Below are 113,477 nucleotides of genomic sequence, written 5' to 3'. Positions count from 1 at the left end.
TCACCGCTGCGTCGGACCAGCTCGGTCGCGATGAACAGACGCTCACTCTGGTCGTCGCTTCCCGCGAGGTCGTCCAGAAGGTCGGTGATCGCGTAGCGGCGATCATCGATCTCTTCCGCCGACACCGGGGGCGGTCCTGCGGCGGTCAGCTTCCGGGACTGTGCGGCGAGCCGGGCTCCGAGTCCATCGGTGTCGAAGAGCAGCAGCCCGTCGGCACACATCCACAGCAGCGGTGACCGGCGCTTGCGCAACTCCCGTTCGACGTAGGCGTGCCACGTCGCCTCGGTGTGCACGAACATCTCCACCGGCCAGCCGGCGTACCGGAGGCTCGCCCGGTAGGGGGCTGGGGCTCCGTGGAGCAGGACCACGATGTCGAGGTCCGACATGGCCGTGCGGCGGCCTGTCACGACGCTGCCGCCCAGGAACGCGGCGCGCGCTTCGGGGTGCTGTTCATCTACGACGGCGCGTGCGGCCTCTATCGCATCCATGCGGCAACTATCCGCACTGCCCCCACCGGGCGCACGCCGTTTTCCGTGGCTGGACAGCGAGGTCTCGCGCTCTGCGTCTCAGTTCGCCGGGGGCAGACAGCAAAGATCCACGAATGACTGGTCAGCGCCGCAAGGGCATGTGAATCTGGACGACCTTCTCGCAAAAACACCAGGTCAAAGAGGTGATTGCTCGTGACTGCGGCACCCCAGGGCCCCGGATTCTCCACCAGCGTCGAGGCCCTGCGGCTGCGTGAGTGGCTGCTCGGACCGGGCCAGGCCACGCTCGTGATGGATCAGTTCTCCGCCGACGACTTCCACCTGGTCGTCGACGACCGCGCGGACGTACACGTCAACTCGAAGGATGGATCCTTCTATCTCGGATGGTTTCCGTCCGGCCGCCCTGGTACCGACGGCGAGGGGTGGAAGATCGCCGTCACCGGTACGGCCAAGGTGCGCGGCTACCAGATGTCCTTCGACACCGAGACGCCAGCGGACGTCGTCGCTGCGGCAGTCGCTTGCGTGCTGGAGACCTCCCGGCGGGTGTGACAGCCAGAGGCTCGAGTCGGCGCCCTGGGGGAACCTGTCGTCTGCCTGGTGAGGGCGAGACGGGGTAGCCCGGCATCTGCCACCCGAGGTCGCCGGAAGGCCAGTCCGGCTCGTCCATCCAGTTGCACGCACCGCTGGCGGCATCAAGCCCCAGCCCCCAGCCCCTTGGAGGCGCTCCTGCATCCCGATTTCCCGATCGATCCACCCGCTCCGGCCTGCGCCCCGTCCGCGTACTGGGTCGGTCCCCGGCACTTGGCCGGTGACGACGGACGCCTCTACGACGCCGTCGCCGACACGCTCGCCAACCTGGGTTGGACTAGCTTGACGCTCGTCCGCGGGCGCCAGGAGCCTGACGAGGCGCCGGAGGACCGTCAGGTCCTGCGCAGCACTGTCCTGCACATCGGCCCCGACTCCCTGCGGTGGGCGCAGTGGGTCCTGCCGGACGAGCCGTTCCACCTGGGGAACCTGCCGATCGCCTGGCAAGTGTCCGCTCGTACGGACCCGAGCAGTCCGCTCGCCCACTGGTCGGCCTACTTCACCCCCGATGTCCCGGGGGAGATCCTCGCCGGCTTCCTTGCCGCGCTCGACGCCCGCGATCAGCCCGCCGTGCCGTGCGGTGGCCCCGAGCTGGTCCTCGACGCGGTAACGGCGCACGGTTGGCTGCGTGACGTCGACCAGCCCGGGTTGGGCGCGGTGGATCCGATGTTCGCCTCCCACATCCGCCTTGGTGAGGTGCCGCCCCTCATCCAGGATGGCGACCCGCTCGCGCTGGTGGCTGAGGCGGATGAGGCGGCTCTGGCCGGGTGGCAGGCGTGGGCCGAGCCGGTGCTCGGCGGCGGCTACCTGTGGGCCGCGTCGTTCAGCAGCAGCGTGCCGCACGACCTCGTCGCCGCCTTCGCTGACTCCCTCAGCTCCAGCGCACCGGTCCTGCGCCGGGTGCTGCCGGAGAGCACACGCGACCGGCTCCTGCGCGCTCCAGCCAGCTGAGGGCCATCCAGCGCAGGGAAGCCGGGCCTCCCCTCGGGGAGGCCCGGCTTCGTGCCGCTTGCCTTGGCCGGCGGCTGCGTGACATCACGGTCCGCGGTTACAGGGAGCGGTCCGGCCCCCACGCCCGGTGTTTCGCTCAACGTGACGACGTTTTACCGGTTATCGCCTGGAACGCACACGCCTCTGTGTCAGATGCCGGCTCGGACGCGGGAGCCACTCACCAGCGCGTTGGGTAAGCGCCGGCGCGGGGGCCAGGCTCAGAAGGCGTACGGGGCGAAGGGACGGACTGGTTCGACGATGAGCCCGAGGAGGTGATCGAGTTCGGCTCGCTCCTCCTCGTTCATGAGCTCGACGGCGTTGCCAAGCTTCTTCTCGGCGAGCCGCTCCATGAACGGGGCCAGGAAGCGCTCCAGAGCATCAGGAGCTTCGTCCATCGTGCGCCGGTACTCCCGGTATCGCTTGAACTGCTCCTGTATCTCTTCGAACTCGACGCGGGTGGCACTGAGGACGAGGGCCCGTTCCTCCTTGCTGAACGGGCGCCCGTCGAGGTGGTTCCACGTGTTGGTTTCACGCTTGCGCTTGATGTCCGCGTCGCAGAGCAGGACGACGATCTCGGGTCGGGCTTGGCTTGTGGGCATACGGGTGCTCCTCACAGGAGTGGGGTGGGTGGGGGCATCAATGATCCGGAGAATCGGCGGTTTGCCCAACCGCCGATCGTCGGCTATGTTCCGCCCGTTTTCCGCTGGTCAGCGCCGACGGCTGGGGTCGGTTACGGCGCTGTTGGCCGGTCGCGTGACGCGCGCCGGGGGTGCGGTGCGCCGAGTGCCTGGGGCGGCCGTTCCGTCGGGCCTTGCGGGTAGGGCCAGCAGGTGGGCGCTGCGGCGTAGGCGCCATACGAGGACCTCGCTGATGGAGTCGGCGGTATCGAGTTCGCGTCGTCGGGCGGCGTCGCTCAGCAGAACCGCCGGGTCATGGCCGGCCTTCCGGACGTCGTCGAGGGTGGCGGCCAAGGCGGCCCAGCCAGCCTCGGCACGGATGCGTTCGGCCAGATCCGGCAGGACTTGCTGGAGAAGCTCGGCTTGCCGCTGCCGAACACGGGGAGTCAGACGCTGACCTCGCTGTCGGAGGGTGGCCATGGGCTGGGCTGCGGCGGTTTCGTAGGCTGCGCGAAGGTATTCGGCTGCCTGCTGGGCTGCGGCGGCCTGCTGCGCGTGCTCCCTCTTCGCGTGCCAGTTCGCCGCGGCGATGGCGAGGAAGAACGCCATGTCGATGAGCATCGCGGTGGTGGCGCCGTCTTCCCCTCGGCCCAGGGCGGGCCCGCTGCGGACGAGGTCGCGAGCGGCCTGGCGCAGGACGCGGTCGTGTCCACGTACAGCCTTCACGTGGGAGCGGCTCGCCCGCTCGAACACGAACGCCGCCTCGCGCAGCTCAGCGCGGGTTTGGGCGGCGGATGTCTTGGCGAGTGCGTCGAGGATTTCCCCCGCTGCGACGATCTGGGCCGCTGCCATGCCGTCGTCGCCGTGGTCGATGATCAGCAGGGCCTGCCAGGTAGCTGAGGTGGCCCGGCGCCGCGCGAACGCGGGGCCGGTCACGTCCGGCAGAGCGGGCTGCTCCGGCTCGGAGCCGTCTGCCGAAGCGGGCTCTGCGGGAAGCGTCCAGCGTTCGCGGATGCGGGGCAGGGACAGGTCGGGCGCGAGTTTCGAGCCGGAGTAGAAGACCGGCTCCCCGTCCTTGTTGCGGTCGTCGGGCAGCGCGACCTTGTAGCCGAGCAGATCACCGGAGGGCGCGACGCGTTTGCGGATGAGCAGGCCGGCGGCGGCCAGGCGGTCGAAGAACTCATCCGTGGAGGCCGTGCCAGCAACGGCATGGCGCACGGTTTCCCGCAGCTCCTCCCGCGCGGTACGCTCCCGGCCTTCCCGCTCTGCCTTGTGGCGTTCGGCGCTGGTAGGCCGCTGAGCGGCAGTGCCGTCGCCGGTGCTTAGGCGGCGCAGCCCGTAGTCGATCTCGATCTTGCGGGCTTCGGCCTGGGAGCGTTTGCCGTCCTGGCGGAGGCGGGCTTGGCGGCCGTCCTCGCGGACGATGGTGGCGATGATGTGGATGTGGTCGTCGGCGTGCCGGACGGCCGCCCAGCGGCAGGCGGCGTCGTCGCCGTCGGGGGCGATACCGGTGGCGGCGACCATCCTGCGGGCTATCTCGCCCCACTGCTCGTCCGACAGGATCGGGTCTTCGGGGGCGGCGCGTACCGACAGGTGCCACACGTGCTCGGCGGGCCGCTGGCTCTCGGGCAGGGCCATAACCGGCTGGTCGAGCAGCCGCTGGAGATCGCCGTACGTGGCGCCGGGGTCTCGGCCGGGATCGGGGGCAAGACCGTCCCAGGCGGCCACCAGGTGCGGGTCGACGTGCTCCTCATGCGTGCCGGGCCCGTACAGGTAGTGGAGCAGGCCGATGGTGCGCGTGCCCCTGGCGTGGACGCGTGGGATCACGCAGCCGTCCTGTTGCCCAGGTGCTGCTGGGTGAAGGCGTCGACACGCTTGGCGGCGCGCTGGACGGCGGCGAGGACCGCCTGGGCCTGCGGGGCGTTACCTCCGGAGTTCAGCGCTTTGGCCACCTGGTTGAGGTTGTTGCCGATCTGCCCGAGGTGCCGCCGCAGCGCGAACAGCTCTTGCAGCATCTCTTTCTCGCCCGCGATGTCTGCGGCGGTGCGGTTGAGGTCGCGGGCAGCGTTGAGAGCCGAGCGGGCAAGGAACCCGGCCACGCTCATGTGGCACACGGCGGCTGCCCGGAGGAGGAGTTGGTACTCGTCGTCGTTCATGCGGCAGCTGGGCTGGTGCACACGCTTCTTCTCATCACGCAGACGTTCACGTTGCTGCACACGGGGCTTCGACGGGGCAGTGTGAGCGCAGTCGGTGCTGTGGCAGGGACGCGGTTCTTCCCTCTCAGGATGCGATCCGCCCTCGGTCGCATCCTGAGGAATCGGCGCCTCCCGGTGCCGATCCCCTCCCGCCGCTGCCGACGCGGGAGAGGCAGGAGCATTGCTCCCGACGGGAGCAATGCTCCTGCACCAACTTGCTCCGCCTGGGGCAGGGTTGGACGGCAGGGATTCCTCGGGGGCCATGGGGTCTTCGTGGTGCGGGGTCTGCATGGGGCCTTTCGGGTCGGGGTGTGTCGGGAGTGCTGGTGCTGCGGGGATCAGCGGAGTGGATCGCCGGCCGTGGCCTTGAGCTGCGCCTTGAACTCGCGGACGACTCGTCCGACGCCGTCGCTGGAGACGGTGTAGCCGACCGCGCGCAGGGCGTCCTCGACCCGGTCGCGTCCGACGCTGCCGGTCTCCTCGTAGATGCGGCGAGCGTGCTTGAGGATGACCTCGTCGGAGGCACGGGCTTTGCCGTCATCGCGCTTCTTCCGGGCAGCCGGTTTCCGCTTGTGCCTGTCCGAAGGGCTGCCCGAGTTGTTGCCCGTGAGCGCCCGGCTGTCTTCAGTTTCTGCCCGTGCGGGCAGCCCGGGCTCCGGGCGGGCAGGCTGCGGGCGGGCAGCCGGAGGGACCTCGTCGTCGCCCGGATCTGACGGGTGTGGGCGGGCAGTTTCCTCTGCCCGCGGCAGTTGTGCCGTGCGGCCGGAGCGCGGGCTGCAGTGCCCGGATTCCCGGGCGGGGTTGGAGGCCGGGACCTCCCAGCGCGGCGGCAGTGAGATGGAGGCGAGGTCGAGGGCCTGCTTGCGGGTGGCGAGCTTGTGCAGCAGCAGCTTGTCCTGGAGCGGGTCGCTGTCGACGCCCGCCCGCTCCAGGGCCTCGTGCAGGCGTCCTGCCAGGCGTCGTTGCCGCCGCTTGCCGCGCTGGCGGTCGGTCATCGACTCGGCGCGCAGGATGAGGGCGACGGCTTCGCTCAGCGCGCGGTCGCGGATGAGGCGGGCGGCATCGGCGTCCTGGTCGGCGATGCCGAGCCGGGCGAGGAGGCGTTCGCGTGCCTGGCGGACGAGGACGGCGGCCAGGCCGCGTGAGGCGGCGTCGGGGGCGCGGTGGCGCAGCTCGATGCCCATGGCCAGGTGCCACAGCATCGCGGCCATGACGGGGCCGACGAAGGCTCGCACGGTCCCACCGACCGGCCCGGACTCGGCGTAGGCGGGCAGAACCTGGACGGCGGTGATGACCCAGGTGAGGGTGCCGGGCAGGCCGGGTGCCCGCTTCGGGCCGTTGAGGTTCTGTCGGGCCATCAGGGCGGTGGCGAACAGGGCCAGCTCGGCGGCGGCGAACATCGCGACGCGCTCGGCGGTGCCGCTCATGTCGAGGTAGTCGGCGGCGAACCGCCAGCTGGTGTCCGCGCTGTATGCGGTGCAGCCGAGCGCGGCCACGGCCGCGACCGGCACCGCGACAGTCCCGCGCCAGCGGTTGGTGTGATGCCGCCGGCGGATCAGCCACCCGGCGAGCAGGCCGAGCAGCACGGGCGGGATGAGGAGCGCCACGGTCATCACCGGGGACGTGGCCCAGTCAGGGAGGAGCGGCGTGCCGCTGATCCGTATGGCGAGGGGGACGGGGCTGAGAGGAGGCAGGAGCGGGCTCCAAGGCGTCGAGGATTGAGGGCGAAGGGCGAATCGACGGAGCGCTGAGCGACCGCCTACGCGAGTGGCTGGCGCGGGCAGGGCTGGTGTGAGCGCGGGTGATGCGGCGGGGCCGGCCAGGAGGGCGGGCGCTGGGGCGGCCAGTCAGGCGGCGGGCGCTGTGCGGCGTCGTCGGTCGGGGCCGTCGAGGATGACGCGCTCCGTCATCTCGGCGAGGCGGGAGGCGACGCGGTCACCGAGGGTGACGCGCAGCTGCTCCATCGGAAGGTTGGTGGTGATGAGGGTGGGGAGCATGTGCTCGTACCGGTGGTTGATGAGCCGGTAGGTCAGCTCCTCGGTCCATTCGCTGGTCTTGGCCGCGCCGAGGTCGTCCAGGAACAGCAGCGGGCAGCGCGCCAGGGTCTGCAGGTCACGTTCGGCGTCGTGGCCGGCGCGGGGGCGCAGGCGCGCGTGGAAGTCGGCGGTGGTGGTCGCTTCCCAGCGCAGACGGACCCCTCGGGCGAGCAGGGTGCGGATGGCGCCGTACGCCTGGTACGTCTTGCCCGTGCCCGTGGGGCCGGCGATCAGCAGCGACGGGCCCTCAGCGATGCCCGGCCCGCCGGGGCCGGGGCGTCCGGCGCGGGCGATCTCGTCGGCCCAGGCGGTGACCTTCGGGTGGTCCGCCAGGGCTCGGCGGTAGCGGGCGGGGATCCTGGCGTCGGCGAGTTCCAGCGCGGTGACTGGCTCGGGTTGCCCTTCCTCGACGGCGGCGGTGGCGAGGTCGATGCCTCGACTGGCAAGGATGCCGTTGAGCCGGTCGGCGAGCGGGCCGACCCGGTGGGGCTCGCGGGTGAGGGTGGCGGTCAGAGGTCACCTCCGTAGGCGGCTTCGACGTCGGCGGGGTTTGTCCACGCCTTGTGGACAACCGGCGCGGTGGGGGCCGCGTTCATGGCCTCGTGCACGAGGCTCGGCAGAGTGCTGGGGTGCAGGCCCTTGGCGCGGTGCCGTTCCAGACCGGCCCGGATGTGGGCGGGGGCGATGCCCTCGCCGAGCAGCTTGCGTACCTCGCGAGCGAGATGGCCCAGGACGTCCTTGGGCGGACGGTGTGTGCAAGCGGCGGCGTACTCGGCGATGAGCTCGTTGGCCGAGACGGCGTGGGGTGCGGGGGCGCTCGCGCCCCCCGAAGGGGTATTTCCTAGATCCATGATCCTAGGTCCTAGATCCGGACGCTGAGGCGTCACCGCTCCCTCACTGAGCTCTCCCCGCTGTCTCACGGAGGGCTCACTGAAATCGCCCTGACCTGCTATTTCGTCATCGGTGACCGGATTCACCGCAGGCTCGCGTATGCGCCCGGAGCCCTCCCGGACGGCTCCGTGAGGCTGCGGTGCGGGCTCCGTGATGCTGGCTCCCGCAGTCGGCGCATCGACGCCGGGCGCGGTGCGAGCCTGCGTGTCGTGGTGCGGGCAGGCAGGAAGGCGGCTCGCGCTGGGACGATTGATCTTCTGATGCTGCCGCCAGGTGACGATGTGCAGGTAGCGCTTGTCGCCCGGGCCCTTGTAGCGGCATATCAGACCGGCGTCGGCGAGCTGGGCGAGGTCCTGCTCGACAGCGCCAGGCGTGTGTTCCGGGCGCAGTACCCACAGCTGCCCGGCGATGATCGCGGCGTGGTCGCGGTGCCGGCCCTGGTCGTCAGCCTGGGTGAGCAGGCCGAAGAAGGTGCGCTCGGCGGTCAGGGAGACGGCGGCCAGGGACTCGGAGACGAAGGCTTCCGGCTTGATGGTGCGGATTCGTGCCAAGAGGGGCGGTCCTCACTCGGTGGCCGGTGGGCTGGGTGCCCACGGTTCACCGTCGGTCGGGGGCGGGTCGGGCGTGAAGGGGCGTGGAATGTCTGGCCGTTGACGCGGGAGCGTTGATGGCCGCTCGCGCTTTCCGGGGTGTCGTCAACATAGCCACACCCAGGTCGCGCAAGTCCAGCCCTATCCGGCGCAATCTCTCACGGCAGAAATGTCGCTGGAAATCGAGTCGGCGAGGGCGGTGCGAAAACGGTAGGGCACGATCGGCGGTTGACCAAATAGTTGCCCCGCATCCCGAGCCAGAAGGATCACATCGGGAAGCCGTTGACGTCCTGCGAGTGACGAAGCTACAACACAACACCCCACGTCAGAGGGGCTCTCTAGGTGTCGGGTCCCGTTCGGGGAGCCGGCCTCGCGCAGCACCCCGACCGCCTCGCTCACCGATTGAGCGCGGCGCAACATAGCCGACGATCGGCGGTTATCCAAACCGCCGAATGCACGCTACAAATGGAGCTATGACAGCACGATCTCTGGAAATAGGACCCGCAGGATTGACGGTGGCCCGCACCATCGAAAAGCTCCGCATCGAACACGGCCTTGGGCAGCGTCAACTCGCCGCGCGCTGTAGCGCTTTGGGCCGCCCTATGTCCAACACGATGCTGTCCCGCATCGAACTCGCCAAGCGGCGATGCGATATCGACGACCTCGTCGCCATCGCCGCAGCCCTGCAGGTGTCACCCGCCGCCCTCCTCCAGGGGCCGGGCGCCGCCTGAGCCGCCCACGCAGCCCTCCCCGACTTCCCGACCAGGAGCCGCCCCCCTTGCACCGATCCACGCCCGCGCTCGTCCCCCACGGGCCGTCCGACGCCCCTCCGCCCCGCCTCTACCGCCCCGAGGAGATCGCCGACACCCTCGGATGCTCGGCCTGGTGGGTCAAGGACCGAGCGCGACGGCGCCTGATACCGCACACCCGGGTCGGCCGTGCCTACCGCTTCACCGCCGAGCATCTCGCCGAGATCATCCGCCTCTACGAGCAGCGGCCGGCCCAGCCCGCGCCGGCAGCCGCACGGGCGACCGAGCCGCTCTCAGAGCCCGGTACGCAGACCGTCGCCGCGCAACCTCGCCGCCCTGTCGTTGCGCCGGTGACCCGCCTGCGGGCCCGCCCGCCGCGTCGACAGCAGCAGTACGGCACTGTGGCGTGACCCGATCGAATCTGCCGTAGCCGAGGACAAGGAAGAGGGGGACAGCGGAACTTGGGTTTCGCGGAGAAGCGCGGAAACTACTGGCGCGGCCGGTACAAGGTCGCGCCCGGCAAGCACAACACGGTCGTCGACGAGAACGGCAAGGCGATCAGGTTCGCCACCAAGGGCGAAGCCCAACGGGCAGCGGCCGAGGCCGAGAACAAGTACCGGCGCGGCGACTGGCGCGACCCGGCCCTCGGCCAGGAGACCTTCGGCGAGTACGCGAACCGCTGGTACGAGGCCCAGGACCTGGCCGCCTCGACCATGCAGAACTACAAGCGCCACATCGAGGAGCACCTCCTCCCCGAGTTCGAGGACAAGGCGCTCGCCGGCATCCTGCGCACGGACGTCGACCTGTGGGAGAAGAAGGAGAAGGCCCTCTATGCCGCCTCCAGCGTCAAGACCTGGCGCTCGACGCTCCACCTGATCTTCGAGGACGCGATCGACGAGGGCCTCATCACGTCCAACCCAGCCGCCCGGCGGCGCGGTCGGGGCAAACGCGCCGGCCGCTCCCGAGACCGTGGCCCGGAGAAGGTGGTCACCGACGCGCTCGGCATCCTGCTGACCGCCGAGCGCGCCGCCCTGCTCTCCGGCCGCGACGACGAGTTCGTCGCCGTGGTCCTCAAGGGGTACACCGGCATGCGCTGGGGCGAGATCGTCGGCCTGGAAACCGCGTTCGTCCGACCTGAAGCCGTCCGCGTCGAGTGGCAGCTGTACGAGCTCGACACGGGAGAGCTGGTGCGCTGCCCGCCGAAGGACGACAGCTACCGCACCATCGACTCGATGGACTGGCTGTCCGCACTGGTCGCCAACCACATCGCCCGCACGAAGCCCAAACCGTGCCCCTGCCACGGCAAGACCTACGTCTTCCGAGGACAGGGCGCGGCCCGTACCGGCGGCCACCAAGGCGCGAAGCTCGTCGACGTCGCCCGTCGTGCCGACGTCTCGACCGGCACGGTGTCCAACGTCCTCAACCACCCCGAACGCGTCACCGAGGCCACGCGAGAGAAGGTCGAGCAGGCCATCGCGGACCTCCGATTCGTGCGGGGCGGCGTCGTGCCGGAGCATGCCGCCCACTGGCGCAGGAACGGTTTCGCTACCTGGCTGTTCACGCCGGCGGTCTCCGGCTGGTACCCGAAGAAGGCACCGCAGGAGCCACGGCCGGTGCCCTTGCTCGGCGAGCCGTGGCCCGGTGTCCCAGCACGGGGGCGGGGTGCCAGCGATCGGGCCGACGCCTGCTGGCTCCCGATAGCCAAGGGGCTCACGCCCCACGGCCTTCGCCACACCCACCGGACGATGATGGAGGACCTGGGAACCGAGAAGGTGCTCATGGACGAACGCATGGGCCACATCGACGGCTCGGTCTCAGCGCGCTATGCCCACGTCACCCCAGGCATGCGCAAGCGTCTCATGCTGGGGCTGACCGAGCAGTGGGAGGCAGCACTCGACGCACGTTTGGCGATGAGCCTTCGCTCGCCGGTGAGTGTCCTCGATGTGCTTTTGCGAGCGCGCCGTGAAGCGGTGAAATAGCCGGTGACGGGGGTGCATGCGATGCGGTGAGAGGTCCTCGACCGGAAAACAGTCCAGGACCTGTCCATACGTGCGTTGCCTCCTGCACTCGACGGGGCGGGAGGTAGAGCGTTGCCTGAGGCGACGGACCCGATCACCCGCGCGCGTTCAAAGCGACATGAGGCGCGATCAGGGCTGCTCGGTGCACCCCGCCCCTTGATATCCCGCGCTGAACACCGGGTCAGGCGGCCGTCGGGCGGGGGCTGCCGTGGAAGACCTGGCTGGTGTGCCAGGAGCGGTGGGCTGCCGCTATGGGTGGGATGCCGGGTTGAGGGCCTATGAGCGGACGGCCCGCGAGTGCTGTCACATGCTCGCGGGCAGTCCGGCTGCGACCGATGAATTGCTGTGAGACCAGGATGCGGTGGCCGTCACCTATGCCGAGGACGCCCTTGTCGAAGAGTTTGTGGTGCAGCGAGCACAGGCACAGTCCGTTGTCGACGTCGTCCGGGCCGTCGAACGCCCACCAGCGCACGTGCGCGGCCTCCAACCCGACGGGCGCCGTGCCGATCATGCCGTCGTAGCCGCAGAAGGCGCACTGGTACTCGTACGCGGTCAGCACCATCTCCCGCATCCGGCGGTCTCGCTGCCGCTTCCCCGGGGCTGCCAGAGCGTCGGTCTCCGCCAGTTCCAGTTCCAGGCCCACCGCGTCGCACAGGTCCTGGTGCAGCGACGCCGGGAAGTGCAGATCCAGCAGCACCCTCGCCATGCGGCCCAGCAGCGACGGCTCCCGCCGGAGCGCCGCCTGAAGGCCCGGCGCCAACCGTCCCGTGGCCCGGCTGGCCCGTAGTTCCCGCACCCCGGTTCCGGGACTGCCGACACCGTGCTCGGTCCGCACCTCCCACACCCCGTCGCTGACCAGATGATGGAAGGGATAGGCCGGCGTGGTTGCGCGCGGTGGACCGTACTCCACCAGCAGGCGCTTCAGATCCGACTCCACCGCGCTGTACGGCAACTCGTCCACGGCATCCGCCTGAAAACGGCCCAGCGCGTACAGCAGCAGCAACGGCTTGTGCGGCGCCCGTACACCGTCCCGACTCCACTGCCTCAGTTTCGCGGCGCGCTCCAGCCAATCCATGACCGTGATCGTAGTGATGCCTGCCTGCACGTCATGCTGTCCGGGCTGGAACTCCTCCCGCGCCCGCGGCAGGCGCACCGTCTTCGCCCATGTGCCTGCCGGCCCGCCATTCCAGTGCCTGGGGTTCCTCGGTGAACTCGATCAGATGCTGTCCGGCGAACCGCTGCAGCGCATCGCGCACCTCTGCCGGGGTGGCGTAGAAGAACTCCTTCCGGTTGTTGACCTGGTTGACCCGCTGCGAGGCGAACTGCCGGTGAAGTTCCGTTTCCAGGCCGACCGCGTCCTTGCTGAAGATCAGCGCGTGCACGTCGAAGCGGAAGGGCACAGCCGCGCCACTCAACTCGTAGATCCGCTCCAAGGGTTCGAGCCGTCTCGTCATGCCGATCTTCACCATACGATCGCCGAAGGCGCCGATGTTCGAGATGACATACACGTAGCCGGCGCGGACGTTGGCTTTGCGGGACTCGACGTCTTGGAGGGCGTTCTCGATCTCGGCCAGTTTGGCTTGCAGCTCCGCGACACCCGCTTCGTCACCACGATCGCGCAGGCGCTCAAGTGCTGCCTGATAGTGGTTAAGTTCCTTGTCCAGCTTCTCGCGCTGCCGGTCGAGTTCCCGCTGGACCGCTGCCTCCTCGCGCTGCCGGGCACGCGCCTCTCGCTGGGCTTCCTTCTCCTCTTCCTTCTTCTGCAGGAAGTCGGCGGTGAGTTCCAACTCCCGCACTCGCGCGTTGTGATACTCGTCGGTGATCCGAATGTGCATCGTCGCGCCAAGCTTGGCGATCGTCTCACGGCTCTTGTAGAGCCGGTCCACGAGGGAGCTCAGCCGGTGAGGCCGCATGGACCGCACGGCGTAGTCGGCTTCGGCGTTGTAAGCGCGCAGCATGAGCTTGGAGAAGTCGCGGACCATCTTCTGGCCCTCGCGTTTGGAGCCGTTGACCGTCCAGTCCGTGGCCGCCTGGACGGCGCGGCCCGCACGGACGAGCGCCTTGATCTCGTTCTGCAGCGTGTCGAGCCGGCTGCGGTAGGCGATCGCGTCGTGCAGCGCATGCCGGTAGGCGTAGATCCCGGCCTCCTGCAGCATGGCGGTCTCGTCGGCGTTGACGATCCGGCCCTGCAGGTCGGCAAGCCGGCGCTCGGCGTCGAAGACGTCCTTGCGGTGCCGGTCGGCCTCCTTGCGGACCCGTTCGGTCTCCTTCGCCGTCCGGCGCGCGTCGCTGAGAATCTCCTTCGCCGTCTCCCGCGCGTCCTTGAGGATCCCCTCGGCCTCCTCGGCGGCTTCGGTGGACGCCTTCTCACGCAGGGCGGCAGCTTCCACCTCGACCTGCCGCACAAGGCTGGCGACCCGCGCGGCGTCCAGCCCCTGCGTCCTTGCAATCCACGCGCGCAGTTCTTCGGCCTCGGACCCGGCATCCGAACGCCGACGCCCGAACAGCCCTCCCCTTCGAGGCGGCGGCACCTCGGTCGTGCTCCCGGCAGCGGCCGTGGCTGGCCTGGCGAAGACACCCGTGGCGGAGCCGACAGCGGGGGCGTCGGTGGTGGAGTCGGCCGCAGGTACCCACAACTGCCATCCAGCTGGCATCGGGGGCCACGAAGGGTCGGGCCGCCAGTCCGGCGGTGGCATCCATCCCGCGGGCGGCACAGGCCACCCCGGCGGCGGATTGAAACGGTAAGTAGTCATACCCCACCCCCTCGTCCCTGAGGCTCCCCAGCACACAGGGCGCCGGATAATCCCGGCAGACGTAGAGTGACATTTTCTTAGCGATCAGCGACCTGATCACCCGCATATGCCTGCTTGTGACCATCCTGTAACTAGGCGTGAGGCTTGCTCTGTGCAGATGGCCGGTCGGGCCGCTGCGCGTCCTTGCGGTCGCTGTCGGGGCGAAGCTATCGCGCGCGATAGCTTCGTAGCGCGGCGTCAACCTGGTGATTGGGAGCTCGTGCCGGTAGTTGTGTCAAACGTCCAGTGATGGGTCCAACAGACCTGGCTCAATAGGGACATGGAGATTGGCGAGCACTGGGCATACCGAGCGAGGCCGAAGGAGCTGGGCAGCCCTGTCAGGCAGGTGGAGATCGTCCGGGTGGGCGGCCGTGGCAGATCTGACTGGGTCCATGTCCGGTTCTTGGAAGGCGATGACGCCGGCCTGCAGGAATGGGTCAGTCCCGGCTGCCTGGTAGCACCGTGGCCAGACGTCGACGCGTTCCGCGCGGATGACGAGGCAGAGCTCAGACTGACCGAGGCGTCACGCCACGTACGGGGCAGCACGGATTTCGAAGCCGCGCGCCTGATCCTCGGGTTCGTCCGGCCGAAGAACAGGCTGCGCCTCCGCCGAGGGGTGGCGGACGCGGGAGTTCTGGAACTGAGCCGACTCGACGAGACAGCGCCGCTCATCGGAATGGACGCCACCGCGCTCCGCAATGACCCGATGGTGCACGAGGACCGCGCCGGCATGTGCCTGGCCGGCTGGCCGGTCACCGAACGCGTCGCCCGTCAGGTAGCGGGCCGCCTCGCCGATGAGATCCTCCCAGAGGTGGACCGCAAGCAGCAGGACATCGAGCAGGAGCGCGCACAGCCCTCCTGGTACTCGTACCGTCGTCGGGACGACCGCAAGTTGGATGCGGAGGCGGCCGTTCTGCGGACCGTCCGGGTGTGGTGCGGCGACGACAAGGCTGAGCGCTACGACGAGCTGGTCGCACTGCGCGAAGAGGTCATCCGGCTCGGCCAGCTGGTGGAGAAGGCGGTCAAGGCCCTACGCGACCGTGGGCACGGCGTCATCGCCTCCACCATTGAGCGCGACCTTGGCGTCCATATCGCCAGCCTTGATCCTGACGTGCGTCGATAGAGCCGCGCCACGGCTCCGGGGTCGGCTTCTGCGGCTCAGGCCGTGCCGCAGGCTGCTCCCTCTCCGGCCGGTGCGGGTTCCAGCCACCGAGAAAGGGCCGTAGCTGATCTCCCGTCGGCTCCGAGTGGAAGTCGAGAACGGCCAGACCCCTGCCGTTCATGGTGGGGTCCAGCTGGTCGGCCTCCGCCTTTCCCCAAGCCGACCACTCTCGCAGCCGCTCGGCTTCGACGGCGTCGTCCGATGTGGCGGCGGCTTCGTCCAGAGCGCCGCAGAACACCCGGATCTCCCCAGCCACCTTCCACTGCTCCAGGGCTGTGCCGAAGTGCTCCGCCCGTAGGGCGTGAACCGCCTTGATCGAGGCGGCACTGACGGCGGACTCCCACTCCCGCCTCTCGCGCTCTTCCCGCTCCGCCTCCAGACGCCGACGCTCCGCCTCCTGCCGCTCCCGCTCCTCTCGCAGGCGCCGCTGCTCCGCCTCCCGTTCCAGCCGAGCCCGCTCCTGCTCCTCCGCGCGCGCCTTCAGCGCCCGCAACACCGAACCGACCTGCTCCTCCAACGGCTTCTTGGCGGTGTCGGCCCATTCCTTCTTCCAACCGTAGCTGTGGCCGTAGCCGTAGCCCGAGTGCTGGCTGATCAGCAGTTCCAGCTCGCCGGATGGCTCGAACCTGTGCGCCGGCGTCACCCGCTGCCAGTCGTACGTACGTCGGCCCGGCTGCTTGGGCACGTACCGGACCTGCTTCTGCCGTTCACGGAAGCTGACCTCGTACGTCCTGCCGTGGACGGTGAGCAGGGGCCTGGGCTGCTTGCGCTTCTTGGACACAGTGATCTCGCCGTGGCGGGCGAGTGCCTGCTCGGCGAGGAGCCGGAGCAGCGAGAGGACTCGCGGCAGGACCTCCTCCGAGATCTCGAAGGCGCTGTGGTCCGCCGTGACAGCGGCGATCACGTCCTCGACATCGCTGATCACCCGGCTGCGCGCCAGCCGGATCCGGTTCCACTCGGTGTCGTCCTCTCCCGACACCCTGAGTAGACCGAGGAAGAAGTCCCCCTTCGCCCGTCCGCTGTACTTCAGGTGGTACCCCTCGGGCGCACACTGCCGGGCTGCGTCGAAGGCCCTGCGATAGCGGGCTCGCTCCTGGTCGCTGGGGCTCGGGATCCGGAGGAACCGCCCAGCCTGCTGTACTTCCGCGATCAAGGCGGCTCCGATTTCCGCCGACGACACCTGCGGGGGCTTGGCGGCGCGTTGCACCGCCGGCTTCGTCGTGGACGGAGCCGTGTCTTGCTTCTGCGGAGGAGGGGCAGGCCGTGTCCGTTGCTCGGAACCCGCCGAACGCTGCTTGCGTGGCGCCGGTTCCGGCCGGTCTGGGTGATGGCCGTGTTCCAGGTAGAAGCGCCCCGCGTCAGTGATCTCCGCCTGCCACTTCCCATCCTGCTTGGGCATGGTGATCAGGCGCCGCTCCTTGAGCGCGCGGGCGGTGAGAGCGAACTCGGGGCTGTCCGACGTGACGGGGTCGGTTCCGTCCTCGATGCGGGTGAGGAGCGCGAGCTGCCGGTCATTTAATGGAGACCATCGGTGCATGGCGATCGTCGTACCGCCTGTGATCGGCCTCGCACAACCGTAGGGATGACCCTTTCCCAGCGTGAGCGGCAAAGAGCGGGCTGGACGGCGGACGGCCGCTCGCTGGGAGCCGCCGGGAGCCGGTTTCTGGAAGTTGGCTCCCAAACGGCTCCCAAAACGGGGTCACAGAGCAAATCAGGCCCGATGCTGATCCCTCAGCACCGGGCCTGACCTGCTGTTATGGCTGTCGGGGTGGCGGGATTTGAACCCACGACCTCTTCGTCCCGAACGAAGCGCGCTGCCAAGCTGCGCTACACCCCGATGTCGCTGCTCTCGCGGCGACGACGTTTACTTTAGCCCACTGGTGGCTGTAGACGAAATCCGGTTTAGACCCGGCGGCGGACGGGGGTCGGGCGGGTGTGGTCCAGGGCCACGAGGAGGGCGGCGAGGGCGTGGATCCCGAGGCCCAGGAGGAGCGCATTGGCCAGGGTGCTGCGGTAGCCGTGGGCGGCCGCGTCCAGGAAGGGATACAGGTAGCGGGAGGGGGTCGACGGGGCGAGGAAAGCCGCCCGGGTCAGGGAGAAGGCCAGGTAGGCCAGGGGGTAGAGGAGCCAGGCGGCAGTCTGGCGTAGGTGCAGCCGGGTCGCGGGTGTGAGCAGCAGCCAGTCCAGCAGGGCCGCCGTCGGCGTCACCATGTGCAGGATCTGGAGGGTGGCCCACTGGGCGTGCCAGCGCTCCGGGGCCGTCGTCGCGCCGGTCATGGAGAACGGGGGCGTCGTGTGGGCCAGGAGCAGGTGGTAGACCAGCGCCGCGACCAGGGCGTAGAGGAGTGTGGCGCCTGTCACGGCGGAGGGGAGCGGCCGTCGGGCCCGGCCGGCCCTGGACGCCGACAGGAGCATGACGACGGCCAGCAGGATGTTGGCCTGGACGCTGAAGTAGCTGAGGGTGCGGGCCGGGGTGCCCAGCAGGAGCTCCAGGGCCACGCCGGCTGCCGCCGTCAGACCCGTCAGCAGGCGGAGGAGCGCGACCATCGGGCGGCGCACCGGCGCCACCACCGCCGTGGCCGGGACGGATGTGGGCGGTGGCAGGGGCGGGCGCGGGACCGCGGGCAGGTCCGGGAGGTCCCTGGGTATCGGGGCGGTCATGCACCTGACGCTAGGTGCGGGGAAGGGGCGGGGCTATTCGGCGTAGTCCGGATGGGTGCAGTCCCGGGTGGGTCCACTCCGGTCGGCTGTGATCCGGATGCGTTACCTCGTCCCAGCCCGTACTTCCGCGCTTCGGACGCCCCTCACCGCACGTCCCCGCACCTCACGTCCCCGCACCTCACGTCCCCACACCCCCGTCCCCGCCCCTCACATGCCCGTACTACCGCCCCACCAACGTCAGCAATGTCGCCTCCGGCGGGCAGGCGAAGCGGACCGGGGTGTAGCGGTTGGTGCCGCAGCCTGCTGAGACGTGGAGGTAGGAGGTGTGGCCGTCCGCCGTGTGGGTGGAGAGGCCCTTCACCCGGTCCGTGTCCAGGTCGCAGTTGGTGACCAGAGCGCCGTAGAAGGGGATGCACAGCTGGCCGCCATGGGTGTGGCCGGCCAGGATCAGGGGGTAGCCGTCCGCCGTGAACGCGTCCAATGTGCGCAGGTAAGGGGCGTGGACCACACCGAGCGAGAAGTCGTACGTCCCCGACGGGCCGCCCGCCACCCGGGCGTAGCGGTCGCGCTTGATGTGCGGGTCGTCGAGGCCCGTCAGCTCGATCGAGATGCCCTCGACCTTCAGGACACCCCGCGTGTTCGTCAGGTTCAGCCAGCCCGCCTCGTCGAAGCCGTCGCGCAGGTCCTCCCACGGGTTGTGGACCGCGCCGACCGCCGGCGGGTTGCCGTTCAGGCCGTGGCGGCCGCTCGTCTTCTCCAGCAAGTAGCGGGCCGGGTTGCGGAGTTTGGGGCCGTAGTAGTCGTTGGAGCCGAAGACGTAGGCGCCCGGGAACTCCATCAGGGGGCCGAGCGCGTCCAGGACCTCCGGGACGCCCTCGGGGTCCGAGAGGTTGTCGCCGGTGTTGATCACGAAGTCCGGACGCAGGCCCGCCAGCGACTGCAGCCACCGCTGCTTCTTGCGCTGGCCGCTCACCATGTGGATGTCGGAGACCTGCAGCACGCGCAGCGGACGTATGCCCGGCGGCAGTACCGGGACCGTCACTCGTCGCAGGCGGAAGGAGCGGGCCTCGAAGCCCGCCGCGTACGCCAGCCCGGCGGCGCCTGCCGCCATGATTCCCAGGGGTACTCCGTATCGCGCGCGCATACGCCCATCGTGTCAGACCCCGGCGGCACGGTGAGACCGGCCGACCCTCTATCGCCCGACCGGCGTCCCCCGGGTCACCGGGCGTCGGCACCCCTTAAATCAGCGGGCGTTCGGGCCGGCACACCTGCGACAATCGATCGCATGACCACCACGCTCAAGTCGAAGCTGCAGGACGACCTCAACGCCGCGATCAAGGAGCGCGACGAGCTCCGCTCCTCGACGCTCCGGCTGACGCTCGCCGCGATCACCAAGGAGGAGGTCGCGGGCAAGGAGAAGCGGGAGCTGTCCGACGACGAGGTCCTCAAGGTGATCACCCGCGAGGCGAAGAAGCGCCGCGAGGCGGCCGACGCCTTCGCGCAGGGCGGTCGCCCGGAGCAGGCCGAGCGGGAGAAGGCGGAGGGCGAGGTGCTCGCCGACTACTTGCCCAAGCAGCTGTCCGACGAGGAGCTGAACGCGATCGTCGCGCAGGCCGTGGAAGAGGCGAAGGCGGCCGGTGCCGAGGGGCCGCGGGCCATGGGCGCCGTCATGAAGATCGTGAACCCGAAGGTGGCCGGTCAGGCCGAGGGCGGCCGCGTCGCCGCCGCGGTGAAGAAGCTGCTTCAGGGCTGAGTTGCACCAGACAGCTGCACACAGACAGCTGCACACAGACAGCTACAGCCACACAGTCAGCGACGGGGCCGCGCTCTTCGCGAGAAGGGCGTGGCCCCGCTGCCGTATCTCGGTAACTGAGCCCGGCCTCGCCTGCCTAGCCCCGCCTGCCCGGCCTAGCCCCGCCGGCCGCCGTTCCCATTGCCGCCGCCACCGCCGTTGCCCTGGCCCTGGATGAAGTTGCCCGGGAGGGAGAAGGTCGGCGTCGGGACGGGGCCGCCGATGGTGCCGCCGATCGTGTCACCCGTGCCGCCGTCCGTCGTTCCCCCGTCCGTCAGACCGCCGATCAGGCCGCCGATCCCGCCCGTGCTGTCCCCCTTCTTGCCGCCGTGCTTCTTCCCGTGCCCTTTTCCCTGGTCGTCCCCGGTGTTGTCGTCGGGGATGTCGATCAGGTGGAAGTCCTCGGCCGGCTTGCCCTCCAGCGCGCCGGTCATCATGTCGCGCCAGATCGGGCCGGGCACCTCACCACCGAACACCTTGTCGTGCGGTACGCCGCCGATGCTGATGTTGATCATCTTGCGCTTGTGCTGCGGGTCGCCGACCCAGACCGCGCCGGCCATGTTCGGGGTGTAGCCGACGAACCAGGCCGCGAAGCGCTCGTCCGTCGTACCGGTCTTGCCCGCGCTCGGGCGGTCGCCGAGGCCGGCCTCCTGACCCGTACCGTCCTCGACCACGCCCTTGAGGATGGTGCTGACGGTGTCCGCGGTCTTCTGCGACATCGCGCGCGAGCAGTTCGACTTCGGCACCGGAAGGGACTTCACCTGGCTGCCGATCTTCTGGGTGACCGACTCGATGGCGACCGGGGTGCAGTACATACCGCGCGAGGCGAAGGTGGCGTACGCGCCCGCCATCGTCAGCGGTGACATCTCCTGCGTGCCGAGCGCGATGGACGGGGCCTGGTCGATCTTGCGGCCGTCCGCGCGCGCCACACCCATCTTCTTGGCCATGTCGATGACCGGGCAGATGCCGATGTCGCCGATCAGCTGCACGTAGTAGGTGTTGACCGACTTGGCGGTCGCTTCCTTCATGCCGTACGGGCCGTGCTCCGACTCGTTCTCGTTCGCCAGCTTGGCCGGCTTGCGCGGGTCGTTGCGCCAGATCCTGCCGTTGCACGCCTGCACGGTGCTCGGGTACGGCATCTCGTACGGCGACGAGTACTCCTGCGTCGGGGGCTTGCCGCCCTCGATCGCGGCCGCCGCGACGATCGGCTTGAACGTCGAACCGGGCTGGTAGCCGGCGCCGCCGCCCATGTCCGAGTTGACGGAGAGGTTGATCTGCGTCTCGTTCTTGCCGAAGCCGTACGGGCGGGACTGGCCCATGGCGAGGATCTTGCCGGTGCCCGGTTCGACGATGGCCGCGGCCGTCGCCACCTCGTCGGACTTGTAGACATGGTCCTTGATGGACGTCTGCGCGGAGTCCTGCGCCTGCGGGTCGAGCGTCGTACGGATCGTCAGGCCGCCCTGGTTCCAGAGCTTCGCCCGGGCCTGCTTGGTGGTGCCGAAGACCGGGTCGTTCAGGACGACGTCGCGTACGTAGTCACAGAAGAAGCCGGCGCCGCGGACCGCGGTGATGCAGCCGTTCTTGGGGTGGCTGGGGTGCAGCGCGAGCGGCTTCTCCTTGGCCTGGTCGGCCTCCTTCTGGGAGATGTCGCCGAGCTCCGCCATCCGCTGGAGCACGACATTGCGCCGCTTGGTGGCCTCGGCGTCGTCGTTGACCGGGTCGTAGCGGCTCGGGGACTGCACGATGCCGGCCAGCAGCGCCGATTCCTGGAGGTTCAGGTCCTTGGCGTGCTTGGAGAAGTAGCGCTGGGCGGCGGCCTCGACACCGTAGGCCTGCTCGCCGAAGAAGGTGATGTTCAGGTAGTTCTCGAGGATCTTCTTCTTGCCGAGCTTCTCCTCGGTCTGGATCGCGTACTTCAGCTCGCGGATCTTGCGGCCGAGGGTCTGCTGGGTGGCCTCGGCGACCTTCGTCGGGTCGTCGCCGGCCTCCTCGATGAAGTAGTTCTTCACCAGCTGCTGGGTGAGCGTGGAGGCGCCCTGCGCGACACCGCCGCTCTGCGCGTTCTTGTTCAGGGCGCGCAGCACGCCCTTCAGGTCGATCGCGCCGTGCTTGTAGAAGCGCGAGTCCTCGATCGCGACGATCGCCTTCTGCATGTACGGCGAGATGTCCTTGAGTTCCACCACCGTGCGGTCACGGGAGTAGACGCTCGCGATCGGTTTGCCCCGGTTGTCCAGGATGGTCGTGCGCTGACTGAGCTGGGGGCTCTTCAGATTGGCCGGGATCTCGTCGAAGCTCTTGACCGAGCCCTTGGCCGCGAGGCCCAGCGCGCCGGCCGCGGGCAGTGCGATGCCCGCCATCACGGCTCCGGCGAGCACACTGACACCGAGGAACTTGGCGGCCTGCTGCGTTGGCGACAGACCACCGCCCGAGCGCTTCTTTGGCATGGGGGCAGCCTAATCCGTACTCATGAGCGTTCCGAGGGAGCGGCTCTCCCTCGGGATGTTCGGGTGCCGGATCGTGACGGCAGCGCAACCTGACCTGCCTACGTTTCCATTTCCCGGACATGTGCGCAGGCCTTGGCCTAAGCTGCTCTCAACTGTCACAGCAGTGCGGCCATGTATCAATACGTCCGGCGACCCCGAATCGTTCCGGAGGAACCCCGACTTTTTGATGGGGGCGTGCCCGAATCCGCCTCGTGTGTCACCTGGCGCCCGATGTGACGTACCGCAGAAGTCCCGCTTTGCCGGGATGATCACGCATGTCACCAGCTCACTCCCCCGGGTGATCTGCCGCTTACCCATAGTCCGTTCGGGCCATTCAAGATTGGGCCCGAAGGGGGTGTTGCGCTGTGCCCACCTTCCGTAACGTCCTCAACTGGCGGCGGTGAATATGCCGCTGCCGCCGTGGGGGAGCCTCGATTCGGGAGAGGACGGCGCCGGTATGGGCTGGGTAACCGACTGGAGTGCGCAGGCTGCCTGCCGCACTACCGATCCGGATGAACTGTTCGTTCAGGGAGCAGCGCAGAACAGGGCCAAGGCGGTGTGCACCGGATGCCCGGTACGCACCGAATGCCTGGCCGACGCGCTGGACAACCGCGTCGAGTTCGGCGTGTGGGGAGGTATGACGGAGCGGGAGCGCCGCGCACTGCTGCGCCGCCGGCCCACCGTGACCTCCTGGCGCAGGCTGCTGGAGACCGCCCGCTCGGAGTACGAGCGCGGCGCGGGCATCGTGCCCCTCGACAGCGACGAGGTGTACGAGCACTACGCGGCGGTGAGCTGAGGGCATTCCCTCCGGCACACCCCCGGGGCACAGGTCCAGGGGGTGCCGAGTGGGTGCATGCCCGGGACCCGGGAAGCGACGGGGTCCGGGAAACGCCGATCCGGCCTGCGCCCGGGGAAGCCGCGATCTGCCGTGCGGCCTCTCCCGCGGAGGCGGCCCGGGTGGGCCGAGGCGCTCTGCGCGGAAGGCTTGTGGCCTTGCATCCGCGCATGTGCCGGCCATGCCGAGCGCGCGTGTGCCACCCACGCGCGCAGGACGGCCACTGGTGCACGTACGACCGCTTGTCTGCACGCACAAGACGGTCACCCGTGCACATGCGACCACTCGCGTGCGCGCGTGCAACCGCTCGCCCGCGCGCAGACGACGGTCACCTGCGCGCCTGCGGCCGCTCGCCGCACGAGGTGCCGCGCGGCCTGCCGGGCGTCCGTGTGGCCGCGCTACGGCAGTTCCGTGCGCTCTGCCGTGCCCGCTGCCAGTCGGGCGCCGATGTCGCGCAGGCCCGCGAGGTCGTGGACGTCGCCGGGCAGCGCGGCTACTTCGACCACCGCCACCTCGGGGTGACGGGCGGTGAAACGGTCACGCGTGCGCTGCTCGCGCGAGAGCAGCTGCATGCGATCGGCGTGCAGTCGCAGCAGCCCCGCGGTGAGCCGGTCGACGGAGTGCTCCGCGTCGGCGGGGGAGCCTTCTTCGGAAGGGGCGTCGATTGCGGTCTCGGATGCGGGAAGGCGCGAACTGCCGTATGCATCGGGAGAGTTACGAAGTCCAGCTTTCCCGCCCCCCTGATCCACAATGCGGGGGTCCTCAAGATTTTCGGCGGCGGCGAGCGCCCGCTCGGCCGACAGCCGGCCGGCGCCGCTGCCATGGACCCGGTTCAGCACCAGGCCCACCAGCGGCATCCTCTCCTCGGCCAGCCGCTCCACGAAGTACGCCGCCTCCCGCAGCGCGTCCCGCTCCGGGGCCGCGACCACCAGAAACGCCGTGCCGGGCGCCTGGAGCAGCTTGTACGTGGCGTCCGCGCGCGTACGGAACCCGCCGAAGGTGGTGTCCATCGCCGCCACGAACGTCTGGACGTCCTTCAGCAGCTGGCCGCCCAGCAGTTTGCCGAGGGTGCCGGTCATCATCGACATGCCGACGTTGAGGAAGGCCATCCCCGCGCGTCCGCCGAGCTTGGCGGGGGCGGTCAGCAGCCGGATCAGCCGGCCGTCGAGGAAGGAGCCGAGCCGCTTGGGCGCGTCCAGGAAGTCCAGCGCGGAGCGGGACGGCGGGGTGTCGACCACGATCAGGTCCCACTCGTCCTTCGCGCGCAGCTGGCCCAGCTTCTCCATCGCCATGTACTCCTGCGTGCCCGCGAAACCCGCCGAGAGCGACTGGTAGAAGGGGTTCGCCAGGATCGCGGCCGCCCGCTCGGGGTCCGCGTGCGCCTCCACGACCTCGTCGAAGGTGCGCTTCATGTCGAGCATCATGGCGTGCAGTTCGCCGCCCGCCCGTCGCTCGCCACCGTCCTCGGCCGAAGCTCCGCGCGACACGTTTCCTTGATCCTCGATGCCCTTCACCCGGCGCGGGACGTTGTCGAGCGAGTCGATGCCCATCGACTGGGCCAGCCGCCGGGCCGGGTCGATGGTCAGCACGACCACCTTGCGGCCCCGCTCGGCCGCCCTCAGGCCGAGGGCTGCCGCGGTCGTCGTCTTGCCGACCCCGCCCGAGCCGCAGCACACCACGATCCGGGTCTTCGGGTCGTCCAGCAGCAAGTCGATGTCGAGGGAGCGCGCGGGGGAGAGACCGTGGGTCTTCTCCCGCCCCTCGGCCGTCACTGCCGCGTCGGGCGCCTCGGCCGGGTCCGGACTCATGACAACCCCTGCTTCCGCAGCTCGGTGGCGAGTTCGTACAGGCCCGCCAGGTCCATGCCCTCGGCGAGCAGCGGCAGTTCACCCAGGGGCAGGCCCAGCTCGCCGAGTACCGCGCGCTGCTCCTGCTCCAGCGCGTACCGCTCGGCGTACTCCGCTGCCTGCTCCAGCAGCGGGTCCACCAGCTTCTCCGCGTTGCCGCCACGCCGGGCCCCGCCCAGCCCGGCCGCCGACAACGCCTGTGCGACAGAGGAACGCTCCACGGTCCGTACGAGTTCCAGGTCGGCGGCGTCCAACACCTCCGGCCGGACCATGTTCACGATGACCCGGCCCACCGGCAGCCGCGCGGCACGGAGTTCGGCGATGCCGTCGGCGGTCTCCTGGACCGGCATCTCCTCCAGCAGCGTCACCAGGTGCACCGCCGTCTCCGGCGACTTCAGCACCCGCATCACCGCCTGTGCCTGATTGTGTATGGGGCCGATCTTCGCCAGGCCCGCCACCTCGTCGTTGACGTTCAGGAAGCGGGTGATGCGGCCGGTCGGCGGGGCGTCCATGACGACGTAGTCGTACGCGAACCGGCCGCTCCTGTCCTTGCGGCGCACCGCCTCGCACGCCTTGCCGGTCAGCAGGACGTCCCTGATGCCCGGGGCGATGGTGGTGGCGAAGTCGATCGCGCCGAGCTTCTTCAGGGCCCGGCCCGCGCCACCGAGCTTGTAGAACATCTGGAGGTAGTCCAGAAGGGCCAGTTCGGGGTCTATGGCCAGGGCGTACACCTCGCCGCCCCCCGGAGCGACCGCGATCTTCCGCTCCTCATACGGCAACGCCTCCGTTTCGAAGAGCTGGGCGATGCCCTGCCGGCCCTCGACCTCGACGAGAAGCGTCCGCTTCCCCTCGGTCGCGAGGGCCAGCGCCAGTGCGGCGGCGACCGTCGTCTTTCCGGTCCCGCCCTTGCCGCTGACGACCTGGAGCCTGCTCACGTATTCGAGACTAACCAGTCCGGCCGGGACTCACGCGGGAGGCTGTGGATAACGCTGGTCACAGCCCGCTGCCCGGCCTGTGGACGACGCCGGACACAGCCGGCCGTGGCCGGCCGCCGTCCCCGCCGGTCGCAGCGGCTACAGTCGGCCCCATGACCAAGTGGGAATACGCAACCGTGCCGCTGCTCGTCCATGCCACGAAGCAGATTCTGGACACCTGGGGCGAGGACGGCTGGGAGCTCGTCCAGGTCGTGCCCGGGCCCAACAACCCGGAGCAGCTCGTGGCCTACCTGAAGCGGGAGAAGCAGGCATGAGCGCGGTCGAGGCCAAGCTGGCCGAACTGGGGCTGACCCTGCCGGAGGTCGTACCGCCGCTGGCCGCGTACCAGCCGGCCGTGCAGTCCGGCGCGTACGTGTACACCGCCGGCCAGCTGCCGATGGTCGAGGGCAAGCTGCCGGTCACCGGCAAGGTGGGCGCCGAGGTCACGCCGGAGGAGGCCAAGGACCTGGCCCGCACGTGCGCGTTGAACGCGCTGGCCGCGGTGAAGTCCGTCACCGGCGACCTCGACCGCATCGCGCGCGTGGTGAAGGTCGTCGGCTTCGTCGCCTCCGCCGCCGACTTCACCGGGCAGCCCGGTGTCGTCAACGGTGCCAGCGAACTGCTCGGCGAGGTCCTCGGCGACAAGGGCGTGCACGCCCGCAGCGCGGTCGGCGTCGCGGTGCTGCCGCTGGACGCGCCGGTCGAGGTCGAGATCCAGGTGGAACTCGCCCAGTAACCCCACGCACCGCACCGGAGCACCGCCGGCCTCGGGCACCTCTCGAACATTCGCCCTACACGGGATAGCCTCCGGCCATGGCGAACGGTCAGTGGTACCCCCCGGAGTGGCCGGACCGCATCCGCGCGCTCGCGGACGGCACGCTCACCCCGGTGTCCCCCAGACGCGCGGCCACGGTGCTGCTCCTGAAGGACACCGAGTCCGGTCCGGTCGTCCACATGCTGCGCAGACGCGCCTCCATGGCCTTCGCCGGAGGCGCGTACGCGTATCCCGGAGGCGGGGTCGACCCGCGCGACGACGACCGTCTGGTGGGCTGGGCGGGCCCCACGCGCGCGTGGTGGGCGGACCGTCTGGGCGTGGACGAGCCGGGCGCCCAGGCGATCGTCTGCGCGGCCGTACGGGAGACGTACGAGGAGACGGGCGTCCTGCTCGCCGGGCCCGACGCGGAGTCGGTCGTCGGCGACACCACCGGGGACGACTGGGAGGCGGACCGGGCCGCGCTGGTCGCGCGTGAGCTGTCCTTCGCCGAGTTCCTGGACCGGCGCGGCCTGGTGCTGCGCTCGGACCTGCTGGGCGCCTGGACCCGCTGGATCACCCCGGAGTTCGAGGCCCGCCGCTACGACACCTGGTTCTTCGTGGCCGCCCTGCCCGAGGGCCAGCGCACCCGGAACGCCTCCACGGAGGCCGACCGCACGGTGTGGATCCGCCCCGCTCAGGCCGCCGCCGGCTACGACAGGGGCGAGCTGCTGATGATGCCGCCCACCATCGCCACGCTGCGCCAGCTGCTGCCGTACGCCACCGCCGCCGAGGCGCTGGCGGCGGCCCCCGCGCGTGACCTGACGCCGGTGATGGCGGGCGCCCGTCTCCAGGACTGCGAGATCGTCCTGTCCTGGCCCGGGCACGAGGAGTTCACCAAGCACATCCCGACGGATCCGACGACCGCCGGCACGAGCGCTGCGACGAACACCGGGACGCCCACCGGGACCAGCGTTGCGACGACCGCCGAGACGACGGGTGGAGGCCCCGTATGACCGACGCAAGCGCCCTGCCGGGCCAGCCCCGCGGCCAGGTGCTCTCCGGCCCCGCCACCGAACGGGCCGTCAACGTCCTCGCGCCCAACGCCTCCGCGATGACCCTGGACGGCACCAACACCTGGATCGTCGCCGAGCCGGACTCCGATCTCGCCGTGGTGATCGACCCGGGCCCACTGGAGGACGGCCATCTGCGCACCGTCGTGGACACCGCAGAGAAGGCCGGCAAGCGCATAGCCCTGACCCTGCTCACCCACGGCCACCCCGACCACGCCGAGGGCGCCGCCCGCTTCGCGGAACTGACCGGCACGCGCGTGCGTGCCCTCGATCCGGCGCTGCGCCTGGGCGACGAGGGCCTGGCCGCCGGCGACGTGATCACCGTCGGCGGCCTGGAGCTGAGGGTCGTACCGACCCCCGGGCACACCGCGGACTCGCTGTGCTTCCATCTCCCGGCCGACCGGGCCGTGCTGACCGGCGACACCATCCTCGGGCGCGGTACGACGGTCGTGGCGCACCCGGACGGCCGTCTCGGCGACTATCTGGACTCCCTGCGCCGCCTGCGGTCCCTGACGGTGGACGACGGCGTGCACACCGTCCTGCCGGGCCACGGGCCGGTCCTGGAGGACGCCCAGGGCGCCGTGGAGTTCTACCTCGCGCACCGCGCGCACCGGCTCGCCCAGGTGGAGACGGCGGTCGAGGACGGCTACCGCACCCCGGCCCAGGTCGTCGCCCACGTCTACGCCGACGTGGACCGCTCGCTGTGGCCGGCGGCGGAACTGTCGGTACGGGCCCAGCTGGACTACCTGAGCGAGCACGGACTGATCTAGGGGGCGAGCGCCTTCTCGGCGGCGTCGAGGATGTTGCCGAAGGTGCGCGTGATCACCGGGCGGGCCAGGAACCGGGTGAGCGGGGCGCCGAGCAGCGGCAGGGGATCTCCGCCCGGGTGGTCCCCCGGACCAGGGTGCCGCCGGCCGTCTCGGTGAACGTCATGCGGCCGAGCTCGTGCCGGGCCAGCCGGCTCAGCCGAGTGATCCTCTGTCGAGCGCGCCTCCGTCGAGTGGCCGGACCACGTGCTCCACCGTGTCCGCATCGACCTGCCGCCGGCGCAGACAGCTCTCCTGGAGCACGTCCTCGGCGGTGACGCGCGTCACGGGCATGCCCCTGGGGGTCCCCCCGGTCGGTCAGCTCTGCGGCGCGGGTCCTTCAGGCGGGCACGTGCGCGAGGGAGCGTTCGTGCGGCGGGGGCGCTGGGAGCGGCGGCAACGACAGCGGGGCCCGGCTCACGAGAGCGGACCCCGGGGTCGTACGGCCGAGACCAGCGTCAGCGGGAGCGCTTGGCCAGCCTCTCCACGTCCAGGAGGATCACCGCCCGCGCCTCCAGGCGGAGCCACCCGCGCTGGGCGAAGTCCGCCAGCGCCTTGTTCACGGTCTCGCGCGAGGCGCCGACCAGCTGGGCCAGCTCCTCCTGCGTGAGGTCGTGGACGACGTGGATGCCCTCCTCGGACTGCACGCCGAAGCGGCGCGAGAGGTCCAGCAGGGCGCGCGCCACGCGGCCGGGGACGTCGGAGAAGACCAGGTCGGACATGGCGTCGTTGGTCTTGCGCAGACGGCGGGCGACGGCGCGCAGCAGGGCGCCGGCCACCTCGGGGCGGGCGTTCAGCCAGGGCTGGAGGTCGCCGTGGCCGAGTCCGAGCAGCTTGACCTCGGTCAGCGCGGTCGCGGTCGCCGTACGCGGGCCGGGGTCGAAGAGCGACAGCTCGCCGATCAGCTCGCCGGGGCCGACGACGGCGAGCATGTTCTCGCGGCCGTCGGGGGAGGTGCGGTGCAGCTTGACCTTGCCCTCGGTGACGACGTACAGCCGGTCGCCCGGGTCGCCCTCGTGGAACAGGGAGTCGCCGCGTGCGAGGGTCACCTCACTCATGGAGGCGCGAAGCTCCGCGGCCTGCTCGTCGTCGAGAGCCGCGAAGAGCGGGTTGCGCCGCAGAACGTCGTCCACTGAGTTCTCTCCTTGTCGACCTGCTCAGGGGATCTTGCTCCCCCGAGTGCCAGGGGACCGTGTTCCCCATTTTGCCGGACGGTCCAAACAGTGTGATCTGTCACAAGGATGCCGCACAGGTGTCCCGAGGTAAGCGTCAGGGGTCCAATCGGAGTCCGATCAACGGGGTCCGGGGCGGATGTCGGTGCCGGGCTCTAGGCTGGCCGGGTGTCCAATTCGCCGGTGAGAGCACAGGCCAAGGGGGTTGAGCGAGTGGTTGAACGTCGCAATTCCGCTGTGGGCGAACAAGGCTCGGGCGGTGATAAGAAAACCGGAAAAACGGCTAAAAAGGCTGCTTCGGTCAAGAAGGTCACCTCAGCCAAGAAGGTCACGTCAGCCAAGAAGGTCACCGCCAAGAAGGTCACCGCTGCGAAGAAGGCCGTCGCCACCGGCAAGACCGTGCCGGTGAAGAAGGCGGCGCCCGCCAAGAAGGTCGCCGTCAGGCCGCCGAGGGACGAGTCCCGCACCGCGCTGGTCCGCCGCGCCCGCCGCATCAACCGCGAGCTGGCCGAGGTGTACCCGTACGCCCATCCCGAGCTGGACTTCGAGAACCCGTTCCAGCTGCTGGTCGCCACCGTGCTGTCGGCTCAGACCACCGACCTGCGTGTCAACCAGACGACCCCGGCGCTCTTCGCGAAATACCCGGCCCCCGAGGACCTGGCCGCCGCCAACCCGGAGGAGGTCGAGGAGATCCTGCGCCCTTGCGGGTTCTTCCGGGCCAAGACCAAGTCGGTGATGGGGCTGTCCAAGGCCCTCGCCGAGGACTTCGGCGGTGAGGTCCCGGGCAGGCTGGAGGACCTGGTCAAGCTGCCCGGCGTCGGCCGCAAGACCGCTTTCGTCGTGCTCGGCAACGCCTTCGGACGGCCCGGGATCACCGTGGACACCCACTTCCAGAGGCTGGTGCAGCGCTGGCAGTGGACCGAGGAGACCGACCCGGACAAGATCGAGGCCGCCGTCGGCGCGCTGTTCCCGAAGAGCGACTGGACCGACCTCTCCCACCACGTGATCTGGCACGGCCGCCGGATCTGCCACGCCCGCAAACCCGCCTGCGGCGCCTGCCCGATCGCCCCGCTCTGCCCGGCCTACGGCGAGGGCGAGACCGACCCGGAGAAGGCGAAGAAGCTCCTGAAGTACGAGAAGGGCGGCCTCCCCGGCCAGCGGCTCAAGCCCCCGCAGGCCTACCTCGACGCGGGCGGCAGGCCGGCCCCGCCACTGGGGGCCGCGTGACGGAACGATCTCGGGGCCCTCGGGCGTTGGACAGGCAGAGCGAGGGGGGCGGCGATGGCGAGGGCCAGTGAGGCGCGGAGCGGCCAGGTGACACGCGGCGCGGCGGCGCGCGGCCCGGTGACGCTGAGCAGGGAAGGGCTGCCGGAGTGGCTGGCGCCGGTGGTGCGGGCGGCCGAGACGGTCGAGCCGCTCCAGCTGAGCCGCTTCCTGCCGCCGGAGAACGGCTCGGGGCGCAAGTCGGCCGTGCTGATCCTGTTCGGCGAGGGTGAGCGCGGCCCGGAGCTGCTGCTGATGGAGCGCGCCGGCTCGCTGCGCTCGCACGCCGGGCAGCCGTCCTTCCCGGGCGGCGCGCTCGACCCGGAGGACGGCGACCCGCACACCGACGGCCCGCTCCGGGCCGCGCTGCGCGAGGCCGAGGAGGAGACCGGCCTGGATCCGTCCGGCGTCCAGCTCTTCGGGGTGCTGCCCGCGCTGTACATTCCGGTCAGCGGCTTCGTCGTCACGCCCGTGCTCGGCTGGTGGCGCGAACCCAGCCCGGTCGGCGTCGTGGATCCGAACGAGACCGCGCGGGTCTTCACGGTCCCCGTGGCGGATCTCACGGACCCCGCCAACCGCGCCACCACCGTCCACCCCAGCGGCCACCGAGGCCCGGCATTCCTGGTCGAATCGGCCCTGGTGTGGGGCTTCACGGCGGGAGTGATCGACCGCCTGCTCCACTTCGCGGGCTGGGAGCGTCCCTGGCCCCGGGAGAGACACGTCCCGCTCGACTGGCACTCATGACAGGGTGTCGTCCGTGCTGTGTCTTTCCGGGGGCCGACCCCGGACCCCCGGCCGGGCCGCGGGGAGCGGAGTGGAGTAGGCGAGGCCTGAAGCAGTGAACGTGCTGGACATCCTGTTGCTGGTCGCGGCCGTGTGGTTCGCGGTCGTCGGCTACCGCCAGGGCTTCGTCGTCGGCATCCTGTCGGTGATCGGGTTCCTGGGCGGCGGCCTCGTCGCCGTCTACGCCCTGCCCGTGCTCTGGGACGCCGTGACCGACAACGCGGAGGTCGGCACCACCGCCGCCGTGGTCGCCGTGGTCGTCGTCATCGTCTGCGCCTCCGTCGGACAGGCCCTGACCACCCACCTCGGCAACAAGCTGCGCCGGTACATCACCTGGTCCCCGGCCCGCGCCCTGGACGCCACCGGCGGCGCGCTGGTCAACGTCATCGCCATGCTGCTGGTGGCCTGGCTGATCGGGTCCGCCCTGGCCGGCACCACCCTGCCCACGCTCGGCAAGGAGGTCCGTGGCTCCAAGGTGCTCCTCGGCGTCTCCCGGGCGCTGCCCGCCCAGGCCGACACCTGGTTCGCGGACTTCTCCTCGGTCCTGGCGCAGAACGGCTTCCCGCAGGTCTTCAGCCCCTTCGCCAACGAGCCGATCAAGGACGTGGAGCCGCCCGACCCGGCCCTCGCGAACAGCCCGGTGACCCTGCGCGCCCAGCGCTCCATCGTGAAGGTGACCGGCACCGCCCAGAGCTGCGGCAAGGTGCTGGAGGGCACCGGTTTCGTCTTCGCCGACCGCCGGGTCATGACCAACGCGCATGTCGTCGGCGGCGTCGACGAGCCCACCGTGCAGATAGGCGGCGAGGGCCGCAAGTACGACGCCAAGGTCGTCCTGTACGACTGGAAGCGCGACATCGCCGTGCTCGACGTACCCGACCTGAGGGCGCACGTCCTGCGGTTCTCCCCGCAGGACGCGGCCGGGGGCGACGGCGCGATCGTCGCGGGCTTCCCGGAGAACGGCTCCTACGACGTGCGCGCCGCGCGCGTGCGCGGGCGCATCACGGCCAACGGCCCGGACATCTACCACCGCGGCACCGTCCGCCGGGACGTCTACTCGCTGTACACGACCGTCCGTCAGGGCAACTCGGGCGGCCCGCTGCTCACCCCCGACGGCCGGGTGTACGGCGTGGTGTTCGCCAAGTCCCTCGACGACGCCGACACCGGCTACGCCCTCACGGCGGACGAGATCCGGCCCGACATCGCGCGGGGACGTACGGCGAACGAGCAGGTGGGCACGGACAGCTGCGCCCTGTGACGCTGCGGAGGAAGAGTCAGCCGCGCGGTGTCAGCCGCGCGGGTGACGCAGACGCACGGACACCCAACGGGCGCGGCGGCGCAGGATGTGTGGAATCCCCACGCGGAGGTCTCCTTCGGCGAGTTGCGGATTGCCTCGCTGAGGCGTGCTCAGACCGGCGGCCGAGCGGCGGTTGCGGGGTGCGTCACTGTAGTCGTGCGTCCAGCCCATACCCCGACGTGTGCCCCTGCCCGAAGGTCGATAACCGCCTGAGCGCCGCCCAATTGGCCTATGCGGCAGGCATGTGGCCGTTCGCAGGACAAGTGTTCACGATCTGGATACTCGGCGCATCGAGCCCGTCACCGAACGGTCACAGACGAACGCGGCCACACGACCCTCGCGTCTGCCCGTCACCGGCGCGTATCACCGGTCCGGCTCGGGATCCTTCAGCCAGTTGACCAGTTCCGTGGAGAACGCCGCCGGGTCCTCCTCGTGCGGGAAGTGGCCGAGGCCGTCGAACAGACGCCAGCGGTACGGCGCTTCGACGTACTCGCCCGAACCGGCCGCGCTGCGCGTGCGCGTCACCGGGTCCAGGGAGCCGTGCAGATGCAGCGTGGGCACCCGCACCGGCCGCTTCATCCGGCGGTTGAACTGGATGCCGTCCGGGCGGGCCAGCGAGCGCACCAGCCAGCGGTACGGCTCGATCGCGCAGTGCGCGGTCGACGGGATGCACATGGCCCGCTGGTAGATCTCCACCGCCTCGTCCTCCGGCGGGCGTGGCCCGGACCAGTCCCGGATCAGCCGGCCCACCAGCGCCCCGTCGTCCGCGGTGAGTTGACGCTCCGGGATCCACGGCCGCTGGAAACCCCAGATGTAGGAGTTGGCGGCCGTCTGCCGGGCGTCCCGCAGCATCGCCGCGCGCCAGCGCCGCGGATGCGGCATGGAGACGACCGCGAGCCGTCGTACGAGCTTGGGCCGCATCGCGGCCGCCGTCCACGCCAGATAGCCGCCCAGGTCGTGGCCGACCAGCGCCGCGTCCGGCTCGCCGAGCGAGCGGATCACGCCGGTGACGTCGAGCGCGAGATTGGCCGGGTCGTACCCGCGGGGCGTGCGGTCACTGCCGCCGACGCCCCGCAGATCCATCGCCACCGCCCGGTAGCCCGCGTCCGCGAGCGCCACCAGCTGGTGCCGCCAGGTCCACCAGAACTGCGGGAAGCCGTGCAGCAGCAGCACCAGGGGGCCGTCGCCGAGTTCGGCGATGTGGAAGCGCGCACCGTTGGCGGCGACGTCCCTGTGCGTCACTTTCCCGTGGGGAACATCGATCCGTACGGCCGAAGGGGCGGGGTCCGTCATGACGACGAGCGTGCCACAGCCTCGATGGCCGCGGGAGCCCGGTCCTCGGGAAGCTCCGCGCGCGGATGCGGCTTGGCGTTCTGCAGGACGCCCGCCGTCTCCTTCATGGAGGCGGCCACCTTCTGCGGGCCCTTGCTCTTCTTGGCCTTCTTCGCGAACGTCACGCCGATCAGCGCGAGGAGGCCGGCGACCAGCACGTTGGCCGCGAAGGACAGCAGGAAGCAGACCGCCAGGTTCCAGCCGCTCCAGGTCCGGATGCCGTAGGCGAGCGCGAAGTTGAGCATCGGCAGGGAGAACACCAGCACGGCGCCCGCCATCGAGAAGGCGCCGCCGCTCATCGCGCCCTTCTTCACGTCCTGCTTCAGCTGCGCCTTGGCCAGCGCGATCTCGTCGTGCACCAGCGCCGACAATTCGGTCGTCGCCGAGGCGAACAGCTGGCCGATGCTGCGTTCGGCGCCGACCGGGCTGCCGTCGGGTGCGCTCATCGCGTTCTCCCTCAGAGTTCTCTCGTGCCGCAGGCGTTCCGTCCGGTACGGCCGCCCCGCCGGCGCGGCCGTCCTGTCCGGCCGTCCTGCATCTGTGGCCGTCTTGTTTTGTACCGTCTCGTCAGATCATGCCGGACGGTCGTCATCATCGCCTGCCCCGCCCGGTACTTCCGCAAGCCCGTGGCGCGCCGCAGCCGCCCGCTCGGCGGCGATCCGCCGGTGTTCGGCGGCCTTGCGCTCGTGGATCCGGGCCATGCGCAGGTGATGAGCGGGGTCGTCCTGCTCGTAGATGTCCGGGATGCCGTCGAGGTCCTCGTCGCGCTCCTCTTCCTCGCACAGCCGCCGGTACTTGGCGTTGCGCATCTTCAGCAGCACCGTCGCACACAGCGCCGCGATCAGCGATCCGGTGAGGACGGCCGCCTTGACCTCGTCGGTGAGGACGGCGTCGCCCGCGAAGGCCAGTTCCCCGATGAGCAGGGAGACGGTGAAGCCGATGCCGGCGAGGGAGGCCACCGCGAAGACATCGGCCCAGGCGAGGTCCTCGCTGAGGGAGGCGCGGGTGAAGCGGACGGTGAGCCAGGTGCCGCCGAAGATCCCGAGTGTCTTGCCGACGACGAGCCCGAGCACCACACCGAGCGTCTCCGGCTTGGTGAACACGTCCCCGAGCGCCCCGCCGGAGACGGTGACCCCGGCGCTGAACAGTGCGAACAGCGGCACGGCGAGCCCCGCGGACAGGGGCCGCGCCAGGTGCTCGATGTGCTCGCCCGGGGAGTGCTGCTCACCCTCGCGGGGGGTGCAGCGCAGCATCAGGCCCATCGCCACGCCGGCGATGGTGGCGTGCACGCCGCTGTTGTACATCAGCGCCCAGATCACCACGGCCAGCGGCACGTACACGTACCAGCCGCGCACGCCCTTGCGCAGCAGCAGCCAGTAGACCACCAGCCCGGCGGCGGCCCCGCCGAGCGCGGCGAAGTTCAGCCGGTCGGTGAAGAAGACGGCGATGATCAGGATGGCGAAGAGGTCGTCGACGACCGCGAGGGTGAGCAGGAAGGCCCGCAGCGAGCTGGGCAGGGAGGTGCCGATGACCGCGAGGACGGCGAGTGCGAAGGCGATGTCGGTGGCGGTGGGCACCGCCCAGCCCTGCGCGGAGCCGTGCCCGGCGAGGCTGGTGAGGGTGTAGACGAGCGCCGGTACGGCCATGCCGCACAGCGCGGCCACCACAGGCAGGACGGCGGCCCTGGGGTCGCGCAGGTCCCCGGCGACCAGCTCGCGCTTCAGCTCGATGCCGGCGACGAAGAAGAACACCGCGAGGAGGCCGTCGGCGGCCCAGTGGGCCACGGACAGGTCGAGGCCGAGCGCGCCGGGGCCGAGGTGGAAGTGGCCGACCGACTCGTAGCTCGCGTGGAGCGCGGGGATGTTCGCCCAGAGCAGCGCCGCCACGGAGGCGAGGAGCAGCAGGACACCGCCGACCGTCTCGGTGCGCAGGGCGTCAGCGACCAGGGCACGCTCGGGCAGGGACAGACGTCCAAGAGCCTTGCGGGGGGTTTTCCGGGTAGGGGGCGCGGCCACGGCGGGGACCTCCGGGTCGGTACGGCGATGATCACGCCGTCACGCGGAATCGCCGACGGCGCCGCCGACCAGACTTCCCGGCACACCCTGAGATCGCCATTTTACTCGATTTTGACGCCAGAGGTTAGTGAGCCGAACGAAAAGGGGTGCCCGGTGCTGACACCGGGCACCCCTGTCCGCCTAGTCCTCGCTGGGCGCCGAAGGCAACTTCGCCTGGATGAGGTCCATGACCGTGCTGTCGGTCAGGGTGGTCACATCCCCCAGCTGACGGTTCTCGGCCACGTCCCGCAGCAGCCGCCGCATGATCTTCCCGGAACGGGTCTTCGGCAGCTCCGCCACCGGCAGGATCCGCTTGGGCTTGGCGATCGGCCCGAGCGTGGCGCCCACGTGGTCGCGCAGTTCGCCGACGAGTGACTCGGTCTCCGCGGCCGTCCCGCGCAGGATCACGAAGGCGACGATCGCCTGGCCGGTGGTCTCGTCGGCGGCACCGACGACGGCCGCCTCGGCGACCGACGGGTGCGAGACGAGGGCCGACTCCACCTCGGTGGTGGAGATGTTGTGCCCGGACACGAGCATCACGTCGTCCACCCGGCCCAGCAGCCAGATGTCGCCGTCGTCGTCCTTCTTCGCGCCGTCACCGGCGAAGTACTTGCCCTCGAACCGGGACCAGTAGGTGTCGATGAACCGCTGGTCGTCGCCCCAGATGGTGCGCAGCATCGACGGCCACGGCTCGGTCAGCACCAGGTAGCCACCGCCGCCGTCGGGCACCTCGTTCGCCTCGTCGTCGACCACCGTCGCGCTGATGCCGGGCAGCGGGGTCTGCGCGGAGCCGGGCTTGGCCTCGGTGACACCGGGCAGCGGCGAGATCATCATCGCGCCGGTCTCGGTCTGCCACCAGGTGTCCACCACGGGCGTCCGGTCGGCGCCGATGTTCTTGCGGTACCAGATCCATGCCTCGGGGTTGATGGGCTCGCCCACCGAGCCGAGGACGCGCAGGGAGGACAGGTCGAACTTGGCGGGGATGTCGTCACCCCACTTCATGAACGTCCGGATCGCCGTCGGCGCGGTGTAGAGGATCGTGACCTTGTACTTCTGCACGATCTCCCAGAACCGGCCCTGGTGCGGGGTGTCCGGCGTGCCCTCGTACATGACCTGCGTGGCGCCGTTGGCCAGCGGGCCGTACACGATGTACGAGTGGCCGGTGACCCAGCCGACGTCGGCCGTGCACCAGTACACGTCCGTCTCCGGCTTGAGGTCGAAGACCGCCCAGTGGGTGTACGCCGTCTGGGTGAGGTAGCCGCCGGAGGTGTGCAGGATGCCCTTCGGCTTACCGGTGGTGCCCGAGGTGTAGAGGATGAACAGCGGGTGTTCGGCCTCGAACGCCTCCGGGGTGTGCTCGGCGGACTGCCGGTCCACCAGCTCGTGCCACCAGACGTCCCGCTCGCCGTTCCATGCCACGTCCTGCCCGGTACGGCGCACCACCAGCACGTGCTCGACGTTGTCGACCTTCCCGATCGCCTCGTCCACGGCGGGCTTGAGCGCGGACGGCTTGCCCCGCCGGTATCCGCCGTCTGAGGTGATGACGACCTTGGCGTCCGCGTCCTGGATCCGGGTCGCGAGCGCGTCCGCCGAGAAGCCGCCGAAGACCACCGAGTGCGCGGCGCCGATCCGGGCCGAGGCCAGCATCGCGATGGCCGTCTCCGGGATCATCGGCATGTAGATGGCGACCCGGTCGCCCTTGCGAACACCCAGCTCCAGCAGGGCGTTGGCCGCCTTGGAGACCTCGTCCTTCAGCTCGGCGTAGGTGATCGAGCGGCTGTCGCCGGGCTCACCCTCGAAGTGGATGGCGACCCGGTCCCCGTGCCCTGCCTCCACATGGCGGTCCACGCAGTTGTAGGCGACGTTCAGCTCGCCGTCCTTGAACCACTTGGCGAACGGCGGGTTCGACCAGTCCAGCGTCTCGGTCGGTTCCTTGGCCCAGGTCAGCCGGCGGGCCTGCTCGGCCCAGAAGCCGAGCCTGTCAGCCTTGGCCTGTGCATACGCCTCCGCGGTGACGTTGGCATGCGCGGCCAGGTCGGCGGGGGGCGCGAACCTGCGTTCTTCCTTGAGCAGGTTGGCCAGGCTTTCGTTGCTCACGACATCTCCCTCTCGAAGGGTGTCCGTTGTGTCCCAGGCCACAGCTCATCAGACACGGGGGTCCGATGACAAGGGTCGACGGGAAAATTGGTTTAGACCTGTCGGGGCGCACTCTCGCACGCCGTACTCTCTGCCTTCTTTGCGGACACCCCTCCCGTGACACTTCCCGTGACCTCCTCGAACACCTCGCCCTCCTCGGTCTGCGCGAGCAGATACGCCTGGGCCTCGCCCACGTGGAAGTACATCCCGTGCAGCTCCAGCTCGCCCCTGGCCAGCGCCCGGGCCACCGGGCCGTGCGCCCGCAGGTGCTCCAGCTGCTGGACCACGTTGATCAGGCACAGCTGCTCCACCGCGTCCACCGGCGCCCGCCCGGCGAGCCGGGGAAGGGTACGGCGGTCGCCGGCCATCCGCGCCAGGCTCGGCCGCCCGTGCCGCAGCCAGCGCCGCAGCGAGGTGTCGGGGGCGTCGCCGCCTGTGTCGCGCGGGGCCGTCAGCGCCTGCATCGCTCCGCAGCCGGAGTGCCCGCACACGGTGATGGAGCGCACGCCGAGCACGTCCACCGCGTACTCGACGGCGGCCGCCACCGAGTCGTCACCGTGCTCCTCGCCCGGCGGCGGCACCAGGTTGCCGACGTTGCGGACGACGAACAGGTCGCCGGGACCACTGGCGGTGATCATCGACGTGACGAGCCGGGAGTCGGCGCAGGTGAGGAAGAGCTGCGCGGGTTGCTGGCCCTCCCGGGCGAGCCGCGCCAGCTCTCCTCGTACCAGCGGCGCGGTGTTGCGCTGGAACGAGCTGATCCCCCGGGCCAGTTCCCGGCCCGGCTCCCGGCCCGCCGGAGCGGCGACGGCTTCCGGGAAGCAGAACTGGTGGTTGCGCCAGGGCGTCCAGGGCCGGCACCGGCACCCGGCGGAAGGGATCGGCCCGGCGGTCCGGATTCCGCCGCGCCGGCCCGACAGCTCGGCCGTACCGCCCCGCGCGATGTGGGCGCTGCGCCAGTCCTGCAGTGACTCGTACGCCGCGTGATCCATGAACGACCCGTCCAACTCCACGACGGCGTGGGCGCCCTGGGATACGAGATGCAGGGCTCGGCTGAGCCGGGGCACCGCGAGGAATGTCAGCTGACCTCGGACATGTACGTGATGGACTCCTTCCTTCTCTTCGTGGGTGATGCGGGTGCGGGCGAGGCGATTGAGGGCGAGGGCGACGGCCATGGCGACTCCGAGGAGCACGCCCTGGAGGACGCCGAGGAGCACCACGCCGAGTGTGGTCGCGGCGTAGACCGGCACTTCTCGGTGGCGCGTCACCGTGCGGATGTGGTGCAGGGACACCATCTGGATACCAACGGCCATGACCAGGGCGGCGAGGGAGGCGAGCGGGATCTCCTCCAGTGCCGGGACCATCAGCAGCGCGGCGACTACTACGAGAACGCCGTGCAGCATCGTGGAGTTCCGGCTCACGGCACCTGAATTCACATTCGCGGTGCTGCGCACGGCCACGCCGGCGACCGGCAGTCCGCCGAGCGCCCCGGAGACGATGTTGGCGGCACCCTGGCCCAGCAGCTCACGGTCGAGGTCGGAGCGCCCGACCCGGGGGAGGGGGCCGGGGCGGCCCGCGACCAGTTTGTCCACGGCCACCGCGCCGAGCAGCGACTGCACGCTGCACACCAGGGTGGTGGTGAGCACGGCCGCGGCGAGGCCGAGTGCCGGCCCCTCGGGCAGTCCGGCCAGGGCGTGGCTGCGCCAGGACGGCAGGTCCACACGGGGCAGGGTGAGTCCGGTCGCCGTCGCCGTGGCGGTGGACCCGGCGACGGCGACGAGGGCGGCCGGCACGCCCCGGAGCAGCCGGCCGGCGCGGCCGGGCAGGCGGGGCCAGACCAGCAGCAGGGCGAGCGTCAGCGCGCTCATCGAGACGGCGGCCGGGTGCAGATGGGCCAACTGGGCGGGCAGTGCAAGCAGGTTGGCGAGGACGGAGCTGTCCGGGCTGCCGCCGAGGACGATGTGCAGCTGGGCGACGGCGATGGTGATGCCGATGCCGGCGAGCATGCCGTGCACCACGGCCGGGCTGACCGCGAGCGCGCCGCGCGCCACCCGCAGACAGCCGAGACCGACCTGGGCGAATCCGGCGAGGACGGTGATCGCGCAGGTCGTCCGCCAGCCGTAGCGGTGAATCAAGTCGGCGGTGACCACGGTGAGTCCGGCGGCGGGACCGCTGACCTGGAGCGGGCAGCCGCCGAGCCGGCCGGCGACGACGCCGCCCACGGCGGCGGCCACGAGACCGGCTTGGAGCGGAGCGCCGGTGGCCAGGGCGATGCCGAGGGACAGGGGCAGGGCGATCAGGAAGACCGCGAGGGACGCGGACACATCGGCGCCCGCCACGGGCAAGCGGCGCCGATGGCCCGGCGAGGGGCTGTGCGATGCGTGCGGCTGCGGGGTGTGCGGGGGTGCGCAGGCTGGCATGGTCCCGTCTCCTCCGGGCTGGCAGGGTCACGGACTTGGGCGGGATGGATCACCATCGGTAAATGAACCGTAATGAAAAGTAAAGACGAGGCATAACTTCTCGGGGCAAATGGGGTAAAGCATCGCTCGCCGGAGTGAATTAATCATTTGATCGGCTTGTCGTACTAATTCCTTCTCGGTCCCGTGCGACCTTGGCGGCGCTGCCGGAGGACAAGCCCGGCATCTCACGAGAAAACGGCCCTCGTCAGCGTGTGTCCGAGAGAAGGAAGAAGGTGGGCGGAACATGGCCGCCACCCAGAGGATCGCCGTCGGCGCCATGGTCGCCGCGGCCTGTGCCTCGTCACTCGCCGGTTGCGCGACCGGCTCCAACGGTTCGAAGGAAGGGGCGTCCGGCCCGCAGGAGGGGGCCGCGGCCCCCGAGAGCGTGTTCCGGCTGATCGGGGACGGATCCACCGCGTACACCGGCGCGCAGCCGCATCTGCCGAGACCCGAGCGGCTGAAGTCCGGTCAGAAACCGCCCCAGTTCGTCGTGTTCTCCTGGGACGGCGCGGGCGAGGACAGCCAGAAGCTGTTCTCGCACTTCCGTAAGGTCGCCAAGGACAACCACGCGACCATGACGTTCTTCCTCAGCGGCGTGTACCTGCTGCCGGAGGAGAAGCGGGACCTGTACAAGCCTCCCCAGCATTCGCCGGGCAGCTCCGACATCGGCTTCAACGACGAGAAGGGGATCGCCGACACCGTCAAGCAGGCGCGGCTGGCCTGGCTGGAGGGCAACGAGATCGGCACGCACTTCAACGGCCACTTCTGCGGGCCGGACGGCGGGGTCGGCACCTGGTCGGTGGACGAGTGGAAGAGCGAGATCGCCCAGGCCAAGCAGTTTGTGAAGGCCTGGAAGACCAACAGCGGCCTGAAGAAGTCGGCCCCGCTGCCCTTCGATTACGAGAAGGAGCTGATCGGCGCCCGCACCCCCTGCCTGGAGGGTCAGCAGAACTTCATGAAGGCAGCCCGCCAGTTGGGCCTCCGCTATGACTCCAGCGGGGTCAACAACCAGGTCTGGCCCAAGAAGAAGGAAGGGCTGTGGGACGTGTCCATGCAGCTGGTGCCCTTCCCCGGGCACACCTATGAGCAGCTGACCATGGACTACAACTTCATGGTCAACCAGTCCGGCACCGAGACCCAGGGCGACCCGGACCAGTTCGACTACTGGGGCGACCAGATGCGCGACGGCCTCATCAAGGGCTTCTACCGGGCCTACGACGGCAACCGCGCGCCGCTGATCATCGGCAACCACTTCGAGTCCTGGAACGGCGGCACGTACATGCGCGCCGTCGAGGACACGGTGAAGGAGGTGTGCAACAAGCCCGACGTGCGCTGTGTGTCCTTCCACCAGCTGGTCGACTGGCTGGACGCCCAGGACCCGAAGACCCTGGAGAAGCTGCGCACCCTGAAGGTGGGCGAGGCTCCCAAGCAGGGCTGGGCGTCCTTCCTGTCCGGCCGCCCGGCCCCGGCGCCCAAGGGCGTGCCCGGGGCGCCGGCGGTCAAGCAGTAGGCACTAAGCGGGAGTCGCCACGCTCTCGCCGAGCACGAAGGCGGGGTCGACCTGCGCCGCCAGGTCGGCCCCGGTGCGCTCGTTGCCCCACGCCTCGGCGTTCTTCAGGTGGAAGTGCACCATCTGGCGGGTGTAGCGCTCCCAGTCCCGCAGCTCGTACGTGGCGTCCGCGGTCGCCCGCAGGGTGTGCAGGGCCCGGGCGTTGGCCTCCTCCAGGAGGTCGAACCGCGGCGGGCGGCCCTTCTCCATGGCGCGCACCCAGTCCGAGCGCCCGACCGTCACGAGCAGGTCGTCCCCGACCTCCGCGCGCAGGAAGTCGATGTCGTCCGGGTCCTGGATCTTGTTGCCGACGACCTTCAGGGCGACGCCGAAGTCGCGGGCGTACTCCTTGTACTGGCGGTAGACGGAGACCCCCTTCCGGGTCGGCTCGGCGACGAGGAACGTCATGTCGAAGCGGGTGAACATGCCGGAGGCGAAGGAGTCCGAACCCGCCGTCATGTCGACCACGACGTACTCGTCGGGGCCGTCGACGAGGTGGTTCAGGAACAGCTCCACCGCTCCCGTCTTGGAGTGGTAGCAGGCGACCCCCAGGTCGGCGTCCGTGAAGGGGCCGGTGACCATCAAACGGACGGCGCCGCCGTCGAGTTCCACCGGGCGCGCACAGGCGTCGTAGACCGGATTCGGCTCCCGCACCCGGACCAGCCGCGAGCCCTCGCCGGGCGGAGTGGTTTTGATCATCGTGGCGGCGGAGGGGATCCGCGGGTTGGAGCCGCGCAGGTGGTCCTTGATCAGCGGCAGCCGTTCCCCCATGGCGGGCAGCGCGGCGGCCTCCCTCTCGTCGAGGCCGAGCGCGGGCCCGAGGTGCTGGTTGATGTCGGCGTCGATGGCGACCACCGGGGCGCCGGCGGCCACGAGGTGGCGGATGAAGAGGGAGGAAAGCGTGGTCTTGCCACTGCCGCCCTTCCCGACGAAAGCAATTTTCATGTTCACCAACAGTAGTCAGGTGATAGCTGTATGTGGCAGGCGGAAGTGAAGAAGACCACTCCTTCGAGGGGTCGGCCGATGGGGTGCGTAGGGTCGTACTCATGAGTACGACAGGCGCGAACGCCGACCCGCTCGCGGCCCTGGGCTCGCTGCCCGGTGTGGCCGACTCCGTGGAGTCCGTGCGCAAGGCCGTGGACCGGGTCTACGGGCACCGGATCATGCGGCGCCGCAGCACCGAGATCACCTCCGAGGCGGCCCTGCGCGCCGCCCGCGGCTCCGCCGCGCTCTCCGGCGCCGACTGGGCCCTGGAGGAGGTGCGGCGACGCACCGACTTCGGCGCCGACGCCGAGGCGCGGGTCATGGGCGCGGCCCTTAGGCTGTCGGCGGAGGCCGGGCAGCTGCTGTCCATCTGGCGGCAGTCGCCCCTGCGGGTGCTGGCCCGGCTGCACCTGGTGGCCGCGGCGAGCCAGGGCGACGAGGTCGGCCGGCCGCGCCAGGCGGGCGAGACGGTGGACGAGCCGCTGGTCGAGTTGCCGCTGCCGGACGTCCGGGAGGTCTCCGGCCGGCTGGAGGGGCTCGCGGACCTGATCATCAAGGGGACGTCCGCGCCCGCGCTGGTGACCGCCGCCGTGGTGCACGGCGAGCTGCTCGCGCTACGGCCCTTCGTGTCCCACAACGGCCTGGTCGCGCGCGCGGCCGAGCGGATCGTGCTGATCGGCAGCGGCCTGGACCCGAAGGCGATCTGTCCGGCCGAGGTCGGCCACGCCGAGCTGGGCCGCGCCGCCTATCTGGCGGCGCTGGACGGCTATGTCTCCGGCACCCCGGAGGGCATGGCGGCCTGGATCGCGCACTGCGGCAGGGCGGTCGAGCTGGGGGCGCGCGAGTCGACGGCGGTGTGCGAGGCGCTGCAGCGCGGCGCGGCCTGAGAGGGCTTCCCGGAACTGCCCCGGACATGGGTTGCGGCGGTACGAATGCTCGTACCGCCGCTGGCATGCTCACCGGGTTACCAAGCGTCCTCGATATGTGCCCATCAGGTCGGGGACTTTGCCCGTCACCTGGTGCGGCTGGCCCGTAATCGACGGGTCGACGTCGCGTGGGTGCCCGATGTCCATGCGGGGTCCGTGGGCCAAGTGCGTAGTGTCAGGGGATCCTCTCGGATGTCCTTTGGTCTCGCGGGCCTAAGGCCTTTGTACCGCGAGCCGCAGGGAAGCGGAAGCCCTGCCTGCTGTTCTTTACTTTCAGGCTCGAACAAGGGCGAAACGGGCGCTGCTCCGGTGCTGGTCCGGCTCGGGCGCCGCTCCGGCTGAGGCGCCGCTTCCGCTGAGGCGCTGGGCCGGCTCAGACGGTGCTCCGGCGTCGGCTGGCGTACCAGACGAGGCCCGCGGTCGCGGCCGCCGCTCCTACGGCCGCCGCCGCGACCAGCGCGGGGCGGGGCGGTACGGAGAACGTGGGCAGCCTCTTCTTGAGCGGAACCGGCCGGCGGAACTCCAGGACCGGCCACCCCCGTGCGAGTGCCTCGCGGCGCAGCGCGCGGTCCGGGTTCACCGCGTGCGGATGCCCGACCTCCTGGAGCATGGGCAGATCGGTCGCTGAATCGCTGTAGGCGTAGCAGCGGTCGAGGTCGTAGCCCTCGGACGCGGCCAGTTCCCGGATCGCCTCGGCCTTGGTCGGGCCGTAGGCGTAGTACTCCACCTCCCCGGTGAAGCAGCCGTCCTCGCCGACGACCATGCGCGTCGCCACCACCCGGTCCGCACCGAGCAGCTCGCCGACGGGCTCCACCACCTCGGCGCCCGAGGTCGACACGATCACCACGTCCCGCCCCGCCGCGTGGTGCTCCTCGATGAGGGAGGCGGCCTCGTCGTAGATGATCGGGTCGATGAGGTCGTGCAGGGTCTCGGCGACGATCTCCCGGACCTGCTGCACGTTCCATCCGCGGCACATGGCGGACAGATACTCGCGCATGCGCTCCATCTGGTCGTGGTCCAGGCCGCCGACCAGGAAGACGAACTGGGCATATGCGGTGCGCAGCGCGGCCCTGCGGTTGATCAGCCCGCCTTGGTAGAAGGACTTGCTGAAGGTGAGCGTGCTCGACTTCGCAATGACCGTCTTGTCCAGGTCAAAGAAGGCTGCTGCGCGGGGCAAGGAGTGGTTTTCCACGACCCTGAGCATAGGCGCAGCCCATTCGGCGTAAGGTGGGCGTGTGGGTTTGCCTGAGAGGGCTCTCGGGTACACCATGGAAGTCACGGATCGTTCGCGACCGTGCTAACCCGGTCCGGCTCCTCCCCCCCCGAGTCGGCCGTGGAGACGACCCCCGCTCTCCCCCCCGGCGGGGGTCGTCGCATGTCCGGACGGGTTTCTCCCCTCCTCCCCTGCTTTCCGCGTGACCGCGGCCCAGGCGCCATGTCACCGTGGCCGCCGCTTCGGCGCGCCCATGATCCGTCACCCGTTGTAATCGTCGCGCTGCGCTGCGGAAGGCGCACGGGCAACAGTACGGACGTCACCGGTATGGGTGATGGCGATATTCACAGCCTGCGAGTTGTCCACAGTTTTCCAACAAGATCCACTTTATTTCGCGGATCGCTGCACCGTGATTCCCACGCGCTCGGGCCATGGCGAGTTGGTGGCCGGTTCCGATTGTCGGAGCGTGTATGGCCGGTTACCGCCGGCCGCTCATATGGGGGACCGCTTTCCGGTTCTTCACACCTTTGGGAATCGCGTGGCCGCAGGGGCTGCGCGGCCCATGCAGCGAAGGGGGAACGCACGTGACCGCTGCCGTCACCCACGACCCGCCGCCCGGCGCCGGAGACCGGCCGGGCCGGCCGCTCATCGTCACCGAGGACGCCGCAATCCTGGACGACCTGCTGCGCCTGTGCGCGGCCGCCGGCGCCACACCCGAGGTCCACCACGGCGTGCCCGAACACGGAGGTGGCTGGGAAACGGCCCCGCTGGTGCTCGTCGGCGACGACGCCGCACGCCGGCTGGGCGGCGCCACACGCCGGCGCGGAGTCGTGCTGGTCGGCCGTGACCAGGACGACCCCGGGGTGTGGAAACGCGCCGTCGAGATCGGCGCCGATCACGTCCTGATGCTGCCCGACGGCGAGCAGTGGCTGGTCGACCGGATCGCCGACGTCGCCGAGGGAGTCGGCCGCCCGGCCCTCACCGTCGGGGTGATCGGCGGCCGCGGCGGGGCCGGCGCCTCCACCCTCGCGTGCGCGCTCGCCGTCACCTCCGCGCGTGAGGGCCTGCGCACCCTCCTTGTGGACGCCGATCCGCTCGGCGGCGGACTCGACGTACTCCTCGGCGGCGAGAGCACCGACGGACTGCGCTGGCCCGCCTTCGCCGCCTCCCGCGGCCGGGTCGGCGGCGGCGCCCTGGAGGAGTCGCTGCCCGAACTGCACTCCCTGCGGGTGCTGAGCTGGGACCGCGGCGACTGCGTCGCCATTCCGCCGCAGGCGGTGCGCGCGGTGCTCGCCGCCGCCCGGCGGCGCGGCGGCACGGTCGTGGTGGACCTGCCCCGCCGCCTCGACGACGGGGTCGCCGAAGTCCTCGCCCAGCTCGACATGGCACTGCTCGTCGTCCCCGCCGAACTGCGCGCGGTCGCGGCCGCCGGGCGGGTCGCCTCCGCTGTCGGCATGGTCGTGCGCGACCTGCGCGTGGCGGTGCGCGGGCCGTACGCGCCGGGCCTGGACGACCAGGAGGTGGCCCGCCTGCTCGGCCTGCCGCTGGCCGGCGAGGTCCCGGTCGAACCGCCGTTGCTGCATCCACGGGGCGGCGCGAAACCGCCGGGCGCGGCCGCACGCGGCCCGCTCGCCCGCTTCTGCGTGAACTTCTGGGAGCGGACGCTGGTCGAGGCGGGGGGACCGCGATGACCCACCCAGCACTCGACCGCGCGGACGGCGCCGCCCTGCTTGACGGCGTACGGCGCCGACTGGCCGAAAGCGGCGCCGAACCCACCCCCGCGCGCGTGGCACAGGCCCTGCGCGAACAGGGCCGGGTGCTCGGCGACGCCGAGGTCCTCGGCGCGGCCCGGCAACTGAGGTCCGAACTCGTCGGCAGCGGCCCCCTGGAGCCGTTGCTCGCCGACCCGGACGTCACCGACGTCCTCGTGTCCGCCGCGGACCGGGTGTGGGTCGACCGCGGCGGCGGACTGGAGCTGACCTCGGTGACCTTCCCCGACGCGGCGGCCGTACGGCGCCTCGCACAGCGGCTGGCCGCCGTGGCCGGACGCCGGCTGGACGACGCCCGGCCGTGGGCGGACGCCCGGCTGCCCGACGGGACCCGGCTGCACGCGGTGCTGCCCCCGGTCGCCGTCGGCTGCACCTGCCTCGCCCTCAGGGTCGTACGGCCCCGGGCCTTCACGCTGGAGGAACTGGTCGAGGCCGGCACCGTACCGCCCGGCGGCGACCGGGTCCTGCGGGCCCTGCTGGCGGCCCGGCTGTCCTTTCTGGTCAGCGGCGGCACCGGAAGCGGTAAGACGACCCTGCTCAGCGCCCTGCTGGGCCTGGTCGGCGCGGGCGAGCGGATCGTGCTCGCCGAGGACTCGGCCGAGCTGCGACCGGACCATCCGCACGTCGTCCGGCTGGAGACCCGGCCCGCCAACCAGGAGGGTGCCGGCCTGGTCACCCTGGAGGACCTCGTCCGGCAGGCGCTGCGGATGCGGCCCGACCGGCTCGTCGTCGGCGAGGTCCGCGGTCCGGAGGTCGTGCATCTGCTCGCGGCTCTCAACACGGGCCACGAGGGCGGCTGTTGCACGATCCACGCCAACGCCGCCGCGGATGTGCCGGCCCGCATGGAGGCACTGGCCACGGCCGCGGGGCTGGACCGGGCCGCGCTGCACAGCCAGCTGGCGGCCGCGCTCTCCGTGGTCCTGCACCTGGTGCGGGACCGGTCCGGGCGGCGCCGGATCGCCGAGGTGCACGTGCTGGAGCGGGACGCCACCGGGCTGGTCCACACGGTGCCGGCGCTGCGTTGGGGCGAGCGGGCCTTCCAGCGGGAGCGGGGCTGGGAGCGGCTGCGGCACCTCCTGGGCGCGGCTGGGGAGTGCGGGGACGACGGAGAGAGGTGGCGGAAGTGATCGGTGGCACGTCGATGGGGGCCGCGCTGATCTGTCTCGGCGCGCTGGCCTGGCTGCTGGGCGGACGGCACCACGGGATGCGGCGGGCGCGGCTGCTGCTCGCCGGCGGGGGAGTGGTGGCGACCGGTCCGCCCGCCTGGGACCAGACCCTCGCGGAACTGCGGCGGCTGCGCGGCCGGTTGGGCGCCGAGTGGTGGGCGCTCGTGGCCGGCCTGCTGCTCGGGCTGCTGGGGGCCTCGCCGATTCCCGTGGTCGCGGGGGCGGCCGGGGTCCCGGTGCTGCGCCGGGTACGGCTGGCCCGCCAGGCCCGGCGCGTCCGGGAGCGGCGGGCGGACACGGTGATCGCCCTGTGCGGCGCCCTCGCCGGTGAAGTGCGTGCCGGACGGCAGCCGGGCGACGCGCTGCTGCGGGCCGCGAGGGACTCCGGCGGGCTCGACGAGGCGCAGGCGGCCGTGGTCGCGGCGGCGCGGTTCGGCGGGGACGTGCCCGGCGCGCTCGCCGCGGCGGCCCGGCAGCCGGGCGCGGAGGGCCTGCTCGGGCTGGCCGCGTGCTGGCGGGTGGCCGTGGACCAGGGCGCAGGACTCGCGCAGGGCCTGGACCGGCTGGACGCGGCCCTGCGGGCGGAGCGGGACCAAAGCGCCGATCTCCGCGCACAGTTGGCGGGCGCTCGGGCGACCGCCGTGCTGCTCGCCGTACTGCCCGCCCTCGGCCTGCTCCTCGGCACGGCCATGGGCGCGGACCCGCTCCGCGTGCTCCTGCACACCGGAGCCGGCCTCGGCTGCCTGGCGACCGGATCGGCGTTCGAGGCAGCCGGGCTGTGGTGGGCCGTGCGGATCGTGCGGGGAGCGGAGGCGGCGTGAGCGGGCGCGCGGGTGAGGGCGTGCGGGCAGTGACCCGAGACGAGCGGGGCAGGGCGGGATGCGGACGCGACGTGCAGGGGGAGAGCGGGATGCGGATACGACGTGCAGCGCGGCTTGCCGGAAGTGGCCGGCGATGAGCGGGGGAGCGGTGTGGGGAGCGCGGTGTGCGGTGGCGCGCGCGGTCCGGCAGGCGGGGGGAGAGCGGGCGGCATGAGCGGGGAAGTTGTCCACAGGCTGGGGACGGTCGGGGTCGCGGTGCTGGTTCTCGGCTGGACGGTTCGGCGGTTGGATCTGGTCCGGCGGCGGCGTCGGGCGCGGCGTCGGGTGGCGGAGCTGCTGGGCCGGGAAGTCCCGGTCACCGGACGGCGGTTCGCATCGGCGGACGCGGTACGGCGGTGGCTGCCGCCGGCCGCAGCGGCATGCGGGGCGTGGGTTCTGGTCGGCGGCGTGACCGGGGCCGCGCTGGGCCTGGGGGCCGGTGTCGTGCTGTGGCGATGGCGTGGCCGCCAGTTGGCGGCCGACCGGGCGGCGCCGGTCGACGCCGCCGCAGCCGCGCGCCAACTCCCCCTCACCGCCGACCTGCTGGCCACCTGCATTGCGGCCGGTGCCGGCCCGGTGGTGGCCGCCCAGGCGGTGGGGGAGGCGCTCGGCGGGCCTGTCGGGGAGGCGCTGGCGCGGGGCGCGGCGGAGGTACGGCTCGGCGGTGAACCCGCCGACGCCTGGCGCCGGTTGGCCCAGCTGCCCGGCGCCGCGGCCCTGGCCCGGTTGCTGCAGCGGGCCGACGAGTCCGGGCTTCCGGCGGCCGGCCCGGCCGCCCGCCTCGCCTCCGACGCACGCGCGCAGTGGGCCCGCACCGTGACGGCCCGTGCCCGGCGCGCGGCCGTACTGATCTCCGCGCCGGTGGGCCTGTGCTTCCTGCCCGCCTTCATCGCGGTCGGTGTGCTGCCCGTCGTGATCGGCCTGGCGGGCGGGGTGACGGGAGGCAGGTGAGGCGCACGAGGACGAACGAGCACGAGCAGACGCACACAAGCACAGAAGCACAGACGCAACAGACCTGAGCCTCACGGGGGTTGGAATGAACAAGAAGATCAGGGCAGCGGCGGTACGGCTGCGGGGGAAGTGCCGCGCGGACGCCGGAATGGTGACGTCCGAGTACGCGATGGGGATCATCGCGGCCGTCGGGTTCGCGTTGCTGCTCTACGAGGTCGTCACCAGCGGCCAGGTCCGCACGGAGCTGCAGGACATCGTGAAGAAGGCCCTCAGTGCGCGGATGTGAGCAGGGCGCGGACCGGGGGTTCGTGACCGCGGAGGCGGCCGTGGTGCTCTGCGTACTGGTGGCGTTCACCATGGCGCTGGTCTGGGGGCTGCTCGTGGTGGCCGCACAGATCCAGTGCGTGGACGCCGCCCGCGTGGGCGCCAGGGCCGCCGCCCGGCAGGATCCGGCGGACGCGGTGGAGACGGTGACCCGGCAGGCCGCGCCCCGCGGGGCGCGGGTGTGGGTCGGGCGCGAGGGCGACCAGGTCCGGGTGACGGTGGTGGCCAGACCGCCGGTGCTGAGCGGCCTGCCGTTCGAGGTGCGCGAGGAGGCCGTCGCGCCGGCCGAGGACACCGCGGGGGCCGGGGAGGCGGGGCCATGAGGCTGGATGCGGTCGGGGGAGATGCGGCGAGCAGGGGCGCGGCGAGGGGAGGTGCGGCGAGGAAGGGCGCGGCGAGAAGCGCGGCGCGGGACCGGAAGAAATCCGGCTGGCAGGATTCAGGCTGGCAGGACTCCGACGGGCAGGACTCCGACGGGCACAACTCCGACCGGCAGAACTCCGACCGTGGTTCCGCCACCGTGTGGAGTCTGGGGGCGGTTGCCGTGCTGTGCGTGGTGTTCGGCGCCGTGCTCGCGCTCGGACAGGCCGTCGTGGTCCGGCACCGGGCGGCCGGCGGCGCTGATCTGGCGGCCCTCGCGGCGGCGGCCCACTGGACGGAGGGCGGTGCGGCGGCCTGCGCGCGGGCGGAGAAGCTGGCGGCGGCCGAGGGGGTGCGGCTGGTCCGGTGCGCGATCGTCGGCGAGACCTCGGACGTGACAGCGGCCGCGGGAAGAGGACCGTTCGCGGCCGAGGTCAGGGCCAGAGCCGGGCCTGCGGGACCGGCACCGGACGCCCTCAACCGCGAGGCGTCCGGCCCGGAGCTGTCCCGTCCAGGTTCTCCAGGCCCTCGGGGTCCGCTGGAGGCACCCGGCTCTCCCCGTCCGGCTTCTCCTCCGGCGCGCCCCGCAGCAGCACCGTGAGAAGCCGTACCGCCCCCCTCTTGTGCAACGGGTCGTTGCCGTTGCCGCACTTGGGGGACTGGATGCAGGAGGGGCAGCCGGCCTCGCACTCGCAGGAGGCGATCGCCTCCCGGGTGGCGGTGAGCCAGGCGCGGGCGGTGTGGAAGGCGCGCTCGGCGAAGCCCGCACCGCCCGGATGGCCGTCGTACACGAAGACCGTGGGCAGGAGCGTGTCGGGGTGCAGGGGCACGGACACGCCGCCGATGTCCCAGCGGTCGCAGGTCGCGAACAGGGGCAGCATGCCGATCGAGGCGTGCTCGGCGGCGTGCAGCGAGCCGCCGAGGATCTCCGGGATGATCCGGGCCTCGTCCAGCTGGTCCTCGGTGACCGTCCACCACACCGCGCGGGTGCGCAGCGTACGAGGAGGGAGGTCGAGTTTCGTCTCGCCCAGCACTTCACCGGTGATGAGGCGCCGGCGGAGGTAGGAGACCACCTGGTTGGTGACCTCGACCGAGCCGTAGCAGAGGCGGCCGGCGCCCCACGGGATCTCGGTGTCCGTCTCCAGGATGGAGATCGACGTGGTGTCCCGGGCGACCGTGGAGTACGGCGGGTCCGCCTGTTCGACCAGGGCCACCGAGTCCTCCAGGTCCAGCTGACGCACCAGGTAGGTGCGGCCCTGGTGCAGGTGGACCGCGCCCTCGTGGACCGTGGAGTGCGCGGCGCCCGCGTCGACCGTGCCGAGCAGCCGGCCCGTGCCGGACTCGACGACCTGCACCGGGCGCCCGCCCGCGCCGCGGATGTCGGTCAGGTCGGCGGCCCGTTCCCGGCGCGTCCAGTGCCAGGCCTTCGTCCTGCGGCGGAGCAGCTTCGCGGCCTCCAGCTGCGGCAGTACGTCCGCGCAGGCGGGGCCGAAGAGGTCCAGGTCCTCCTCGGTCAGCGGGAGTTCCGCGGCGGCCGCGCACAGGTGCGGGGCGAGGACGTAGGGGTTGTCGGGGTCGAGGACGGTGGATTCCACCGGCCGGTCGAACAGGGCCTCGGGGTGGTGGACCAGGAAGGTGTCCAGCGGGTCGTCGCGGGCCACCAGCACGGCGAGTGCGCCCTGTCCGGAGCGGCCCGCGCGGCCCGCCTGCTGCCACAGGGAGGCGCGCGTGCCCGGGTAGCCGGCGATGACCACCGCGTCCAGGCCGGAGACGTCCACGCCCAGCTCCAGGGCCGTCGTGGCGGCCAGCCCGAGGAGTTCGCCGGAGTGCAGGGCGCGTTCCAGGGCGCGGCGCTCCTCGGGGAGGTAGCCGCCGCGGTAGGCCGCGACACGCCGGACCAGGGAGCGGTCGACCTCGGCGAGTTTCTCCTGGGCGATCACCGAGATCAGCTCGGCGCCGCGCCGGGACCGTACGAAGGCGACCGAGCGCACGCCCTGCACGGTCAGGTCGGTCAGCAGGTCGGCGGTCTCGGCGGTGGCGGTACGCCGTACGGGTGCGCCCCTCTCGCCGTGCAGTTCGGTGAGCGGGGGCTCCCAGAGGGCGAAGACGAGTTCGCCGCGCGGGGAGGCGTCGTCGGCGACCTCGGTCACCGGCAGCCCGGTCAGCCGGCGGGCGGCGACGGCGGGCTCGGCGGCGGTCGCCGAGGCCAGCAGGAACACGGGTGAGGCGCCGTAGCGGGCGCACAGGCGGCGCAGCCGGCGCAGCACCTGAGCCACGTGCGAGCCGAAGACGCCCCGGTAGGTGTGGCACTCGTCGATGACGATGTACCGAAGCGATTTCAGGAAGGAGGACCAGCGCGGGTGGGACGGGAGTATCCCGCGGTGCAGCATGTCGGGGTTGGTGAGGACGTAGTTGGCGTACTGCCGGATCCACTCGCGTTCCTCGAACGGGGTGTCGCCGTCGTACACGGCCGGGCGTACGGCGGTGCCCAGAGGTTGTGAAAGTTCCTTCACCGACCGGCACTGGTCCGCCGCGAGCGCCTTGGTGGGCGCGAGGTACAGGGCGGTGGCGCCTCGGCCGTTCGGCGCCTCGGAGCCGTCCACAAGGGTGGAAAGGACGGGCACCAGATACGCGAGGGACTTGCCGGAGGCGGTGCCGGTGGCGACCACCACCGAGTCGCCGTCCAGGGCGTGCTCGGCGGCCAGCGCCTGGTGCGCCCACGGGTGCTCGATACCGCACGCCTGGACGGCCGCGATCACCTCGGAGCGAATCCGGTCAGGCCAGACGGCATGGCGGCCCGCGCGCGGGGGCAAGTGCTCCGTATGAGTGATGCGCGCAGCCCGGCTCGGCCCGGAGGCGAGCCGGTCCAGGACCATGCCCGGAGACGGGTGGGACGCCGGGTCCGCCGGGGATCGATCGGATCGGTGATTCTTGGCCATCGGCACCGAGTGTGTCACTGGCGTGACGGACAATGGAGCCAAGGCGTCGTGCACGCCTGCCGGTAAGTGATTGAATGCCATCGCGGCTGGCGATGCGTCCCGGGGGCCGCAAGCCGAGGTGCCCGAGGGGCGACCGCTCGATAGCAAGGTGCTGGAGGATCCGTGGACCTGTCCCTGTCGACCCGTACCGTCGGCGATCGTACGGTCGTCGAGGTCGGTGGCGAAATCGATGTATACACCGCGCCCAAGCTGCGCGAGCAGCTGGTCGAGCTGGTGAACGACGGGAATTTCCACCTCGTCGTCGACATGGAGGGCGTGGACTTCCTCGACTCCACCGGGCTCGGCGTGCTGGTCGGCGGCTTGAAGCGAGTGCGTGCCCACGAGGGCTCGCTGCGCCTGGTCTGCAACCAGGAGCGCATTCTGAAGATTTTCCGCATCACCGGCCTCACCAAGGTGTTCCCGATCCACACCTCGGTCGATGAAGCGGTGGCGGCCACCGACTGACCCTGGGCCCGTCACCGGCGCCGGGCTCCCGATGGAGCCCGGACGCCGGGCGGTCCCGTCCGGGCCGATGCAGCGGCCCGGGCACAGAAGCACACCAGGGGGTGCGGGCTCTCGGCGGCCCCGCCCCCGACCGCACGCCCGTAGTCGCGAGGGGGATGCATGGCCATCGTCGAACTCCGCTTCAGCGCGCTGCCCGAGCACGTCCGGACCGCCCGGTTGGTGGCGGCCGCGGTGGCACGCAGGGCCGGAGTGGACGAGGCGGTCCTCGACGAGGTCCGGCTCGCCGTCGGCGAGGCCTGCTCCCGTGCCGTCGGACTCCACCAGAGCAGCGGCATCAGCGCGCCTGTGAAGGTGGCGCTGATCGAGGAGGAGAAACAGTTCTCCATCGAGGTCGGCGACGAGGCGCCGCACGCCACGCCGGGCGACACGCCCGGTGCAGCACAGGACGCCGAGGCTGAGGTCGAGGAGGACGAGATGGGCCTCGCGGTCATCAGCGGCCTCGTCGACGACGTGGAGGTCACCACCGGACAGGACGGCGGCCTGATCCGCATGACCTGGCCGACCGCACCGCCGGCAGCGGCGCTTCTCTGAGCGCCGCAGTACCACTTCCCGAGGGCCCTGCTCAGCAGGGCCCTCGGTGTTTTCCGGCCCGATGAGGTGCCCTTCCGAATGCGTGAAGGAATTCACGATCATTCCCGACCTTCCCCCCGATCATTCATCAATGCCTTGAGGGCGTTACTCCACATGCCTTGAGGGCATTACTCCATTCGGGTGGTCTGGCGGGATCGCGATCATTACTAATGAGCCGGTGGAGGCTAATTCCGCTTACCGCGCTCTGTTGAGATCACTCCGGGGTACCTAGAATCCGTCCACATCTTGAGCTCAGCCCAAGCGTCAAGGAGGACGAATGGCGGGGCTTTCCATCCCTCAATCGGATCACCCCACATCTTTCGCAGCAGCGGTTCTGACCGACGACAACCGGATCATCGTGGCCGTCATCGCGGCGGTCGCCCTGGCCGCGCTGGTGGTCGCGGGGATCCTGGTGCGCCAGGTGCTGGCCGCGGGCGAGGGCACCGACAGCATGAAGCGGATCGCCGAGGCGGTCCAGGAAGGTGCCAAGGCGTATCTCGCCCGGCAGTTGCGCACGCTCGGCGTATTCGCTGTCGTCGTCTTCTTCCTGCTCATGCTGCTGCCCGCGGACGACTGGAATCAGCGTGCCGGGCGATCGGTGTTCTTCCTGATCGGTGCGGCGTTCTCGGCGGCCACCGGCTATATCGGCATGTGGCTGGCCGTGCGCAGCAATGTGCGGGTCGCCGCGGCGGCCAGGGAGGCCACACCGGCACCCGGAGAACCGGAAAAGGATCTCACCACCGTCTCGCACACCGCGATGAAGATCGCATTTCGCACGGGCGGCGTCGTCGGCATGTTCACGGTGGGGCTCGGCCTGCTGGGCGCCTCCTGCGTGGTGCTGGTGTACGCGGCCAACGCGCCGAAGGTGCTGGAGGGCTTCGGCCTCGGCGCCGCCCTGATCGCCATGTTCATGCGAGTGGGCGGCGGCATCTTCACCAAGGCCGCCGACGTCGGCGCCGACCTGGTCGGCAAGGTCGAGCAGGGCATTCCGGAGGACGACCCGCGCAATGCCGCGACCATCGCCGACAACGTGGGCGACAACGTCGGCGACTGCGCGGGCATGGCGGCCGACCTCTTCGAGTCGTACGCCGTGACCCTGGTGGCCGCGCTGATCCTCGGCAAGGCCGCCTTCGGCGACTCCGGGCTGGCCTTCCCGCTGCTCGTTCCCGCCATCGGCGTCATCACGGCGATGATCGGCATCTTCGCGGTCGCGCCCCGCCGGGCCGACCGCAGCGGCATGACCGCGATCAACCGCGGCTTCTTCATCTCCGCGGTGATCTCCCTCGCGCTGGTCGCGGTCGCGGTCTTCGTCTACCTGCCGTCGAAGTACTCCGCCCTCGCCGGGGTCACGGAGGCGGCGATCAAGGGCAAGGACGGCGACCCGCGGATCCTCGCCCTGGTCGCGGTGGCGATCGGCATCCTGCTCGCCGCCGTCATCCAGCAGCTGACCGGCTACTTCACCGAGACCAACCGCCGCCCGGTGCGGGACATCGGCAAGACCTCCCTCACCGGGCCGGCCACCGTCGTCCTGTCCGGCATCTCGGTCGGCCTGGAATCCGCCGTCTACACCGCGCTGCTCATCGGGCTCGGCGTGTACGGGGCGTTCCTGCTCGGCGGTACGTCGATCATGCTCGCGCTGTTCGCGGTCGCACTGGCCGGCACCGGTCTGCTCACCACGGTCGGCGTGATCGTCGCCATGGACACCTTCGGGCCGGTCTCGGACAACGCCCAGGGCATCGCCGAGATGTCCGGCGACGTGGAAGGCGCGGGCGCACAGGTGCTCACCAACCTGGACGCGGTCGGCAACACCACCAAGGCGATCACCAAGGGCATTGCCATCGCCACCGCCGTCCTCGCCGCGTCGGCGCTGTTCGGGTCGTACCGCGACGCGATCACCACCAATGTGCAGGACGTCGGGGTGAAACTCACCGGCCCGGGCTCGCCGCTGAGCCTGTCGCTGGACATCTCGCAGCCCAGCAACCTCGTCGGCCTCATCGCCGGCGCCGCGGTCGTCTTCCTCTTCTCCGGGCTGGCCATCAACGCCGTGTCCCGGTCGGCGGGTTCGGTCGTGTTCGAGGTGCGGCGGCAGTTCCGTGAGAAGCCCGGGATCATGGACTTCACGGAGAAGCCCGAGTACGGCAAGGTCGTCGACATCTGCACCAAGGACGCCCTCAGGGAGCTGGCCACGCCCGGTCTGCTCGCCGTGATGGCGCCGATCTTCATCGGATTCACGCTCGGTGTCGGCTCGCTGGGTTCCTACCTCGCCGGCGCGATCGGCGCGGGCACGCTGATGGCGGTGTTCCTCGCCAACTCCGGTGGCGCCTGGGACAACGCCAAGAAGCTGGTGGAGGACGGCCACCACGGCGGCAAGGGCAGCGAGGCCCACGCCGCCACGGTGATCGGCGACACGGTCGGCGACCCCTTCAAGGACACCGCAGGACCGGCGATCAACCCGCTGCTGAAGGTCATGAACCTGGTCTCGCTGCTCATCGCGCCCGCGGTGATCAAGTTCTCCTACGGCAACGACAAGAACCTGGGCGTACGGATCGGGGTCGCGATCCTCGCGCTCCTGGTGATCGTCGTCGCCGTGTACGTCTCCAAGCGGCGCGGAATCGCCGTCGGTGAAGAGGAGAGCGTGGAACGGGTCGCCAACTCACCGAACACGGCGGTCGTTTCGTAGCCGTACTGCTGGTTCTGTTCGAGAAGCCCTGCTCAACGGGCGGGCGGGCGGCGCGTGCTGACGTGCCGCCCGCCGTTGGCGTTCTATGGGTGCGTCCGCGTCCGGGCGGTGGGCGGCTGTGGGCTCGCCCACGTGGTGAGCCTTCTCTCGCATGGTGCAAAGAGTCACAAAGGGCGCCTCGGAGGGCGTTCGGGGTACGGAGGGTGTGCGTCCGCCGTGTAGGGTCCGTGGGCCGAGAGCCATGGAAGGGACCAATCCGGTGAACAAGAAGCTCGCGGCCGCACTGTCCGGCGGTTCGGTACTGGTAGTGGCGCTGTCGGGATGCAGCAGCAGCGGCGGCGATGGCGGCGACAAGGGGCCCGACCCCAAGCTCGTGGCCTGGGCCAAGACGGTGTGCGACCCGCTGCCGGCGCAGCAGGCGAAGATCTCCGGTGCCTTCGACGCGCTGGCGAAGGTCGTCAAGGACGGTCCGCCCAAGGACATCCAGAAGACCGACTCCCAGGCCTTCCAGGACCTGGCCGATGGTTTCAAGGCGCGCGCGGGCAGCCTTTCCGACGCGGGGGCGCCTCCCGGCGTCGACGGCGGCGCGGCGAAGCAGCAGGACGCCGTCAAGAAGCTCACGGCCCTGTCCGCGGCGTATGCCGATCTGAAGAAGCGGGTGGACGGGCTCGACACCAAGGACCAGAAGAAGTTCGCCTCCGGTCTGGGTGACCTCTCGGAGCGGATGAAGGCGGTGGCGGCGCAGTACGACGGCACGATCACCGCTCTGCAGAACCTCGAGAAGGGCGACGTCAACCAGGCGGTGACCAAGCAGTCGGGCTGCACGAAGGCCTCGAAGGCCTCCTCGGCGCCGTCGTCCGCGAACGGCTGAGCCGCCCGCCACGGGCCACAATGGGGGCGTGACCAACGCCACCTCCTCACCCCTGCCCTCCACCGACCGACTCGATGTCGCAGCCCGGCTGCGGGACGCCCTGCTCGGCGCCTCCTTCACCGCCGACGGGCTGCTCGACCTGCTCGGCGCTCCCGCGTACGCGGCGCTGGCGCGCAGCGAGACCGTGCCCGCCCTGAGGGCGACCCGTGGCGACACGCCGCTGGAGACGCTCGTACGGCTCTTCCTGCTCCAGCAGCCGGTGCCCCACGCGCGCGTGGCCGCCGTTCTGCCGGTCGAGGAGGCCCAGGAAGCCGGGTGGCTCACCCGTGTGGGCGGCGACGAGGTGGCCGCCACCGTGGACGTACGGCCCTACAGCGGTCCCAGTGGCGAGGACTGGTTCATCGTCTCCGACCTCGGCTGTGCGGTCGGCGGAGCGGGCGGCATCGGGCAGCGGGACGAAGGTGTCGTGCTGGGCGTCGGCGGTGCCTCCACGACGCTCGCCGGCATCACGGTCCGCACGCCGGTCTCCTCCGCCCTGGACCTCGGCACCGGCTCCGGTGTCCAGGCGCTGCACGCCGCCCAGCACGCCACGCGCGTGACGGCGACCGACCTCAACCCGCGTGCGCTGCACATCACCGCGCTCACGCTCGCGCTCTCCGGCGCGCCCGCCGCCGACCTGCGCCAGGGCTCGCTCTTCGAGCCGGTCCGGGACGACGAGCGGTTCGATCTGATCGTCTCCAACCCGCCCTTCGTCATCTCGCCCGGTGCCCGCCTCACGTACCGGGACGGCGGCATGGGCGGGGACGATCTGTGCCGCTCGCTCGTTCAGCAGGCGGGGGAACGGCTGAACGAGGGCGGGTTCGCGCAGTTCCTCGCCAACTGGCAGCACGTAGCGGGGGAGGACTGGCAGGACAGACTCAGGTCATGGGTGCCGCGCGGGTGTGATGCCTGGATCGTGCAGCGCGAGGTGCAGGACGTCACGCAGTACGCCGAGCTGTGGCTGAGGGACGCCGGGGACCACCGCGGGGACCCGGCGGCGTACCAGGCTCACTACGACGCCTGGCTCGACGAGTTCGAGGCGCGCAAGGTCAAGGCGGTCGGCTTCGGCTGGATCACCCTGCGCAGGACGGGGGCGGCGGAGCCCTCGATCACCGTGGAGGAGTGGCCGCACCCGGTCGAGCAGCCCCTCGGGGACGCGATCCGGGCGCACTTCGAGCGACTCGACTACCTCCGGGGGCACGACGACGCGGCGCTGCTCGACAGCCACTTCAAGCTCGCTGTCGAAGTGGTCCAGGAGCAGGTCGGGATGCCCGGTGCCGAGGACCCGGAGCATGTGGTGCTGCGCCAGCACCGCGGCATGCGCCGGGCCACCAAGGTGGACACGGTCGGTGCGGGGTTCGCGGGCGTGTGCGACGGCACACTGAGCGCGGGCCGCATCCTGGACGCCATCGCCCAGCTCATGGGCGAGGATCCGGTGGTGCTCCGCGACCGGACGCCCGCGCAGATCCGGCTCCTGGTGGAACAGGGCTTCCTGGAGCCGGCGAGCTGAACGAACCGGGCCGCGCCGTGCGGGTCTGCGTCGTGCCGGTCTGCGTCGGCGAGCCGTGCGGGCGGGCTGCGGCGGCCGGTTCGGCGGGCGGCGGGCCGGGACGGGGCGGCCGGCTCGGTGTGCGGAGGCACGGTGGCTGGTGCGGCTGAGGCAGGGCCGGTGCCCACGTGGTCGTAGGTGTCCCGGGACGCCTTGGGGGCGGCGCCCGGCTCATCGTCGTATGCCCGTGGCACTGGCCGGAACCAGCCGGTGCCGGGTGCCGGGGCGCGTCGTGCCGGGAAAACGGCCGGAAAAATACGGAGAGGCGCCCGGAGACGCCGGTGTTCGATCGTGTGTTCGGCATCACGTTGACCCTCCGTTCACCCCGGTGTCGTCCGTTCTTCTCCCGCGCCTGCCAGTCTCCGGCGCTGGGCGGAGCCGGACGGCACGGAAGAGGTGGGCGGGGATGGAAAGCGGGCCGGCGATCTTCACGGGCGTGGTGCTCGCCCTGTTCGGGGGCGCTGTACTGGCCTGGACCGGCACCCGCCTCAGGCGCCGCGAGCCGGTGGCCCACGGTGTGAACCAGATCGCATCGGCCGCCCTGGCGAGCGTGGCCGGGACGGTCGCGCTGGCCCTCGGCGCGTACTGCCTGACCCGCCTCTGACGTCGGCCGGTACGCGGCGGCGACCGTGCTGCCGGAGTAAGGGGACTGTCACGCTCCGGACATGCCTCAGCGGGGTACCCGGTACTCCGGGCGGCAGGAATGGCGGTAGTCGGGTTACCGTTCGAGTGGCCGTTGTGGGCTTTTCCCGTTTGACACGGGGGCGGGATGTACCGTCACACTCCGCAGCATCACATGAGCCAGAAGCACGCCGCGACCCCGGGACCAAGGCCCGGGGAACCCCCAGCGTCGACCGGAGAGAAGAGCGAAGTTGTCCCCGACCAGCGAGACCGCACAGGGCGGCCGCCGACTCGTCATCGTCGAGTCGCCTGCCAAGGCGAAGACGATCAAGGGCTACCTCGGCCCCGGCTACGTCGTCGAAGCGAGCGTCGGGCACATCCGCGACCTCCCGAACGGCGCCGCCGAGGTGCCCGAGAAGTACACCGGCGAGGTACGCCGCCTCGGTGTGGACGTCGACCATGACTTCCAGCCGATCTATGTGGTCAATGCCGACAAGAAGGCGCAGGTCAAGAAGCTCAAGGACCTGCTGAAGGACTCCGACGAGCTCTTCCTCGCCACCGATGAGGACCGGGAGGGCGAGGCGATCGCCTGGCACCTCCAGGAGGTCCTCAAGCCGAAGATCCCCGTCAAGCGGATGGTCTTCCACGAGATCACCAAGGACGCGATCCGCGAGGCCGTCGCCAACCCGCGCCAGCTCAACCAGAAGCTGGTCGACGCCCAGGAGACCCGCCGTATCCTCGACCGCCTCTACGGCTACGAGGTCTCGCCGGTCCTGTGGAAGAAGGTCATGCCCCGGCTGTCGGCCGGCCGCGTCCAGTCCGTCGCGACCCGTCTCGTCGTCGAGCGGGAACGCGAGCGCATCGCTTTTCGTTCTGCTGAGTACTGGGACCTGACGGGCACCTTCGCGACCGGCCGCGCCGGGGATCCGTCGGACCCGTCGTCGCTGGTCGCCCGCCTGCAGACCGTCGACGGCAGGCGGGTCGCGCAGGGCCGCGACTTCGACTCCCTGGGACAGCTCAAGAGCGAGAACACCCTCCACCTCGACGAGGCGACGGCCCGCGCCCTCGCCGCCGCCCTGGAGAGCACGCGCTTCTCCGTGCGCTCCGTCGAGTCCAAGCCGTACCGCCGCTCGCCGTACGCCCCGTTCCGTACGACGACGCTGCAGCAGGAGGCCAGCCGCAAGCTCGGCTTCGGCGCGAAGGCGACCATGCAGATCGCCCAGAAGCTGTACGAGAACGGCTACATCACGTACATGCGTACGGACTCCACGACGCTGAGCGACACGGCGATCGCGGCGGCCCGCGCGCAGGTCACGCAGCTGTACGGCGCCGACTACCTGCCGCCGCAGCCGCGCACGTACGCCGCCAAGGTCAAGAACGCGCAGGAGGCGCACGAGGCGATCCGCCCCTCGGGTGATCGTTTCCGCACTCCCGCGGAGACCGGTCTGACCGGTGACCAGTTCAAGCTCTACGAGCTGATCTGGAAGCGGACCGTCGCCTCCCAGATGAAGGACGCCACGGGTAACTCCGTCACCGTGAAGATCGGCGGCACCGCGGCCGACGGCCGGGACGTCGAGTTCAGCGCCTCCGGCAAGACGATCACCTTCCACGGCTTCCTGAAGGCCTACGTGGAGGGCGCCGACGACCCGAACGCCGAGCTGGACGACCGTGAGCGCCGGCTGCCGCAGGTCGCCGAGGGCGACGCCCTCAGCGCCGAGGAGATCACGGTCGACGGGCACGCCACCAAGCCCCCGGCCCGCTACACCGAGGCCTCGCTGGTCAAGGAGCTGGAAGAGCGCGAGATCGGCCGCCCGTCGACGTACGCGTCGATCATCGGCACGATCCTCGACCGCGGGTACGTCTTCAAGAAGGGCACGGCCCTCGTCCCGTCCTTCCTCTCCTTCGCGGTCGTCAACCTCCTGGAGAAGCACTTCGGGCGGCTCGTCGACTACGACTTCACCGCCAAGATGGAGGACGACCTCGACCGCATCGCGGCCGGTGAGGCGCAGGCGGTGCCGTGGCTGAAGCGCTTCTACTTCGGTGAGGGCCACAACGGCGTCGGCAGCGCGGCCGAGGCCGGCAACGGCGACGGGGACCACCTCGGCGGGCTCAAGGAGCTGGTGACCGACCTGGGCGCGATCGACGCGCGCGAGGTGTCGTCGTTCCCGGTGGGCAACGACATCGTGCTCCGCGTCGGCCGCTACGGCCCGTACATCGAGCGCGGCGAGAAGGACAGCGAGCAGCATCAGCGCGCCGACATCCCGGACGACCTGGCGCCGGACGAGCTGAGCGTCGAGCTGGCCGAGGAACTGCTGGCGAAGCCGAGCGGCGACTTCGAGCTGGGTACGGACCCGCAGACGGGCCACCAGATCGTCGCCAAGGCCGGCCGCTACGGCCCGTACGTCACGGAGATCCTCCCCGAGGGCACCCCGAAGACCGGCAAGAACGCGGTCAAGCCGCGTACGGCCTCGCTCTTCAAGTCGATGTCGCTCGACACGGTGACGCTTGAGGACGCGCTGAAGCTGATGTCGCTGCCGCGTGTCGTCGGCACGGACGCCGAGGGCCAGGAGATCACCGCGCAGAACGGCCGCTACGGGCCGTATCTGAAGAAGGGCACCGACTCGCGCTCGCTGCAGTCCGAGGACCAGCTCTTCACGATCACGCTGGAAGAGGCGCTGGCGATCTACGCCCAGCCCAAGCAGCGGGGCCGTGCCGCCGCCAAGCCGCCGCTGAAGGAGCTGGGCGCGGACCCGGTCTCCGGCAAGCCCGTCGTGATCAAGGACGGCCGCTTCGGTCCGTACGTCACCGACGGCGAGACCAATGCGACCCTTCGCTCGGGTGACAGCGTCGAAACGATCACTCCGGAGCGCGGCTTCGAACTGCTTGCCGAGAAGCGCGCGAAGGGGCCCGCCAAGAAGACCGCGAAGAAGGCCGCGGCCAAGAAGACGGCCCCGGCGAAGAAGACCGCCGCCAAGAAGACGGCGGCGAAGAAGACGACCGCGGCCGCGAAGAAGACCACGGCGAAGAAGACGACCGCCAAGAAGGCGACGGCTTCCAAGGCCACGGCTTCCGGCACGGAGGACTGACAGCGCCACCACGGAACACCGCCGGCTTCTGTCTGGGGTCGGCGGGGTCCGGCGCGGGGAGGGCTTCCGCTGCGGAGGATGGTCTCCGTAAGGGCGTTGATGCGCTGCGGCGCGGCGGGCTGACCGTTCGGCGGGTCCCGGCTTCACGCAGCGAACGCTCCTGCATCACTTTGGTGTCGGGCGTGCGCATGCCAGGACAGGCGAGGTGTGGTGTCGGTGGCTGCGGATAGGCTGAACGCATGACGCGAGCCGAGCAGCCAACGGCCCCCACCACAGCCCCGGACGACGCCCTGGTCGCGGACTCCCGCGAGCGCGCCGTCCGTTCCCTGCTGCGCCGACCGCAGCTGCGGCGCCTGTGGAGCGCGCAGCTGGTGAGCGGTGTCGGCGACAGCCTGGCACTCTTCGTCCTGGTCGTCCTCACCCTCCAGGCGGCGATCGCCCAGGGCGCGTTCGGCGGTGGATACCGGGGCGTGGCGTTCGCAGTGGCGACGGTCTTCGCGGCGCGTGTCCTCGCCGCGCTGCTGTTCGGCGCGGTCCTCCTCGGCCCGCTGACCACGCTCACCGCTCAGGAGGGTCCGCTCGACCGCCGCTGGACCATGGTCGGCGCCGACGGCGTGCGCGCCGCCCTGTTGATCGTCGCCCCCCTGTGGATCGACTGGACGCCGGACAACGCGCTGGCCGTCGTACTGGTCACCGCCTTCGTCACCGGCGTCGCCGAGCGCCTGTGGACGGTGTGCCGGGAGAGCGCGGCTCCGGCCCTGCTGCCCGGCCCGCCCCCGGAGGGCGCCACCGTACGGCCGCTGCCGGACCACATGGACGCCCTGCGCCGCCTCTCGCTGCGCACCAGCTTCCTGGCCGTCCCGCTGGCGGCCGCCGCGCTGGTCGTCGCCGGCCTGTTCAACAACCTGCTGGGCACCGGCGTGGTCTGGTTCGACCAGCACCACGCGGCCCTCGGGGCGTATGTGGCGGCCGGCCTGTTCGCCGCCTCCCTGTCCGTGCTGACCTTCCTGGAGCTGCCCGACACACGCACCCCGCGCGCACGGTCCCCGCTGGAGGGCCTGCGCCGCCCGCGCACCGGCACCGGCGTGGACAAGGGCCGTACGGGCGTGATCCCGCTGCTCGTCCCGGCCTGCGCCGCGGTCGCCGGAGCCATCGCGGCGGCCGTGTCGGTGTGCGTGCTGCACGCCACCGACCTGGGCGGCGGACCGGTGCTGTACGGCCTGCTGGTGCTGGGCCTGACCGGCGGTGTCGCCGTCGGCATCCGTACGGCCCCCACGCTGCTGCCCTCGCTCTCGCGCCGCCGGCTGCTCGCCCTCGCGATCGCCTTCACCGGTATCGCCCTGCTGGCCGCCGGGCTGGTCCCCGACGTCACCACGGTGCTGCTGATCGTCACGCTGGCCGGTGTCACCGCGGGAGTGGCCGCGAACACCGGGCACGCCCTGCTCGACCAGGAGACCGAGGACTACCGCCGGGCGCGTGTCACCGAGCACCTGCACGCGGTCGTCCGGGTCTTCATAGCGCTCGGCGCGCTGATCGCACCCGTGGTCGCCGGGCTCATCGGCCGCCACCGCCTGGAGAACGGCAGGTTCGTCTTCGCGCACGGCGGCGCCTCCTTCACGCTGATGCTGGTCGGCGCCCTGCTGCTGCCCGTGGCGGCGCTGGTGCTCGCCAAGGTCGACGACCGCTCCGGCATCCCGCTGCGCCAGGACCTCAAGGACGCGCTGCTCGGCGGCGACGACCCGGTCGAGGCACCGGCGGCGAACGGTTTCTTCATCGTGCTGGAGGGCGGCGACGGCGCCGGCAAGTCCACCCAGGCCGAGGCCCTCGCCGAGTGGATCCGCGCCAAGGGCCACGAGGTCGTGCTCACCCGCGAGCCGGGCGCCACGCCCGTCGGCAAGCGGCTGCGCTCGATCCTGCTGGACGTGTCCTCGGCGGGCCTGTCCCACCGCGCGGAGGCGCTGCTGTACGCCGCCGACCGCGCCGAGCACGTCGACACGGTCGTACGCCCCGCCCTGGAGCGCGGTGCGGTCGTGATCTCCGACCGTTACATTGACTCCTCCGTCGCCTACCAGGGCGCCGGCCGCGACCTGTCCCCGACCGAGATCGCCCGCATCAACCGCTGGGCGACCAACGGGCTCGTCCCGCACCTGACCGTCCTGCTGGACGTCTCGCCGGAGACCGCCCGCGAGCGGTTCACCGAGGCGCCGGACCGCCTGGAGTCCGAGCCGGCGGAGTTCCATGCGCGCGTGAGGTCCGGCTTCCTCACCCTGGCCGCCTCCGACCCCGGCCGCTACCTGGTGGTGGACGCCGGTCAGGAGCCGGAGGCCGTCACCACCGTCGTCCGGCACCGGCTCGACACCGTGCTGCCGCTGTCCGAGGCCGAGATCAAGGCCCAGGAGGAGGCGCGGAAGAAGGCCGAGGAGGAGGCCCGTCGCAAGGCCGAGGAAGAGGCCGCGCGCAAGGCCGAGGAGGAGCGCCTGGAGCGTGAGCGCCAGGAGGAGCTGGCCCGGCTGCGCGCCGAGGAGGAGGAGCGCAAGCGCCGCGAGCTGGAGGAGGCGCAGCGCCGCGAGGCCGAACGGCAGGCGGAGGAGGCCCGGCAGCGGGCGGCGGAAGCGGCCCGGCGCGCGGAGGAGGAGCGGCTGCGCCTCCTCGCCGAGGAGAAGGCCCGTGCCGAGGAGGAGGCCCGCCGCAGGGCCGAGGAGGAGCGGCGCCGCAAGCAGGCCGAGGAGGAGGCCCGGCTGCGCGCCGAGGAAGAGGCCCGGCAGGCCCGGCTGCGTGCCGAGGAGGAAGCGCAGCGCCTGGAGAAGCAGCGCAAGGCCGAGGAGGCGCTGCTGCGCGCCGAGGAGGCCCGGCGGCAGGCGGCCGAGGCAGCGGCGGCGGCCGACACGGCGGCCCGCAGGTCCAGCATGCCCCTGCCGACCGCGCCGGGCGTGGCTTCGGACGCGGTGACGGTTCCCACGCCCGTGGTGTCACCGGGTCCGCGCGGCACCGAGGAGACGCTCCCGACGCCCGCGGTCTCTCCGGGACCGGGTGAGCCTGGCACGCGCGGGACGGGCACGGACGAGACGACGGTGCTGCGCCCTGTGCGTGACGAACGGAACGGCCGGGGCGAGGTGGGCGAGCAGCGGAACGCCGCTGGTCCGGCCGAGCCCGGCTCCGACGCCGAGGTGACGGCCGAGCTGCCGCAGCCGCCGTCGGTTCCGGGCGCGGCGGACGAGACGACGGTGCTGCCTCCGGTGGGTCCGGGGCCGGCGGATGAGACGACGGTGCTGCCGCCGGTCTCGGGTGCGGCGGATGAGACGGCCGTACTGCCGCCGGTACGGGGTGACGCGCCGGCGGACCGGGTGCCGCCCGGCTTCTTCCGGGACGAGCGGCCCGCCGCGGGCCCCGACGGCTCCGAGGACCGTACGCGCGAGATGCCCCGGATCGACACCGACGGAAACCCTGCCCGCCGGCCTCGGCCCGACTGGGCCGAGGAGACCCCGCTGGACGATCTGCCGTCGCTGGCGGACGAGCTGCTGGGCTCGTACGACGAGAAGAACCGGGGCAACCCCGACGAGGAGCAGGGCCGCAGCGGCCGCGGCCGGGGCCGACGCGGCTGAGACGGTCCCTCGTGGGCACGGCTCGGGGCGGCACCGATCGGAACGGCGATCGGCGCCGCCCTCGTCTTTCACCACCCTCGGGGCAACATCCGCCGGACCGCGTTGTCAGTGCCCGCCCGCACAATGGAGGGACGGAACGCGGAGTGTGACGGAAGGGCGGCGTGACCCATGACCGTATGGGACGACCTCGTCGGGCAGGAGAAGCTGAGCGCGGTGCTCGACGCGGCCGCGCGGGACGCCGACGCCCTCGTCACGGCCGCCGCGGCCGACGAGCCGCTGCCGGAGGCGTCGAAGATGACGCACGCCTGGCTGTTCACGGGCCCGCCCGGAGCCGGCCGGAACCAGGCGGCGAGGGCCTTCGCCGCGGCCCTGCAGTGTGTGAGCCCCGACCGCGCCCTCGGCGGCTCCCCCGGCTGCGGCTTCTGCGACGGCTGCCACACCGCGCTGCTCGGCACCCACGCGGACGTCACCACGGTGGCTGCGGTGGGCTCCGAGATCCTCGTGAAGGACATGCGGGACACGGTCCGCAAGTCGTTCACCGCCCCGGCGAACGGCCGCTGGCAGATCATCCTGGTCGAGGACGCCGAGCGGCTGAACGAGAAGTCGGCGAACGCCGTCCTCAAGGCCGTGGAGGAGCCCGCCCCGCGCACGGTCTGGCTGCTGTGCGCCCCCTCCGTCGAGGACGTCCTGCCGACGATCCGCTCCCGCTGCCGCCACCTGAACCTGCGCACGCCGTCCGTCGAAGCGGTCGCCGACATGCTCGTACGGCGTGACGGCATCGAGCCCGCGGTCGCGACGGCCGCCGCCCGCGCCACCCAGGGGCACGTCGACCGCGCCCGGCGCCTCGCCACCGACCCGGCGGCCCGCGAGCGCCGCATGGCCGTGCTCAAACTGCCGCTGCGCCTGGACGAGGTCGGCGCGTGCCTCAAGGCCGCCCAGGAACTGGTCGACGCGGCCGCCGAGGACGCCAAGCAGCTGGCCGAGGAGATGGACGGCAAGGAGGCCGAGGAGCTGAAGGCCGCACTGGGCGCGGCCCAGGGCGGCCGGCTGCCGCGCGGCACGGCGGGTGTGATGAAGGACCTGGAGGACATGCAGAAGCGCCGCAGAACCCGCACGCAGCGCGACAGCCTCGATGTCGCCCTCGGCGATCTCACCGCCTTCTACCGCGATGTCCTCGCCCTTCAGCTCGGTTCCCGCGTGGCGATCGCCAACGCCGACGCCGAGGACGCCCTGGAGCGGCTGGCGCGCGGCAGCAGCCCGGAAGCCACGCTCCGCCGCATCGAGGCCATCGCCGCGTGCCGCGAGGCCCTCGACCGCAATGTGGCTCCGCTGCTGGCGGTGGAGGCGATGACAATGGCACTGCGGGCGGGCTGACACCCCGCACCGCGGGCCGGTCGCCGCCGGTGCCGGGACCGCCCCGGAGCCGGGGAGCCGAGTGCCCCCGGCGCGCTTCGGCCCGGCCCCCTGCCGGACCAAGGCGGCCCATGAACACCGCTCTGACACCCTTGGAGACACCCCTCGGAGGTGCGGTTGTGTACCCCGTACGAGCCATAATTCCCACGCACCGCGTCCGATCCGTCGCTCAGCGTTACGCTCGCTTGATGCACCTCAGGCCATCCCTCCGCCGGACCCGGAGCCCCCGCGCCCGCACGACGGCCCGCCTCACGACCACCCTTCTCGCGGCCGTCGCCCTGCTCGCGTCCGCCTGCTCCTCCGGGAGCTCCACCACGTCGGCCGACGGTGCGACGGACGCGGCGCTGGCCGCGCTGCCGCGCGCGACACCGTCGGCGCTGGCGCCGTACTACAGCCAGAAGCTGCACTGGCGCAGTTGCGGTGTCTCCGGCTTCCAGTGCGCGACGATGAAGGCCCCCCTCGACTACGCCAAGCCAGCTTCGGGTGACGTCCGGCTCGCCGTCGCCCGGAAGAAGGCCACCGGCAAGGGCAAGCCGCTCGGTTCGCTGCTGGTCAACCCGGGCGGACCGGGCGGCTCGGCGGTCGCCTACCTGCAGGGTTACGCGGGGATCGGCTACCCGGCCGACGTCCGTGCCCGCTATGACATGGTCGCCGTGGACCCGCGGGGCGTCGCCCGCAGTGAGCCCGTCGAGTGCCTCGACGGCCACCAGATGGACGTGTACACACAGACGGACCTGACGCCCGACGACCAGCAGGAGCGGAACGCGCTGGTCACGGCGGACAAGAAGTTCGCGGAGAGCTGCGGGGCGCGTTCGGCGCGGCTGTTGCGGCACGTCTCCACCGTCGAGGCGGCGCGGGACATGGACATCCTGCGGACGGCCCTCGGTGATCCGAAGCTGAACTACGTGGGAGCGTCGTACGGCACGTTTCTCGGGGCGACGTACGCCGGGCTGTTCCCCGACCGGGTGGGCCGGGTGGTCCTGGACGGCGCGATGGACCCCTCCCTGGACGCCCGGAAGCTGAACCTGGAGCAGACGGCCGGCTTCGAGACCGCGTTCCAGGCGTTCGCGAAGGACTGCGTACGGCACTCCGACTGCCCGCTCGGCGGCAAGGGCACGACGCCCGCGCAGGTCGGGGACCACCTCAGGGCGTTCTTCCGCAAGCTCGACGCGCATCCCGTCCCGGCGGGCGACGCGGACGGCCGCAAGCTGGGCGAGGCGCTGGCCACGACCGGGGTGATCGCGGCGATGTACGACCAGGGCACATGGGAGCAGCTGCGCGGGGCGCTGACCTCCGCGATGAAGAAGAACAACGGCGCGGGCCTGCTCGCGCTCTCCGACAGCTACTACGAACGGGACGCCGACGGCCACTACAGCAACCTGATGATGGCCAACGCCGCCGTGAACTGCCTGGACCTGCCGCCCGCCTTCACCGGCCCCGACCAGGTGGAGAAGGCGCTGCCCGCCTTCGAGAAGGCGTCCCCGGTCTTCGGTGCCGGTCTGGCCTGGGCGTCGCTGAACTGCACGTACTGGCCGGTGAAGGCCACGGGTGAGCCGCACCGCATCCGCGCCGGGGGCGCGGCGCCGATCGTGGTGGTCGGCACCACCCGCGACCCGGCGACCCCCTACCGCTGGGCGCAGGCCCTGTCCCGCCAGCTGTCCTCGGCCCGTCTCCTGACCTACGTCGGCGACGGCCACACCGCCTACGGCCGCGGCAGCACCTGCATCGACACGGCGATCAACACCTACCTGCTCCACGGCACCCCACCGACCGAGGGAAAGCGCTGCTCGTAACCCCGCCCACCGGCCTCGGAGCCACCCGCCCCGGGGCTGGTACGAAGCACCCCCGGAAACTGTGTAGACTTACCGACGTCGCTGATCGCACCATCGGTGCAGCAGGCGCGCCGCTTTAGCTCAGATGGCCAGAGCAACGCACTCGTAATGCGTAGGTCTCGGGTTCGAATCCCGAAAGCGGCTCCACTGAAGCCCAGCTCAGACTTGTCTGAGCTGGGCTTTTGCGTTCAGTGGATGTGACGGCGGCGCAGGGAGCGTGCTGCGCGGGTGTCGGTCGTCTCTCTTCTGGTCTCAGTGGAGCCGGAATCGGGGTCGTCGGTGTACAGGACGCGCTTGGTCGCGCAGTCGAATCCGGGGGCGACGCGGATGTGGACAGGCTGCACGTCCTCGGCAGGCGCGAGGGCTTCGAACGGGGAGCGGAGGCGGGCCGGCCACAGGGTGGGCGTTGTTCTGCGTGTACACGGCCCCCTCGGCGGTGCGGAGTACCGGAAATGCGCCCAGGCGTAGTCAGTGATGACCTCGCGGGTCGGGTTGTTTTCGTCGTCGGCCTTGGTCACAGTTCCACCCGGCCGACGCCGTTGGTCCACGTGCCGGGGCGATTCCCCTTTGCCTGAGCGGCGGTGAACAGCCGCGCGATGTGAGCGTCGGTGAGGCAGCCGCACCGGCCATGGTGGACAGCACGGCTAGAAACGTCCGGTACACGGTCGTGTGGACTGCGCTGCGGGCCTCGGTGATGCGCTGTTCAGCCATGGTGACCGCGTTCCAGGTAGGCGGAACGTTCGGTGGCGGCACGCCCCGGCCGCCGGCCGGTGCGGGCACGGTGATTGCGGGTGGGCACCATCCGGGTGCTGGGCAGGGACTGGCCGGCCCATTCGATGGCCGCTGCATCGTCCAGGTCCACGGTTATCCCGGCCCCGCCGGGGTGATAGCCGACCGCCGCAGTGTGCCGCCACGCCGGGACCCACGACGGCGAGGTGAGCACGCGAGATTCGATGGTGGCGGCGGCCCACTCGTGGCACGGGGCCGGCCACAGGCATGGCAGACCGCCAGGACGACCGGAATGAAGCCGACGCCATCGCTTCCAAGGTGGGAATATCCGCCAACCGGGAAAGGGTCGCTGATGACATCAGGCGGGATTGCTCATTCTGGTGCCCGGAGGACTTCGACCTCCCCCATCGGCGTTCCGACGATCTCTGCCAGCGGCCGGCGGAAACGGCGGATTAGGGATGGACCGCAGGACGGTAGCGATACCTCTACGGTCGCTTGAGTTCCGCGACCTGCTTCTGTCTCGACTCCCCAAACGGAGTAGTCCAGGATGCTGGCGAGCACCATCACTGTGACCATGATTTCATGGGCAAGAATTTTTCGAGCAGACTAGCCGCCAGCCCACGGTTAGCATACCTGTATGGGCACATTACGCCCATCACAATGATCCTGGGCCTGCTTGTCTCGGCTGCATTCCTCGGTCTCATGGGGGTCAGTGATGTGGCTGGAGCAATCACGTACCTTGGGCGACTTACAGGCGTTCTCATGGTCGTTGGCGCCGGAATCTGCCTACTTGCCGCAGTCGCCTCGTTCGACTATTGGGGGCAGGTGCACGTCAAGTTTTCGGGAGCTTTTGTTCTGCTCGGGGCGATGACTGTTCTGGGCCACAACTTGATGATGATGTCCCTGCAGATCCAGGGACGTGAATACACTCCCTACGTCTTCGTGTGGATCACACTCATAGCCTGGTCGATTTGGGCTCTATGGACCCTGCTGCACAAAAAAGGCGTATGGAAGGATATCCCAGCACCACGGCAGTTTGCGATTGGAGTCCTTGCCTCTGGACTTATCGCAGTGGGGAACTTCGCGTATTCGCAAATATACCTGCCATATTCAAATCCTGAGAACATTTCAAATCGTGTTGTATTCGGAAAGCCGACAGCAAGGGCGGGCGGTGGAACACTGCTGCCCGTAAAGTTGGAAGTGAGCAATATCGGCAAAGTCGGCGTTTCTATCGTAAATTCTGTCTACTCGGTCGTCGGGGAGTATGCCGAAAAGGATGTCCTGAGGGGGCAGGCAGATTGGATGGAAGAACTGACCAACAATGGAGATGCCGCGATCCATCAGAGCATTGGCCCACCGAGTCAGGTCTTGATTGAGTCCGGGCGGATTGTCGCGCCGGATTCATGGCTGGAGCCGGGGGAAACCATAACCGAAGAAAAAATCATTGAGCTCGACAAGGCGAGTCCCTATGACGCGATCGAAGCCTCAAGCGACGTCCTGCTCACCCGGAGAGACCGGGTTACCCTGGAGTATGTCTCTATGGGCGATTCTTGGAATGACTGGCTGCAGCAGAGGGAACGGGCCCCTGATTGGGTAACACAGCCCGCAGCAAATAAGGACGTCCCGTTTGTGCGCTACGAGTATCGACTTCAGCCGGGCAGCGGTGTCCTGAGGTTTACACGACGTCCCAAATATCTTACTTCCTGGTGGATTCTAGATGCTGAAAGCCCGTACTTGGAGTCGACGGTTTCCTCGAAGCCCGGTACGGGTGCTAATCCTAGCGATAGAGAGCTTAGCGCATGGGTTAGAAGGTATGGATTTGTAGATAAACCTAGCGGGTATTCAGTGTGTCCTCTGACGGGACTCCCTGGACAATAGAGTTTTTGCGGTGAGATGTAGCGCCCGGTTGCGTACCCCTTAGGCCTACTGGAGAATCAGTCATGCCACTTCCCCTTGCTGTGACCCTGATCTGCGTGGGCCTGATGTTTATTACGCTCGCAGTGATCAACAGTGGACACCTTCCCCGTTCGAAGGCCTCGAGAATGCGGCGGAAGGTTCGCCTTACCCTAGCATTTCTGGGTGCCTTGATGGTAATCGGCAATGTCGTACTTTTGATTGCTCCAAGCACCAATCGCCCTCTTGGGCACAAGAGTAGGTCAACACCGTCGGCAACACCCTCGCTAAATGTCGATGCGGCGTTGAATGTACTGGCATATCACGCCGTGGCGGAAAGTGAATGGAGCAATTGCAAAAGAACTGCAGACGTGCCGTTATCGGCAATTGGCTATGTCTGCGGAAAAAGTGATGATCCCGGACACGCGAAGTACATCGCTTTCCCGACTCTTAAATCCATGCGCGCCTATTTTGATGCGACTTCTAACGCTGCGCCGGCTAAGCGCTCTCAATGCAACAGCATCGAGGACTATCTATCGGGCGGCGGTCATCGAAATATCGACAAGCCGGGTATTCATGGAGAGCTGGCATGCTTCTGGCGAGTAGGGGAGTTCTGGATTGCATTGGCTTATGACGATTACAAGATCGCAGGGTTGGCGAAAATGAACAGCGATCAAGAGGTTGCAGACTTCCTCAATTGGGTCCTTAAAGGAATCCGTAAATAGTGGCATGCGGTGACGAGTCAACACACTGAACTACCTGTTTGTGCGCAGGACGCGGCTGAAAAGCGGCGTACTGTCATGGCGGGATGTCGCGCTTGGGGCAGGCTTCCTCAGCGCACGCGTTCCAGGCTCGGCGAGTGCGGATTCGACGGTGGCGGTTCACGACCGGGCTGCTTCGCAGCGAGAGTGACGTACTCCATCAGCCGATGAGGGCAGTTGGCCCTCCGCTCGTCTGGCCGATGCGATCCCCGAGCCTTCAAGGTTGGCTACGGTCTCAGTTGTGGTCTCGATCATCGCTTGTTCGTGAATTCCCGCCATCGTCCGCCGTCCGAAACCGAACCAGGAGTGGAGACCCGTTTCTCGGACATCCGCGGACCCTGGCAGACCAAGATCGGACAACTCCTAATGCGTAGCGGCCCTGACCGCGCGCATCTGCAGCAAGGGTCGTACGGATTGCCGGTTGTGTTCCCGGGCTGCTCTCGTCTGGATCAGGCTGACCCAGAGCGAACCAAGCGCTATCAAGACCGCGCAGACGGCGATAACCGTATCGGCGCCCATGATCCCCCCGGTGCCTTGGTGTCGAGGATGAGACTCTTTCGCCGGAAGCGCGGCGAACCGGCTTGGTCGCGCCCCGGTCGTGACACAGATACCGCCTCCTGGGCGGCATGGCCACCCGCCCGGAGCTGCGCCGCCCGTCGCCTCGCTGCCCGTTGGTCGCCGCCCGCACAGGAAACGTGCGGGTGAATCCGGAGCAAAAGGGCCGCAAAGTGAATCGGGGCCGGGTGAACCCGCGGAGCTGAGGCAACATCTTGGTGAACGGCGGGCACCGCGTTCAGGGGGCGGCGCCGCCGTCGGCCGGATGGGGTGAGTGACGTGGTGGAGCCGAGGATCGCCGTGGCCGTGGTGACCATGGGCAACCGGCCGGCGGAGGTCGACGCCCTGCTGGAGTCCGTGGCCAAGCAGGACCTCGCCCCCGCCCGCATCGTCATCGTCGGCAACGGCTGCCGGCTGCCCGAGTTCGCCCGCCGGCTCTCCCTGCCCGGCGAGGTCACCACCATCGACGTGGAGGAGAACCTCGGCTGTCCGGGCGGCCGCAACGTCGCGCTCGCCCGGCTGCGGGAGTACGGCGACGTCGACGTCGTCGTGGAACTGGACGACGACGGGCTGCTCGTCGACGCCGATGTGCTGCGACGCGTACGGGACCTGTACGCCGCCGATCCGCGCCTCGGCATCGTCGGCTTCCGCATCGCCGACGAGCACGGCGAGACCCAGCAGCGGCACGTGCCCCGCGTGGGCAAGTCGGATCCGATGCGCGGCGGTTACGTCACCGGCTTCCTCGGCGGCGGACATGCCCTGAGCATGGCCATGCTGGCCGAAACCGGGGACTGGCCCGCCGAGTTCTTCTTCGCGCACGAGGAGACCGACCTCGCCTGGCGCGCCGCGGACGCCGGCTGGAAGATCCTCTACGCTCCCGAGCTGCTGCTCCAGCACCCCAAGACCTCACCGGCCCGGCACGCCATCTACTACCGCGTCAACGCCCGTAACCGTGTCTGGCTCGTCCGGCGCCGGCTGCCGTTGCCGCTGATTCCCGTGCATCTCGGCGTGTGGGTCCTGCTCACCCTGGCCCGCACCCGCTCCCCGGCCGGGCTGAAGGCATGGTTCGCCGGTTTCGCGGAGGGGCTCCGGAGGCCGGCCGGCGAGCGCCGCCCGATGCGCTGGCGGACGGTGTGGCGACTGACCCGGCTGGGGCGCCCGCCGGTGATGTGAGGAGCGGTTCCGCCGGGGAACCGCGCCCTGCCGGCGGGCCGACCGGCGCAAAGGAGTCGTGGCGGAGGGGACGGGACGGGGCCCCGGGCGTTCACCTCCGCCGACCGGGGCCCCTTGCGTCCCCGGATCCAGCCTGCGGCGACACTCCCCCGAGTTACGCGACATACGCGCGCGCCGTTGGACCAGATCCGATGGAGATGATCACATCAGGATTCGCCAACGGATCGCTAACATGTGGCCAACGGTTCGTCGGCAGGTCGAGGGCTCGTTGGCCGGAACTTGCCGACGGTATCCGGAATCAAGCCGTCGGACAGGCCGATCCGGGGCCGGACCGGCAGGCGGAAGGTGGCGGGAAACCGTTGTGGACAGGCGGATTTCCGCCAAGGATCGGCGGGCGCACGCTCGCCGCGGAGCACGGTCGGCCCCGACCGCGGGAAGGCAGTGGAGCGGCGTGATGCGGCGGTGCGGGCTGCGGTTCGGACTGCTGGGACCGCCGGTCCTGTACGACCGACCGCCATTCGGAATCTCGACCAAGTCCCCCGGTGCAGATCCCGGAGAACCTGCCACCGGCGGCACGCCGCAGGGCACCCCGCACGGCGCCCCGCACGGCAAGCCCACCCCCGACGGCTCCGACGCCACCGACGACCCCGACACATCTGGCGCCCCGGGCGCCACCGCCCCCGGCGACACCGCGTCCCCCGAGTCCGCCCCCAACAGCCCCGACAACCTCGTCCGTGCCATCGGCAGCCCCAAAGTGCGCGCACTGCTCGCCGCGTTGCTGCTGGAGCCGGGCCGGGTCGTGTCGGTGGAGTCGCTGAAGGACGCCCTGTGGGGCGGGGCGCCGCCGGTCTCCGCGCAGGCGTCCCTGCACAACCACGTGACCCGGCTGCGCCGGCTCCTGGACGACCCCGACCGGCTCAGGGCCGTAGCGCCGGGATACGTACTGCGCGTCGATCACGGCGAGTTGGACGTGCACGTCTTCGACGCCCGGGTCGCCGAGGCGCGGGCCGCGCACGCCCGGCGGGACTGGCCGGGTGTCGTACGGGCCTGCGCGGCCGGACTCGCGCTCTGGCGCGGCGCCCCGCTCAGCGGACTCCCCGCCGACCTCGGCGGTTACGCCCTGGTGCAGCGCCTGGAGGAGGCTCGGCTGCTCCTGCTGGAGTGGCGCTACGACGCCGAACTCGCCCTCGGCGGCGCACGATTGGTCGAAATTGTCCCCGAGCTGGCGGCGCTGGTCGCCGAGCACCCGCTGCGCGAGGCGTATCACCGTCAGCTCATGCTCGCCCTGCACCGCACCGGCCGTCAGGCCGAGGCGCTCGCCGTGCACCGTGATCTGCGCGCCCGCCTGGTCGAGGAACTCGGCATCGAACCCGGCACCGCGGTCCGTGAGGCGCATGTCGAGGTGCTGCGGGGGAGCGACGAGGAGGGTGACGCCCGCCGGCCGGGCGTGAAGAGCGATGTCCGTCAACCGCGCCGGGACGACCGCCCCTTGGACGCCGATACCGATGCAGAAACCGAGGGGGAGGGGCCGGGTGCGACGCCGGTCCCGCACCCGGCCGGTGCCCCGGAGGTCCGGCAGGCCCCGCGGCCGGCCCAGCTGCCGCCCCCGCCTGCCCATTTCACCGGTCGTGCCGACGTCCGCCGCGAGCTGCGGCACGCGCTCACCGAGCCGCCCGCTCCGGCCCCCGCCATCGCCGTGATCAGCGGCATGGCGGGCGTCGGCAAGAGCGCGCTCGCCCTGGATGTCGCGCACGGGCTGCGGGAACGATTCCCCGACGGTCAGCTGTACGTCAACCTGCACGGCGCCACCCCCGGCATGACCCCGCTCCCCTCCGCGCAGGCGCTCGCCGCGCTGCTTCGGGACCTGGGTGTCGAGCCCCGCAGCATCCCGGAGCACCCGGACGCGGCGGCCGCCCTGCTCCGCTCGCTGCTCGCGCCGGCCCGCATCCTGCTGGTGCTGGACGATGCGGCGAGCGCGGCCCAGGTACGGCTCCTGCTGCCGGCCGGGCCTGGCTGTGCCGTGATCGTCACCAGCCGCTCGCCGCTGACCGCGCTCGACGGCGCCCGGCGCTTCCCGCTCGCCCCGCTGACCGGTGAGGACAGCGCGGCGCTGCTCCGCGCCGTGAGCGGACGCGAGGGACTGGACGCCGGTCACGCCCTGGTCGAGCTGACCGGCGGGCTCCCGCTGGCGCTGCGCGTCGTCGCCGCCCGGCTCGCCGCCCGTCGCGCCCTCACCCCGGATGCGTTGGCGGGCCAACTCGCCGAGACCGGTGGGCGGTTGCGGCACCTGGAGTACGACGACCTGAGCGTCCGGCGCTCCCTGGCCGTCGCCCACGACGCGCTCGCCGCCGCCGAGCGCGAGGCCGACCGGGACGCGGCCCTCACCCTGCGCCACATCGGCGCGCTCGACCTGCCGACCTATGGCGCCCCGCTGATCGCCCGCCTCACCGGCACCGACGAGCGCCGCGCCGAGGCCGCCCTCGACCGCCTGGTCGACGTCGCCCTGCTGGAGGAGACGGCCTACGGCCGCTACGCCCCGCACGACCTGGTCCGCGACTTCGCCCGCGAACTGGCCGACACGGGGAAGGCGACGGGGACGGGCGCGGGGAGGGACGCAGGGAAAGGCGCAGGGAAGGACACGCGGAAGGGCCCAGGGGAGGAGCCGGCGAAGGACCCGGAGAAGGACCCCGGCGCGTGGGTGGCCGGTGCCCCGTCCGGCGCCGAGCCGGGGCGCGACGGCCACGGCCCGCGCCGGGAAACCGCCGGCCCGGGCGGTGCCGCCGCCGCGTCCGGCTCCCTCCCGGTCCCCGCCCCGGATCCGACCGCCCTGCGCTGGTACGCCGCCGTGGCCGAGCGGCTGCTGGAGGCGATCGCGGAGCCCGGGCTCGACCAGGACGACCGGCGCCGGCCGACCGCCGCACAGCCGCCGGACCATGCGACGGACCTGGCCGGGATGGCGCGCTTCGAGTCCGCCGAACAGGCCTTCGCCTGGGGCGAGGTGGAGCTGGAGAACGTGGTCGCCCTGGTGTCACGGAACGCGGACACGCTCGACGCGGAACGGGCCGCTCCTCTCTCGGTGCTGGCACGGCTGCTCTTTCCGTATGTCCAGCGCAGCGGACGGGTCGCCGAGATGGAGGTGCTGGGGCGGGCCGCGCTCGGCGCGGCGCGGCTGCTCGGGGACGCGCCGGCCGAGGCGTATGCGCTGGGCGACCTGGCGGGCCTGCACTTCCTGGCCGGCCGGCAGAAGGACGCCCTCGCCCTCACCGACCAGTCGCTGGAGATCTGGCGGCGGCTCGGTGTGGCCTCGCGGATCCGGCGCTGCCTGAACAACCGCGGGCTGCTGCTGGAGGGGCTCGGGCGGTTCGAGGAGTCCGGGGAGGCGCTGCGGCAGAGTCTCGCGTACTCCCGGCAGCTGAACGACCCCTACGGGGAGGCTGTCACCCACAGCCACCTCGGCAACCTCTACGAGCACACCGACCCGCGCGCCGCCATCGAGCAGCACCGGCGCTCGCTGGCGATCGGGGACGCGATCGGCGCGGTCATCCTGCAGCACTCGGCGCACTGCAACATCGGCTACGCCCATCTCAGCCTGGGCGAACCGGGTGCCGCCGCCGAGCACTTCGAGGAGAGCCTGCGCATTCTCGGCGGCCACGGCGACTGGCACGGCGAGTCCCAGACCCGGCTCGGCCTGGTCCGTGCGCTGCGGCAGCTGGGGGAGACCGAGCGGGCGGCCCACGAGTGCGCCGAGCTGCTCAGCCGGGCCGACGCCCGCGCCGACGGGTACACGGGCGGCCTGGCCCGGCACCAGCAGGGGCTGCTGCTGCGCGCGCAGGGACGTCGGCCGGAGGCGCACGACGCCTGGCACGCGGCACTCGCGGCGCTGGACGGCACGGACGAGCAGGCGGTCGTGACCGAGCTGCGCGAACTTCTCGCGGAGTGATCGAAGAGCGGCCGAAGTGTCCTGGAACGGCGTTCATTTGGCGTCGGCATAGCACTCCACCACCGCTGTCGTGAACGGGAACCGCACCGGTGTCTCGCCGAAGGTCAGGCGGCCGGCGAGGTCGGCGGCGGCGCGGATGGCCCGGACGACCGTGTCGGCCTCCTCGGCGGGGCAGTGCACGATCACCTCGTCGTGCTGGAAGAAGACCAGCTCGGCCTTGAGGTCCGCGCAGGCCCGACGGAGCGCGGCGAGCATCAGCAGGGCCCAGTCGGCGGCGCTGCCCTGGACGACGAAGTTCCGCGTGAAGCGGCCCCGCGCACGGGAGTTGACGGAGGCGTAACCCGGAACCCAGGCGGCCTGGCCGTCGGCCTGTGTCTCGGCATCGTCCTCGCCGACGGGGATGCCCGCCTCCTCCGCGGCGTCCTCGCCGGCTCCGGCGGCCGGCGGGCAGGTGCGGCCCAGCCAGGTGCGCACCAGCCGGCCCTCCTCGCCCGCACGGGCCGCCTCGTCGACGTAGGCGACGGCCTTCGGGAAGCGGCGGCGCAGCGCGGCCAGGTTCTTCAGGCCGTCGCCCGAGGTCTGGCCGTAGACCGCGCCGAGTACGGCGAGTTTGGCCTGGTCGCGGTCGCCGGAGAAGGCGCGGTCGGACACCGACTGGTAGAGGTCGCCCTCGCGGCCGGCGACCTCCATCAGACCGGGGTCCCGGGAGATGGCGGCGAGCACGCGCGGTTCCATCTGGTCGGCGTCGGCCACCACCAGCCGCCAGCCGGGGTCGGCGACCACGGCCCGGCGGATCACCTTGGGGATCTGCAGTCCGCCCCCGCCGTTGGTCACCCAGCGTCCGGTGACCGTGCCGCCGGCCAGGAACTCGGGGCGGAAACGGCCCTCGCGCACCCAGTCCTGCAGCCAGGACCAGCCGTGCGCCACCCAGATGCGGTACAGCCTCTTGTACTCCAGCAGAGGCGCGACGGCCGGGTGGTCGACGGACTGGATCTCCCAGCGGCGGGTCGAGCGCACCTTGATCCCGGCCTGCGCGAACGCCTTGACGACGTCCGCGGGCAGGTCGGGGCGCACCCGGCGGCCGAAGGCGGCGGACACCTCGTCGGCCAGCTCGGCGAGGCGGCGCGGCTCGCCGCCGCCCGCATAGCGCTCGCCCAGCAGGTCGTGCAGCAGGCTGCGGTGGACCTCGGCGCTCCAGGGGAGGCCCGCGTGGTTCATCTCGGCGGCCACCAGCATGCCGGCCGACTCGGCGGCCGTCAGCAGGCGCATCCGGTCGGGGTGGGCGGTCTCCTCGTGCCGTCTGAGCTGCCCGGCGTAGACCGCGAGGAGGTCGGTCAGGGGCAGCCGGGTGCCGGTGGGCTCGAACAGGGGGGACTGCGCGCCCGGTTCGGCCGAACGCTGGGGCGGGTCGGGCGGTACGGGGCCGCCCCGGAGGCGGGCCAGGGCGGCGGCGGCCGAGCGCGGCTCGCCGTATCGGCCCTCGTGGCCCAGCAGGAGTGTCTCGGCGTCCTCGATGTCGTAGCACCGCTCCACTCGCACCCCCGTGGCGAGCAGACGCGGGTAGACCTCGGGGGTGGACCGCCACACCCAGCGCGTCACCTCCGGGCGGCTCCGCACCGCCCCGGCGAGATCGCTCTCCCGCCGCACCGGCCCGGCGGGCAGCCCGTCCGGGCCGAGGGGGGCGACCTCCACGCCTCCGTCCTCGGCCGGTGCGAGCGCCCACCGGTCGGTCATGACTGCGAGTGTGGCAGGCGGCACTGACAATGGCCCTGACCTGCTGTTTCAGTCCTCCCTGGATTCCTGGGCGGGTTCCTGGCGCTGCTCCGTCAGCAGCGCCAGAGCCTTGCCGAGATACTCCTCGGCCGCCGCCTTGGTGAGGCCGACGCCGCTGAGGACGCCCCGGCCGTTCTCGTGTTCCAGCAGGGCCAGCAGGATGTGCTCGGTGCCGATGTAGTTGTGGCCGAGCCGAAGGGCCTCGCGGAAGGTGAGCTCCAGGACCTTCTTGGCGTCGGGGCCGTAGGGGACGAGGCCGGGGACCTCCTCCGCGGCGGGAGGGAGCGCGGCGGTCGCCGCCTGGCGTACGGCGTCCAGGAGGACGCCCTGCTCGATGATCGCCTTCGCGGCCAGCCCCTCGGGCTCGGCCAGCAGGCCGAGGACCAGGTGCTCGGGGCGGCCCTCGGGGTTGCGGGCGGCCAGTGCCTCGTTGTGCGCGGCCATGACGACGTTCCGCGCGCGGGTGGTGTAGCGGCTGAAGTCGGCCGCGCCGAGGTCGGCGGACTCCTTCGGCACGAACCGCTTCTGCGCCGCCTGCCGGGTCACGCCCATGCTCCTGCCGATCTCGGTCCAGGAGGCGCCGGAGCGGCGGGCCTGGTCGACGAAGTGGCCGATCAGATGGTCGGCCACGTCGCCGAGGTGATCGGCTGCGATCACCGCGTCCTGCAGCTGTTCGAGAGGTTCGGAGTGGGATTTCCTGATGGCCTCGATGAGGTCGTCGAGACGTACGGATGCCGTGATGTTCTGACGGTTGGCCATGTGTCAACCGTAGGTTGCGCCCCTCGGACTGTCAACCATTGGTTGACACTCTGTCCCCGGCCGGTTTCCCGGCCGAGTGGCTACTTTGGTCCGGGCCGCCGCACCCGTCGGACACCGACGGCCCGATCGCTCCGCAGTGCCCGCCGCCCCTTCCTCCACAGCCTGTGGACAACGCTCGGCCGGGTGTCGGTGGGGCATGGCACGATCGACGATGTGACCAGCACTGCCAGCACCGTCGAGCGGGCTTTCCGGGCCGCCCTCTACGACGACAGCGACACCGGGCTCGACACCGGCGCCTCCCTGCTCGCCGCCGACCCCGCCGCGGACGCCGAACTCGCGCGCCGCGGCGAGGAGTTCGTCGCGACGGCCTGGCGGCGCGGCTGGCAGCCCGCCGACGTCGTCCGACTGGTGCGGCGCGAGCTGGAGGACGCGCATGTGCGCCGGGCCGCCGCGCTGATCCGTGCGCAGGCCGGGCAGGACCGCCCGCGGGGGCGTCGCTGGGCCGCCCAGCTGGCGGATCTGCCCGAGGCTCCCGCCCGCGAGACCGACCGCTTCACGCAGGCCACGACCGCACTGGAGCTGTACCGCCTGCTACTGCGCCTGCCCGCCCTGGAGCCCCTGGAGCAGGAGTCCCGCCCTGCTCCCGGCCCGGCCGCCGCCCGCATGCTCACCCGTATCCGGGCGCTGCTCGCCAAGGCCGAGGCGACCGGGTATCCCCAGGAGGCGGAGGCGCTCAGCGCCAAGGCGCAGGAGCTGATGGCACGGCACAGCGTCGACGAGGCGCTGCTCGCGGCCGGGGCACCCGCGCCGGACGCGCCCGGCGCCTGCCGGATAGGCGTCGAGCCGCCGTACGAACAGGCCAAGGCGGTCCTGCTCGACGCCGTGGCCGGCGCGAACCACTGCCGCGCGGTGTGGAACGAACCGCTGGGCTTCTCCACGGTCGTCGGCTACGAGGCGGACCTGGAGGCGGTCGAGCTGCTCTACACCTCGCTGCTGGTGCAGGCCACGCACGCGATGACCAGGGCGGAGGCCGCGCAGAGAGCCGGCGGGCGGAAGCGGACCAAGACCTTTCGGCAGTCGTTCCTGGCCGCCTACGCCCACCGCGTCGGCGACCGGCTCGCGGCCGCCGCCGAGACCCAGGTCACCCAGGACCTGCTGCCGGTCCTCGCCACCAGGGAGCTGGCCGTCACCGACCGGCTGGAACGCATGTTCCCCGAGACCACCACGACCCGACTGCGCGGCGTGAGCGACGCCGCCGGGTGGACGGAGGGTGCGCGGGCGGCGGACCGCGCCCGGGTCGGAGCCCGCCCCCGACTGGAGTGACGCCGCGCGGGCCGGAGTGACGCCGCGCGGGCCGGAGTGACGCCGCGCGGGCCGTCAGTCGCCGACCTGCTGGAAGGCACTCACGGAGGCGTCCGGACCGCTGCCGCCGGCCTGGGCCGCCACGGGGCCGTAGGACCAGGGGAAGCTCCGGGTGGTGGGGGAGCCAGGCAGGCTGATGGTCACGGTCTTGGCGTCCACGACGGTCTTGGCGCCCGCGTCGCCGCGCACATAGCTGATGGTGAAGGACGCCGAGTCGCCCTTGGCGAGCTTGAGCTTCTGCGCCTTCGCGCCCTTGAGCGCCGGCACGTCGGTCTTGGCGCCGCCTGCGTTCAGGACGACGCCCGCGAAGTGGTCCAGGGTGCAGGGCTTGCTCTGGTTGGTGATGCTGACGGGAATCTCGCCCGTGTCACCGGCCTTCGGCGCGACGCTCGCCGACCCGATCTGCACGGAGACCCCGCCGATCTCGCAGTCCGAGCTGTTCTTGCTCTCGCTCTTGCTCCCGCCACCGTTGCAAGCGGTGAGCAGCAGGGCGGCGGCGAGGGCCGTGACGGTGAGCGGAATGGCGCGCATGAGCAGGTCCCATCGAGGTCGTGACGGTGCCCCTGCATCATGGCGCCTGTGCGCCGCCCCCGCTCGCGCACCCCCTCGGAATCACCGCTTCAGGTGGCACGTCCCGCCGGCGTCACGGCTTCACCCGGGGCGGCGGTGCCGACGGCAGCTTGCCGCCCTCCGCCTTGGTGTACGTCTCCCGGCCGGTCCCGCCCGACCAGTTCACCGTCATGCCCTTGCCGTCCACCGAGTCGACCATGCCGGTGATCCGGTCCTTGTCGCCGTCGGGGCAGGTCAGATGGATCATCTGCATCCCCGCCTCCTCGCCCGCGGACCCCTGGCACCAGGTCTTGCGGCCGGTCACGAACAGCCCGGCCTTCTTCCCGGTGATCACCAGAGCCACGATCTTGCCCCCGCTGGTGGTGAGCCAGCTGCCCTGGAGCTTGCCGGAGGCGCCGGTCACGGCCGCGGAGCCCGAGCCGGCGGTGGGTGTCGCGGTCGCGCTCGGCGGCGCCGAGGGGGCGCTCTTGCCGCCCCCGTCACCGCCCCCGCTGCACGCGGTCAACGCGGCGAGCGCACCCACCAGCCCCGCGGCCACGGCTGCGGTCCGCACCCTTGCAGTCGCACTCCTTGCTGTCGCAGAAGTCACCGGAAAGCTCCCAAGCTGTAGCGGCCGGCCGCCCTCGGCCGGACGGCCCGCAGCAAGTTACCAGCCGTTACCAGGAGGACTTCCGGACGCCGGGCAGGAATCCGTTGTGAGCCTGCTCGCGCAGATTCACCCGGGACAGGCCGAAGGTACGCAGATATCCGCGCGGGCGGCCGTCGACCTGGTCGCGGTTGCGCACGCGCGTGGCGCTCGCGTCCCGCGGTTGCCTGCGCAACTCGGCCCGGGCGGCGAGCCGTTCGGCGTCCGTGGACGACGGCCGACGGATGATCTCCTTCAGTTCGGCGCGCCGGACGGCGTACCGGGCGACGACCGCCTTGCGCCGCTCGTTCTTCGCGATCTTGCTCTTCTTCGCCATCAGATCCGCACCCCCCGGGCGCGGATCCGGGCCACGGCCGCCTCGACGCCGATCGCGTCCACGGTCTTGATCCCCTTCGTGCTCAGCCGCAGCCGGACGTACCGGCCCTCGCCGGGCAGCCAGTAGCGCTTGCTCTGGATGTTCGGGTCGAAGCGGCGGGAGGTGCGCCGGTGGGAGCGGGAGATGTGGTTGCCGAAGCCCGGCCGGGTCCCGGTGAGCATGCAGTGCGCGGACATGGTGACGTAGCTCTCCTCAGACAGAGTTCGTAATGGAATTCATTTTCAGTAAGGTAGCAGCATGGCACGCAACGAACTCCGCCCGGTCGTCAGGCTCCGGTCCACCGCCGGGACCGGCTACACCTACGTGACCCGCAAGAACCGCCGCAACGACCCGGACCGCATGACGCTGCGCAAGTACGACCCGGTCGCCGGCCGGCACGTCGACTTCCGAGAGGAGCGCTGAAGGCCGCCATGCGCAAGGGAATCCATCCGGCCTACGGTCCCGTCGTCTTCCGTGACCGCGCCGCGAACCACGCCTTCCTGACTCGATCGACCATGACCAGTGAGAAGACGGTCGAGTGGGAGGACGGCACCACCTACCCCGTGGTGGACGTCGAGATCTCGGACCTCAGCCACCCCTTCTGCACCGGCACAGCGCGGGTGCTGGACACCGCCGGGCGCGTGGAGCGCTTCGAGCGCCGGTACGGGAAGCGGGGCGGGGCATGAGCCTCGCCGTGGCCGTCGTGAGCGGGCTGCACGCCGACGCCCGCAAGGCGGCCGTCGACCGCCTGCTCGCCGAGGTGTCCGGCAGCGTCGTACTCCATCACGACCTGTCGACGGCCGCCGCCGGCACGGTCGTCCGTACCATCCGCGACCGCGGCGGCGTCGTGACCGTGGGTGAGTCGCCGCTGGTCAACGACTGTGCGTGCTGCGCGCTGCGCGAGGACCTGGTGCCCGAGCTGCGCCGGCTCGCCCGCGACGGCACGACCCGGCTCGCGATCGTCGAGCTGTGGGACTCGGTCGAGCCCAAGGCGATGGCCGAGGTCGTCGCGTCCGGCGGCCTGACCGTCACCTCCGTGATCACGGCCGTGGACCCGGCGCTGGTGCTGCCGTACCTGGGCAACGGCGACGACCTCGCCGAGGCCGGCCTCGCCGCGGCGGCCACCGACCGGCGCACGGTCGCCGACACCTTCGCCCGGCAGCTGGAGTACGCCTCCGTCCTCGCCGTGGCCGACTCCCCGGAGGCCGACGACGAGGACCGCGAACTGCTCACCCAGCTCCACCCGACGGCCCACCGGGTCCCGATCCCCCCGGGACCCCCCGGACAAGCCCCCCGCCGGGACCCGCAGCCGCCAACAAGGGACATCCAGCCGACCTGCCAGGGCACGCAGGCGCAGCCCCCGGACGCACACGCCCCCTCAGTGGACGCCCACGCCCCCTCACCGGAAGCTCACGCCCCCTCCCCGAACCCCCGACCCCCCTCCCCCCTCGCCCAAGCCGCTCTCGCCGGTTTCGATGTGGAGGCCGCTGCGGCGGCCCAGCATCCGGCCTGTGCCCTGCTGCCCGTCGAGGCGGACGGGCACGGTGTGTCGACCCTGGTCTGGCACCGGCGCCGGCCCTTCCATCCGGAGCGGCTGTACGCCGCACTGGAGGACCTGACCTGCGCCGCGGCCCGCAGCCGGGGCCGGTTCTGGCTCGCCGACAAGCCGGACACGCTGTTGCACTGGGACGCGGCCGGCGGGGCGCTGTGCGTGGAGAGTGCCGGGCCGTGGCTGGCCGCGCTGCCCGACGCGGCCTGGGAGATGGTCCCGCCGGTACGCCGTGCCGCCGCCGCGCTGGACTGGCACCCCGAGCACGGCGACTGCTGCAACCACCTCGTGTTCACCTCGCCCGGCCTCGACCGTGACGGACTCACGCACCTGCTGGAGTCCTGTCTGCTCACCGACGCCGAGTACGCCGCGGGGCGCGACGCCTGGAAGAGGCTTCCGCCCGCCTTCGACACCCTGCTGGAGATCTGATGCCGCGCAAGAGCGACCGCAAGCCCGTCAAGGACCGCCCCAACCCGCTGGACCGGGCCGGGATCACCTACTACAAGGACACGGACCTGCTCCGAAGGTTCCTCTCCGACCGGGGCAAGATCCGCAGCCGCCGGGTCACCCGGGTCACCGCCCGGCAGCAGCGGCTGCTCGCGCGGGCCATCAAGAACGCCCGGGAGACGGCGCTGCTGCCGTATGCCAGCAGGTGAACGGGTATAGGTAGGCAATCCCCTACGATTGACGCGTAGGGAATTGCCTACCTATTCTCGATTGCATGGCCATCACGCACGCTTCCTTCGTCACCCTTCCGGTCTCCGACCAGGACCGCGCTCTGCGCTTCTACCGCGACGTCCTCGGCTTCACCGTCACCGCCGACCGGGACATGCCCCAGGGCCGCTGGCTCCAGGTGGCCCCCGAGGGCGCCCAGACGGTCTTCACGCTCTCCGGGCCCGGCATGGGCGGTTTCGAGCCCGGTTCCGCCCGGGGGATCATGTTGGTCACGACCGACGTCGACGCGGACTGTGCCCGGCTCGCCGCGGCCGGGACCCCTGTACAGGGCCCGGACGAACTGCCCTGGGGGCGCATGGCCTCCTTCACGGACCCCGACGGCAACGGTCTGATGCTGCTGACGGAGAAGGAAGGCTTCTGACCGCTCCATGAATCCGACCGCTCCATGAACGGGACGAGTACCGCCGCCGAGGACCGCGTTTTCGCCGCGCTCGCCAACGCCACCCGCCGCGAGGTGCTGCGGCTGCTGCGCGAGCGCGGACCGCAGCCCGTCCAGGCCCTGGCCGACCACTTCGACATGCGCCGCCCGAGCCTCTCGGAACACCTCAGAGTGCTCCGGGAGGCCGGCCTCGTCTCCGAACAGCGCTCCGGGCGGCAGCGCATCTACCGTCTGGAGGCGGCCCCGCTCGCCGAGGTGCAGGACTGGCTCCACCCGTACGAGCGGTTCTGGCGCGAGCGGCTGAAGGGCCTCGGCGATCTGCTCGACACCATGCCCGACGATCAGCCTTCATGAACACAGCACCCGGCGGCCGGCCTTCATGAACACAGCACCCGGAGATCACGCGGACGACCTGACCACCCTCCGCGTGGACCAGTTCTTCCCGCATCCGCCCGCCAAGGTCTGGCGCGCCCTGACCGACCCCGACCTGCTCGCCCGCTGGCAGATGCCCGGCGCCGAGGGCTTCCGGCTGGAGGTCGGCCACCGGTACCGGATGACCTCCGTCCCGCGTCCCAACTCCCGCTTCTCCGGGGTCGTGGAGGTGCGCGTCCTGGCCTACGACATCGAGCGGATGCTGTCCGTCCGCTGGGCCGACGCCGATCCGGCCAATCCCGCGGACTGGACCATCACCTGGACCCTGGAACAGGAAGGGCGCGGTACACGTCTCTTTCTAGTGCACGAGGGTTTTGATCCGGACGACCCGGCTCAGCCGATGGCGCGCAAGATCATGGACGGGGGATGGCGTGGGCATGTCCTGCCCGCACTGGGGCAGACGCTGGATCTGCTTCGGTAAAGCGGACGTCAAGTCTGTAACCAGGTAAACACCGCGCGTGCACGTGCATTTGCTCATGCATCTGCACATGAACGGGTTATGATCCGGGTCAGTTGACCACAGCATCTATGGCCACACCAGCCAGTGCACCACCGGGGAGCGACCTGTGGACCGCGACGTTGACGGCGTGTACGGGGGGTACGACGTGTACAACGGCATGGCTGCCGAGCAGTTGACCGGAGTGGCCTGGCAGAAGAGCAGGCACAGCAACTCGCAGGGTTCGTGCGTGGAGTTCGCGCGGCTGCCGGGCGGCGAGGTCGCCGTCCGCAACTCGCGTTTCCCCGACGGCCCGGCGCTCGTCTACACCCGCGCGGAGATCGAGGCCATGCTGCTCGGGATCAAGGACGGCGAGTTCGACCATCTGATCGCCGGCTGATGCCCCGGGGGAGAGCCCGGGGCGTGCCGATGGCAACGATGTCGGAGTGACGCGCGTAGAAATCGCGCGTCCGTCGGTGCGCTGCAGTGTCAGCCGGCCGGGCTCAGCCGGAACAGCGCCCACACGACCTTGCCGTGGAGGGCGCCGGCGAGGGGGTGCCAGCCCCAGCTGTCGGCGAAGGAGTCGACCAGGAACAGCCCGCGCCCGGACTCGGCGGAGAAGTCGTCCGAGTCGCGCGGGACCGGCGTCTCGTGGCTCGGGTCGCGCACCGCGCACACCAGCCGCTCGCTCCAGCGCATCAGGTGCAGCCGCACGGACGGAGCGGGTTCGGAGCAGCCCGCGTCGCCCGGAAAACCGTGCCGCAGGGCGTTGGTGACGAGTTCGGAGACGACGAGGCATATGTCGTCGAAGCGGTCGCCGGCGTCCCACTGGTCGAGGGTGGTGCGGGTGAAGCGCCGGGCCTCGCGCACCGCGTCGTACCGGGCGGGCAGGGCGCAGGAGGCGGCGTCGGACACGGCTGCGGGGTCCAGCGGCGGAAGGCCCTGCCGTAACGGCTTGAGCATGGTCGATCCATTCGTTCCCATGCGAGGCACTCCCGGGAGTTCGCGGTCGTTGCGATGCAGCGGTGGCGCGGCACCATGGTTTCGGATGCGCACAGCAGATGCAAGGGCAGATGCACGTGCACGCGACCGAAATGACACTGCCCGTACCGCTTCTTGGCCATTTTTTCCGCCATCTTCTCGGCGTTTGCCGCCAGTGGTCCTGACCTCTTCCCGAAACCGGCAGGCAGAAACGGTCCGGGTCTTTCCGTTTCCGTAACCGGACGAGTACTGCTCGAAGTGTTTTAGTGGCAGACTGCGGGCCCTGAAGACGGTTGGGGAGGCTGACGAACGTGAGCGCGGGAGAGCCCGGATCGGTGGTGCGGCGGATGCTGCTCGGTTCGCAACTCAGGCGACTGCGTGAGGCTCGGGGCATCACGCGCGAGGCGGCGGGGTACTCCATCCGCGCCTCCGAGTCGAAGATCAGCCGGATGGAGCTGGGCCGGGTGAGCTTCAAGACCAGAGACGTGGAAGACCTGCTGACGCTGTACGGCATCACGGACGAGACGGAGCGCGAGTCGCTGCTCTCCCTCGCCCGCGAGGCCAACGTGGCCGGCTGGTGGCACAGCTACACCGACGTCCTGCCCAGCTGGTTCCCCACCTATGTGGGCCTGGAGGGCGCCGCGTCCCTCATCCGCGTCTACGAGGTGCAGTTCGTGCACGGTCTGCTCCAGACCGAGGAGTACGCCCGTGCCGTGGTCCGGCGCGGCATGAAGGGCGCGAGCCCGGCGGACGTCGAGCGCAGGGTCGCCCTGCGCATGGAGCGGCAGAAGCACCTGCTGGCCGACAACGCCCCCGAGTTCCACATCGTCCTCGACGAGGCCTCCCTGCGCCGCCCCTACGGCGACCGCCAGGTCATGCGCGGCCAGCTGCAGCACCTCATCGACCTCTCCGAGCGGCCCAACGTACGGCTGCAGGTCATGCCGTTCAGCTTCGGCGGGCACTCCGGCGAGAGCGGCGCCTTCACCATCCTCAGCTTCCCCGACGCCGACCTGTCGGACGTCGTCTACCTGGAGCAGCTGACCAGCGCCCTCTACCTGGACAAGCGCGAGGACGTCGCCCAGTACGAGCAGGCGCTCAAGGAGCTGCAGCAGGACAGTCCGGGGCCCGACGAGAGCCGGGATCTTCTCCGAGGTCTCCTTCAACTCTCTTGAAACATAAGTACGATGACGTGCGATCAGACCTTGACCAGGATCTGCGTCCGCTAGTGATTGAGGGATCACATGTCGTCCTACTTCACCGACCTGGCCCTGCAGTACATCGACGGCGAGTGGCGTCCGGGTACCGGCTCCTGGGACGTCATCGACTTCAATCCGTACGACGACGAGAAGCTGGCCTCGATCACGGTGGCCACGGTCGACGAGGTGGACCAGGCCTACCGGGCCGCCGCCCGCGCCCAGAAGCAGTGGGCCGGGACCAATCCCTACGCCCGCCGCACGGTCTTCGAGCGGGCGCTTCGGCTCATAGAGGACCGTGAGCAGGAGATAGCCGACCTGATCATCGCGGAACTGGGCGGCACGCGCGTGAAGGCCGGTTTCGAGCTGCACCTCGCCAAGGAGTTCCTGCGCGAGTCGATCCACCTGGCGCTGCGCCCCGAGGGCAGGATCCTGCCCTCCCCGGTCGACGGCAAGGAGAACCGCGTCTACCGGGTGCCGGTCGGGGTGGTGGGCGTGATCAGCCCGTTCAACTTCCCGTTCCTGCTGTCGATCAAGTCGGTCGCCCCGGCGCTCGCGCTGGGCAACGCCGTCGTCCTCAAGCCGCACCAGAACACCCCGATCGCGGGCGGCACCCTGCTCGCGAAGATCTTCGAGGAGGCCGGGCTGCCCGGCGGCCTGCTCAATGTCGTGGTCACCGACATCGCCGAGATCGGCGACGCGTTCATCGAGCACCCGGTCCCGAAGGTCATCTCCTTCACCGGCTCCGACAAGGTCGGCCGGCACGTGGCCACGGTCTGCGCCGCGAACTTCAAGCGCTCGGTGCTCGAACTGGGCGGCAACAGCGCGCTGGTGGTCCTGGACGACGCCGACATCGACTACGCGGTGGACGCGGCGGTCTTCAGCCGGTTCGTCCACCAGGGCCAGGTCTGCATGGCCGCCAACCGGGTCCTCGTGGACGCCTCCGTCGCCGAGGAGTTCACCGAGAAGTTCGTCGCCAAGGTGAAGTCGCTGAAGGTCGGCGATCCGCGCGACCCGCAGACCGTCATCGGCCCGGTGATCAACTCCCAGCAGGCGAACGCCATTGCCGGCTCCGTCGAGCAGGCCGTCGCCGAGGGCGCCACCGCCCTCGTCCGGGGCGGCACGTCGGGCAACCTGGTCGAGCCCAGCGTGCTCACCGACGTCCCCGCCGACTCCGCACTGCTGCAGCAGGAGATCTTCGGCCCGGTCGTCTTCCTCGTTCCGTTCGACGGCGAGGAGGAGGCGCTCCGCATCGTCAACGACACCCCGTACGGCCTCAGCGGCGCCGTCCACACGGGCGACATCGAGCGGGGCGTCGCCTTCGCCAAGCAGATCGACACCGGCATGTTCCACGTGAACGACGGCACGGTCCACGACGAGCCCATCGTGCCGTTCGGCGGCGAGAAGCACTCCGGCATCGGCCGCCTGAACGGCGAGACGACGCTGGAGGCGTTCACGACCGTCAAGTGGATCTCGGTGCAGCACGGGCGCAGCGCGTTCCCCTTCTGACGAGCGCCGGCGGAAGCGAGTTCCGACCGGAGCGGACCCTTGCGGACAGAACCTGACCGCAAGGGTCCGTAACGTCTTCGGTGTCAGGGCAAGAGCCCCCGGTGAACCGATGAAAGGCGGCCGTCATGGTCAAGCACGTGCCCGCGGAGGCGAACGGTGACGAGCGAGGAGCTCTGCTGGCGTTCATCGAGGAACAGCGCGGCGGCATCCGCCGGGCCCTGCTCGGCCTGACCGAGGAACAGGCCCGCACCCGCCCCAGCGTCAGCGAGCTGTCCCTGGGCGGCCTGCTCAAGCATGTCGCCGAGACCGAGCAGGGCTGGGTCGCCCGGGCCAAGCAGGAGCCGCCGGCGGTCCGGCGCGACGAGTCGAACTGGCACGAGTGCTTCCAGCTGGCCGACGACGAGACGGTCGCCGGACAGCTGGCGTACTGGGAGGAGGTCGCCGCCGAGACGGAGAAGTTCATCCGCTCGGCGCCGAGCCTGGACGACACCTTCCCGCTGCCGTCCGATCCCTGGTTCCCGCCGCAGGCCCGGGTCTCGCTGCGCTGGCTGTGTCTGCAGCTGATCCGCGAGACGGCCCGGCACGCCGGCCACGCCGACATCATCCGCGAGTCGCTGGACGGCAGGACCGCCTTCGAGCTGGTGGCCCAGGAGGCCGAGGAGCAGGGCGCCGCCCGGGGGTGATCGCGGGGCGGGCGGCGGTACGGCAATAACCTGGACCTCATGTCAGCGATCCGACTTCTCGTGCTGGGCGCCGTCCGCCAGCACGGGCGGGCCCATGGCTATCAGGTCCGCAACGACCTGGAGTACTGGGGCGCGCACGAGTGGTCCAACGCCAAACCGGGCTCCATCTACCACGCCCTGAAGCAGATGGCCAAGCAAGGGTTGCTGCACGCGCACGAGATCGCGCCGTCCACGGCCGGCGGCCCGCCCCGCACCGAGTACGAGCTGACCGACAAGGGCACCGAGGAGTACTTCGCCCTGCTGCGCGACGCCCTGGTCACCTACGACCAGCGCGGCGACGTGAAGACGGCGGCGATCGGCTTCATGGTCGACCTGCCGAGGGCCGAGGCGGTGGCGCTGCTGAAGGAGCGCACCCGCCGGATCGAGGCCTGGCGCTCCTCGGTCACCGAGCACTACGTGCCCGACGAGGGGCCGGGGCAGCTCGGCCACATCGGCGAGATCATGAACATGTGGGTGCACACGGCCGACTCCGAGGCCGAGTGGACCCGGGGTCTCGTGGCGCGCATCGAGGACGGCGCCTACACGTTCGCCGGTGAGGGCGAACGGTTCGTCGGCGTGCTCGCCGAGGACGAGGTGAACCCGTACGCGACGGGGGAGCGGCATCCGGAGGACGACCGCTGACCGGTCCCGAACGGCTGATCAAGTCTGCCCCATGCTCCTGCCGGCGGTTCGAGGCGATGGTCGAACTTGTTCTGCCCGCTCCCGGTACGGAAGTTTTCGCGCCTCGGACGGCAGGCCTAGTGGTGGAACCCGGTCGCCGCCTGCTTGTCCCGGGTGAGTGGATGCGGCTGCCGGCGCAGCTCGGGCAGCAGGCGGGTCAGGTCGTCCAGGAACAGGTCGGCCAGGTCGTGCGAGAAGCCGTTGCGGCACACGATCCGCAGCACGGAGAGGTCCTCGCGGTGCGGCGGGAAGGTGTACGCGGGCACCAGCCAGCCGCCCTCGCGCAGCCGCCGGGAGACGTCGAAGACGTCGTACGCCGTGACGTCGTCGGCCGTGGTCAGCGCGAACACCGGCAGTTGGTCGCCGTGCGTGAGCAGCCGGAAGTCGCCGAGCGCCGCGATCTTCCCGGCGAGCGAGGTCGCCACGTCCCGCGTGGACTGCTGCACCGCGCGGTAGCCCTCGCGGCCGAGGCGCAGGAACGTGTAGTACTGGGCCACCACCTGGGCGCCGGGCCGGGAGAAGTTGAGCGCGAAGGTCGGCATGTCGCCGCCCAGGTAGTTGACCCGGAAGACGAGCTCCTCGGGCAGCGCCTCGTGGTCCCGCCACAGTGCCCAGCCGACGCCCGGGTACACCAGCCCGTACTTGTGCCCCGAGGCGTTGATCGAGGCCACGCGCGGCAGCCGGAAGTCCCACACCAGCTCCGGGTCCAGGAAGGGCGCCACCATGCCGCCGGACGCGCCGTCCACATGCACCGGGACGTCGAGCCCGGTGCGTTCCTGCAGGGCGTCCAGGGCCGCGCACAGTTCGGCGATCGGCTCGTAGGAGCCGTCGAACGTCGAGCCGAGGATGCCGACGACCCCGATGGTGTTCTCGTCGCACAGCTCGACGGCGGCCTGCGGGTCCAGCTGGAACCGGTCGCCCTCCATGGGCACCTGCCGGGCCTCCACCTCCCAGAAGGTGCAGAACTTGTCCCAGCAGACCTGGACGTTGACGCCCATCACGAGGTTGGGCCGTGCGCCGCCCGCATAGCGCCCTTCGTTGCGCCGCATCCAGCGCCGCTTCAGTGCCATCCCGGCGAGCATGCACGCCTCGCTCGACCCGGTCGTGGAACAGCCGACGGCCGCCGACGGGTCCGGCGCGTTCCACAGGTCGGCGAGCATCGCCACACAGCGCCGCTCCAGCTCGGCCGTGCGCGGGTACTCGTCCTTGTCGATCATGTTCTTGTCCCGGCACTCGGCCATCAGCACCCCGGCCTGCGGCTCCATCCAGGTGGTGACGAACGTGGCCAGATTCAGCCGGGAGTTGCCGTCCAGCATCAGCTCGTCGTGCACCAGCTGGTACGCCGTGGACGGGGACAGCGGCGCGTCCGGGAGCCGGTGCGTGGGCGGCGCCTCGGTCATGCCGGCGACCGGATTGGCCTCGCCGAAGAACGGGTTGACCGACACCGTCCGCTCCTCGTGCTTCGCGGGACCTTTGTGCAGGGCCATGAACGTGCCTCCAAGGTGGGTACTTTCAGCGGAAGGGTCTGTCAGCGGACCGGGGTGCCGTCCTCGCGCAACTGCATCTGCGGGCGCCCCGTCACCAGCAGCCACGGCGGCAGCGACGCGATGCACAACAGGGCGAGGGCGCCGGGCGAGGCGACCAGGACGGCGGCGGTGAACAGGCTCACCCAGCCCTGCCGGGTGACGGCCAGGAGCATGCCCAGGACGGCCGTCGCGACGCCCACCGCCGGATGCACGGCCGGAACGAGCGCATGGGCGCACAGGCCGAGGGCGCTGCCGACGAAGACCGCCGGGAAGATCCGGCCGCCCCGGAAGCCGCAGGACGCGGCGACGAGCAGCGCCGCCAGCTTCACCACCGCGAGCACGGCGAACTGCCCCGCCGACCGGCCCTCGGGATGCCGGGCCAGCTCGCCCATCTCCGACAGCCCCTTGAACAGCGTGAGATGACCGCCCAGCGCCCCCAGAGCGCCCAGGACGACCCCGCCGGCCGGAAGCATCAGCATCGGGTGCCGCAGCCGCCGGAAGGCCGCGTGGACGTACGGGAAGGCGTATACGGCGCACATGCCGAGCAGCGCGGCCACCGAGGCGGTCACGAGGGCCGCCAGGACGTCCTTGCCGTCCGGGTGGCCCAGGGGCGGCAGCCCCAGGTCGAAGGTCGGATGGGCCACCAGGGTGGTCGTGACGGCCCCGCACGCCCCGGCGGTCAGCGGCGCGAACAGGTTGTCCCACAGCCGTCCGCGGACGGGACGCCCGGCCAGCGCCTCCGAGATGACCAGCGCCGCGGCCACCGGTGTGCCGAACAGCGCGCCGATCGTCGCCGACTCGGCCAGCACCGGCCACAGGCTGCCCGGCGTCCGCGGCATCAGCCGCGCACCGAGCCAGGCGGCGAGGCCCACGTTCACGGCGAAGACCGGGTTCTCCGGTCCGAGGCTCGGGCCGCCGGCCAGCATCAGGCCGGTGGCCAGCACCAGTCCGGGCAGCACGACCGGTGCCATGGCCGGGGCGTTCAGGCCGAGGGTCGCCGGATCGGGACCGGCGTGGCCGGGCACCTTCCAGACCACCAGCCCGACGGCGATCCCGGTCGCCACGAGCATGACGAACATCCACAGCACCGAGTAGCGGCCCACCCCGAGCGCATCCGGCAGCGGCCCCCACAGCACGCGCTGGAGCTGCTCCGCCGCCGCGCTGACGCCGACGAAGACCAGGCTCGCGACCACGCCCACGACCACGGCGGGCAGGATGAAGGGCAGCAGAGCCCGTGCCGGGGCCGTGGGAGCGGTCGCGGGCGCCTGCTGCGCTTCGGGTTCCTGGGCCACCGCCTCACCATAAGCGGACAAAATGCACACAACATCCCGAACATCGTGAACGGCAACCGGCTTGCACCTCACGTGACGTGAGGCCTCAGCGTGGACGGCGTACCGACGACAAGGAGCGGAAAAGTGAGCTACTCCGTGGGACAGGTCGCGGGGTTCGCCGGGGTCACGGTGCGCACCCTGCACCACTACGACGAGATCGGCCTGCTCGTCCCCAGCGAGCGCACGTACGCCGGCCACCGGCGCTACAACGACGCCGACCTCGACCGGCTCCAGCAGATCCTGTTCTACCGGGAGCTCGGCTTCCCGCTCGACGAGGTCGCGGCCCTGCTCGACGACCCGGACGCGGACCCGCGCGCGCACCTGCGCCGCCAGCACGATCTGCTGACCGCCCGGATCGAGAAGCTGCAGAAGATGGCCGCGGCCGTGGAGCACGCCATGGAGGCACGCACGATGGGCATCAACCTGACGCCGGAGGAGCGGTTCGAGGTCTTCGGGGACAAGGACCCGTTCAACGAGGGGTACGCCGAGGAGGCCGAGCAGCGCTGGGGCGACACCGAGGCATGGGCCGAGTCCCAGCGCCGCGCCGCCCGCTACAGCAAGGAGGACTGGAAGCGGATCAAGGCCGAGACCGACGACTGGGAGCAGCGGTACGCCGCCCTGGTGACCGCCGGCGAGGAGCCGTCCGGCGAGGCGGCCATGGACCTGGCCGAGGAGCACCGGCAGCACATGAGCAGGTGGTTCTTCGAGGTGCCGTACGAAATGCACCGGTGCTTCGCCGGCATGTACGTCTCCGACGAGCGCTTCAAGGCGTACTACGACGCCATGGCCCCCGGTCTCGCCGAGCACCTGGGCGCCGCCATCACGGCGAACGCCGCGCGGCAGACGGCCTGACCCCTGGCCCGGGAGTCACTCCCGGGCCAGGACCACCGCCGTGCCGTAGGCGCACACCTCGGTACCGACGTCCGCGGCCTCGGTCACGTCGAACCGGAACGCCAGCACTGCGTTGGCGCCACGCGCGCGTGCCTGCTCCACCAGGCGTTCCATGGCCTGGCTGCGGGTCTGCACGAGCGTCTTGGTGAGCCCCTTCAGCTCGCCGCCGATCATCGACTTCAGACCGGCGCCGATCTGGCTGCCGAGGTGCCGCGACCGCACGGTGAGTCCGAACACCTCGCCGATCACCTGCTGCACCCGGTATCCGGGCACGTCGTTCGAGGTCACGACCAGCACGTCCGACTGGGGTACCTGGCCGCCGCCGTAGTCATCGAGTCCCATGAGCCACAGCCTTCTCCCCGTCATCTCTCAGCGCATCCCGGAGACACCGGTGGAACCTGGAGCGGTCACATCACGTTGATAGCTTTGTGCGGCCGTACCCGGATGCCGTAGCCGCCTTGACCCCCTGGAGCCCGGACCCGTGATGACACTCGCCCTCGGCCCGAGCTGGCTCGATCCCAACTATCTGCTCGACACGTACAGCATCTGGGGCCTGCTGCTCATCGTCTTCGCCGAGTCCGGCCTGCTCATCGGCTTCTTCCTGCCGGGTGACTCGCTGCTGTTCACCTGCGGCATGCTGATCACCGCTCACCGGATGCACTTCCCGCTGTGGGGTGCGATCGGCCTCATCTGCCTCGCCGCGATACTCGGCGACCAGGCGGGCTACATGTTCGGCAAGAAGGTCGGCCCGTCCCTGTTCAACCGCCCCGACTCCCGCCTGTTCAAGCAGGAGAACGTCACCAAGGCGCACGAGTTCTTCGAGAAGTACGGCCCGAAGTCCCTGGTCCTGGCCCGTTTCGTGCCCATCGTGCGCACGTTCACGCCGATCATCGCCGGCGTCAGCGGCATGAAGTACCGCTCGTTCCTGGTCTTCAATGTCATCGGCGGCGTCCTGTGGGGCGCGGGCGTCACTCTGCTCGGCTCCTGGCTCGGCAACATCGGCTTCGTCAAGAACAACATCGAGGCGATCCTGATCCTGATCGTCCTCGTCTCCGTGATCCCGGTCGCCATCGAGGTCCTGCGCGCCCGCGGCAAGCAGAAGAAGGCTCCGCAGCCGGCACCGGAGCCGTCCCGCCCGGCTCCCCCCGCCATGGACACCCAGACCACCCAGCTGCGCCGCATCGAGCCGGACCAGCCGTACGAGCACCAGCAGCACCAGCAGCAGGAGCAGCAGTACGAGCAGCCGTACTGGAACCAGGGCGGCTACGACAATCAGCACTACGACCAGCAGCACCACGACCAGCAGCACCACGACCAGCAGCAGTACGGCCGGCAGTACGACCAGCACCAGTACCCGCAGCAGCAGTACGGCCGGCAGTACCCGCAGCAGCAGTACGACCGCGACCCGTACCCGTACGACTACGACCAGGGCACCTACCGCGCCCCGTAGCCCGTCAGAAGCCCCGGGTCCGCTTGGCAGCCCTCCGCTTCCCGGCGGAGCCGATCCTCAGGAACAGCCGGAAGACCTCCGACCCCAGATTGACCCCGATGGCGATGGCGATCGCCAGTGACGCCGCGTTGGCCAGCGACACCAAGCCCTTGTCCACCTCGTTCTGGGCCATGTTGAGCAGCCCGAAATACGTGGCGGAGCCCGGCAGCAGCGGCCCGATCGCCGCCGTCGTGTACGGCAGGGCCGAGGCGAACCGGTACCGCGACAGCAGCTGCCCGAAAAGGCCCACCAGCCCCGCCGCAACGGCCGTGGACGCCACCGGCGAGATGTCGGCGACGTAGTGCATCGCGCCGTACACCGACCACGCGACCCCCCCGTTGAGCGTCACCCACAGCACGGTGGAACGTTCCTGCTGCAGCAGCACCGCGAACGTCAGCGACAGCAGCATGGACGCCGCGATCTGCACCAGCGGCCGTTCGTTGCTGATGAGCGACGCGTCCGGGTTCAGCTTGCCGCCGACCTTCACGCCGAAGTACAGGACGACCAGCACGCCGGTGACGATGCCGACGAAGAAGTACATGACCTCCAGCAGGCGCGCGGAGGCGGTGATGTAGAAGCCCGTCAGGCCGTCCTGCACACCCGCCACCAGCGCCCGCCCGGGCAGCAGCGCGAACAGTCCACCGGTGACGACGGCGGACGCCTTCACGTCGACGTGCGCCAGCGCGAACGCCACCCCGATCGCCGCGGGCGGCATCGCGGCCACCGTGAACTGGTAGAACTCCGGCAGCCCGCGTCCCGCGCACAGCCAGGCCAGCCGGTCGCCGAGCATCGCGCCGATCGCCGCCGCGACGAACACGATCAGGTCACCGCCGACCAGGACGGAGGCGGCTCCGGCGAGCAGCCCGCTGGCCAGGGTCAGCGCCCAGCCGGGGTAGGGGTGCCGGTTGCGGCGGATCTCCGCCAGCCGCCGGTAGGCCTCCTCCAGGGAGACCTGGGTCTCCGGGTCGGTCAGGTCGTCCACCAGCCGGAACACGGCCGCGAGCCGCGTGTAGTCGGTGCCCCGCCGCCGTACCGTCCGCGACGCCGTCACCGGGTCGTCCACCAGCGACGGCTGGTGCGAGATCGACAGCAGCGTGAAGGTGACGTTCGGCTCGCAGCGGTCCAGGCCGTAGGAGCGGCACACCGCGAACATCGCGGCCTCCACGTCCTCCGCGCCCTCGCCGCCGGCCAGCAGCAGCTCGCCGATGCGCAGGGTCAGGTCGAGCACGCGGGGTACGGCCGGGCCGTCCTCCTCCTCGCGCTGCACCGGCTCCGGCGCGGGCCGCTCGGCCACCGGCATGCGCAGCATCGTGCGCATCCGGTCCTGCCAGGGCGCGTCCTTGACCAGGCTGACCAGCGGAACTCCGGCGGCGGGAGTGAACGCCGGCGGGGCCTCCTTGGCGCTGTAGGTGCGCGGCGGGCTGAACGCCGACCCCTCCGGCTCGGCACTCGGCGGCTGCGGCCCCGAAAGCCCCTGCGGCACCGCGAACTCGGACGTGCTCTCCGGCTCACCGGCCCCCTCGGGGACCTCGATGCCCACCGGAATGGCGAACTCGGACGTGATCTCCGGGTCGTACCGCGCCTCGTCCGACCGGGGCTTGCGGTCCTCCGCCTCCGTCACCTCGCACCGCTCCCTGAACGACACCTTCCGTACGGCTCAGTATGCGCACAGGTACCCGAACGGTCCGCACGCGTGCGTGAAACGCGGAACGGGCCGCACGCACGCGTACGGCCCGTTCCCGCGGCTCGGGGCTCAGTGACCGCCCTGCTCCTTGAAGCGCTTGTACGACCGCTCGATCTCCGCCTCGGCGTCCGTGCGGCCCACCCAGTTGGCACCCTCGACCGACTTGCCGGGCTCCAGGTCCTTGTACACCTCGAAGAAGTGCTGGATCTCCAGGCGGTCGAACTCCGACACGTGATGGATGTCGCGCAGGTGCTCCACGCGCGGGTCGGTGGCCGGAACGCACAGCAGCTTGTCGTCGCCGCCCGCCTCGTCCGTCATGCGGAACATGCCGATCGCGCGGCACTTGATCAGGCAGCCCGGGAAGGTCGGCTCGTCCAGGATGACCAGCGCGTCCAGCGGGTCGCCGTCCTCGCCGAGGGTGTTCTCGACGAAGCCGTAGTCGGTCGGGTAGGCGGTCGAGGTGAAGAGGCGACGGTCCAGGCGGATCCGACCGGTCTCGTGGTCCACCTCGTACTTGTTGCGCGAACCCTTCGGGATCTCGATCGTGACGTCGAACTCCACCGGTGGCTCCTCCATGATCAGCACATAGTTCTGGTGATTAAGTGTCCCTCACGCAGGTGTGTGATCGCGAAAGGGGCTGGTGGTCGTGCCAGAGCTGAGGCCTTGGCGGGCTGCGAGACCGCAGTGGAAGCGGATCGCGAACGCCGTACGACCGCGTCTGGCGCGGGCCGCGACGGCCGCCGAGCCGCGGGTCGCGCGGCTGACGCGGGCCCTGCGGCCCCGGCCCACGCGCCTGCCCCGTCGGCAGGCGGTCAGGACCTGGCAGTACACCGCGGGCGCCGCCACCGCCGGCCTCGCGCTCGCCGCCGGTGTGGTGACCGCGGCGGGCCCCTGGGACGCCAACGGTCAGCGTACGGCCGAGCGGGACCGCGCCGCGGCCCTGGAGCGGCCAGGTGGCACAGATCACGGCCGCTCCGGTACGGCATCGGCGTCCGCACCCCGGCCGGCGCCGAGCGCCGCGCCCGTCCTGGTGGGCCTGGACGGCCCGACGGACGCCCTCGGCACCAAGAAGGCCGCCCCGGGCGGAAAGCCCCTCCCGGACGTCCTGAGGCCTCTCCTGGACGCCTCCGCGCTGGGCGACGACCAGGCGGCGGCCGTCGTCGACGTGGCCACCGGCAAGCGCCTGTACGGCACCGGCTCCGGCAAGGCGTTCACCCCCGCCTCCACCACCAAGATCGCCACGGCTGTCGCCGCCCTGTCCGCCCTGGGCCCCGACCACCGCCTCACCACCCGCGCCGCCCTCGAACCCGACACCGGCGAACTCGTTCTCGTCGGCGGCGGCGACCCCACCCTCACCGCCCACAGGACGACCGGCCAGGCCGGCAGCGGCGAGGACTGGGCCGGCCTGCGCACGCTGGCGGCGGACACCGCCAGGGCGCTCCGCAAACGCGGCATCCACAAGGTCACGCTGTCCTACGACACCACCCTCTACGCCGGCCCCGCCCTGCACCCCGTCGGCGTCAACGACAACCTCGCCCCCGTCAGCGCGCTGACCGTCGACGAGGGCCGCACCGGCGACTCCACCAGCGGCCCGGCGCCCCGCGTGGCCGACCCGGCGAAGGACGCGGCCGGCAAGTTCGCGGCCCTCCTCAAGGGCGCCGGCATCACCACCACACCCCCCGGCCCCTCCAAGGCCACCACGCGCGCGCAGACCCTCGCCACGGTCTCCTCACCCCCGCTGTCCGCCCTGGTCGAGCGCATGCTGACCAACAGCGACAACGACATCGCCGAGCACCTCGCCCGCCAGACGGCCCTCGCCAGCGGCGAACCCGGCAGCTTCGACGGCGCCGCCAAGGCGATCTCCGCGCGGCTGACCAAGCTGGGCCTGCCGATGTCCGGCGCCTCCTTCCACGACGGCAGCGGCCTCAACCGTGACGACCGGCTCACCGCCGACCTGCTCACCGCCCTCCTGGTCACGGCCGGCGACCCCGGCCGTCCCGGCCTGCGCCCCGTCCTCACCGGCCTGCCCGTGGCCGGCTTCACCGGCACCCTCACCCACCGCTACACCGACGGTGCCGCCGGCGTCGTCCGCGCCAAGACCGGCACCCTGACCGGCGTCAACACCCTGGCCGGCACGGTCGTCGACACCGACGGCCGCCTCCTGGCCTTCGCCTTCCTGGCTTCCGGCACCACCGACCCCCTGGAGGCCCAGTCGGCCCTGGACAGAACGGCGACGGCTCTGGCGGGGTGCGGCTGCGGGTAGCCGTACCGCCGTCCCCGTCCAACACCCCAGCCCCTGCAACCCCGCACGGCCTGCCCCAAGCGGGAACGCTCACGTACGGTTGTCAACATGACTGGCTTCGGTGGCACCGCATCTCCCGGGATGGTCGACTGGAACCTCGCGGTGGCAACCGCGACACGGCTCGTACGACCGGGCCCGGACGTCAGTCGCGACGAGGCCCGCGCGGTCGTCGCGGAGCTGCGCCGGCACGCCAAGACCTCGGAGGGACACGTCCGGGGCTTCACGCGCATGGGCACGGAGGACACCCACGACACCCCCGTCCTCGTGGTCGACCGCCCCGGCTGGGTCCGCGCCAACGTCGCCGGCTTCCGCGAGATCCTCAAACCGCTGCTGGAGAAGATGCAGGAACGACGCGCCGGCAGCCCCGGCAGCGCGGTTCTCGGCACCGTCGGCGGCAAGGTCACCGGCGTCGAACTCGGCATGCTGCTGTCGTTCCTGTCCTCCCGCGTCCTCGGCCAGTACGAGACCTTCGCCCCCGCCACCCGCGAGCTCCCCGCCGGCGAGAACGGCGGCGGCCGCCTCCTGCTCGTCGCCCCCAACATCGTCCACGTCGAGCGCGAACTCGACGTCGACCCGCACGACTTCCGCCTGTGGGTGTGCCTGCACGAGGAGACCCACCGCACCCAGTTCACGGCCGTGCCCTGGCTGCGCGACCACCTGGAGGGCGAAATCCAGTCGTTCTTGGCGGAGACCGACGTGGACCCGATGACCTTCCTGGAGCGCATCAGGGATGCCGCGCAGTCCCTCGCCGGAGGCCGCCCGGAGGGCGAGGAGGAGGACGGCGGCCGGTCCTTCGTGGAGCTGGTGCAGACCCCCGCCCAGCGCGAGATCCTCGGCCGTCTCACCGCCGTGATGTCCCTGCTGGAGGGGCATGCCGACTACGTCATGGACGGCGTCGGACCCAGCGTCGTACCGACCGTCGCGGAGATCCGCGAGAAGTTCCAGCAGCGCCGCGCCAAGGGTGCCTCCCGCCTCGACCTCGCCCTGCGCAAGCTGCTGGGTCTGGATGCCAAACTGAGGCAGTACCGGGACGGCGAGCGATTCGTACGAGCCGTCGTCGAACAGGTCGGCACCGACGGTTTCAACCGGGTGTGGACCTCGCCCAACACCCTCCCCACCAAGGCGGAGATCGCCAAACCGGCGGACTGGGTCGCGCGGGTGCATCGCAAGGCCGAGTCGTGAACGGCATGGACACGTCGTGAACGGAATCCGGCCGACGGCAGGCGAACGCCCCTCCAATCACCCGTCCGAGGGACCGTGAGCCATGCGTAGGCGTGCAATGCTCGGGGAACGGCCCGCTTCTGTCACCATCTACACACTCTGAGTGACCGACTCGGGCTCACCCCCCGAAAACTTCATGAAGGGAACCGGACATGGGTCCCCATCCTGCGGTCGCGGCGATACGCCTGGCGGTCCGCCGCGTCCTCCACGACATCCTCAACGACCACCACAGCCTCGCCGGCGCAGGCGCCCGGCAGGCCGTCGGTGCGCGCCCGGACCGGACAGCCGAGCGGCTCCCCTCCCCGCTCGTGCTCGTCGCATGCTCCGGCGGCGCCGACTCCATGGCTCTCGCCTCCGCCCTCGCCTTCGAGGCTCCCAAGCTCGGCGTCCGCGCCGGCGGCGTCACCGTCGACCACGGCCTCCAGCCCGGCTCCGACCTCCGCGCCGACGAGGTCGTCCTGCGTCTGCGTGAACTCGGCCTCGCGCCGGTCGAGTCCGTCGCCGTGACCGTCGGCCGCGAAGGCGGACCGGAAGCCGCCGCCCGCGACGCCCGCTACGCCGCCCTCGACGCCGTCGCCGAACGCCACGGCGCCGCCGCCGTCCTGCTCGGCCACACCCGGGACGACCAGGCCGAAACCGTCCTGCTGGGCCTCGCCCGCGGCTCCGGCATCCGCTCCCTGTCCGGCATGGCGGCGGTCTCGGGGGCCGCCGGCCGCTACCGGCGCCCCTTCCTGGAGCTCGACCGGCAGACCGCCCGCAAGGCCTGCATGGTCCAGTCCCTCCCCGTCTGGGACGATCCTCACAACGCCGACCCCGCCTACACCCGCTCCCGGCTGCGGCACGAAGGCCTGCCCGCCCTGGAGAAGGCCCTCGGCAAAGGGGTCGTGGAGGCGCTCGCCCGCACCGCCCAGCTCTCCCGCGACGACGCCGACGCCCTCGACACCTGGGCCAGCCAGGCCGAGGTCTCCGTGCGGGACGCCGCAGGCCAGCTGGAGTGCGCCAAGCTCTACGCCCTCCCGCCCGCCGTACGCCGCCGCATCCTGCGCCGCGCCGCCATCGAGGCCGGTGCCCCCGCCGGTTCGCTGTTCGCCCGCCACATCGAGGAAGTCGACCGCCTGATCACCGGCTGGCGCGGCCAGGGAGCCATCAATCTCCCGGGCAAAGTCGTCGCCCGGCGGCAGGGTGGCAGACTGGTGATTCGGCAAGGCTGAATCCTTACCCCCGCGCGGGGTGAGCAGCCGGTGGGACGACCGAAAGTGATGCGGGTGGACGCGAAAGACATGGGTGCCGACCTCCAGCAGGTGCTCATCACCAAGGAAGAGATCGACGCGAAGCTGGCCGAGCTGGCCGCGAAGATCGACGCGGAGTACGCGGGCAAGGACCTGCTCATCGTCGGCGTGCTCAAGGGCGCCGTGATGGTCATGGCCGACCTCGCCCGGGCGCTGTCCACCCCCGTCACCATGGACTGGATGGCCGTGTCCTCCTACGGCGCGGGCACCCAGTCCTCCGGTGTCGTGCGGATCCTCAAGGACCTCGACACCGACATCAAGGGCAAGCACGTCCTCATCGTCGAGGACATCATCGACTCCGGCCTGACCCTGTCCTGGCTGATCAACAACCTCGGCTCCCGCGAGCCCGCCTCCCTGAAGGTGTGCACGCTGCTGCGCAAGCCGGACGCCGCGAAGGTCGCCATCGACGTCGAGTGGGTCGGCTTCGACATCCCGAACGAGTTCGTCGTCGGCTACGGACTCGACTACGCCGAGAAGTACCGCAACCTGCCGTTCGTCGGTACGCTCGCGCCTCACGTCTACGGCGGCTGAGCCGGACGGCGGTGTGAGCCACTCGGCTCAAGCCTTGTAGGACGATCGGGAACCCCGGCGGGTTCCAGGCCGTTGAAGCATGCAGAGACGGTTTCCCAGCCGTTCGAAGCGAACTTCGTGCGGCTTCGGACCACCACGCTGGGGTACCGTCAGAAGAACTGTCTTATCAAACTCACTATGGCAGGAGGGACGGGGCGGCACCGCTCCGTATGGATGGACGTGAAGCGATACTTCCGTGGGCCGGTCATGTGGATCGTGCTGGCCGTCCTTGCCGTGGTCGTGTTGATGCAGGTCGTCGGCTCGTCCGGCGGCTACAAGACGGTGGACACCGGCCAGGTCGTTGCGGCGATCAATGACAACAGGGTCCAGTCGGCCAAGCTGACCACAGGCGACGAGCAGACCATCAAGGTCACCCTCAAGGACGGCCAGAAGGTCGACGGCAGCTCGAAGATCCAGGCGAGCTACATCGGCGACCAGGGCGCCCAGCTCGCCGGCTCGCTGCAGACCAAATACCAGGACAAGCAGATCCCGGACGGCTACACGGTCTCGCCGTCCAAGCAGAACCCGTTCGTCGGCGTCCTGCTCTCCCTGCTGCCCTTCGTCCTGATCGTGGTCGTCTTCCTGTTCCTGATGAACCAGATGCAGGGCGGCGGCTCCCGGGTGATGAACTTCGGCAAGTCGAAGGCCAAGCTCATCACCAAGGACACCCCGAAGACGACCTTCGCCGACGTCGCCGGCTGCGACGAGGCCGTCGAGGAGCTCCACGAGATCAAGGAGTTCCTGCAGGAGCCGGCCAAGTTCCAGGCCGTCGGCGCCAAGATCCCCAAGGGCGTGCTGCTCTACGGCCGTCCCGGTACCGGCAAGACGCTGCTCGCGCGGGCCGTGGCCGGCGAGGCGGGCGTCCCCTTCTATTCGATCTCCGGCTCCGACTTCGTCGAGATGTTTGTCGGTGTCGGTGCCTCCCGGGTCCGCGACCTGTTCGAGCAGGCCAAGGCGAACGCCCCGGCGATCGTCTTCGTCGACGAGATCGACGCGGTCGGCCGCCACCGCGGCGCCGGCCTCGGCGGTGGTCACGACGAGCGCGAGCAGACCCTGAACCAGCTGCTCGTCGAGATGGACGGCTTCGACGTCAAGGGCGGCGTGATCCTCATCGCCGCCACCAACCGCCCCGACATCCTCGACCCGGCGCTGCTCCGCCCCGGCCGTTTCGACCGCCAGATCGCGGTCGACCCGCCGGACCTGCAGGGTCGCCTGGAGATCCTCAAGGTCCACCAGAAGGGCAAGCCGGTCGCACCCGACGTCGACCTGGCCGCCGTCGCCCGGCGCACCCCCGGTATGACGGGTGCCGACCTGGCGAACGTACTGAACGAGGCGGCCCTGCTGACCGCCCGCGGCGACCAGAAGCTGATCGACAACAGGGCGCTGGACGAGGCGATCGACCGTGTGGTCGCGGGCCCGCAGAAGCGGACCCGGATCATGTCGGACAAGGAGAAGAAGATCACCGCGTACCACGAGGGCGGCCACGCCCTGGTCGCGGCGGCCTCCCCGAACTCCGACCCGGTCCACAAGATCACGATCCTGTCCCGCGGCCGTGCCCTCGGTTACACGATGGTCCTGCCCGACGAGGACAAGTACTCGACCACGCGCAACGAGATGCTCGACCAGCTCGCCTACATGCTGGGCGGTCGCGCCGCCGAGGAACTGGTCTTCCACGACCCGACCACCGGCGCCGCGAACGACATCGAGAAGGCCACCAACCTGGCCCGTGCGATGGTCACCCAGTACGGCATGACCGAGCGGCTCGGCGCCATCAAGTTCGGCGGCGACAACAGCGAGCCGTTCCTCGGCCGTGAGATGGCGCACCAGCGCGACTACTCCGAGGAGGTCGCCGCGCTGGTCGACGAAGAGGTCAAGAAGCTCATCGAGACCGCGCACAACGAGGCCTGGGAGATCCTGGTCGAGAACCGCGACGTGCTCGACCAGCTCGTTCTCCACCTGCTGGAGAAGGAGACCCTGGGCAAGGAGGAGATCGCCGAGATCTTCGCCCCGATCGTCAAGCGCCCGCCGCGGCCCGCCTGGACCGGCTCTTCGCGCCGCACCCCGTCCACCCGTCCGCCGGTGCTCTCCCCCAAGGAGCTGGCCCTGACCAACGGCGCGAACGGCGCGACGGCCGCCATCAGCACGTCCAAGTCCACCGCCACGGAGTCCGCCCCGATCACGGACCGGACCCCGGAGGACCGTCCGGAGAGCTGATCGCTTTTCGGCCAACAGGCCTGGAATGAACGCCGCGCCCCCCAAGTTTTAGCCTGGAGGGCGCGGCGTTCGTATGTCCGCACACAGACGCGTGGCCGCCGCCACGCGCAACGAGGCACAGGAACGAGGAACCAGATGACCGACCCCGTGACGCTGGACGGCGAGGGCCGGATCGGCGAATTCGACGAGAAGCGCGCCGAGAACGCCGTGCGGGAGTTGCTGATCGCGGTCGGCGAGGACCCGGACCGGGAGGGTCTGAGGGAGACGCCGGCGCGCGTGGCGCGGGCGTACAGGGAGATCTTCGCGGGCCTGTGGCAGAAGCCCGAGGACGTGCTGACGACGACGTTCGACCTGGGGCACGACGAGATGGTGCTCGTGAAGGACATCGAGGTGTACAGCACCTGCGAGCACCATCTGGTCCCGTTCAGGGGCGTCGCCCACGTCGGCTACATCCCGTCCGTCACCGGGAAGATCACCGGCCTGTCCAAGCTGGCTCGCCTCGTGGACGTGTACGCCCGGCGGCCGCAGGTGCAGGAACGACTCACCACGCAGATCGCGGACTCCCTGATGGAGATCCTGGAGCCGCGGGGCGTCATCGTGGTCGTCGAGTGCGAGCACATGTGCATGTCGATGCGCGGCATCCGCAAGCCCGGCGCGAAGACCATAACGTCCGCCGTGCGCGGACAGCTGCGGGACGCGGCGACGCGCAACGAGGCCATGAGCCTGATCATGGCGCACTGAACCGGTGCTTCGGGAAACCGGCGGTCACGCCGCCGGTTCCGCTCCCGGGTGGTTCTGGTCCTCGTCCTCAGGGAGTTTGCACACCCGCTCCAGGAACAGGGCCGCCGCTATGACCCCGATGCCCGCCAGGACCGAGAAGCCGGCGTAGAGGGCCTGGTCGCGGCGGGCGGGGATGTCGAGGAGTTCCAGCAGGAAGACGCCCGTGCCGCCGTACATGCCGGCGACCAGGGCGGCGACCAGGGCGCTGGCCTGGCCGAAGACGACCGCGCGGGCCGCCATCAGGGGATCGACGCCCTTCGCGCCGGGGCGGCGCTCGCGCTGGGCCTTGAAGCGGGAACGCAGGGACAGCGCCGTGGAGAGCAGGACCACGGCGATCAGCGCGAGGACGATGGGGGCGGCCAGGGGGACGCTGGGAAGGGTCCCGATCGAGTTCCAGAGGCGGGCGCCCGCCCAGGACAGGACGCCGGCGACGACGAACACGCCTGCCAGCACCCTGATGCGCAGCTCTCTCACGGTGTCCCTTCAGCTCCCCCGGACCGGTCCGGACGGCGGTCGCTCACGACCTTGTCGTCTTGACCTTAACGACTACTCGGGCAGTCGGAGTTCCAGGTCCTCGCGGGGCTCGACGCCGGCACGGGTGAGGGTCGACAGCAGATCGGCCACTGTGCCGCGGCCGGGCAGCTGGGCCTGCGGGTCCACGTCGTGCCAGGGGGCGAGCACGAAGGCACGCTCATGGGCGCGCGGGTGGGGCAGGGTGAGGTGCGGGTCGTCGGAGGTGACGTCGGCGTAGGCGACGATGTCGACATCCAGTGTGCGCGGGCCCCAGTGTTCGTCGCGGACCCGTTTGTACGCCTCCTCGATGGCGTGCGCCCGCTCCAGCAGGGAGGCCGGGGGCAGGGTGGTCTTGAGGACCACGACCGCGTTGAAGTACGACGGCTGGCTGCCGGGCTCGACGCCCCAGGGCTCGGTCTCGTAGACCGGGGAGACGCCCTTCACGCGGACCCCGGGGGTGTCCTCGAGGGCGTCGACGGCACCCTGGAGGGTCTCCAGGCGGTTGCCGAGGTTGGAGCCGATGGAGATGACGGCCCACTGGGGGTTGTGCAGGGTCGTGTCGGCGGCGTCGACCTTCTCGACGACCGAGGCGGGCACCGGCTGGACGGTCGGGTCGCTGTGACCCTGGAGGAAAGGTCGGGTCATGCTCGGCTCCGGGTGATGGTGACGGTCACGTCGTCGAAGGGCACGGTGATCGGCGCGTCCGGCTTGTGGACGCAGACCTCCACCTCCTGTACCCCTTCGTGCTTGAGGCAGGTCTGGGCGATCCGCTCGGCGAGGGTCTCGATGAGGTCCACCGGCTCGCCCTCGACCACGGCCACGACCTCTTCGGCCACGATGCCGTAGTGCACGGTCTTCGCCAGGTCGTCGTCGGCCGCGGCCGGCCGGGTGTCCAGCCCCAGGACGAGGTCGACGACGAAGGTCTGGCCCTCCTCGCGCTCCTCGGGGAACACACCGTGGTGCCCGCGGGCCTTGAGGCCGCGCAGCGCGACACGATCCACGCGAATCACTCCTGCAATCGTCGGGAAGGACCGGTCCGTACCGCGTGCGGGCGGCACACCGGCCTGAGACGAATCTACCTGCGGGCACTGACAAAGCCGGGCTGCTGGGGCGCGGGCCCGGGCCGGGACCACGAGCGTTCATCTCGTGTTTCCCCGGGGAAACCCGGCCTTGTCATGGGTTGGTAGCGGCTCCTACCCCGGGGTAGGTGATTCCAACCACTTCTTGGTCCCCTGGGGGCGTCCACCCGCTCAGGCGAGGGGCCCGTCGTCCGGATTCACGCCATCGACGCCGGTCTCGCCGTCCTCGTCGTCGCTCTCCGCCAGGACGGGGGAGGCGTGGTGCGACCAGAGTTTCCAGCCGGAGGATGTGCGGCGGAACACGTTCGTGGCAACGACGAGCTGGCCGACCAGCGGCCCCAGTTCCGCGCCGTCCTCGGGTGCGGGGCCGCCGCTGAGGATGTTCTCGGTGCAGGTGACGAGGGCGGTGTCACCGGTGACGGAGACATGCACATCGGTGAGGAAGAACTGGATGTAGTCGGTGTGGGCCATGATCAGGGCGTATGAACGGAGGACCTCGCCGCGGCCGGTGAGCACCGGCCAGCCGGGGTGTACGCAGGAGACCACCCCGGTGTCCGCCGGGTCGTGGTACTCCTCGTCCACGCCCAGGTCGGCCGGGCTGAGCCAGAGCGAGGACAGCTCCTCGAAGTCGCCGCGCTCCATCGCCTCGTAGAAGGCGGTGTTGGCGGCCTCCACGTGCTCGACGTCGGTGTGGGGGGCGCTCACCGGGCGCCTTCCGCCCCACGCTCGTCACCAGCGCCGGGCGTACGCCCACTACCGCACCCCGTGCTCTCGCCTCCGTCGCCCGGCGCGCTCTCTGTGCCGAGCGCTGGGTGCCTCCCCTCCGCTCCGGGCGCGCCTTCTGGCCCGTACGCCCCCCGCGCACTCTCCGTGCCCGGTGCGCGCCCTGCTTCACGTGCCCCGCCTTCACCCGGCGCGCTCGGCGCAGACCCGGCCGTCCGGGCCCTCTCCACGGCGCGCGCGACCCGTACCGCGTCCGCGGTGGCGCGTACCTCGTGTACGCGTACCGCCCATGCGCCGGACTGCGCCGCGAGCGCGGAGACGGCGGCCGTGGCGGCGTCGCGCTCCCGGGCCGGCGGGGGTGCGCCCTCTGGGCCGGCGAGGACGCGGCCGAGGAACCGTTTACGGGAGGCGGCCACGAGCAGGGGGTGGCCGAGAGCGCCCAGGCGGTCGAGGTGGGCGAGGAGGGTGAGGTCGTGCTCGGCCTCCTTGGAGAAGCCGAGGCCGGGGTCGACGACGATGCGGTCGGGGGCGATGCCGCCGGCGAGGACGGCCTCCACGCGCGCGTGCAGCTCGTCCACGACTTCGGTGACGACGTCGTCGTAGACGCCCTTGACGTTGCCGCCCTGGAGGAAGCCGCGCCAGTGCATGACGACGAACGGGGCGCCCGCGTCGGCGACCACCGGGATCATCGCGGGGTCGGCGAGGCCGCCGCTGACGTCGTTGACGAGGGCGGCGCCGGCCGCGAGGGCCTGTTCGGCGACACAGGCCCGCATGGTGTCGACGGAGACGACGACGCCTTCGGAGGCGAGGCCGCGGACCACCGGGATGACCCGCCTGAGTTCCTCGGCCTCGTCCACCCGGGTGGCGCCGGGGCGGGTGGACTCGCCGCCGACGTCGACCAGGTCCGCGCCTTCGGAGACGAGGTCCAGCCCGTGTTTGACGGCGACGGTCGTGTCGAACCAGCGGCCGCCGTCGGAGAAGGAATCGGGGGTCACGTTGACGACACCCATGACCGCGCACCGGTCCCATGCCGGAAGACCCGCCACCTGGCCGCGCCCGCTGAGGTTGTTCATACGTTCAGCGTAGGCCCAGGAGGGTGCCGCCCACGCGCGGCGGCCCGGGCGGGAGCCCCCGTGCTGGAGGGGGTGGGGCGCCCGCCCGGGCCCGTCTTGGCCGCGCCGTACGGTCATGCGGCGCTCAGTGCGTCCTACGGCGCATCAGGCCGCGCGGACGTCGCGTTCCGCCACGGCGTGCGCGCAGGGGCGCGCGGAAGCCGCCTTGCGCCGGCGCAGGAAGCGCGGGAGCGGCAGTGCGAAGTTCACGAAGCCCTCCGCCTGCATGGCGGCGAAGCCGATGCGCGGCAGATCGGCGGAGTGCCGGTAGACCACGAAGCGGGGCTCCCAGCGCGGCTGGAACTTGGCGTTGAACTTGTACAGCGACTCGATCTGGAACCAGCGCGAGAGGAACACGAGCAGCCCGCGCCAGGCGCGCAGCACCGGACCGGCGCCGATCTTCTCGCCGCGCGCGAGGGCGGAGCGGAACATCGCGAAGTTCAGTGAGACACGGCTGATGCCGAACTTCGGTGCGGCCTGCAGGGCGGCGACGATCAGCAGCTCGTTCATGCCCGGGTCCGCACTGCGGTCGCGGCGCATGAGGTCGAGCGAGGCGCCGTCCTTGCCCCAGGGCACGAAGTGCAGGACCGCCTTCAGATCGCCGAACTCGCCGGGCTCGTCGTCCTGCTTGTGGGCGGTGGCTATCAGGCAGTCGCCGTCGGTGGGGTCGCCGATCCGGCCGAGCGCCATGGAGAAGCCGCGCTCGGTGTCGGTGCCCCGCCAGTCCTCCGCCGCCCGGCGGATCCGCTCCAGTTCGGTGTCGCCGAGGTCACGGATACGCCGTACCCGGGTTTCGTAGCCGGCTCGCTCGATGCGCTTGACCATTTGTCGGACGTTGCGCATCGCGCGTCCGGCGAGCGAGAAATCCGCGACGTCCACCACCGCCTCGTCGCCCAGTTCCAGGGCGTCCAGGCCGGTCTCACGGGT

Annotated in this window: 101 protein-coding genes, 2 tRNA genes and 4 pseudogenes (2 of these 107 cut by a window edge); 60 read left to right on the top strand and 47 right to left on the bottom strand. The window is 70.8% G+C overall.

Annotated features, from left to right (window positions below):
* Window positions 1-488, bottom strand: partial view of a nucleotidyltransferase domain-containing protein gene (locus tag ACIGXP_RS29470; RefSeq protein ID WP_399773361.1) — the 5' portion only. The gene continues 217 nt to the left of window position 1, outside the view; the window shows 488 of its 705 coding nt (coding positions 1-488); it begins with the start codon at window positions 486-488; the stop codon falls past the left edge of the window.
* A 192-nt stretch (window positions 489-680) separates the two neighbouring features.
* On the opposite strand from ACIGXP_RS29470, the gene ACIGXP_RS29465 reads away from it, so the two are divergent.
* Together ACIGXP_RS29465 and ACIGXP_RS29460 are read left to right on the top strand one after the other, a co-directional pair.
* On the top strand, window positions 681-1,034 hold the full coding sequence (locus ACIGXP_RS29465; RefSeq protein WP_399011516.1) for a DUF317 domain-containing protein: 354 nt from the start codon (window positions 681-683) through the stop codon (window positions 1,032-1,034).
* 165 nt (window positions 1,035-1,199) lie between these two features.
* Complete coding sequence (locus tag ACIGXP_RS29460; RefSeq protein ID WP_055704514.1) at window positions 1,200-2,021, top strand: DUF317 domain-containing protein; 822 nt, start codon at window positions 1,200-1,202, stop codon at window positions 2,019-2,021.
* 257 nt (window positions 2,022-2,278) lie between these two features.
* On the opposite strand, the gene ACIGXP_RS29455 is transcribed toward ACIGXP_RS29460, so the two are convergent.
* The 6 genes from ACIGXP_RS29455 to ACIGXP_RS29430 form a co-directional block, all read right to left on the bottom strand.
* The gene (locus ACIGXP_RS29455; RefSeq protein ID WP_399773359.1) at window positions 2,279-2,659 is read right to left on the bottom strand and encodes a hypothetical protein; all 381 of its coding nucleotides are present in this window, start codon (window positions 2,657-2,659) and stop codon (window positions 2,279-2,281) included.
* A 108-nt stretch (window positions 2,660-2,767) separates the two neighbouring features.
* Complete coding sequence (locus ACIGXP_RS29450; RefSeq protein WP_399773357.1) at window positions 2,768-4,504, bottom strand: relaxase/mobilization nuclease domain-containing protein; 1,737 nt, start codon at window positions 4,502-4,504, stop codon at window positions 2,768-2,770.
* Window positions 4,501-4,854 carry a plasmid mobilization protein gene (locus ACIGXP_RS29445; protein WP_399773354.1) on the bottom strand — a complete coding sequence of 118 codons (354 nt, stop codon included), beginning with the start codon at window positions 4,852-4,854 and terminating at the stop codon, window positions 4,501-4,503. The genes ACIGXP_RS29450 and ACIGXP_RS29445 overlap by 4 nt, the downstream gene beginning before the upstream one ends.
* A gap of 356 nt (window positions 4,855-5,210) precedes the next feature.
* Window positions 5,211-6,485, bottom strand: a complete 1,275-nt coding sequence (locus ACIGXP_RS29440) for a hypothetical protein (protein ID WP_399773350.1) — start codon at window positions 6,483-6,485, stop codon at window positions 5,211-5,213.
* A 234-nt stretch (window positions 6,486-6,719) separates the two neighbouring features.
* Window positions 6,720-7,421, bottom strand: a complete 702-nt coding sequence (locus ACIGXP_RS29435) for an ATP-binding protein (protein WP_392857795.1) — start codon at window positions 7,419-7,421, stop codon at window positions 6,720-6,722.
* Window positions 7,418-8,350: a hypothetical protein gene (locus ACIGXP_RS29430; RefSeq protein ID WP_392857651.1), complete on the bottom strand. Its 933-nt coding sequence runs from the start codon at window positions 8,348-8,350 to the stop codon at window positions 7,418-7,420. Before ACIGXP_RS29430 ends, ACIGXP_RS29435 begins: the two co-directional genes overlap by 4 nt.
* Before the next feature lie 512 nt (window positions 8,351-8,862).
* On the opposite strand from ACIGXP_RS29430, the gene ACIGXP_RS29425 reads away from it, so the two are divergent.
* The 3 genes from ACIGXP_RS29425 to ACIGXP_RS29415 are packed head-to-tail and all read left to right on the top strand — an operon-like array spanning window position 8,863 to window position 11,117.
* Window positions 8,863-9,120, top strand: a complete 258-nt coding sequence (locus ACIGXP_RS29425; RefSeq protein WP_399773347.1) for a helix-turn-helix domain-containing protein — start codon at window positions 8,863-8,865, stop codon at window positions 9,118-9,120.
* 47 nt (window positions 9,121-9,167) lie between these two features.
* Window positions 9,168-9,548, top strand: coding sequence for a helix-turn-helix domain-containing protein (locus tag ACIGXP_RS29420; protein ID WP_399773345.1), 381 nt, complete (start codon window positions 9,168-9,170; stop codon window positions 9,546-9,548).
* A 51-nt stretch (window positions 9,549-9,599) separates the two neighbouring features.
* Entirely contained in the window at window positions 9,600-11,117 is a 1,518-nt protein-coding gene (locus ACIGXP_RS29415; protein WP_399773342.1) for a LacI family DNA-binding transcriptional regulator, read from the top strand.
* 220 nt (window positions 11,118-11,337) lie between these two features.
* Here ACIGXP_RS29415 and ACIGXP_RS29410 read toward each other — a convergent pair whose 3' ends face one another.
* Both ACIGXP_RS29410 and ACIGXP_RS29405 read right to left on the bottom strand, forming a co-directional pair.
* Window positions 11,338-12,231, bottom strand: a complete 894-nt coding sequence (locus tag ACIGXP_RS29410; protein ID WP_399773340.1) for a phosphorothioated DNA-binding restriction endonuclease — start codon at window positions 12,229-12,231, stop codon at window positions 11,338-11,340.
* Between the two features lie 31 nt (window positions 12,232-12,262).
* On the bottom strand, window positions 12,263-13,687 hold the full coding sequence (locus tag ACIGXP_RS29405) for a DUF4041 domain-containing protein (RefSeq protein WP_399773337.1): 1,425 nt from the start codon (window positions 13,685-13,687) through the stop codon (window positions 12,263-12,265).
* A gap of 541 nt (window positions 13,688-14,228) precedes the next feature.
* Here ACIGXP_RS29405 and ACIGXP_RS29400 point away from each other — a divergent pair.
* Window positions 14,229-15,071 (top strand): PE-PGRS family protein, encoded by an 843-nt coding sequence (locus ACIGXP_RS29400; protein ID WP_399773334.1) that lies wholly within the window; start codon window positions 14,229-14,231, stop codon window positions 15,069-15,071.
* Here ACIGXP_RS29400 and ACIGXP_RS29395 read toward each other — a convergent pair.
* The 4 genes from ACIGXP_RS29395 to ACIGXP_RS29380 form a co-directional block, all read right to left on the bottom strand.
* The gene (locus ACIGXP_RS29395; protein ID WP_399773331.1) at window positions 15,001-16,647 is read right to left on the bottom strand and encodes a PE-PGRS family protein; all 1,647 of its coding nucleotides are present in this window, start codon (window positions 16,645-16,647) and stop codon (window positions 15,001-15,003) included. The genes ACIGXP_RS29400 and ACIGXP_RS29395 overlap by 71 nt on opposite strands.
* Before the next feature lie 226 nt (window positions 16,648-16,873).
* Window positions 16,874-16,947: transfer RNA gene (locus ACIGXP_RS29390), tRNA-Pro, on the bottom strand.
* Window positions 16,948-17,012: 65 nt separating this feature from the next.
* Complete coding sequence (locus tag ACIGXP_RS29385) at window positions 17,013-17,771, bottom strand: Pr6Pr family membrane protein (RefSeq protein ID WP_399773328.1); 759 nt, start codon at window positions 17,769-17,771, stop codon at window positions 17,013-17,015.
* 220 nt (window positions 17,772-17,991) lie between these two features.
* Complete coding sequence (locus ACIGXP_RS29380; protein ID WP_399773325.1) at window positions 17,992-18,915, bottom strand: metallophosphoesterase; 924 nt, start codon at window positions 18,913-18,915, stop codon at window positions 17,992-17,994.
* Between the two features lie 141 nt (window positions 18,916-19,056).
* Between ACIGXP_RS29380 and ACIGXP_RS29375 the strand changes: the two genes are divergently transcribed.
* On the top strand, window positions 19,057-19,524 hold the full coding sequence (locus tag ACIGXP_RS29375) for a GatB/YqeY domain-containing protein (protein ID WP_399773322.1): 468 nt from the start codon (window positions 19,057-19,059) through the stop codon (window positions 19,522-19,524).
* Window positions 19,525-19,679: 155 nt separating this feature from the next.
* Here the strand turns inward: ACIGXP_RS29375 and ACIGXP_RS29370 are convergent, their stop codons facing one another.
* Entirely contained in the window at window positions 19,680-22,007 is a 2,328-nt protein-coding gene (locus ACIGXP_RS29370; RefSeq protein ID WP_363215594.1) for a transglycosylase domain-containing protein, read from the bottom strand.
* 496 nt (window positions 22,008-22,503) lie between these two features.
* Here ACIGXP_RS29370 and wblA point away from each other — a divergent pair, with 496 nt between their 5' ends.
* A complete protein-coding gene (gene wblA / locus ACIGXP_RS29365; protein ID WP_362111877.1) occupies window positions 22,504-22,842 on the top strand; it encodes a transcriptional regulator WblA in 339 nt (112 codons plus the stop codon).
* Window positions 22,843-23,279: 437 nt separating this feature from the next.
* Here the strand turns inward: wblA and ACIGXP_RS29360 are convergent, their stop codons facing one another.
* Together ACIGXP_RS29360 and ACIGXP_RS29355 are read right to left on the bottom strand one after the other, a co-directional pair.
* On the bottom strand, window positions 23,280-24,689 hold the full coding sequence (locus ACIGXP_RS29360) for an ArsA family ATPase (protein ID WP_399773317.1): 1,410 nt from the start codon (window positions 24,687-24,689) through the stop codon (window positions 23,280-23,282).
* Window positions 24,686-25,663 carry an ArsA-related P-loop ATPase gene (locus tag ACIGXP_RS29355; RefSeq protein ID WP_363215592.1) on the bottom strand — a complete coding sequence of 326 codons (978 nt, stop codon included), beginning with the start codon at window positions 25,661-25,663 and terminating at the stop codon, window positions 24,686-24,688. The genes ACIGXP_RS29360 and ACIGXP_RS29355 overlap by 4 nt, the downstream gene beginning before the upstream one ends.
* A 152-nt stretch (window positions 25,664-25,815) precedes the next feature.
* On the opposite strand from ACIGXP_RS29355, the gene ACIGXP_RS29350 reads away from it, so the two are divergent.
* From ACIGXP_RS29350 to ACIGXP_RS29335, 4 genes are all read left to right on the top strand, one after another.
* On the top strand, window positions 25,816-25,977 hold the full coding sequence (locus ACIGXP_RS29350) for a DUF4177 domain-containing protein (protein WP_003975360.1): 162 nt from the start codon (window positions 25,816-25,818) through the stop codon (window positions 25,975-25,977).
* Entirely contained in the window at window positions 25,974-26,438 is a 465-nt protein-coding gene (locus ACIGXP_RS29345) for a RidA family protein (RefSeq protein ID WP_363215591.1), read from the top strand. The genes ACIGXP_RS29350 and ACIGXP_RS29345 overlap by 4 nt, the downstream gene beginning before the upstream one ends.
* A 77-nt stretch (window positions 26,439-26,515) precedes the next feature.
* A complete protein-coding gene (locus ACIGXP_RS29340; protein WP_399773313.1) occupies window positions 26,516-27,469 on the top strand; it encodes an NUDIX hydrolase in 954 nt (317 codons plus the stop codon).
* Window positions 27,466-28,296 carry an MBL fold metallo-hydrolase gene (locus ACIGXP_RS29335; protein ID WP_363215589.1) on the top strand — a complete coding sequence of 277 codons (831 nt, stop codon included), beginning with the start codon at window positions 27,466-27,468 and terminating at the stop codon, window positions 28,294-28,296. Before ACIGXP_RS29340 ends, ACIGXP_RS29335 begins: the two co-directional genes overlap by 4 nt.
* A 192-nt stretch (window positions 28,297-28,488) precedes the next feature.
* Here ACIGXP_RS29335 and ACIGXP_RS29330 read toward each other — a convergent pair whose 3' ends face one another.
* Window positions 28,489-28,626, bottom strand: coding sequence for a hypothetical protein (locus tag ACIGXP_RS29330; protein ID WP_399773310.1), 138 nt, complete (start codon window positions 28,624-28,626; stop codon window positions 28,489-28,491).
* 164 nt (window positions 28,627-28,790) lie between these two features.
* Window positions 28,791-29,465: a Crp/Fnr family transcriptional regulator gene (locus tag ACIGXP_RS29325; protein WP_014674022.1), complete on the bottom strand. Its 675-nt coding sequence runs from the start codon at window positions 29,463-29,465 to the stop codon at window positions 28,791-28,793.
* A gap of 276 nt (window positions 29,466-29,741) precedes the next feature.
* Between ACIGXP_RS29325 and nth the strand changes: the two genes are divergently transcribed.
* From nth to ACIGXP_RS29310, 3 genes are all read left to right on the top strand, one after another.
* Complete coding sequence (gene nth, locus ACIGXP_RS29320; RefSeq protein WP_363215587.1) at window positions 29,742-30,731, top strand: endonuclease III; 990 nt, start codon at window positions 29,742-29,744, stop codon at window positions 30,729-30,731.
* A gap of 54 nt (window positions 30,732-30,785) precedes the next feature.
* Complete coding sequence (locus ACIGXP_RS29315) at window positions 30,786-31,511, top strand: NUDIX hydrolase (RefSeq protein WP_399773306.1); 726 nt, start codon at window positions 30,786-30,788, stop codon at window positions 31,509-31,511.
* A 94-nt stretch (window positions 31,512-31,605) separates the two neighbouring features.
* Window positions 31,606-32,805, top strand: coding sequence for a MarP family serine protease (locus ACIGXP_RS29310; protein WP_399773303.1), 1,200 nt, complete (start codon window positions 31,606-31,608; stop codon window positions 32,803-32,805).
* A gap of 30 nt (window positions 32,806-32,835) precedes the next feature.
* Here the strand turns inward: ACIGXP_RS29310 and ACIGXP_RS29305 are convergent, their stop codons facing one another.
* From ACIGXP_RS29305 to ACIGXP_RS29280, 6 genes are all read right to left on the bottom strand, one after another.
* Window positions 32,836-33,015 (bottom strand): hypothetical protein, encoded by a 180-nt coding sequence (locus ACIGXP_RS29305; protein ID WP_351243917.1) that lies wholly within the window; start codon window positions 33,013-33,015, stop codon window positions 32,836-32,838.
* 192 nt (window positions 33,016-33,207) lie between these two features.
* On the bottom strand, window positions 33,208-34,137 hold the full coding sequence (locus tag ACIGXP_RS29300; protein WP_363215585.1) for an alpha/beta hydrolase: 930 nt from the start codon (window positions 34,135-34,137) through the stop codon (window positions 33,208-33,210).
* Window positions 34,134-34,622 (bottom strand): phage holin family protein, encoded by a 489-nt coding sequence (locus tag ACIGXP_RS29295; RefSeq protein WP_363215584.1) that lies wholly within the window; start codon window positions 34,620-34,622, stop codon window positions 34,134-34,136. The genes ACIGXP_RS29300 and ACIGXP_RS29295 overlap by 4 nt, the downstream gene beginning before the upstream one ends.
* Before the next feature lie 126 nt (window positions 34,623-34,748).
* The gene (nhaA, locus tag ACIGXP_RS29290; RefSeq protein ID WP_399773298.1) at window positions 34,749-36,191 is read right to left on the bottom strand and encodes a Na+/H+ antiporter NhaA; all 1,443 of its coding nucleotides are present in this window, start codon (window positions 36,189-36,191) and stop codon (window positions 34,749-34,751) included.
* 180 nt (window positions 36,192-36,371) lie between these two features.
* Window positions 36,372-38,327 carry an acetate--CoA ligase gene (gene acs, locus ACIGXP_RS29285; RefSeq protein ID WP_363215582.1) on the bottom strand — a complete coding sequence of 652 codons (1,956 nt, stop codon included), beginning with the start codon at window positions 38,325-38,327 and terminating at the stop codon, window positions 36,372-36,374.
* A gap of 92 nt (window positions 38,328-38,419) precedes the next feature.
* Complete coding sequence (locus ACIGXP_RS29280) at window positions 38,420-40,786, bottom strand: SulP family inorganic anion transporter (RefSeq protein WP_399773295.1); 2,367 nt, start codon at window positions 40,784-40,786, stop codon at window positions 38,420-38,422.
* 283 nt (window positions 40,787-41,069) lie between these two features.
* Between ACIGXP_RS29280 and ACIGXP_RS29275 the strand changes: the two genes are divergently transcribed.
* Window positions 41,070-42,335 (top strand): hypothetical protein, encoded by a 1,266-nt coding sequence (locus ACIGXP_RS29275; RefSeq protein WP_363215580.1) that lies wholly within the window; start codon window positions 41,070-41,072, stop codon window positions 42,333-42,335.
* 3 nt (window positions 42,336-42,338) lie between these two features.
* Here ACIGXP_RS29275 and ACIGXP_RS29270 read toward each other — a convergent pair whose 3' ends face one another.
* The gene (locus ACIGXP_RS29270) at window positions 42,339-43,319 is read right to left on the bottom strand and encodes an ATP-binding protein (RefSeq protein WP_399773293.1); all 981 of its coding nucleotides are present in this window, start codon (window positions 43,317-43,319) and stop codon (window positions 42,339-42,341) included.
* A gap of 101 nt (window positions 43,320-43,420) precedes the next feature.
* Between ACIGXP_RS29270 and ACIGXP_RS29265 the strand changes: the two genes are divergently transcribed.
* Window positions 43,421-44,245 carry an oxidoreductase gene (locus tag ACIGXP_RS29265; RefSeq protein ID WP_399773290.1) on the top strand — a complete coding sequence of 275 codons (825 nt, stop codon included), beginning with the start codon at window positions 43,421-43,423 and terminating at the stop codon, window positions 44,243-44,245.
* A gap of 412 nt (window positions 44,246-44,657) precedes the next feature.
* Here ACIGXP_RS29265 and ACIGXP_RS29260 read toward each other — a convergent pair whose 3' ends face one another.
* On the bottom strand, window positions 44,658-45,488 hold the full coding sequence (locus ACIGXP_RS29260; RefSeq protein ID WP_363215577.1) for an HAD-IB family hydrolase: 831 nt from the start codon (window positions 45,486-45,488) through the stop codon (window positions 44,658-44,660).
* A 593-nt stretch (window positions 45,489-46,081) separates the two neighbouring features.
* Between ACIGXP_RS29260 and ssd the strand changes: the two genes are divergently transcribed.
* The 7 genes and pseudogenes from ssd to ACIGXP_RS29225 form a co-directional block, all read left to right on the top strand.
* Entirely contained in the window at window positions 46,082-47,188 is a 1,107-nt protein-coding gene (ssd, locus tag ACIGXP_RS29255; protein ID WP_399773286.1) for a septum site-determining protein Ssd, read from the top strand.
* Window positions 47,185-48,393 (top strand): TadA family conjugal transfer-associated ATPase, encoded by a 1,209-nt coding sequence (locus ACIGXP_RS29250; protein ID WP_399773283.1) that lies wholly within the window; start codon window positions 47,185-47,187, stop codon window positions 48,391-48,393. The genes ssd and ACIGXP_RS29250 overlap by 4 nt, the downstream gene beginning before the upstream one ends.
* 14 nt (window positions 48,394-48,407) lie before the next feature.
* Window positions 48,408-49,253, top strand: coding sequence for a type II secretion system F family protein (locus ACIGXP_RS29245; RefSeq protein ID WP_399773536.1), 846 nt, complete (start codon window positions 48,408-48,410; stop codon window positions 49,251-49,253).
* A 210-nt stretch (window positions 49,254-49,463) separates the two neighbouring features.
* On the top strand, window positions 49,464-50,243 hold the full coding sequence (locus tag ACIGXP_RS29240) for a type II secretion system F family protein (protein ID WP_399773279.1): 780 nt from the start codon (window positions 49,464-49,466) through the stop codon (window positions 50,241-50,243).
* 85 nt (window positions 50,244-50,328) lie between these two features.
* Entirely contained in the window at window positions 50,329-50,529 is a 201-nt protein-coding gene (locus tag ACIGXP_RS29235) for a DUF4244 domain-containing protein (protein ID WP_399773276.1), read from the top strand.
* On the top strand, window positions 50,516-50,890 hold the full coding sequence (locus tag ACIGXP_RS29230; RefSeq protein ID WP_399773273.1) for a TadE family type IV pilus minor pilin: 375 nt from the start codon (window positions 50,516-50,518) through the stop codon (window positions 50,888-50,890). The genes ACIGXP_RS29235 and ACIGXP_RS29230 overlap by 14 nt, the downstream gene beginning before the upstream one ends.
* A pseudogene (locus ACIGXP_RS29225) lies at window positions 50,887-51,321 on the top strand (Rv3654c family TadE-like protein); the annotation flags it as partial. The gene ACIGXP_RS29230 and the pseudogene ACIGXP_RS29225, both read left to right, overlap by 4 nt.
* 82 nt (window positions 51,322-51,403) lie before the next feature.
* On the opposite strand, the gene ACIGXP_RS29220 reads toward ACIGXP_RS29225, so the two are convergent.
* Window positions 51,404-53,947, bottom strand: a complete 2,544-nt coding sequence (locus tag ACIGXP_RS29220; protein ID WP_399773270.1) for a DEAD/DEAH box helicase — start codon at window positions 53,945-53,947, stop codon at window positions 51,404-51,406.
* An 81-nt stretch (window positions 53,948-54,028) separates the two neighbouring features.
* Between ACIGXP_RS29220 and bldG the strand changes: the two genes are divergently transcribed.
* The 11 genes from bldG (at window position 54,029) to ACIGXP_RS29165 (ending at window position 70,840) form a co-directional block, all read left to right on the top strand.
* A complete protein-coding gene (gene bldG / locus ACIGXP_RS29215; protein WP_009189842.1) occupies window positions 54,029-54,370 on the top strand; it encodes an anti-sigma factor antagonist BldG in 342 nt (113 codons plus the stop codon).
* A gap of 159 nt (window positions 54,371-54,529) precedes the next feature.
* Complete coding sequence (locus ACIGXP_RS29210; RefSeq protein WP_363217558.1) at window positions 54,530-54,961, top strand: ATP-binding protein; 432 nt, start codon at window positions 54,530-54,532, stop codon at window positions 54,959-54,961.
* 316 nt (window positions 54,962-55,277) lie between these two features.
* On the top strand, window positions 55,278-57,680 hold the full coding sequence (locus tag ACIGXP_RS29205) for a sodium-translocating pyrophosphatase (RefSeq protein ID WP_363217559.1): 2,403 nt from the start codon (window positions 55,278-55,280) through the stop codon (window positions 57,678-57,680).
* A gap of 241 nt (window positions 57,681-57,921) precedes the next feature.
* A complete protein-coding gene (locus ACIGXP_RS29200; RefSeq protein ID WP_399773266.1) occupies window positions 57,922-58,551 on the top strand; it encodes a small secreted protein in 630 nt (209 codons plus the stop codon).
* A 28-nt stretch (window positions 58,552-58,579) separates the two neighbouring features.
* Entirely contained in the window at window positions 58,580-60,100 is a 1,521-nt protein-coding gene (locus ACIGXP_RS29195; RefSeq protein ID WP_399773263.1) for a methyltransferase, read from the top strand.
* Window positions 60,101-60,545: 445 nt separating this feature from the next.
* Window positions 60,546-60,743, top strand: a complete 198-nt coding sequence (locus ACIGXP_RS29190; protein ID WP_399773261.1) for a hypothetical protein — start codon at window positions 60,546-60,548, stop codon at window positions 60,741-60,743.
* Between the two features lie 268 nt (window positions 60,744-61,011).
* The gene (topA, locus tag ACIGXP_RS29185) at window positions 61,012-63,846 is read left to right on the top strand and encodes a type I DNA topoisomerase (RefSeq protein WP_399773258.1); all 2,835 of its coding nucleotides are present in this window, start codon (window positions 61,012-61,014) and stop codon (window positions 63,844-63,846) included.
* A 239-nt stretch (window positions 63,847-64,085) separates the two neighbouring features.
* On the top strand, window positions 64,086-67,448 hold the full coding sequence (tmk, locus tag ACIGXP_RS29180) for a dTMP kinase (protein ID WP_399773255.1): 3,363 nt from the start codon (window positions 64,086-64,088) through the stop codon (window positions 67,446-67,448).
* 168 nt (window positions 67,449-67,616) lie between these two features.
* On the top strand, window positions 67,617-68,822 hold the full coding sequence (locus ACIGXP_RS29175; RefSeq protein ID WP_399773252.1) for a DNA polymerase III subunit delta': 1,206 nt from the start codon (window positions 67,617-67,619) through the stop codon (window positions 68,820-68,822).
* 227 nt (window positions 68,823-69,049) lie between these two features.
* The gene (locus ACIGXP_RS29170; RefSeq protein WP_363217566.1) at window positions 69,050-70,654 is read left to right on the top strand and encodes an alpha/beta hydrolase; all 1,605 of its coding nucleotides are present in this window, start codon (window positions 69,050-69,052) and stop codon (window positions 70,652-70,654) included.
* Between the two features lie 109 nt (window positions 70,655-70,763).
* A tRNA-Thr gene (locus tag ACIGXP_RS29165) sits at window positions 70,764-70,840 on the top strand.
* 149 nt (window positions 70,841-70,989) lie between these two features.
* Here ACIGXP_RS29165 and ACIGXP_RS29160 read toward each other — a convergent pair.
* Window positions 70,990-71,211: pseudogene (locus ACIGXP_RS29160) on the bottom strand (ATP-binding protein); the annotation flags it as partial.
* Window positions 71,208-71,693 (bottom strand): annotated as a pseudogene (locus ACIGXP_RS29155) (DNA primase); the annotation flags it as partial. The pseudogenes ACIGXP_RS29160 and ACIGXP_RS29155, both read right to left, overlap by 4 nt.
* Before the next feature lie 311 nt (window positions 71,694-72,004).
* Between ACIGXP_RS29155 and ACIGXP_RS29150 the strand changes: the two are divergent.
* The 4 genes from ACIGXP_RS29150 (at window position 72,005) to ACIGXP_RS29135 (ending at window position 79,744) form a co-directional block, all read left to right on the top strand.
* Window positions 72,005-73,300 (top strand): hypothetical protein, encoded by a 1,296-nt coding sequence (locus tag ACIGXP_RS29150; RefSeq protein ID WP_399773249.1) that lies wholly within the window; start codon window positions 72,005-72,007, stop codon window positions 73,298-73,300.
* Window positions 73,301-73,362: 62 nt separating this feature from the next.
* Complete coding sequence (locus ACIGXP_RS29145; protein ID WP_399773246.1) at window positions 73,363-74,040, top strand: hypothetical protein; 678 nt, start codon at window positions 73,363-73,365, stop codon at window positions 74,038-74,040.
* A gap of 870 nt (window positions 74,041-74,910) precedes the next feature.
* Window positions 74,911-75,804 carry a glycosyltransferase gene (locus ACIGXP_RS29140; protein ID WP_363217568.1) on the top strand — a complete coding sequence of 298 codons (894 nt, stop codon included), beginning with the start codon at window positions 74,911-74,913 and terminating at the stop codon, window positions 75,802-75,804.
* A 454-nt stretch (window positions 75,805-76,258) separates the two neighbouring features.
* Window positions 76,259-79,744: a BTAD domain-containing putative transcriptional regulator gene (locus ACIGXP_RS29135; RefSeq protein WP_399773243.1), complete on the top strand. Its 3,486-nt coding sequence runs from the start codon at window positions 76,259-76,261 to the stop codon at window positions 79,742-79,744.
* A 33-nt stretch (window positions 79,745-79,777) separates the two neighbouring features.
* On the opposite strand, the gene ACIGXP_RS29130 is transcribed toward ACIGXP_RS29135, so the two are convergent.
* Together ACIGXP_RS29130 and ACIGXP_RS29125 are read right to left on the bottom strand one after the other, a co-directional pair.
* A complete protein-coding gene (locus tag ACIGXP_RS29130) occupies window positions 79,778-81,478 on the bottom strand; it encodes a bifunctional 3'-5' exonuclease/DNA polymerase (protein WP_399773241.1) in 1,701 nt (566 codons plus the stop codon).
* A 48-nt stretch (window positions 81,479-81,526) separates the two neighbouring features.
* The gene (locus ACIGXP_RS29125) at window positions 81,527-82,276 is read right to left on the bottom strand and encodes a Clp protease N-terminal domain-containing protein (protein ID WP_399773239.1); all 750 of its coding nucleotides are present in this window, start codon (window positions 82,274-82,276) and stop codon (window positions 81,527-81,529) included.
* A 213-nt stretch (window positions 82,277-82,489) separates the two neighbouring features.
* On the opposite strand from ACIGXP_RS29125, the gene ACIGXP_RS29120 reads away from it, so the two are divergent.
* The gene (locus tag ACIGXP_RS29120; protein WP_399773236.1) at window positions 82,490-83,599 is read left to right on the top strand and encodes a DUF2786 domain-containing protein; all 1,110 of its coding nucleotides are present in this window, start codon (window positions 82,490-82,492) and stop codon (window positions 83,597-83,599) included.
* Window positions 83,600-83,653: 54 nt separating this feature from the next.
* On the opposite strand, the gene ACIGXP_RS29115 is transcribed toward ACIGXP_RS29120, so the two are convergent.
* From ACIGXP_RS29115 to rpmB, 4 genes are all read right to left on the bottom strand, one after another.
* A complete protein-coding gene (locus ACIGXP_RS29115; protein ID WP_399773233.1) occupies window positions 83,654-84,169 on the bottom strand; it encodes a DUF4232 domain-containing protein in 516 nt (171 codons plus the stop codon).
* A 112-nt stretch (window positions 84,170-84,281) separates the two neighbouring features.
* A complete protein-coding gene (locus tag ACIGXP_RS29110) occupies window positions 84,282-84,761 on the bottom strand; it encodes a hypothetical protein (protein WP_399773230.1) in 480 nt (159 codons plus the stop codon).
* 103 nt (window positions 84,762-84,864) lie between these two features.
* Window positions 84,865-85,170, bottom strand: coding sequence for a 30S ribosomal protein S14 (gene rpsN, locus ACIGXP_RS29105; protein ID WP_363217575.1), 306 nt, complete (start codon window positions 85,168-85,170; stop codon window positions 84,865-84,867).
* Complete coding sequence (gene rpmB / locus ACIGXP_RS29100) at window positions 85,170-85,406, bottom strand: 50S ribosomal protein L28 (RefSeq protein WP_399773228.1); 237 nt, start codon at window positions 85,404-85,406, stop codon at window positions 85,170-85,172. The genes rpsN and rpmB overlap by 1 nt, the downstream gene beginning before the upstream one ends.
* A 61-nt stretch (window positions 85,407-85,467) precedes the next feature.
* Here rpmB and rpmG point away from each other — a divergent pair, with 61 nt between their 5' ends.
* The 8 genes from rpmG (at window position 85,468) to ACIGXP_RS29060 (ending at window position 89,140) form a co-directional block, all read left to right on the top strand.
* Entirely contained in the window at window positions 85,468-85,632 is a 165-nt protein-coding gene (gene rpmG, locus ACIGXP_RS29095) for a 50S ribosomal protein L33 (RefSeq protein WP_043502886.1), read from the top strand.
* Between the two features lie 8 nt (window positions 85,633-85,640).
* Window positions 85,641-85,895 (top strand): type B 50S ribosomal protein L31, encoded by a 255-nt coding sequence (locus ACIGXP_RS29090; RefSeq protein WP_399773224.1) that lies wholly within the window; start codon window positions 85,641-85,643, stop codon window positions 85,893-85,895.
* Entirely contained in the window at window positions 85,892-87,187 is a 1,296-nt protein-coding gene (locus ACIGXP_RS29085; RefSeq protein WP_399773223.1) for a GTP-binding protein, read from the top strand. The genes ACIGXP_RS29090 and ACIGXP_RS29085 overlap by 4 nt, the downstream gene beginning before the upstream one ends.
* Window positions 87,187-87,414 (top strand): 30S ribosomal protein S18, encoded by a 228-nt coding sequence (gene rpsR, locus ACIGXP_RS29080; protein ID WP_399773220.1) that lies wholly within the window; start codon window positions 87,187-87,189, stop codon window positions 87,412-87,414. The genes ACIGXP_RS29085 and rpsR overlap by 1 nt, the downstream gene beginning before the upstream one ends.
* Window positions 87,415-87,479: 65 nt before the next feature.
* Window positions 87,480-87,854, top strand: coding sequence for a VOC family protein (locus ACIGXP_RS29075; protein WP_399773217.1), 375 nt, complete (start codon window positions 87,480-87,482; stop codon window positions 87,852-87,854).
* A gap of 24 nt (window positions 87,855-87,878) precedes the next feature.
* Window positions 87,879-88,226 (top strand): ArsR/SmtB family transcription factor, encoded by a 348-nt coding sequence (locus ACIGXP_RS29070; protein ID WP_399773215.1) that lies wholly within the window; start codon window positions 87,879-87,881, stop codon window positions 88,224-88,226.
* Window positions 88,227-88,251: 25 nt separating this feature from the next.
* Window positions 88,252-88,725, top strand: coding sequence for an SRPBCC domain-containing protein (locus tag ACIGXP_RS29065; RefSeq protein WP_399773213.1), 474 nt, complete (start codon window positions 88,252-88,254; stop codon window positions 88,723-88,725).
* A gap of 145 nt (window positions 88,726-88,870) precedes the next feature.
* Complete coding sequence (locus ACIGXP_RS29060; protein ID WP_399773211.1) at window positions 88,871-89,140, top strand: DUF397 domain-containing protein; 270 nt, start codon at window positions 88,871-88,873, stop codon at window positions 89,138-89,140.
* Between the two features lie 89 nt (window positions 89,141-89,229).
* On the opposite strand, the gene ACIGXP_RS29055 is transcribed toward ACIGXP_RS29060, so the two are convergent.
* Window positions 89,230-89,703 carry an ATP-binding protein gene (locus ACIGXP_RS29055; RefSeq protein WP_363217583.1) on the bottom strand — a complete coding sequence of 158 codons (474 nt, stop codon included), beginning with the start codon at window positions 89,701-89,703 and terminating at the stop codon, window positions 89,230-89,232.
* A gap of 365 nt (window positions 89,704-90,068) precedes the next feature.
* On the opposite strand from ACIGXP_RS29055, the gene ACIGXP_RS29050 reads away from it, so the two are divergent.
* The 4 genes from ACIGXP_RS29050 to ACIGXP_RS29035 all read left to right on the top strand — a co-directional run bounded on the left by ACIGXP_RS29050 (window position 90,069) and on the right by ACIGXP_RS29035 (window position 93,787).
* Complete coding sequence (locus ACIGXP_RS29050; RefSeq protein WP_363217592.1) at window positions 90,069-90,893, top strand: helix-turn-helix transcriptional regulator; 825 nt, start codon at window positions 90,069-90,071, stop codon at window positions 90,891-90,893.
* A 69-nt stretch (window positions 90,894-90,962) separates the two neighbouring features.
* Window positions 90,963-92,423, top strand: a complete 1,461-nt coding sequence (locus ACIGXP_RS29045; protein WP_399773209.1) for an aldehyde dehydrogenase family protein — start codon at window positions 90,963-90,965, stop codon at window positions 92,421-92,423.
* A gap of 125 nt (window positions 92,424-92,548) precedes the next feature.
* Window positions 92,549-93,106, top strand: a complete 558-nt coding sequence (locus ACIGXP_RS29040) for a DinB family protein (RefSeq protein ID WP_399773206.1) — start codon at window positions 92,549-92,551, stop codon at window positions 93,104-93,106.
* 39 nt (window positions 93,107-93,145) lie between these two features.
* Window positions 93,146-93,787: a PadR family transcriptional regulator gene (locus tag ACIGXP_RS29035; protein ID WP_399773204.1), complete on the top strand. Its 642-nt coding sequence runs from the start codon at window positions 93,146-93,148 to the stop codon at window positions 93,785-93,787.
* 116 nt (window positions 93,788-93,903) lie between these two features.
* Here the strand turns inward: ACIGXP_RS29035 and ACIGXP_RS29030 are convergent, their stop codons facing one another.
* Together ACIGXP_RS29030 and ACIGXP_RS29025 are read right to left on the bottom strand one after the other, a co-directional pair.
* On the bottom strand, window positions 93,904-95,313 hold the full coding sequence (locus ACIGXP_RS29030; protein WP_363218880.1) for a glutamate decarboxylase: 1,410 nt from the start codon (window positions 95,311-95,313) through the stop codon (window positions 93,904-93,906).
* A 41-nt stretch (window positions 95,314-95,354) separates the two neighbouring features.
* Window positions 95,355-96,644 (bottom strand): ion channel protein, encoded by a 1,290-nt coding sequence (locus tag ACIGXP_RS29025; RefSeq protein ID WP_399773200.1) that lies wholly within the window; start codon window positions 96,642-96,644, stop codon window positions 95,355-95,357.
* Between the two features lie 123 nt (window positions 96,645-96,767).
* Here ACIGXP_RS29025 and ACIGXP_RS29020 point away from each other — a divergent pair, with 123 nt between their 5' ends.
* Window positions 96,768-97,535, top strand: a complete 768-nt coding sequence (locus ACIGXP_RS29020; protein ID WP_363218882.1) for a MerR family transcriptional regulator — start codon at window positions 96,768-96,770, stop codon at window positions 97,533-97,535.
* Window positions 97,536-97,550: 15 nt separating this feature from the next.
* Here the strand turns inward: ACIGXP_RS29020 and ACIGXP_RS29015 are convergent, their stop codons facing one another.
* On the bottom strand, window positions 97,551-97,916 hold the full coding sequence (locus ACIGXP_RS29015; RefSeq protein WP_363218883.1) for a YbjQ family protein: 366 nt from the start codon (window positions 97,914-97,916) through the stop codon (window positions 97,551-97,553).
* Between the two features lie 139 nt (window positions 97,917-98,055).
* On the opposite strand from ACIGXP_RS29015, the gene ACIGXP_RS29010 reads away from it, so the two are divergent.
* Window positions 98,056-99,024, top strand: a complete 969-nt coding sequence (locus ACIGXP_RS29010) for a DedA family protein (RefSeq protein ID WP_399773197.1) — start codon at window positions 98,056-98,058, stop codon at window positions 99,022-99,024.
* Between the two features lie 4 nt (window positions 99,025-99,028).
* Here ACIGXP_RS29010 and ACIGXP_RS29005 read toward each other — a convergent pair whose 3' ends face one another.
* Complete coding sequence (locus ACIGXP_RS29005) at window positions 99,029-100,684, bottom strand: threonine/serine exporter ThrE family protein (RefSeq protein ID WP_399773195.1); 1,656 nt, start codon at window positions 100,682-100,684, stop codon at window positions 99,029-99,031.
* Between the two features lie 132 nt (window positions 100,685-100,816).
* A complete protein-coding gene (locus tag ACIGXP_RS29000) occupies window positions 100,817-101,308 on the bottom strand; it encodes an inorganic diphosphatase (RefSeq protein WP_031115900.1) in 492 nt (163 codons plus the stop codon).
* 79 nt (window positions 101,309-101,387) lie between these two features.
* Here ACIGXP_RS29000 and dacB point away from each other — a divergent pair, with 79 nt between their 5' ends.
* The 6 genes from dacB (at window position 101,388) to folE (ending at window position 109,084) form a co-directional block, all read left to right on the top strand.
* Window positions 101,388-103,010 carry a D-alanyl-D-alanine carboxypeptidase/D-alanyl-D-alanine-endopeptidase gene (gene dacB / locus ACIGXP_RS28995; protein WP_399773192.1) on the top strand — a complete coding sequence of 541 codons (1,623 nt, stop codon included), beginning with the start codon at window positions 101,388-101,390 and terminating at the stop codon, window positions 103,008-103,010.
* A gap of 87 nt (window positions 103,011-103,097) precedes the next feature.
* Window positions 103,098-104,231, top strand: a complete 1,134-nt coding sequence (locus ACIGXP_RS28990) for a zinc-dependent metalloprotease (protein WP_363218887.1) — start codon at window positions 103,098-103,100, stop codon at window positions 104,229-104,231.
* A 191-nt stretch (window positions 104,232-104,422) separates the two neighbouring features.
* Window positions 104,423-105,481, top strand: a complete 1,059-nt coding sequence (gene tilS, locus ACIGXP_RS28985) for a tRNA lysidine(34) synthetase TilS (RefSeq protein ID WP_399773188.1) — start codon at window positions 104,423-104,425, stop codon at window positions 105,479-105,481.
* Between the two features lie 48 nt (window positions 105,482-105,529).
* Window positions 105,530-106,090, top strand: a complete 561-nt coding sequence (gene hpt / locus ACIGXP_RS28980; protein ID WP_031165039.1) for a hypoxanthine phosphoribosyltransferase — start codon at window positions 105,530-105,532, stop codon at window positions 106,088-106,090.
* Window positions 106,091-106,303: 213 nt separating this feature from the next.
* On the top strand, window positions 106,304-108,343 hold the full coding sequence (gene ftsH, locus ACIGXP_RS28975; protein WP_363218895.1) for an ATP-dependent zinc metalloprotease FtsH: 2,040 nt from the start codon (window positions 106,304-106,306) through the stop codon (window positions 108,341-108,343).
* A gap of 135 nt (window positions 108,344-108,478) precedes the next feature.
* Entirely contained in the window at window positions 108,479-109,084 is a 606-nt protein-coding gene (gene folE / locus ACIGXP_RS28970; protein ID WP_363218889.1) for a GTP cyclohydrolase I FolE, read from the top strand.
* A 24-nt stretch (window positions 109,085-109,108) separates the two neighbouring features.
* Here folE and ACIGXP_RS28965 read toward each other — a convergent pair whose 3' ends face one another.
* The 6 genes and pseudogenes from ACIGXP_RS28965 to ACIGXP_RS28940 form a co-directional block, all read right to left on the bottom strand.
* Window positions 109,109-109,597 (bottom strand): DUF3180 domain-containing protein, encoded by a 489-nt coding sequence (locus tag ACIGXP_RS28965; RefSeq protein ID WP_399773185.1) that lies wholly within the window; start codon window positions 109,595-109,597, stop codon window positions 109,109-109,111.
* A gap of 72 nt (window positions 109,598-109,669) precedes the next feature.
* Window positions 109,670-110,281, bottom strand: a complete 612-nt coding sequence (folK, locus tag ACIGXP_RS28960; RefSeq protein WP_363218891.1) for a 2-amino-4-hydroxy-6-hydroxymethyldihydropteridine diphosphokinase — start codon at window positions 110,279-110,281, stop codon at window positions 109,670-109,672.
* On the bottom strand, window positions 110,278-110,637 hold the full coding sequence (folB, locus tag ACIGXP_RS28955) for a dihydroneopterin aldolase (RefSeq protein WP_363218892.1): 360 nt from the start codon (window positions 110,635-110,637) through the stop codon (window positions 110,278-110,280). Before folB ends, folK begins: the two co-directional genes overlap by 4 nt.
* Window positions 110,638-110,886: 249 nt before the next feature.
* Window positions 110,887-111,420, bottom strand: a complete 534-nt coding sequence (locus ACIGXP_RS28950; RefSeq protein ID WP_363218893.1) for a nuclear transport factor 2 family protein — start codon at window positions 111,418-111,420, stop codon at window positions 110,887-110,889.
* Between the two features lie 188 nt (window positions 111,421-111,608).
* Window positions 111,609-112,511, bottom strand: a pseudogene (folP, locus tag ACIGXP_RS28945) (dihydropteroate synthase); the annotation flags it as partial.
* A gap of 144 nt (window positions 112,512-112,655) precedes the next feature.
* Window positions 112,656-113,477 carry the end of a phosphatidylglycerol lysyltransferase domain-containing protein gene (locus tag ACIGXP_RS28940; protein WP_399773180.1) on the bottom strand. 993 nt of this gene lie beyond the right edge of the window, so 822 of the gene's 1,815 nt are visible here — the last part of the coding sequence; its start codon lies beyond the right edge, outside the window; the stop codon is at window positions 112,656-112,658.

The sequence above is a fragment of the Streptomyces sp. NPDC053069 genome (assembly GCF_044546895.1).
Lineage (GTDB): Bacteria > Actinomycetota > Actinomycetes > Streptomycetales > Streptomycetaceae > Streptomyces.
The sequence above is the reverse complement of the archived record's forward strand: the minus strand, read 5'-3'. Positions and strand labels throughout refer to the sequence as shown.

Coding starts and splice junctions, on each gene's coding strand:
- ACIGXP_RS29130 (WP_399773241.1), bottom strand. CDS start 81,478: ATGACCGACCGGTGGGCGCTCGCACCGGCCGAGGACGGAGGCGTGGAG.
- ACIGXP_RS29425 (WP_399773347.1), top strand. CDS start 8,863: ATGACAGCACGATCTCTGGAAATAGGACCCGCAGGATTGACGGTGGCC.
- ACIGXP_RS29280 (WP_399773295.1), bottom strand. CDS start 40,786: ATGCCAGCCTGCGCACCCCCGCACACCCCGCAGCCGCACGCATCGCAC.
- ACIGXP_RS29400 (WP_399773334.1), top strand. CDS start 14,229: ATGGAGATTGGCGAGCACTGGGCATACCGAGCGAGGCCGAAGGAGCTG.
- ACIGXP_RS29190 (WP_399773261.1), top strand. CDS start 60,546: ATGGAAAGCGGGCCGGCGATCTTCACGGGCGTGGTGCTCGCCCTGTTC.
- ACIGXP_RS29235 (WP_399773276.1), top strand. CDS start 50,329: ATGAACAAGAAGATCAGGGCAGCGGCGGTACGGCTGCGGGGGAAGTGC.
- rpsN (WP_363217575.1), bottom strand. CDS start 85,170: ATGGCGAAGAAGAGCAAGATCGCGAAGAACGAGCGGCGCAAGGCGGTC.
- ACIGXP_RS29220 (WP_399773270.1), bottom strand. CDS start 53,947: ATGGCATTCAATCACTTACCGGCAGGCGTGCACGACGCCTTGGCTCCA.
- ACIGXP_RS29315 (WP_399773306.1), top strand. CDS start 30,786: ATGGCGAGGGCCAGTGAGGCGCGGAGCGGCCAGGTGACACGCGGCGCG.
- ACIGXP_RS29385 (WP_399773328.1), bottom strand. CDS start 17,771: ATGACCGCCCCGATACCCAGGGACCTCCCGGACCTGCCCGCGGTCCCG.
- ACIGXP_RS29265 (WP_399773290.1), top strand. CDS start 43,421: ATGAGTACGACAGGCGCGAACGCCGACCCGCTCGCGGCCCTGGGCTCG.
- ACIGXP_RS29300 (WP_363215585.1), bottom strand. CDS start 34,137: ATGACGGACCCCGCCCCTTCGGCCGTACGGATCGATGTTCCCCACGGG.
- ACIGXP_RS29045 (WP_399773209.1), top strand. CDS start 90,963: ATGTCGTCCTACTTCACCGACCTGGCCCTGCAGTACATCGACGGCGAG.
- ACIGXP_RS29150 (WP_399773249.1), top strand. CDS start 72,005: ATGGGCAAGAATTTTTCGAGCAGACTAGCCGCCAGCCCACGGTTAGCA.
- ACIGXP_RS29115 (WP_399773233.1), bottom strand. CDS start 84,169: ATGCGCGCCATTCCGCTCACCGTCACGGCCCTCGCCGCCGCCCTGCTG.
- rpmB (WP_399773228.1), bottom strand. CDS start 85,406: ATGTCCGCGCACTGCATGCTCACCGGGACCCGGCCGGGCTTCGGCAAC.
- ACIGXP_RS29135 (WP_399773243.1), top strand. CDS start 76,259: ATGCGGCGGTGCGGGCTGCGGTTCGGACTGCTGGGACCGCCGGTCCTG.
- ACIGXP_RS29030 (WP_363218880.1), bottom strand. CDS start 95,313: ATGGCCCTGCACAAAGGTCCCGCGAAGCACGAGGAGCGGACGGTGTCG.
- folK (WP_363218891.1), bottom strand. CDS start 110,281: ATGACCCGACCTTTCCTCCAGGGTCACAGCGACCCGACCGTCCAGCCG.
- ACIGXP_RS29125 (WP_399773239.1), bottom strand. CDS start 82,276: ATGGCCAACCGTCAGAACATCACGGCATCCGTACGTCTCGACGACCTC.
- ACIGXP_RS29075 (WP_399773217.1), top strand. CDS start 87,480: ATGGCCATCACGCACGCTTCCTTCGTCACCCTTCCGGTCTCCGACCAG.
- ACIGXP_RS29360 (WP_399773317.1), bottom strand. CDS start 24,689: ATGAGTCCGGACCCGGCCGAGGCGCCCGACGCGGCAGTGACGGCCGAG.
- ACIGXP_RS29070 (WP_399773215.1), top strand. CDS start 87,879: ATGAACGGGACGAGTACCGCCGCCGAGGACCGCGTTTTCGCCGCGCTC.
- ACIGXP_RS29260 (WP_363215577.1), bottom strand. CDS start 45,488: ATGCTCAGGGTCGTGGAAAACCACTCCTTGCCCCGCGCAGCAGCCTTC.
- ACIGXP_RS29050 (WP_363217592.1), top strand. CDS start 90,069: ATGCTGCTCGGTTCGCAACTCAGGCGACTGCGTGAGGCTCGGGGCATC.
- ACIGXP_RS29200 (WP_399773266.1), top strand. CDS start 57,922: ATGGAAGGGACCAATCCGGTGAACAAGAAGCTCGCGGCCGCACTGTCC.
- ACIGXP_RS28990 (WP_363218887.1), top strand. CDS start 103,098: ATGACTGGCTTCGGTGGCACCGCATCTCCCGGGATGGTCGACTGGAAC.
- ACIGXP_RS29210 (WP_363217558.1), top strand. CDS start 54,530: ATGGCCATCGTCGAACTCCGCTTCAGCGCGCTGCCCGAGCACGTCCGG.
- ACIGXP_RS29275 (WP_363215580.1), top strand. CDS start 41,070: ATGGCCGCCACCCAGAGGATCGCCGTCGGCGCCATGGTCGCCGCGGCC.
- ACIGXP_RS29410 (WP_399773340.1), bottom strand. CDS start 12,231: ATGGATTGGCTGGAGCGCGCCGCGAAACTGAGGCAGTGGAGTCGGGAC.
- ACIGXP_RS29350 (WP_003975360.1), top strand. CDS start 25,816: ATGACCAAGTGGGAATACGCAACCGTGCCGCTGCTCGTCCATGCCACG.
- folE (WP_363218889.1), top strand. CDS start 108,479: ATGACCGACCCCGTGACGCTGGACGGCGAGGGCCGGATCGGCGAATTC.
- hpt (WP_031165039.1), top strand. CDS start 105,530: ATGCGGGTGGACGCGAAAGACATGGGTGCCGACCTCCAGCAGGTGCTC.
- ACIGXP_RS29145 (WP_399773246.1), top strand. CDS start 73,363: ATGCCACTTCCCCTTGCTGTGACCCTGATCTGCGTGGGCCTGATGTTT.
- tmk (WP_399773255.1), top strand. CDS start 64,086: ATGACGCGAGCCGAGCAGCCAACGGCCCCCACCACAGCCCCGGACGAC.
- ACIGXP_RS29375 (WP_399773322.1), top strand. CDS start 19,057: ATGACCACCACGCTCAAGTCGAAGCTGCAGGACGACCTCAACGCCGCG.
- rpsR (WP_399773220.1), top strand. CDS start 87,187: ATGCCGCGCAAGAGCGACCGCAAGCCCGTCAAGGACCGCCCCAACCCG.
- ACIGXP_RS29250 (WP_399773283.1), top strand. CDS start 47,185: ATGACCCACCCAGCACTCGACCGCGCGGACGGCGCCGCCCTGCTTGAC.
- ACIGXP_RS29345 (WP_363215591.1), top strand. CDS start 25,974: ATGAGCGCGGTCGAGGCCAAGCTGGCCGAACTGGGGCTGACCCTGCCG.
- ACIGXP_RS29085 (WP_399773223.1), top strand. CDS start 85,892: ATGAGCCTCGCCGTGGCCGTCGTGAGCGGGCTGCACGCCGACGCCCGC.
- wblA (WP_362111877.1), top strand. CDS start 22,504: ATGGGCTGGGTAACCGACTGGAGTGCGCAGGCTGCCTGCCGCACTACC.
- ACIGXP_RS29440 (WP_399773350.1), bottom strand. CDS start 6,485: ATGACCGTGGCGCTCCTCATCCCGCCCGTGCTGCTCGGCCTGCTCGCC.
- ACIGXP_RS29170 (WP_363217566.1), top strand. CDS start 69,050: ATGCACCTCAGGCCATCCCTCCGCCGGACCCGGAGCCCCCGCGCCCGC.
- tilS (WP_399773188.1), top strand. CDS start 104,423: ATGGGTCCCCATCCTGCGGTCGCGGCGATACGCCTGGCGGTCCGCCGC.
- ACIGXP_RS29240 (WP_399773279.1), top strand. CDS start 49,464: ATGAGCGGGGAAGTTGTCCACAGGCTGGGGACGGTCGGGGTCGCGGTG.
- ACIGXP_RS29340 (WP_399773313.1), top strand. CDS start 26,516: ATGGCGAACGGTCAGTGGTACCCCCCGGAGTGGCCGGACCGCATCCGC.
- ACIGXP_RS29035 (WP_399773204.1), top strand. CDS start 93,146: ATGTCAGCGATCCGACTTCTCGTGCTGGGCGCCGTCCGCCAGCACGGG.
- ACIGXP_RS29205 (WP_363217559.1), top strand. CDS start 55,278: ATGGCGGGGCTTTCCATCCCTCAATCGGATCACCCCACATCTTTCGCA.
- ACIGXP_RS29090 (WP_399773224.1), top strand. CDS start 85,641: ATGCGCAAGGGAATCCATCCGGCCTACGGTCCCGTCGTCTTCCGTGAC.
- ACIGXP_RS29295 (WP_363215584.1), bottom strand. CDS start 34,622: ATGAGCGCACCCGACGGCAGCCCGGTCGGCGCCGAACGCAGCATCGGC.
- ACIGXP_RS29065 (WP_399773213.1), top strand. CDS start 88,252: ATGAACACAGCACCCGGAGATCACGCGGACGACCTGACCACCCTCCGC.
- ACIGXP_RS29335 (WP_363215589.1), top strand. CDS start 27,466: ATGACCGACGCAAGCGCCCTGCCGGGCCAGCCCCGCGGCCAGGTGCTC.
- ftsH (WP_363218895.1), top strand. CDS start 106,304: ATGGACGTGAAGCGATACTTCCGTGGGCCGGTCATGTGGATCGTGCTG.
- ACIGXP_RS29055 (WP_363217583.1), bottom strand. CDS start 89,703: ATGCTCAAGCCGTTACGGCAGGGCCTTCCGCCGCTGGACCCCGCAGCC.
- ACIGXP_RS29395 (WP_399773331.1), bottom strand. CDS start 16,647: ATGCACCGATGGTCTCCATTAAATGACCGGCAGCTCGCGCTCCTCACC.
- ACIGXP_RS29305 (WP_351243917.1), bottom strand. CDS start 33,015: ATGGGCTGGACGCACGACTACAGTGACGCACCCCGCAACCGCCGCTCG.
- ACIGXP_RS29175 (WP_399773252.1), top strand. CDS start 67,617: ATGACCGTATGGGACGACCTCGTCGGGCAGGAGAAGCTGAGCGCGGTG.
- ACIGXP_RS29330 (WP_399773310.1), bottom strand. CDS start 28,626: ATGCCCGTGACGCGCGTCACCGCCGAGGACGTGCTCCAGGAGAGCTGT.
- ACIGXP_RS29370 (WP_363215594.1), bottom strand. CDS start 22,007: ATGCCAAAGAAGCGCTCGGGCGGTGGTCTGTCGCCAACGCAGCAGGCC.
- ACIGXP_RS29455 (WP_399773359.1), bottom strand. CDS start 2,659: ATGCCCACAAGCCAAGCCCGACCCGAGATCGTCGTCCTGCTCTGCGAC.
- ACIGXP_RS29270 (WP_399773293.1), bottom strand. CDS start 43,319: ATGAAAATTGCTTTCGTCGGGAAGGGCGGCAGTGGCAAGACCACGCTT.
- ACIGXP_RS29040 (WP_399773206.1), top strand. CDS start 92,549: ATGGTCAAGCACGTGCCCGCGGAGGCGAACGGTGACGAGCGAGGAGCT.
- ACIGXP_RS29380 (WP_399773325.1), bottom strand. CDS start 18,915: ATGCGCGCGCGATACGGAGTACCCCTGGGAATCATGGCGGCAGGCGCC.
- ACIGXP_RS29245 (WP_399773536.1), top strand. CDS start 48,408: ATGGGGGCCGCGCTGATCTGTCTCGGCGCGCTGGCCTGGCTGCTGGGC.
- ACIGXP_RS29015 (WP_363218883.1), bottom strand. CDS start 97,916: ATGGGACTCGATGACTACGGCGGCGGCCAGGTACCCCAGTCGGACGTG.
- rpmG (WP_043502886.1), top strand. CDS start 85,468: ATGGCACGCAACGAACTCCGCCCGGTCGTCAGGCTCCGGTCCACCGCC.